The following is a 112917-nucleotide window of genomic DNA, read 5'->3' as shown; positions in this document are numbered from 1 at the left end:
ATGTTGCTCGGTGAGCAGGTTGCTGTTTGTAATGTTTACCGTACTTCATGAAAATAGGTTGTTCTGGGGGAAGTTCGGGACTTTGAAAGCATCTCGGCTCTGAGGTTCTGTTTGAATTTTCCCTTATATTACAAGGGGAAGCCATTTTTGGCTTAGGTCAGGCCATTTTTGGCCTGCTTCTTTTCCTAGTATTTTCAAGGTGTTGCGCCAAATTCGTGGGCTTGATGCAGGTCTCCGGGCCAATTCTGGCCCATTATTACTCCCCTCTACGATCTGGATTTAGGTCAGATCTGAATCTTATTAGATTTTATTCTCTAGTTATTTCAACAAGTAAGCGAGTTCTGGTGTGCTCTCTTCTTCTATTTCTCTCACTCTGGCATGCAAGTTGCTGTTGTGTTGGTACGCAGCTGCAGACTGGGGTCTGGGGCTGTGGCCCATTCTCATCAAATGGGGTTCATTTATTTGTTTTGCTGCGTCTGTCCGCACACGGAGGGCGCTCACCAGGAGCATACTATGCCAACACCCGCTTATATCACCATTGAAGGGTCAACTCAGGGTCCAATCACTCAAGGCGCGTTTACTGAAGATTCCGTCGGTAACGTGTGGCAGGAAGGCCATGAAGACGAGATCATGGTGCAGGCCATTGATCACACTGTCATCATTCCTCGTGATATCCAGTCCGGCCAGCCAGCTGGTCAGCGCGTGCACACTCCGTTCAAGTTCACCTGCTCCATGAACAAGTCCATCCCGCTGCTKTATAATGCGCTGGTCTCTGGTGAGATGCTGCCTAAGTGTGAAGTTAAATGGTAYCGCACCAATTCTTCCGGCAAGCAGGAGCATTTCTTCACCACCTCCTTTGAAGATGCSCTGATCACCAACATCGAGTGTGGCCTGCCACATTGTCAGGATCCAAAGAAYGCTGACTTCACGCAGCTGATCACCATTGAACTGTCTTACCGCAAGATCATGTGGGAGCACACAGTCTCTGGCACGTCCGGTGCTGATGACTGGCGCGCGCCTGCAGCTTAAGTCTCTATTCTCATTGAGGATGGAAGTCAGATCCGGGCCAGCTTTGGCCCGGACACTGCCTATGGGCGAGTTAAACGATAGGCAGCATTTGATTTGGGCGTGATCTGCGGAGTTGGAATATGCAGTTTGTCTCTGGCAAAGCCTCAGCAAAGCGCGGCTACTTGCGTAGCTTCTTTCGCAGCTTGCTGTGGCGCCGGCGTAAGGTGGAGGCAATTGCTGAAGCTGCACCCAAAGAGTGCGATCCGGCAGGCACGGCGCATGTGGTCTTGCAAGGCCGTGACCGGCCTGAACGGTCTTCTGATGCACTGCATGAAGATCTGTCAGAAGAGCTGGAGATCCGGGGCTTTCTGGATCAGTTTCCCGGCCACCGCTTGATGGTCAAACCCGGGGATCAGCCGCACAAGGAGATATTCTGATGGTTTATCCGCTGGCGGAGCAGAGACTGGCGCAACAACATAGTGCAGCTCATGATGTAAATCCGGTTCAGGATGAGGCAATCGCGGTCTCTCTTGAGGCGTTTGCTCAGGCGATCGTGGATGCCCATCAGGGCATGGCGCTTATGACTGGTGGAGCTTTAGATTTAGCCACCTTGCCCGGTACATTGCTGGACAGCCGGTCAGGACATCAGCTTCTAAAAGAGATCGGTATTAAGGGGCGTTATTACACAAAGATAGCCAATGGGAAGACCTACGTGATCTTCAAGGGCTATCCTGCAGTGCGCGAGGTTCTTAAGGGGACACGGTATCTGTCGTCCTCTCCAAAGGTTGTTGCTTTTGGCATTGGACCTGAAGCCATTCGGGCAGGTGGCCGGGCGAATGCGATCATCATGATCACCTGTTATGTGGCCCTGGATGTCATGCAGTTCATCATGAGCGATACGCAGCTTTACAGCGAACTGTTTGCCAACATCATTGTCGATGTGGCGATCGGGGCTGTTGCCATTGGGGCTGGTATGGCCGCAGCAGCTGCTGGCGCGCTTCTGGCAGGTGCTATCACCACAGTTGCTATTCCTGCCCTTGCCATTACGGCTGGTGCCATTGTTGTTGGCATGGCTGTTGGCATGGCGCTTGGACAACTGGACAAGATGTTTGGCCTGCGAGAAAAGCTATCTGCTGCCTTGCGCTGGACTGGAGAAGCTGTTGCGCGCGGCCTTCAGAAAACCGGTCAAGTCATTCGAGAAGCACAGGTGTCCATGCGACAGAAGGTGGAAGAGCTTGAACGCCGCAGCAATCGGTTTTTCTATGATCTGGAACGCGAGACCATCTGGCATTTGGGTGGACCTGATCTTTACAACCAGATCTACAGGCGGTGATGATGATCAACTGGTACATCAATAAAACCGTTCATTTTGGCCAGTGGATTGGCCGGGATCCGCGCAGAGCCCACGGGTTCGCAGCCGCGCTCGATCTTTTGATGGTGTTTTTGGTGTGGAGTACGATCTCTGACTTTCTGTATGCGCAGCAGGTCATTGAGCTTGGACAAGACAACTTTGAAATTGCTCATGGCATCCAGGCTTTAGCTCTTGGATCTGTTGCGATCCCCATCACTCATTTTGTCTTTACGCCCTGGGGCCATCAACGGCTGCAATGGTCCGTAAAGACATACCTCATTCTCATTTTTGGATCGCTCCTGGTCTTTGCTATTTCTGGCAACCTATGGGCGCAATCAATTGGGCAAAGAGCGCAAGACGAAGGGTACTTACTTTGCCAGAACGAGTTCTTCGCACCGGCAAAATCCTTCCATACCTATGCGCGCCCGGGCACTTTATGTCCCGCTGATGAATGGCATTCCAAACCCTATCCACCGCCAGCGGTGAGGCCCTAACGAGCCCTCCAGACCACTCTCAATACTTGTACGTCCTTTGTTTTTTCTTTTGCCAGTGAGTTTGTTATGAATGCTATTGTCCAAATCCCGCAGCTCTTCCAGGAACAAGATCTGGCCTTCACCTTTGCAGCTCCTGCAGACCCGGAGGCCGGGTTGCTGGTCACCGGATTCTCGGCAACAGAGCGCCTTAACGGGCTCACACAGATCCAGATTGAGCTTGCCAGTCCCGACAATGCGCTCGACTTGCACTCCCTGCTGGACACGCCCGCCACACTGACCATTCATCATAAATACGAGGGCCTGCGCCATCTCTCCGGGGTAGTCGCTGAGATTGCCCGTGGTAATGAAGGTCATCACCGCACCAGTTACTCGCTCACGCTGCTGCCCAGCCTGCACCGTTTAGCCCATGGCTCTGACTGCCGGATCTTCCAGAAGAAAAGCGTACCTGAGATCGTCAAGATCCTGCTGAAAGAACACGGCGTAGAGGATGTGAAGTGGGATCTGACCGAGCCTCATGAGGCCCGCGAATACTGCGTGCAGTACCGGGAAAGTCACTTAAGCTTTTTAGATCGCATCACGGCAGAAGAAGGCATCTGGTACTACTTCACCTATGGCGCCAATGGCCAGCATACGCTGCAGTTCATTGATAACCCGCAGATTGTCTCGCAGCTGCCGGACCAGCCTAAGCTGGAATACAACACCATGGTTGGCGGGGCTGTCAAAGGCGTCTATTGCTCCAGCTTTGTCCTGCGTGAGCAGCTGCGAGCCACCAGCTTCATGCAGCGCGATTATTCCTTCAAGAACCCGCCTTACAACCAGCAACACGCCCATCAGCGCGGTGAAGACAACGGCTCTGCCGGAGACTATGCGCTCTATGAGTATCCGGGTCGCTACAAGGCCGATGGTGTTGGTAAGCCCTTCACAAAACACCGGCTGGAGGCAGCACGTGTAGAGGCCACCACAGGCCATGGCGCGACCAATGCCATTCACCTGATGGCCGGTCATCAGTTTGCCCTCACGGACCACCCGAACAGCGATTACAACATCAAGTATCATTTGCTCACCGTCTCCCATCAGGGCAGCCAGCCGCAAGCCGTGGCTGAGGAAGCTGGCAGTGGCACCACCACTTACAGTGCCGGGTTTGAGGTCATGCCCGCCCGCCTGCCATACCGGCCCAAACTGCTCAAAAAGCCCTTGGTGGATGGCCCTCAGATCGCTCATGTCACCGGGCCGGAAGGTGAAGAGATTTACTGCGATGAACATGGCCGGGTGAAAGTCTGGTTCCCATGGGATCGCTACGGCAAGAAAAACGACACTTCCTCCTGCTGGATCCGCGTTTCCTCCAACTGGGCCGGCGCCTCCTGGGGCCACATCGCCATCCCCCGCATCGGCCACGAGGTCATCGTAGACTTCCTCGAAGGCGACCCTGATCAGCCAATCATCACAGGACGGACCTACCACAACAACAACAAGTCTCCCTACACCCTGCCGGACTTTAAAACGGTTATGACAATCAAGTCGGATACCCACAAGGGTGTGGGTTCGAACGAATTGCGGTTTGAAGATCAGGCCGGGATGGAGCAAGTATATGTCCATGCCCAAAAAGATCAGGACATCGTTGTCGAGAATGACCGGCGTGAACATATCCGGCATGACCGGCATCAGATTGTCGAGAACAACCGACACCTGCTGGTCAAGAACAACCATTATCAGCACATAGCAAAAGATGAATATCGTCGCATTGATAATGAGACGAACTGGATCTTTGGCGGCAAACTGCTTTTCAAGGTCTATAACGCCCTGCATACAACGGTTTACGGGGCTGTTGTGAACAGTTTTCGTGCCAACCGCTCCACCATGATCAAGGGATCGGACAGCCTCAAGGTTGAAGGAGGCTCGACGACGACCATTTTGGGCAAGACCACGGTCAAGGCACCTAATATTGTTCTGGAAGGCACCGAAGAACTGACCATCAAGGGGCCGGGTGGTTTCGTCAAGATTGATTCCGGCGGGGTTACGATTGTCGGCAACAAAGTGAAAATCAACCAGGGTGGTAGCCCGGGGACGGCGGCGGATGCCGCCCCACCACCGCCTGAAGAGCCAACGGACCCGAAAGCTGCTGAGCTTGCAACCGACCGGGGATACAGGTGATATGGCGTTGTCCTATACCAATATCCCTGATCATGTCAGCTGGGATGATCTGGCATCTCTTCGTGATGAGGGCAGATTGTTTGCTCTTGTTGATGCCTGCGGGAACAAGGATGTTCCTGGACATGCGGCTGATCTGAAAGAGGATGGCTTTTGTCTCTATGAGGAGCTGGCCGAGGATTATTACAATACCGAAGCGCCCCATCTTGTCCGACCCAAGGACGAGATGTGGGAACATATTGTTGGCCTGACGCGAAGTGATGATGCTTGGGGCTTCTTTCTCGAGACATCTGATAGGGTTGCTACGTCCCATCTCGTTCAGCATTGGCGGAATTGGGTAAATGTCTATCCGCCTAAAGGGAACAGAACTGTTCTCTTCCGTTTCTACGACCCGCGCCTTCTCGAAACATTTTTGAGCACAATGACACCAGAAATGGCCCAAGCCTTCTGTGGTGATTTAGGGGCTTTTCATATCGCCCCGAACAGCAAGGACAAACGCTTTTATACCTATCGCATCAATCACACCGAAGAAGCCGGGATTGCCAGCCTTCCGCCCTACCGGGTAGGTGCCAGGCAGTTCGAAGCATTGCGGGGCAAGCAGACTGAGCTTCGGCATGAACGCATTTTGGATTTTCTGCGTAAGGGCTTTGGTGAAAAGTTGACTGACCGCGGTGATAAGGACTTGCTAGCACTCGTTGCAAGATCGGAGAAAACCGCCAAAAAGCTTGGATTTGAAATGGAACGGGACAAGGTGAAGTTCATTGTCCTGACGACTGCTTTTGGTGAGGGCTTCCACGAAAATGGCGTACTGCCAGAGGCGAAGTCCATTCTTTCCGGGCCAGATTTTATGTCCGGGCAATCAAAAATCGAACGATTGACGCAGGTGGCCAGGCGCAAGGATGCGTCCAGGCTTGGTGCAGCATAGGACAGGGGCAATGACACAGGCAGAAACAGCAGGCGGTCAGCCAACCGGAGATGTGATTGACCTGGCCGATCTTGATTTTTCAACGGTCAAGGAACACCCGGACAGGATTTGTGACCATTGTCCGAATGCATTGGCCGTTTTTGTTCATTATGAGGATTTTTTCCCGTCTCCAGGGGCTCCGTTTCACTTGATCCTGGAGGGGGGGGCGGAGACCAATGGCACCTGTGGTGACAACGGCATGGTGGCGATATATGGCCTGCCAAACGAGGCTGCCATGGTGCTGGCCGGTGAGGATGCCATTGAATACAAGCCGGAAAACCAGCAGAAGCGGAATCCAGATTATCTGAAAAACCAAGATATTGTTCGTGCGCGTCTTGCGCGGGATGAAGCGGAGCGCATGCGCGACGAGATTGACGGTACTGCGCTTGGTCGTCTGTTTGGTGGGCTGGACGATGATACACAGCGAAAAGTCAATGAATATAAACGGATTGAGGAAAGTGCGAGAAATACCCTACGGAAACTGGATGCTGATGATGAAAGTTGGTTTGGTTGGATATGGGGTGCGCTGCAAGGAGAGTGGAATGACAATCCGACAACCGGGCAGATTATCTTTGATGCAGCACTGACAGCTATTCCGATTATCGATCAGGTTGGCGATCTCAGGGATGTTTCTGCGATTGTGCTGAAGCTTTGTGATAGCAAGGTGCGGGAGGAAGAAGGCTGGTTGCTGTGGCTATCGCTAGGTATTTGCACCATCGGGCTGGTCCCTACTGTTGGATCGGTCGTCAAGGGGGTTTTCAAAACCATTTTCAATGCCTGCAAACCGTTTTTGAAGGCGACAGGCGATTTCCTGAAATCCTTCAAGAAGGCCGCATCACCAGAAATGATCAATTCCGTCATGGCTGTGGCGCGCTTCTTTTCTTCCGGCAATGCCGTCAAATGGCTTCAGGATCTGGCGGCCGATTTTCAGAAACTGATCAAGGAGGCTATGGGCCTCTTCAAAAAGTTTCTGGCTACCATGCAGCAACAAGCCAGCAAAGCGCTGGCAGAAGCACGGGCAAGCTGGACCTTGTGGGGATTGCGTGACACCTCTGGGTTGATCAAGGCAGCGGAACTGGCAGTTAGCAAGATTGTAGAATTCGCATCCAAGGCAGTTGGTATGGTCGAAAAAGCACTCGGAAAGCTCGACGATGTGTTTCAGGAATTTGTTCGCAAGATCATCAAATTTGCAGTTGGTAATCTGCGTGATGAAGACACGATCCGGGCTCTGACAAAAGATGCGGTGAAGATTTTTAAAAATGCTGCGGCTAGTGGTGCGGTGGCTGGTGGAACAGCCTCCGCAATCCAAGCCAGTGCGCCGAGCTAAAGGGAGAGAGATATGGCAAAAGCTCCTTCATCAGCAGCTCGAAATGCTGGTCAGGCCGGATTGAAAGCTGTTCGAAAAGCCGGCGGAGAAGCCGCCAGACTGAACGGGGTGACCAATATCAAAAAGAATGGCAAAGCTCCTGATGTCATTGACAGTTCAGCTGACGCGGCAAAGAAAGCAGAGCCTCCTAAAAAAAGTGTGCTGGATGATCATCCAAATGCAAAGCCCATAAGCGCGAAGGATCTTGAGGAAAAGCTCGGTCGTCACAATGCTGGCACCAACGCACCTAAGTTCAAGGATTGGGAGGAAAGTGGTGGCTGGCTGAAACACGATCCTGATACAGGGGCTGTGATCTATGGCAAGAATATGAACACTTCGACAAAGGGTAATATGGATGTTGAAATCCCCTATGTGAATGGTAAACCAATCTTCGACGACTTTACAGATTACACGACGCAAATTCGACCTTTTCAAGGTGATCGAGTCGATGATTACTATGAAGCCAATAAAAAGCTCATGAATGAAAAACGGCAGAAGGCGGAGGAAATCGGTGTGGTCAAGAAAAAAAAGAATGAGGCAAAGAGGTCTAGACCCCAAGCCAAGGGTGATACGGGTAGACAAAAATACGTTTGGCACCATCATGAAGATGGAACGTCTATGTTGTTGGTCGATTTTGAAGTACACGATCTATTTGATCACGCTGGAGGACACTCTGGGAAATGAAGTTTTATCGACGTACAGCTGAATAAAGGGGTTAATGATGCAAAAACTTTTCTTCTTGAGCGAGATTGAAACTGGCGATGTAACACTTTTTGATAAATGGGCGGAAAAACATTTTGGTGTTGGTTTACCAGATGATTTTCTTTCTTTCTTGCAAAAAAATGGCATCGGAGCAGACCCCATACCGTGTCAATATGATGGCAAGATTGGTATGGATCGGATGAAAATCGAAGAGTTTTATGGATATTTCCCGCCTGATGATCAGCAATCCATACAAACCCAAACTAATAAAGCTGTCGTTAATGATCGCATAAGTGGTGATATGTTGTTGTTTGCCTACGGTGGAGGGGGGCATTTGAAGTTTGCTTTGGCGATAAAGGAGCCACACAGAGGTAAGGTTTTTGCCTTTGTTGATAGTGGTGTTTATCTGGAAGGCGACCAGGCTAGGCTGGAAAACGGAGCTCTGCATCTTGCCAACACATTTAGCGAGTTTATTGATGGTCTTTTTGCAGATGAAGACGACCTTGATGATTGGGAAGATTCTATGGATTACTTACCTGATGAAATTAAAGAGAAATTTGGTTCTGGCTCATAAAGCGTAACGGCGTGTTGTTGGGTGAATAGTGCAGGCTGGTGCGGGTATGCATAAAGTGAAATTTAGGAGACCTTTTTCCAATGAAGGCTTGGAAAGGGGCATTGCCTATCACGAGAAAGCATTTGGGTTCAGTTTTCAGGATCACGAAAGCCTGAAGCAATATGTGGCGTTCTATCGGAGCTGTGGGGCAGGTGTCAGGCCTCTTCCTTACCGCTATGAAACAAATCAAGGTTCTCTACTAATTACGTTTTTTGCGAATCTTGCTCCACATCCAGAATATTCATTTGATGACGACGGAATTTCGGTTTTCTCTTGTACAAAAGATCTTGAAGATACGGGGATATGCGGCAATGTCAATGATGCCCTTATCATTGCATCCGGCAATCATTTGTCGATTGGATTGGTAATTAGGGGCAAGTGTATTGGTAAGGTTTTTGCGCTTGAGGATATCAATCCCCTGATTCTTGATGATGATATGGACGATATACCCTCAGACATTGAAGGCATAACCAAACTTGGTGACAGCTTTGAAGAATTTATCAATGCGCTGTCTGCAGATGAAGATGATATTGAGGAATGGGAAGAGGATTTTGGTGAGTAACTTTCTGTTCAAACAGAGGGTATGGGGAGCTGGGGATACCAGTACGAGAACGGCAATAAAAGTAACGTGTTCTTTTGCGGAGATAAGCTTGAACTGGAACTTTTAAGAGAATTTGGCCCATTGGATTTGTTTGTCAGGGCTCGTTGCGGGCTTCATCGGATTTTGATTTTTTGATTTTGAAGGAGAGGCGAAATGCCAAAAGCAGCACGATTGGGAGATATTGGATCAGGCCATGGCTGTTTTCCTCCGACACCGGCTATTAGCGGTTCCGGCGATACCTTCATCAACGGCAGAAAGGCCGTGAGGCTGGGTGATGCATTTGCACCGCATGGCTGTCCCCAATGCCCTCCTCATCCACGTTCCCTGTCTGCCGGGTCTGCTACCGTATTCATCAACGGCAAAAAAGCAGGTCGTGTGGGGGATAGTATCGGCTGTGGCGGCTCTGTTTCAGCCGGCTCCGGTGATACCTTCATTGGTGATGTGGGAATGGGTGGTCCTCTGAAGAGCTGCATGAAAGGCGCAAAGGATAATGCATCGCCCTTGCTGGATCCGGGTTTGAGCAGGCTGGAAGATCCTGCGTCGATCGAATTGCTCGCCTTCAAGGAGGCTCTGTCTATGCCAGTGCCTGAGCTAGGTGCATTCGTGCAGGATCAGCTCACTTCAATTCTTGAAAGTGGTATTCAAGACATCCTGTCCCACCATGTTGCCTCGCATCTTCCCAAAGTTGGGCTGGATGGTCTGACGAATAAAGCTCTTGATACGCTCAAAACCAAGGCATTGCACAGCGACGCCCTGATTGGAGCTCTGAAAGGCAAGGTTCCGGAAGTTACCTCTCAGGCTGTCTCCCGTGTTTCGCAGAATTTTTCCGATGCCGTGTCTTCCGAGACATCACTGGGGGAGCCATTGTCTGCGACTATACCGAATATTCCCGATAATCCGTTAGTGGCGGGATTGCATGATCTGGCCCAATCCGGAAACCCGGCAAAGCTGGAGTCTGTATTGCGTCCGCAGGCCTCGGATATGTGTGTAAAGCTCATGGCAAATGCCTGTGGTCTCTGAGTTTACCCGAACGTAGTTGAAGTTTAATCGGTCTTCACGCCTTCACAAATTGATTTTAAGGGTGCAGACACGAACATGCATGCAAGAAACAGGTCGGATTGGATCTGTCAAAGCGAGATTAAAAGAGAAAAATATGACTGTATCGAAGACAGCTAAACCCAGTCGGGTACGTGACTGTTACATGGCAAACCAGCATGCAGGGCATGTCAGAACTCCAAAGGGGTTTACCTGGCACCATGATGGCGCCAATCCGGGTACATTGCAACTTGTCGATTCCAGCATGCATAACGCCTTTCCTCACTCCGGTGGTGTTTCGGTAATCAAGGAGCAACTGAAGAATGGCTAAGGCAGTGATATTGGACGCTTCCACCGGGCTTGATGAAGCAGCTCTTGCATCTTTGGAAAAGAAACTAGGGTTTGCTCTGCCAGCAGATTACCGGTCGTTTTTGTCTCAGCACAATGGCGGTAGACCGATACCAGAATGCTTCTCGTTTCTTGATGATGATGGGCCCTATAGCGACTCTTTGGTGGACTGGTTTTTGTCAGTGGGAACTGATGATACGTCAGATTTACTGGATTATTGTTCCATGTATGTCGAGGACGAGCGTGTTCCATCCCATATGCTTCCCATTGCGCATGATCCGTTCGGTAATCTGATCCTGCTGTCCTTGTCTGGAGATGATGCAGGCGCGATATATTTCTGGGATCATGAAAATGAAGGCGACGCTGATTACAGCAATCTCAACTATATCGGGAAAAGCTTAGATCATTTCCTTGAACGTCTCTTCAGCTTTCAGGGCTGACCATGTCCATACTCTATGACCTTTACGATTATCGGGGGCAGAGGCCTGGAAACACCCGGCTTGTGGATTCAATTTTCAATCCTGTCTCTGGTGAAGCGACCTTTTCCAGAACTGATCTTTATTATCCAGGAAAAATTCCCCTCTTTCTGACCTCGACCTGGCAGTCCATGTCACTTTTCAACGGACAGACTGGCGAGGGATGGATTGATAACTGGAGCCTGTATGTTCTGCCGGGCCCGGAATGGTTGAGCCTTCACCTGCCAACGGGTGAGATAGCACGTTTCCAGATACCCTGGTCCGGGGGAATTTCCACCAATCCTGTTGTAAAGGACTGGAAGCTTGAAATCCTGAATATGCGCCCGACCTTTCGGGTAGCAGGGGGATTGTTTTACGAGTTTGGCCTGTCGGACGGTAAGAAAGTTTTTCTGCGCAGGTTATATAATGAAGCTGGCGATGAAATCCGTTTCAAACGGTCAGCCTACGGAAATTTGACCAGTGTTTCCCGCAGTGACGGGCTGCATCTTGATATTCATTGTGATGATTTGCAGATCAATCGGATTAGCGAGCGGGATAGGGTAACCGGTCAACTAAAGGATGTTGGGTCCTATCGATATGATGATGATGGCAGGCTTGTACAGGTTCGCTCGGCATATGCCGGAGAGTGGGCCTATATGTATAATGACGACGGGAAGCTTACCCACCGGGTGAGACCTTCAGGTGCGTTTGAAGCCTTGCAGCTAGATAGTGATAACCGGCTTTTGAATAGGCGCTTCAGGCATGGCATGGCGCCCTTGGAATGTGCCTATCCGGCCACTGACACGACGATAATCCGCCGTGGTGGAGATGCAATAACCGAATTCAGCATTGATTGTGACCAGGCCGTTCTTTCCTCTTTCAGGTTGGCAGATGGGCGAACCGTTACCTATCACTGGCGAGATGGCCGCTTGCATCGGGTGGAGGCAGGTGAAGATACAAGTCTGGAATTCTCATATGAGGATGAATGGGGCCTGCTCGCGTCAATAGAGGATGGTGATCAGGAGCTTTTGAGAATTGGTTATGACGATGCCGGAAATCCGCTTTCGATGAATTTCCGGGGTCTGGAATGGTTGCTGAAGTATGCTCAAGATACGAAAGCCCTGTCGGAACTTATAACGCCAGATACCAGCTTCTGCTTCGCAGACGGGGTGATACAAACACCTCGATTAGCCCGATTTTCTCCATCAGAATTATTCGGTTCTTTGGCTGAGATTGTACGAAAAAGGCCTCTGTCGGTAGCCGGTCTCATTGAATTGCCGCAGTCTGTTCAAGAGGGTAGAGCTGAGATATTGCTTGCCCATATGCATGATATTCTTTCGGCTCCTGTTGAAAGAACCACCTGGCGAGGAGCTCTTTCCGGGGATCCTTCTTGTATTCATGTGGGCCTGCCTCATAATCTTCTGGACGGTATGTCTAGTTTGTTTCATGCGGCTTTTCTGGGGGTATCTGAGCCTTTGTTATCTCCTTTTTCCTCCAATGTGGTGCCTGTATCGCATCTTCAGTTTTACCATGCTGATAATCACTCTGATTTTGTCGAGATTGGAACCGAAGTTATTGGTCGGGATGTCTTTGGTCGCCCGGTCGGTTTGGAGGATCGCTCCGTCGAAGTGGGTTTCAGTCGTTCCGGGTTTATAAATGATCTTGCAGTTGCAGGTAGTTCCGAGGAATGGACCTTTTCCTCAACGGGGGCTGATGTGTTTGACATTGCCCGAACAGCTCATTTGGCAAGATCCGAACAATCTGATGGAAACATCAAAACCAATGTCCATCAATGGGATGCAAACTTGACTGGCCAACCTCAGCAATCGCTGGATGCTGCGTTTGATGGCGTTGGTCGCCTTTGCAGTTTGACCGATGGTCAGCAGGTTCTCAAAAGAAATTATTTGGGAACACTTCTTGAAACGGAACAGATTGACGACAGGGTTTTTCGCTACACCTATGATGATACTGGTCGGTTAAGTGCTGTTACAAGTGATCACTTTTTTGCTCAGATTGAGAGGGACGAGGGTTGCGACATCCTAAAACTGAATGGGCAAAAATTTAAATGCTATTCAGATCAAAGCTGGCAAGTTATCGACGATCCTGACCACGCGATTTTTCGATTCAATACCGAAACGGACTATGTAACCGGAATTGTCCAATCGGGGACTATTGATAATCAGCATGGCATTCAAACCAGTTTTTCAAGGAGATTTTCCGACAAGGAAGGCGAATGCATCGACGCTTCAGGAACAGATCGCTACACATTAAGAGCAAATGGGTTTGTCTGCGAAAGTGCGGGTTTCTACCTGAATGTGAACCAAGTGGATGATTATTTGAGGATTGACTTGAATGGTCAGGAACTGCTGATCACAGATCATGGTGACCGGTTTGCTCTGGAGTCCAAAGGTCGAGAAGTGGCATTTAATACTCAGCATAACCCTGCTGGGGCTGTTCAAACCGTGACGCTCGTTGCGGATGACCGGGATATTCTATGCTACGAATTTGATCGTGATGTTGTTGGTAGGGTTAAGTCCATTCGATTTTCCAATTTGCTTCCAGGATTTTTGCAAAACTCAAGGGCAAGTAATCTTCATGATGAGGTAGATCTCAATTATACTCTTACGGGTCAGATTTGTGATGTCAGAATGAAGGAAATCGGGGGAACACGACGCTTCTGTAGCCCTTATTATGCTGCAGGACATCGCTGGTTTATGATGCTGGATAATGAACCGGTTTCGTGTCTACCCTGTATGAATGGGGTGCTGCTCAGAACCGACGATAAGACACGCTATACCTTTCCCTTCGATCACACTCTTTTCGGTGCTGATGCTTCTTCGCGAATAGCCGTACGTATGTCAAAACTGAACAGCTTTGGAATGTTTAGTGGTATGTTTTATGTCCTGTCGCGGCTGCAGGTTCTCGATAACTTCTTTCCTTTTGGTCAATTGATCCCCGAAGGTCTGATATGGCCTCAAATACCGTTCTGGAAGGGACCTTACGGGGCGCCATCAAGTTAACTCTGACCCCAGTCTTAATGAGTAAGCGAGCACTATGACCTCAGTTCCGATCAGTTACAAGCACCACCGGTTTCTGCCTTAAATCATTGCCCATGTTGTATGGCTCTATCGTAACCGGTGTTCAGTCCTCGCCTTCCAATTTTGATTTTTGGAGTGCGTCGCGTTTAATCGGTTTCATATCCTACAGCCTTGAAGACGTTGCTACACTCATCCTCTTTGAACCGTTGGCAGACTTACCCGACAGCCTGCCAGAGCTCGTGATAACTTCTTGCAGCCGCCTTTCGAATGCTTGACGATGTAATCTCGATAGGATTCAGGGCGGGAGGAGCAAAAACTACGCGCCGCGTTGTCTAAGATATTGCGTGAGCGGTGAGCGTGCGGTGAAGGCCTAAGCACAGATCAGTTGATTTGAGTAAGGAAGTGTTTCGACCCGAGATCTTGCTGACTGGAGTGAGAAATGAGGCAAAAAGACATGCTACTTGACTGGCTGTTTTGAGAACTGCTTTCCGAGAGTAGGTTCCCTTTCGTTCTACTCGTTACTAAACGAAAATTTTTACGCATTCTCACTCCCCAGTTTGCACTAGTCTACAGTGGTGTTCGTGATTGTTAGGTTAGGAGATCCAATGGGGGAGATTGCAGCGTATGATCTGACGCTTGTCGAAGGGCATTTCTTCAAAGATGCTTTCGAAGGATTACTGTTTGATCGAGATGAAGTGAGTGAAGCAATCTATGACGCAAGCGTGGTTGCATCGGTTTACGATTGGTCGCTCGAGGGCATTTGTTCTTATTTTTCCTATCTCTCGCCTAGCTGTTGGCCTGTAACTGCTGACCTTCGAACTTTAACTCAATGCCACAAGAAAACAGTTCTTCCCGAGTGGCTAGATGACCATGGGTTGATGGAAATCCTTGAGAGCGGCAAAGTTCCCCAGAGAGCTGAGGAAAAGCTAGCAACTCAGCTGATATTTGAAACGTATTTGGCTCTGATCTCAGCTCTGCAGTGTGGTGAGCTCATAGTGAAAGGACGTGAGAGCGCCCTAGCTGAAGCTGTTGACGTGCCTGCCTCTCTCTGGTCCTCTGAGTTCTCCTATGTCTCATTGCGAAGAAATGAACTCTTACGTGTTGATGGTGATCAGCGGCAAGTGCTGGCCGAAGATTTGACGATATTTGTGGCTCAAAGCACGAAGGCAAAGCGCAACTCTAATTCTGATAGTAAAGGCCGTTTTGTTGAGGCTGATGTCATCCGTTTTCTCGAAGCGCTTGGGGACCAGCCACGCTCAACGAAGGCGGAGGTACGGAGGGAAGTATTGCAGCTCTTCCCGGGAGTAAGTGGGCGTCAGTTTGATCGCCTGTGGGGTGATTATGCACCGAAGTCGTTTAAACAAGCAGGCCGTATTCCTTCAAAATGATCAGAGACATAAATTAAAACACCCGCACTGATTAATCGTGCCACCTATTTTTACCGGTGAAATCCAATCAGCATTTCCTCATCGTAAATGAGCGGAGATGATGGTTATGAGGACGGAACTGAACAGCGTTGAGAACGCTTTGATTACGGAAGCTGCTGCGGCGGATTATCTTGGAATTTCTATACGGACCATACAGGCGTGGCGGGTGCGTGGTGGTGGGCCGAAATATGTGAAGCTGGGTAAGGCGGTACGCTACCGGCCTTCTGACATACAGGTATGGATTGAATCTCATTTGACCAGCTCCACGAGTGAAGTGGGGGCGAGGTCATGAGACGGCGACACAATCCCCGCATTGCTTTTCAGCGCATAGCCAGAGCTGCTTTATTGCATGGTGATACGATCTGCAGGCAGTGGCTTCCCGGTGGGCGACTTTGTGGCTGTGAGTATACCGTTAAGAACCCGCGCCGGATTGATCGGCGGGCCGGTTCCTTCAAGATCAATATAGCTTCAGGTTTGTGGTGTGACTTTGCGACTGGTGAAGGCGGGCGGGATTTTATCAGCCTTGGAGCCTATCTGTTCTCACTCTCGCAAAAGCAAGCCGCTTGCAATCTGGCTGATATGATTGGAGTGGATGCTTATGAGTGATCCGTTTGCTCCAATCAAAACAGACCAAGCAACCAAATCCAATCGAACGCCGCCACAAAAGGCGATTGTGCTTCCGGTGCCAGATGAGGCACCGGAGCCTCCTGCTTTCCATCCTAAGCTTGGGATGCCGTCGCATCGATGGACCTACCGAGATACGAGTGGTGCAGTGCTTGGCTATATCTGCCGTTTTGATATCGAAGGGGAGGGTAAGAGCTACCGTCCGCTGTGTTTGTTCCAAGTTGGAGAGCAGTTGAAATGGCGATGGGAGACGTGGCCGCAGCCGAGGCCGCTATATGGCTTGGAGCTTCTGGCAGAAGCTCCAGATGCGCCCGTTATTATTGTTGAGGGGGAGAAGGCTGCGGATGCTGCAAGGCAGTTGTTACTGAAACATGTTTGTATCAGCTCTCCCGGTGGCTCCAACGCTGCCAAGAAAGCGGGGTGGTCTGCGCTTAAAGGGCGAGATGTTTTTATCTGGCCTGATGCGGATGAGGCAGGGTTGAAGTTTGCGTATGATGTTGCCGGTTGCCTTGAGAAGGTTGGAGCAGCATCGGTGAGGATTCTTGATCCGCCGGATGATGTTTCCAATGGCTGGGATGCTGCTGATGCCTTGGCGGATGGATGGACGCCAGAGCAGGCCGAAGCTTTCGTCTTGCCTTCTCAAGCAGAAGATGCGGAAGAGCTGGAAGCTAAGCCGCGTGCGCGTGGTGTGAGTTTGTTATCAGTCGCGCAGGATCTGGAGCTTTGGCATTCTCCGCAAAAAGACGCCTTTGCCACTGTGTTTGTGAATGGTCACTATGAGCATTGGCCGGTTGAGAGCCAAAGCTTCAAGCGTTGGCTGGTGGGGCGATATTATGAAAAGACCGGGCTTGCACCTTCAACGCAAAACCTAGGTGATGCCTTGCGGGTGTTTGAGGTGCGTGCGTTGGAGCAGGGTGCTTGTCGTGTGCCGTATATGCGGACTGGCTGGCAAGATGGAGAAAGCTGGCTCGATCTGGCAGATGAGAGCTGGCGAGCGGTCCGTATCACCCGTGACGGTTGGGAGGTGATCAGTAATCCTCCCGTCAAGTTCATCCGCAAGCAGACTATGTCTGCGTTACCCGTGCCTGAAAAAGGGCATGGCATTGAAGAGATGCATCATCTGATTAATGCGGAGGAAGAGGACTGCAAGCTTGTTCTTGGTTGGATGGTGGCGTGCTTGTGGGGGCGTAGTCGGAGTTATCCGGTTTTAGCACTTGGTGGAGAGCAAGGTAGTGGCAAGAGCACTATGGCGCGGCTGTTGCGGTCGATTACAGATCCCTGTGCGGTTTCTGCGTCCTCTCTTCCCAAGGATGAGCGTGACCTTATGGTGATGGCGCAAAACGGGCATGTGCTCAACTTCGATAATGTCTCGAAAATGGAAGGCTGGTTGTCTGATGCGATTTGCCGGATGGCGACGGGGAGTGGGTTTATCTCTCGTAAGCTGCACACGGATGGCGATGCCTATTGGTTTCAAGGGGCGCGGCCTGTGCTGCTTAATGGCATTCCTGCGCTGACTGAGCGGGCTGATCTGGCAGAGCGGGCGCTTTCTGTTCGCCTCAAGAGGATTGATGAAGTGGGCCGTCAGCCGGAAGAGCTGTTCTGGCAAGAATGGGAGCAGCTCAAACCGCGTATGCTTGGTGCTCTACTGGATGCATTGAGCGCGGCCATTCGCAATATTGAGAGTGTGCATTTGGATCGCCATCCACGTATGGCGGACTTTGCGCGGTTGATGGTGGCTGCCTCTTCTGGTCTTGGCTGGGAGGAGGGTGAGTTTCTGGAAGCTTATGAAAGCAACCGGCGTGGTACGGCGGAAGCTGTGTTTGAAGGTGATCCGGTTGCGGTGGCTCTCTATGAGTTTCTCATGGTCCGGCAAGGTGGTGAGAGCTGGGTGGGTACGGCAACTGAGCTGCTGACAGAGCTCAATATGGTTGTGAGTGACCAGATCAGAGGCTCGCGCTTTTGGCCGCAAAAGGTAAATGCCTTTGGGAATGCGGTAGATCGAGCGGCTCCATTGCTGAGGCAAAAGCGTATTCAGGTGCTGAAGAAGGCGACGGGTTCAAAGCGGTTGATTTATCTGGATGTGATTTAGTCGTTTCCTCTTCCCAAACATCACGGGTCCTTCCCGGGCTTTTCCTTGCCTACGGGTAGTTCGAGACCACGGCGCGAGTGCCTATGTGGTTTTCGCGAGGGCTTGGTGTTGATGTTCTTGTTGTTGTTCTCCTTTTTTGGCCCCGCTAATCCTATGGGTTTGTGGAGGAATTCGGTTTCCTTGCATTGACACCTTGCGCCAATCATCGCATGGTCATCTTGAGGCGTCAGAACCTCATGTACGAGCGGTCACCGCAACCGTTAATTCGCGGCTTTTTTGTGTCTGGAGTTGGTTCTCCAAACGCAAACTCTCGCTTATGGGCGGGAGGGCGGTGAATACAATACCCTTTGCGGGGGAATAAACCCGCCTGCCTCGTACAGGTTCTGAACCTCCCGCTCGCCAGTGGGCCATCAGAAGCCTTCTGTTGAGTGGTGTTCTAACTACTTACGAGGGTTTTTAGATGACTGATACTGGTAAAGAGAAATGTGCCCATACGTCCCTTCGCAATGAAGTGGACCAGCTTCACCTCACAGCCAACCACCTCAAAAATCTGGTTTATTCTATGAGTGTGGTTCTGAGCGAACGCATGGAGCACACACAGGAGTATGAAGCGTTGCTGACGCTGTTTGATACTGTGCGCAATCACATTGAAGATGTGCAGGGAAGTAGCGAGAAAATCTCGGAGCTGCTCGAACCTTGTGCGCTGGAAGTCTCCAAAGACTAAAAAACATGGAATGAAGAGGGGCATTGCCTCTCACGGAATATTCTGGCTTGGGAAGCGCGATGCTTCTCAGGCCTTTTTTGATTGGCGACTAGAACGCTGATGTTTGCGCTGTGTGAACTTTAATTGAGTGCCATGCTTGGCTTATAGCCTACAAGAATGCGTTGCTCATTAAAGCGCTCGATACGTATCTGAAGCCAGTTTCTTTCATCAGATAAAACCCAATCTGTGATTACTGGATCTATCCGTTTGATTTTATCGAGATAAGGTAGTGGCTCCCCTGTTTGTAGATTGGTGGCATGAACTTTGAGCTCTGGAGTTAATGCGTTTATTTTTTCAGCAACCTGTTGAAGGGTATCCCGTTTTTGTGCGTCTTTTGTAGGGAAGCTAGCTGCAAACATTAGCGTGCCATATAAGCATTCATCATCGTGCCCCGCGATTTTGACATTTCGACCTAGTTCGTCGAGCTGCTTGTCTAAATGCTGCGATCTTGAGAACATACGTAACCGATGTCGAAATCCAGAGAAGGTCGTGTTCAACAACAAGGAGGTCGGATACAGGTCTTGAAGATTAATTGTATCAGACACTTTCGCAAGTTCGGATGCTACCGGCTTCTCGCCAAACATGATGGTGGGGTCGATAGTTTCAAACTCAGCAGGTGTGTTGCGTAAGGTTGCACCTGCCGTTTGGAAATCCTTATCCATCACTCGTTCAACAAAGTGCGCTCCGCCCAGAAGATCACCCATAGCGCTAACAGCACGTTTTGCTGTCTCCACTGTGCTATCCAAGGAAAAATCATAGAAGGTTGTGGTGCCACTTAGGTCTAACCAGCATTCTTTGCGGATTTCGGCGAGGGTTGGCATGGGTGGCCTCTCACCATTGATTGTTATCCCTGCAATCGAACATAATTGACCCAATGACATCCCACCGTGAAGTTGTGGCCCCAATTGGAGTCCAAGGATTTCCTTCCCATTACTAATTGCATCTCCACTGGGTTCATTGCTGATGTCTACCGATAAGTAACCGCCCCGATACCTGCAATATATGCCGTAGCCATCTTGCGTCGTGCCTTCAAATTGAGAGGGTGCCCAACCGCCGCCATCCAAGCTTATGCAGTCTAAGTTCAGAGGCATTACTTTCGGTGGAGTGTGGAATTGGTGTGGTTGGAAGTTAGGCATCGTTTACCTGTTAGATCACATCGTTTGCGCGAGTAGAGCTGAAGCTGCAATAGTTGTCACTTCAGCTTGTACCAAAGAGCCCTGCGGTAAAACTGACACGACAGTTCTCGTCGTATAATTTGCAGCTCACTAAATCAGTTTTTTCTTTCTATAGCCGTCGAATTATCTGAGGCGCATAAGTTAATCTGAGTTGGAGGATAACTGAGCATCTGGAGGCTGTGACGAGCGGTTACAAAGATCTGACGGCTTGGTTTGCGTCAAGCCTCCCAGAATGCCTGGCTTCTGACAGCTAGTGACGGCATTCACAGCTTTTCCAGTATTAAGTTGAAAGAGAATTTAGAAGGGGTAGGAGGGGCGAAATCCTGCTTACCAAAACGCCTATTTGCTTACCATATGCTGACAAAAGCCAGAAAAGCAAAAAGCCTCCCGAAGGAGGCTTTGAAATTTCCTTGATAAATCAAGGAGAAGAGTGGTGCCGGCAGCAGGGATCGAACCCGCGACCCCCTGATTACAAGAAGGCGACAAAAATGGGCTTTAGTCTAATGATATCTAGGCTTGACAGGTGCTCGGCTTGGTAAGCTTGCCTTGAGGCTCTGACGGCTTATGACAGCTCGTTTTCAATTCTGCAATCTGTCAACCCAAGTGACTTGCTCGTCTGCTGACAACTATGACGACATTCACAGCTTTTCCAGAGCTAAATTAGAGAAGATGTTGAGGGCATTGTGAGAGCAAAATCGCGCTTTCAAACGCACTCATTTGCTTACATAGTGCTGACACAAGGCACAAAAGCAAAAAGCTCCCGGGAGGGAGCTTTGCTAAACCTCTTTATATACCATGAGGTTAAATGGTGAGCCCGCACGGGTTCGAACCGTGGACCTACTGATTAAAAGTCAGTTGCTCTACCAGCTGAGCTACGGGCTCTCGGCGTGACCGTTAGGTCGCTGCCTGTGAGGGGTCTTCTAAGGATTGCAGGGGCTTAGCGCAAGTGGTTTTTTCGATTTTCCACACGGAGCGTTTTTTGCGCTTATTTACCGTTCTTATGTTGTCTAAGCGATGAAATTACTGAAACCAACTCAATGTAAATGTGAGTAGTTAAATAGTGTTGGGTTTCGCTTCCTTGTTTTTCCAATTGGCACGTTCATTATCTGGCAGAGTGTAGGGTGCGGTGCACAAAATGCGCTTTCCGCTATAATCTGCTCTGAGGCGGGAGAGCGCTGCAATCATCTCGTTCATCCCTTGGTTTTGGGGGTATTATTAGTTCTCTAGGTGAAATAACGTAGAGATATTGCTCGAAATGAAGCGTGATACTTCACAAAATCTGTAATACCTTAGTATACTATTTTGTGGAAGCAATCGGCAGTTTGCTGGTGTATCACCTGATTTTTGGCAGTTTTTCGTGAAATATCTGTGGGGCTTTCGCGTGTGCGAAATGCTCATATATCTAAAAAATATTATTTGAATCAGTTTGTTAGGTGAATAGATATGCAGCTTGGTTGTTGCCGGTGGCTTTGAGAGTTTACTGGTAATCCAAGTAATAGATGTGTACGTATTTCACCGCTTTTGGCATCTTTCATTCTGTGCCAGTGGGAAATAGGCGTGTCTGATGGTTAAAATGCCAAGATTTCCTATTCGCGATACCGTGAGTAACGGGATCGCGCAATTACAACTTAAGTGGAGGTTCGTATGAAACTTAGCAATGTTGCAGTTGGAGCTGCGCTAATTGCGGTTAGCGTTGCAACTGGAGCTTCGGCAGAAAATCGTTTCGTATCCATCGGCACCGGCGGTGTTACCGGTGTTTACTACCCAACTGGTGGTGCGATCTGTCGTCTTGTTAACAAGACCCGTAAAGAGCACGGTATCCGTTGTTCTGTAGAATCTACAGGTGGTTCTGTTTACAACATCAACACCATTCAAAATGGTGAGCTGGAGTTCGGTGTTGCTCAGTCTGACGTTCAGGCGAATGCATACGAAGGTCGCTCCCAATGGGATGGCAAGCCTTTCGGTGAGCTGCGCTCTGTATTTTCTGTACATCCTGAGCCAGTAACAATGCTTGCTTCTAAAGGTTCCGGCGTAAACAACTACACCGACCTTAAGGGTAAGAAAGTCAACATCGGCAACCCAGGTTCCGGTCAGTATGCAACATGGCAGCTTCTTGAAAAAGAAGGTATCGTGAACAAGGCTGATCTTGCTCTGGCGACTGAGCTGAAGTCTGCGGAAGCTGGTTCTGCGCTCTGTGACGGCAAGATCGATGCTTACTACTGGCTGGTTGGTCACCCATCCGCATCTACTCAGGAAACTGTAAGCACCTGTGATGCGCAGCTTGTAAACGTTGAAGGTAAAGCGATCGACGATCTGGTCGACAAATACTCCTTCTACCGTAAAGCAACTATCCCAGCAGGCATGTACAACAACGCAGAAGACATCAACACTTTTGGTGTTGGCGCAACCTTCGTTTCTTCCGCTGCAGTGCCTAATGATGTTGTTTACGTCATTGTTAAATCTGTCTTCGAAAACTTCGACGACTTCAAAAAACTGCACCCTGCATTCAAAAACCTGAAAGAAGAAGAGATGATCAAGGCTTCCTTGACAGCTCCTCTGCATGACGGTGCAGTGAAGTACTACAAAGAACGTGGTTGGATGTAATCTACCCAAGTTTTCTACGATGCGGGGCTGTTCTGGCCCCGCATTTTTTGGCTTTCTATGAGATTTAGTAGGTTTCTTGCTCTGCCTTTACAGCTAAGGCAAAGGGGGAACTGTATTTGGGGGTGCAAATGAGTCCAGAACGACACAAAGCGCAGGTTGATGCGCAAGAATTGGTCGCTCAGGCAGATACCGGTGCACGAAGCCTGGCCGGTGGGCTAGGTGTGATGATTGCTGCCATTGCCTTTATCTGGTCCGTCTTTCAGCTTTATGTGGCCTCGAACGTTCCATTTTGGTTGAATGATACCTTTGGCATCAATCTCATTTTCAACAATTCTGCAGTTAGAAACATTCACCTGGCATTTGGCCTGGTGCTTGCTGCTTTTGCATACCCTCTGTTTTCCCGCAGCCCACGACATACCATACCGTGGTATGATTGGGTGCTCGCATTTTTAGGCGCTGCGGCTTGTCTCTACCTTGTGATTATGCGCTCTGAGATCGCTAATCGCGCCGGTCTTCCAACTCAGATGGATCTGATTGTGGCCACCACTGGCCTGACTGTGCTTGCGATTGCGGTTTACCGGAGCCTTGGTCTGCCTCTCGTTATTGTTGCTGCGGTTTTTGTTGGCTACGCAATGTTTGGCAACTCTCCTTGGCTGCCAGACGTCATTCAATGGCGTGGTGCCTCCTATGGTAAAGCCATGTGGCATTACTGGATTCAGGAGGAGGGCGTCTTTGGCGTTGCTGTTGGCGTTTCGGCGTCCATGATCTTCCTGTTTGTGCTGTTTGGTTCGCTGCTGGAGAAAGCTGGCGCGGGTAACTACTTTATCAAGGCCGCGTTTGCGCTTCTTGGGCATTTGCGTGGTGGCCCTGCAAAAGCGGCGGTTCTTGCCTCTGCGATGAGTGGTCTTTACTCTGGTTCTTCCATTGCGAATGTTGTGACCACTGGTACGTTCACCATTCCTTTGATGAAGCGGACCGGCTTTCCTGCTGAAAAGGCGGGTGCTGTTGAGGTGGCTTCCTCTGTGAATGGTCAGCTGATGCCGCCTGTGATGGGGGCTGCAGCCTTCCTGATCGCTGAATTCACTGGCACCAGTTATCATCAGGTTGTCATTCACGCCTTCATTCCAGCTGTGATTTCTTACATCGCACTGGTGTACATCGTGCACCTTGAAGCGTTGAAGATGAACCTGAAAGGTCTGCCTAAGCCTCCGGTTCATGTAACCATTTTACAGCGCCTGATTGGTGTACTGACAGGCTTTATCGGTATCACTCTTGTGGGTGCGGCCGTGTATTACGGTCTGGGCTGGACGAAGACTGCGTTCCCAGCACTCACGTTCCCTGTTGTGCTTGCGTTGTTTGCTGCCGGCTATTTGTGGTTGGTGTATATCGCCGCGCAGGTTCCAGACCTTGAGGTGGACGATCCTAATGCGCCGGTGAGTGAGTTGCCTGCTGCTGGCGATGTTGGCCGTACCGGTTACTACTTCATCCTGCCGATCGTTGTTCTGATCTGGTGTATTCTCGTCGAGCGGTTCTCACCGTCCCTGTCTGCGTTTTACGCGACTATGGCGATGACCTTCATCGTTGTGACCCAGCATCAGCTGAAAGCGTTCTTCCGTAAAGAATCTCAGGCCGGCCGTACATGGCAGGGTATTGTGGACTTCGTTGAAGGCATGATCGGCGGCGCTCGCAACATGATCGGCATTGCAGTTGCGACAGCTGCTGCGGGTATCATCGTGGGGACTGTGTCTTTGACCGGTATGCATCAGATGATTGCTGCATTGGTTGAGTTCCTGTCTGGCGGTAACCTGTTGCTGATGTTGGTGCTGGTTGCGGTGATGAGTTTGATCCTTGGTATGGGACTACCAACCACAGCGAACTACCTTGTTGTGTCCTCTCTGATGGCGCTGGTTGTTGTGGACCTTGGTGAGCAGACCGGATTTATCGTTCCGTTGATCGCAGTTCACTTCTTCGTCTTCTACTTCGGTATTATGGCGGATGTGACGCCTCCGGTGGGGCTAGCCGCCTTTGCGGCAGCTGCGATCAGTCGTGGTGATCCGATCAAGACCGGTGTTCAGGGCTTCATTTACTCTTTGCGTACTGCAGCCCTCCCGTTCCTGTTCATCTTCAACACAGATCTTCTGCTGATTGATGTTGAGCCACTTCAGGCTGTCTTCGTCTTTATCGTCTCTGTGGTGGCGATGATGTTGTTTGCTGCGGCAACGCAAGGGTACTTCTTTGCGCGCTCCCGTCTGTGGGAATCCGTAGCGCTGCTTCTCATTGCGTTTACGCTGTTCCGTCCGGGCTTCTGGCTCGATCAGGTACAGGATCCATACGTAACTGCTACAGGTCCGCAAATCATGGAGATGGTTGGTGAAGCTCAGCCGGGTGATATGGTGCGTCTTAACCTCGCAGGTCCGGATTTTGATGACATGGATAAAATCCTGACACTGACATTGCCTCTATCAATTGGTGAGGAGCAGGGGGCTGACGCACGACTTGATGCATCTGGTCTGATTACCATGCAGGATGATGGAGCTGTGGTGCTTGATGAACCATTCCCAGGCACGACATTTGCTGAAAAACTGCAGGGCTTTGACTTTTACGGAGATGTTCCGGTTGTGATCGTAAGCTCTCAGGTGGATGCAGAACGACTGCCAAAACAGTTGTTCTATATTCCGGCTTTGCTTCTGCTCTTGCTGGTTGTTGCACTTCAACGTCGACGCCAAACACAGCCCGCTTTTTAAGCGGGCTGTGCCATAAAACTATAATTTTTGAGGAGTTGGGAAATGTACTCCAATATCTTGCTGCCTTTGGATCTAAACGAAGAAAGCAGCTGGAAAACTGCGCTTCCCGTGGCTGTTGATCTGGCTCGTCATTACAAAGCTCAGCTTCATGTGGTGACGGTATTGCCGGACTTTGGCAAATCTATCGTTGGTGGTTATTTCGCTCGCGAGTTTGAAACAGAGGCTTTAGAGCGTACGCGTGAGGCTCTTGAAGAGTTTCTTGATACGCAGCTTCCTGATGAGGAGCTGGATGTGAAAGGGCATATTGCCCACGGAACGATCTATGAAGAGATCACAAGCGCAGCAGATAAGCTGGGCACTGATCTGATTGTTTTGTCTTCGCATCGTCCAGAGTTGAAAGACTTCCTGCTTGGACCGAATGCGGCGCGTGTCGTGCGCCATGCCAACCAGTCTGTTCTGGTTGTACGTGACAACTAAAGGTCACAGTTGATATTTGTGGTCGACGGTAGGTAGCTGCTCTTACCTACCGTTCACCAAAATGTGTCGCAGATTTTCTTGCCTGTTTGACGAAACACATCCAACTTTCAGCAAAATTGTATATATAAGCCTTGGTGATCTATTGATGGACTATGATGTCGTCACGCTTCCGTGCGTGCAAACGTCAGGTCATGTGGATGCATTCCAAGTGGAATTAGGATAGCTATATGTTGCAAGACATCACCCTTTGGGGCGCTTTTTTCGCAGGCATTTTGTCTTTTGTTTCTCCCTGCGTATTGCCGCTGGTGCCGCCTTATCTTGGGTATATTGCTGGTTTATCCATCGAAGAGGTGACGAGCGAAGATAAGAGCGCTGCACAAAGCAATCGGGTTATGGTTGCCGCGATGTGTTTCGTTGCCGGTTTCTCAACGGTGTTTGTGTTGCTTGGTGCAAGTGCTTCATTCCTTGGTCAGTTTGTTCTGCAGTATTCGCAGTATCTTGCCTATTTGGCTGGCGGCATGATCATTATTATGGGCCTGCATTTTCTTGGCGCCTTTAAAATTGGGTTCCTTTACCGCGAAGCGCGTGTGCAGATTGATCGTCAGCCGGGTGGTTTTGGCGGTGCTTATTTGATGGGGCTTGCTTTTGGTTTTGGCTGGACACCGTGTATCGGCCCAGTTCTGGCAAGTATTCTCTTAATTGCGGGTACGCAGGCCTCAGTTAATCAGGGTGTTATTCTGCTCGCTGCCTATGCGTTGGGTATTGGTGTGCCATTCATGATTGCTGCGATGTTCGCGGGGCCGTTTATGGGCTTCATGGCGCGCTTTCGTAAGCACATGGGGATGGTTGAAAAGGTAATGGGTGCGTTTCTCGTGCTCACCGGTGTTGGTTTCCTGACCGGTTACATTCAGGCATTCTCCTTCTGGTTGCTCGAAACCTTCCCGGTCTTTTCGCAGATCGGCTAATGGACGCTCCAGATTTTGAGATGAAAAAAGCAGGCTCTAAGGCCTGCTTTTTTGTGCTTGGTGTATTGCTTCAGTTTCTAAGCGCTGGCTTTTCGCCGGAATAAGCTTGCTGGTAAGGTTGCCAACAAGAGCCCTGCCATGATTGGGATGAAGCCCAGATAATGGAATGCCTGGAGCTGTTCTCCCAAAAACAGGACTGCCATGCCGACACCATATGGTGTCATCAGGTACATGAACATACCAGCGATCGATGGCCCAACCAGTCGGATGCTGAACTGGTAAGTCAGAAAAGAGGCCACTGAAGCGATTAGCGCGACGCCTGCGATAGACATCCAGACTTCACCTGTATCGGGTATAGAGGCTGTGATCGCCATTTCAGCGACTGCAAATGGAGCTAGGATGATGGTTCCAAGAATGGCGAGAATTGCAAACAAAGGAGCTGTAGAGATTGTTTGTAGCTGGCTTTTCTTGATGAGTACGGAGTAAATTGCCCAGCTCAGCGTACACAAGGCAAACAACAAATCACCGCTGTTTAGTTGCAAGTTGAGCAGGTTGCCGAGCGAGCCTTTGGTCACAATCACAAAGACACCGATGATGGCGAGTGAGATCCCGGCAAACTCCCTTATGGCAACTGCTCGCCCTCTGAAGAGCCATTCAAGCGCCAGGATAAGGGCAGGGGCAGCTGAATAAATCAATGTTCCGTTGGTCGCTGATGTTTCTTTTAGAGCCAGATAGACAATAGCTCCGCAGATCCACATTGCAAGGAATGCCATGAAGCTGAGGAGCTTCAGGTTTTTGCGGATCAACGGCATGTTGGCTTTGAGCTCACGGTATGTGAACGGCAGAAGAATAAGTGAAGCAAGGCCCCATCTAAAAAAAGCAAGGGTCCACGGCTCTGTATGAGCGATGGCTGGTTTGGCGATTATTATGTTGGAGCTCATGAAAATGGGCATGAGAAACAACAGGGCGTATGTTGATGCCCAATTTGAGCTCGAAGATGAATGAGACACGCGTGGTATTCCGAAAAGACCTGCAAGGCACGAAGAAACGCTCACGTCATTGCTGACAAGCGACTCAATGCTCAGGTGCTAAAAGATGAAAGCAACTTATTGGAAAATGGTTGGCAAGCAATTGACTTTTTCTCGCGCCAGTCTTGCGCACACAACAGCGGTGTCTGCAGCATTGTAAAACGGGCCAGCTGTCAGCGTGTATTTTGTAGAGTCGTCTACTTTTGCAGCGGAAACGCGTTTCTTCAGATTTCCGAGCAGGAGAGGATTGTCTTCCCTCAGCCTTTGCCACTTGCTTTCCAGTGAGTTTGCATCTTCGAAATTGCCCAGTTCAATGGCAAAGGACGTGCGAAGAATTCTTCGAGTCCCTGATTGGCGAAGCTTGCCTGCTGCCGGTGTTTTTTGAAACTCAGGCAGATCGAGAGCGGATGCTTTCTCAGGAATGGAGGCGACTGTCTCTGGATTAGAAGCTTTTGGTAAAGCGATGGCCGCAAGTGTACCAACTTCGGAAAGCTTAATTTCTGGCAGAGGACTTGCTGTGATGATTGGTGCTGAAGCTTGCAAGAGTTCAGGTGCTGGCAGGGTTTCTATTGGTGTCGCCGGTTTTTGCTTCGGCTTTACCGAGGTTTTGACTGATGCCGCGGGGATTTCAGCTTCTGATGTTTTGTGCGCTGCTGCTTCATCAAGCGCTTTAACATGACTTGATAGTCTGCGGTTTTGCTCTGTGAGACGCAGTACAGAACGACGTAAAGATATGATTTCTTCCCTCACAGCATGCAATTCTTTTGAGTTTTGCAGGTTCTGTTGTGATTCGTTTCCGCGGGTATTTTCATACACTTGGAATGCGTTTTGCGCTGTTTGACTACCAATAGAGGCGGTTGTGGTAACCGGGCCGGGAGCGGGGAGCGGGAGTGTGATCTGCGAATAAAGTGCCTGTTGGGAGGCGAATTTGCCAGGCATCTGCACTGCGGATGCGGCGAGGGCGACAAACGAGAGCGCAGCAATACCCCATGCAAGAACGGTAATGCGTTCTCGCAGCACTTTCGGTTCCTGTCGTAACTCGTTGATTTTATGAGGAAGTCTCAAAGCTTCCGGGCGCCTCGTATTCGAATCTAATCCTAACTATATGTATTAGCTTGGTTTTTTATGGTTAACAAAGTGCAAATACAATCTGAAAAAGATGTATTAAACACTATCTGCTACTTCTAATGGGTGCGCTGATTTTCTTGGTGAAAGCACTGCGATGTTCTTTGAAATGCCAAAGCACTCGTGCAATTTGCCTGTCAGTTTGTAATTCTAGGTTCCCAAGGGGTTTGCATGTCCAATAGTTCTTGTTTGGCAATTGTTCTGGCTGCTGGATTAGGAACGCGTATGCGTTCGACCCTGCCAAAGGTGATGCACGAAATTGGCGGATTGCCACTTGTCGGACACGTCCTGAATTCCGTTATGCATGCTGGTGCTGATAAAGTCGCTGTTGTGGTTGGCCCTGAGATGGCAAAGCTGGAAGAGCATGTCGCCCTGCGCGCTCCACACGCGACCTGTCATGTTCAGGTTGACCGACTGGGCACTGCGCATGCTGTGAAAGCTGCCGAGGAGGCTTATAACGACGCCTCTGATCATGTTCTTGTTCTTTTCGGAGATACTCCGCTTGTGAAGGCCGACACGCTGCACCGTTTGCGCGAGCGCCTGTCTGGCGGGGCGGATGTTGTTGTGCTCGGCTTTGAAGCTGAGAACCCATTCGGTTATGGTCGCTTGCTTGAAAGTGATGGCGAACTTGTTGCGATCCGTGAAGAAAAAGAAGCAACAGATGAGGAACGCAGAGTCACTCTTTGCAATGCGGGTATCATGGCGTTCAAGGGCAACGCTCTGCCTGATTTGATTGCTGAAATCAAAAACGACAACGCCAAGGGTGAATATTACCTGACGGATGCCGTTGAGGTTGCGCGCAACAAAGGGATGAAGGTTGTGTCTGAACTTGGTGATGAAAAAGAAGTTCAGGGCATTAATAACCGGGCTCAACTTGCCTCCTGTGAAGCTGTGTTCCAGCAGGTCCAACGCGAAACTTTCATGGAAAACGGTGTGACATTGCGCGCACCAGAGACCGTCTACTTCTCATTTGATACTGAGATTGAGCCGGATGTTATTGTGGAGCCGAATGTGGTGTTTGGCCCGGGTGTACATGTTGATGGTGGAGCTCGTATCCGTGCGTTTTCTCATCTGGAGAATGCGCATGTGAGTACTGATGCGACCGTTGGTCCTTATGCCCGGCTGCGTCCAGGTGCTGAGATTGGCGAGGGGGCTCATATTGGCAACTTTGTCGAGATCAAGAACGCAAAGGTTGAGGCTGGCGCAAAGGTCAATCATCTCTCCTACATCGGTGATGCGCGCATCGGTGCGAAGTCCAACATTGGAGCGGGTACAATCACCTGTAATTATGATGGCTATTTGAAACATCACACAGATATCGGTGCAGGCAGTTTTGTTGGCTCAGACAGCGTGCTTGTTGCCCCGGTTAAGCTGGGTGATGGCGCCTTTGTTGCTGCCGGATCTGTGGTGACCTTTGATGTGCCAGCTGACGCATTGGCGATTGGCCGAGGCCAGCAGGTCAACAAAGAAGGCCGTGCTGCTGTAATGCGTGAAAAGCTTGCCGCGGCTAAAGCTTCAAGAAAGGGCTGAGTAATATTGATGCACATTGCTGAGGTTGGCGGTGTGCTTATTCAATTATCCTCAAGCTGTAACGAAACGAAACACGGATTGATTTCCCTCGCATAGAAGCATCGGGCTAAAGACTTGGCCTAAAGTTGATGCTCGCACCAGTTGCGAGGTGGGAATTCAAGGAGAACATATATGTGCGGTATTGTCGGAATTTTGGGGCAGACACCTGTTGCACCATTGCTGGTAGATGCGCTGAAACGGCTTGAGTATCGCGGATATGACTCTGCTGGTATTGCAACTGTCCAAAACGGTGAGTTGGTTCGCCGCCGTGCGAAAGGGAAACTGCGCAATCTGGAAGCTGTGCTGGAAGGTAACCCTCTTGGCGGCGCGAGCGGCATTGGCCACACCCGTTGGGCGACGCATGGTGCTCCAACTGTTGAGAATGCGCATCCACACGCTTCTGACGGTGTGATGGTGGTTCACAACGGTATTATTGAGAACTTCCTCGAGTTGCGCGAAGAAGTGCGCAAGGCGGGAGTGAAGCTTTCCACTGAAACGGATTCTGAAGTTGTTGCGCATCTCATTTCACTGGAAGTGAAAAGCGGTAAGTCTCCACAGGATGCTGTTGCTGCCGTTCTTGGTCGTCTGAAAGGTGCCTTTTCGCTCGCAATTTTGTTTGCTGATCAGGATGATCTGATGATTGGCGCACGCCGTGGCTCGCCGCTTGCTGTTGGGTATGGTGAGGGCGAAATGTTCCTCGGCTCTGACGCAATTGCGTTGTCTCCGTTTACTGATCGCATCAGTTACCTTGAAGAGGGTGACTGGGTTGTTGTGACACGCGCTGGCGCACAGATCTTTGATGAAAACAATGTTGCCGCCGAGCGGGCTGTTCACACATCCAGTGTGAGTTCTACCATGATGGACAAGGGCAACTACCGTCACTTCATGGCAAAAGAAATTCATGAGCAACCAGAAGTCTTAGGTCATGCAATTTCGCAGTACCTGAAGTTCAATGAGGGTAAGGTCACTCTGCCTGAGGGAAATGATTTTGATTTCTCTAAGATCAATCGACTTGTGATTTCCGCATGCGGTACTGCATATTACGCGGGTCTGACTGCAAAGTATTGGTTTGAGAAGTACGCTCGGCTTCCGGTAGACATCGATATCGCTTCGGAGTTCCGTTATCGCGAAATGCCTCTGGGCGAAGGTGATCTGGCTCTGTTTATTTCTCAGTCTGGTGAAACGGCTGATACTCTTGCATCGCTGCGCTACTGTAAAGAGCAGGGCATGACCATCGGCGCAGTGGTGAACGTGCCTGAGAGCACAATTGCACGTGAATCTGATCTGGTGTTTCCTATCTTTGCTGGTCCGGAAATTGGCGTTGCGTCTACGAAAGCCTTCACCTGTCAGCTTGCTGTGCTCGCCAGCCTTGCTGTTCTTGCTGGTCGTCAGCGTGGAAACTTGAGTGAAGATCAGGAAAAAGATCTGGTTGGTGCTCTTGCCGAACTACCCGCTCATGCGATGCAGGCTTTGAAGCTGGAGCCTCAGATCGAAAAGCTGGCACCGTGGATGTCCAAGAAGCACCATGCGCTGTTCCTTGGCCGTGGCACGAGCTTCCCGTTGGCACTGGAAGGGGCTTTGAAGCTGAAAGAGCTTTCCTACATTCATGCAGAAGGCTATGCAGCAGGCGAGCTAAAGCACGGCCCGATTGCGCTGATTGACGAGAACATGCCAGTTCTGGTTGTCGCCCCGTTCGATGGTGTTTACGAGAAGACTGTTTCCAACATGCAGGAAGTGGCAGCTCGTGGCGGCGAGATTGCTCTGTTCACAGATGAAAAAGGCGCTGAGGCAGCAGGTGTTGCTGCTGACCAGATGATCATTCTGCCAGAACTCCCTGAAATTGTTGCACCACTCATCTACGCACTGCCACTGCAAATGCTGTCCTACCACACCGCTGTCTTCATGGGCACAGACGTGGACCAGCCACGTAACCTGGCGAAATCCGTTACGGTTGAATAGTTGCTCAGGAAAACTGTTGGTTTTCAAAAGCGCGGGGCTCATTGTTCCGCGTTTTTTTGTTCAGGAGGTGTGGTTTCAGAACCTCTTTTACGAGGTCGAGACTTTCAAGTGGCCAGGGGTTTGGAGGGGCGGCTGGCTATGTAGGCGGCTATGGCGCACATCATGAGGGCGACTGCTACGGCGAGCAGGATTGTTGGATGCGACATTTTCAGGAACATCAGGTAGCCAAAGATTAGGCCTGTGAAGGCAAAAAACTTTGCTCTTTTTGGGATGACCTTATGTTCCTGCCACTGGATGACACTTGGTCCGATTTTTGGATGTGTCAGGATCCAGTTTTCCAGGCGCGGGTTGGACTTTGCAAAGCAACCTGCTGCAAGGATGAAGAAAATCGTTGTCGGCAGCAGTGGCAAAAAGATGCCAACAATCCCTGTGGCCACAAGGGCTAATCCAAGTGTCATATAGAATAGCTTCTTCACAGAGAGCTCCACTTCCGGCAAGCATGATATGCCTTATACGCCGTGTTGGTGAGTGCTGACAATAGGGGGAGTTTGGCTATTGGCGCATCAACCGGCGACCATGGCTAACATATCCACCCTCTTAGATGAGAAGCATGAATTCTTTTTCAAGAGGAACTTGCAAAACCGACAAAATACACTAGTTCGTAAAGAAGCACGGATATACCTGCGCCTTGACGCTGATATAAAGCGGAAGGTTCCCGAATTAAGAAAGTTTGGCCGATGGGATCTGACGGGGATAAAAAGCCGAAGCGCGTTGGGTTTATGACGCGGCTGCGGAACTATTTCTTTACTGGCCTTGTGATTACAGGCCCGGTTGGCATTACGCTTTACCTGAGTTGGTCCTTGATCCAATTGATTGATGGTTGGGTGAAGCCCTTCCTGCCATCCATCTACAATCCAGATAATTATCTGCCGGTGGAAGTTCCAGGTTTCGGATTGTTTGCAGCGCTGCTCGCAATCACGGTGATCGGCTTCCTGACAGCTAACATTGCGGGGCGCTCGCTCATCAGCGTTGGCGAGTCCATTCTTGGTCGCATGCCGTTGGTGCGTAACCTTTATTCTGCGTTGAAACAGATCTTTGAGACTGTTTTGAATGATAGCGGGCGTAACTTCACCAAAGCAGGGCTGGTTGAGTATCCGCGCAAAGGTTTGTGGGCGATTGTGTTTCTTGCCACGGACACCAAGGGTGAAGTTGCTGCGCATCTGGAAGAACAAGCGGATACGGTTTCTGTCTTCTTGCCAACCACGCCGAACCCGACCTCTGGTTTTTTGCTGTTTGTACCACGCGATGACATCATCGAGCTTTCCATGAGCGTTGAAGATGCCGCAAAGCTGGTGATTTCAGCTGGTCTTGTCAGCCCGGAGTATCCGAAGCTGTTAGAGGGCGAGGATAAAAAGGCCGTTGAGGCGCATCAGCGTAAGAAAGCTGGCAAAGGCGGCGATGGTCCAGAGACTGTCGCAGCTGAATAGGTCAGCCTGCTCTGAGCAGTTTGATAGCTTCGTCTCTGGCGAAGAGGTACAGGAGGTGGCGCAAGGCGTCGCCTCTTTCTGATTCAAGCTCAGGATCGGTTGCCAGAATAAGCTTTGCATCATCACGAGCGATCTCCATCAAATCGGCATGATCTTCAATGGAGGCGAGCCGGAAGCCCGGTGTGCCGGACTGACGGGTGCCCAGGAGCTCACCTTCGCCGCGCAGGCGCAGATCTTCCTCTGCGATAAGAAAGCCATCGTTGGTTTGGCGCAGGATGTTGAGGCGAGATGCCGCTGTCTCATTAAGAGGGGCTTTGAAGAGGAGCAGACATGAAGAGGCTAGACTTCCGCGGCCAACGCGTCCTCTGAGCTGGTGCAGCTGTGCAAGGCCGAAACGTTCAGCATGTTCAATAACAATGATGGTTGCGTCCGGGACGTCAACGCCAACCTCGATCACGGTGGTTGCCACGAGTACGCGCGCGTCACCATTTTTGAAGGCGTCCATGGCGGCTTGCTTTTCATCAGCCTTCTGACGTCCATGCACAAGAGCGACAACCGGGCCGAGGGCGTTTTGCAGGTCGTTGAAGCGTTCTTCGGCAGCGGCGAGATCGATCTTTTCAGACTCTTCCACCAGAGGGCAGACCCAATAAATCTTCTGTCCCTGTGCAATCATCGCTTTCAGGCGGTCAACAACTTCACCGATGCGATCCAGTGATATGGAGACGGTTTTGATTTCCTGACGGCCTTTTGGCTTGTCGGTCAGGCGGGAGACGTTCATATCGCCGAAATAAGAGAGGACCAGCGTGCGTGGGATTGGTGTTGCTGTCATCACAAGCACATCCACGTGGGCACCTTTGGAGGACAGAGCCAGTCGTTGGTGGACACCAAAGCGGTGTTGCTCGTCTACGATGGTGATGCCAAGGTCTTGGAAGTTGACAGTTGACTGGAAGAGCGCGTGGGTGCCGACGATCAGGTCGATTTCACCTGCTTCCAGCGCTTCGCCAATCTCGCGTTTTGTTTTGGCTGTGTCTTTACCTGACAAAACGGCGGTGCGGATGCCTGCTGCATCGCAGAGGGGTTTCATGGAGGCGTAGTGCTGGCGGGCCAGAATGTCTGTTGGGGCCATCATAGCGGCTTGAGCGCCTGTCTCGATAACTGCTGCCATTGCCATGAGGCCGACGACCGTTTTACCTGAGCCAACATCGCCCTGTAGTAGTCTCAGCATACGGGTCGGCTCTTCCAGATCCGCGAAGATCTCTTTCAGTGCCTCTTCCTGACCGCCTGTGAGTTCGAACGGGAGGGCTGCAAGGATCTTTCGGCGTAACGAACCGTCGCCTTTGCGGGCTTTGCCGCCCATGTGGCGCAGAGAGTTGCGTACAAGAGCTAGGGCTAGCTGGTTTGCCAGAAACTCATCGTAAGCGAGGCGTTCGCGGGCTTTGCCTTCTGGTGCCAGATCTCTGGCATCTTCTGGTTTATGTATGGACCGCAAGGCAACATCAAACGGCGGGAAATCGCGTTGTTCTATGAAGGGCTGATTTTGCCACTCAGGCATTTGCGGGAGAAATTCAAGAGCGGTGCCCATCGCGCGTTGGAGCGTTTTGGAGGCAAGGCCCGCTGTCATTGGGTAAACAGGCTCTACGAGTGGCAGGTTTTCTGCTTCTTCCTCAGAAACCATATGATCTGGGTGCACCATTTGGGCGCGGTCGTTAAACCATTCCACCTTACCAGAGACGATGCGCTTCTCACCCTCGGGCAGCGTGCGATGCAAGAAATCTCCGCGTGCGTGGAAGAATACCAGCTCAATGGCTCCGGTCTCATCATGCGCCAGAACCTTGTAGGGGGCACGGCTGCCGCGTGGCGGTGCGCGGTGCTGGTCTATGTGGAGCACAAGCGTCACGATTTCCCCCTCAGGGGAGCCGGAGACACCTGGGCGCAAGCGTCGGTCGATAACATTTACCGGAACATGGAAGAGCAGATCGGAAATGCGGGCGTCGCGGTCCGGGCTGCCGACAAGCAGATTTGTTATGGTCTTCGCAATCTTGGGGCCGATACCCGGAAGTTTGGTGACCGAAGCGAAAAGAGGATCAAGGCGAGTAGGGCGCATACCATATAGACCAGAACGTGAACAGCAGATCTGATCTGTGCCATGTTCCTGTGATTTGTGCAACGCCCTTAAGAAAACACTGACAGATGAAAATAAGGGTTGTATACAGGCGAAACATTTTGGCCCTATCTATTTGCAGATAGTGACAAGGATCAGCGACCTTCTAAGGAAACGACGATGGATCAGAGTGCGCAGAGCGAAGATCAAAACGAGAACACTGGGCTGGATAACCGCCGTAAACGTATCATTTTCCGCTGTCACCATCGTGGCATGAAGGAAATGGACATCATGCTTGGCGGCTATGTTGAAAAGCATATTGCTCAGATGAGTGATGAAGAGCTGGATGAGCTGGAAGTGTTTCTGCAGCATCATGATCAGGATCTCTTCTCATGGTTTATTGGCACAAAGCCGGTCCCCGATGAAGCGAACACAGATCTGTTCCGCAAGATCCTCGATTACTACAAGGACAAGGCTGGAAGCTGATTGCGCTGTTGTATCTGATTGGCTGTAGATCAGGTGTCTGTTATTGCCCGCCGACGATTTGAAATAATAAGGTTGCCCCTCCCGTGTTTGAAAGTTTGCTCAAAAAAAGTGAAAACATCACGCTTGCTTCCGTTCCTGATGGAGCAGAAGCCTACGTGCTTTCAAAGGTGCTTGCTGAAGTTGAGGAGGGCGGCCTTGCGCTGACTTATGTTGCGCGGGATGCAACCCGTATGGCGGCGCTGACAGAGGCTCTGGGGTTTTTTGCGCCTGATGTGGAAGTGCTTCAGCTGCCTGCATGGGATTGCTTGCCGTATGACCGTGTTTCGCCTCATGGAGCGATTGTTGCGCGCAGATTGCTGACGTTGCTTCGGTTGGCAAAGGGACTGCCGAAGAAAAAGAAGTTTGTTCTGATCACAACAGTGAACGCGGCTTTACAGCGGATGCCTGTTCGTGAATGGACTGCCAACCATATTCTCTCGTTCATGCCGGGGAACCGTATCAATCCCGACAAGATCGTTAAGTGGCTGGAAGTCAACGGCTTTGCCCGAACACCAACTGTGCGTGAAACCGGTGAATATGCGGTGCGCGGCGGCATTATTGACCTGTTTTCTCCGGCAACCAAAGAGCCTGTGCGTCTGGACTTCTTCGGGGATACGCTGGAGTCCATTCGTTCCTTTGATACGGATAGTCAGAGAACGCTGGCGCAGAAGAAGGGTCTCACGCTTGTTCCTATGAGCGAGATCATTCTTGATCCTGAAACGATTTCGCGATTCCGTCGTAACTATGTGACTGCTTTTGGGGCCGCTGGGCCTGAGGATGTTCTCTATCAGTCCATCAGTGAGGGACGGCGTTATGCGGGGATGGAGCATTGGTTGCCTCTGTTCCATGAAAACCTTTCTACCCTGTTTGATTATATTGGTGAAACGCCAGTTGTGCTGGATGCCAGTGCTGAGGACATGATCAAGGAACGCCTTGAGCAGATTGAAGAGCATTTTAGTGCGCGTCAGGACGGGCTCAACAACAAAGCGCTTTCCTCTGGTGTACCGTATAAGCCTATTCCGCCAGTTGTCATTTATCTTCAGGACACCCAGTTCAGCTCATTTGTGGCTGACAGGGCTTCTGCTCAGTTATCCCCGTTCGCTATGCCTCCGGGTACGGGCAAGACTGCGATTGATATGGGGGGGCGTCAGGGACGTAACTTTGCGGCTGAACGTGCTGCGGGTGATGTAAACATTTTTGACGCGCTATCCAAGCATGTGTCAGCTCTTGCCAAGGATGGGAAGAGGGCGGTTCTTTCTTGTTGGAGTGAAGGTTCTCGTGAACGGTTAACCCAGGTTCTGAGCGATCATGGATTGGACCGTACCGGATATGCGGGCAATTCTGCTGAGCTGGGCAAGGTTCCCGCTGGGCTGACGGCATTGATCCTTCTTGGGCTGGAGCATGGCTTTGAGATTGATGATCTGACCTTCATCGGGGAGCAGGATATCCTCGGTGATCGTCTGGTTCGTCAGCGTCGGCGGAAGTCCAAAGGGGCGAATTTTCTGACCGAGGCCTCTGCTCTGGCCCCCGGTGATCTTGTTGTGCATGTGGAGCATGGTATTGGCCGGTTTATCGGGCTGAAGACCATTGAGGCTGTTGGGGCGCCGCATGACTGTCTTGAGCTGCAATATGCAGGGTCGGACAAGCTTTACCTTCCTGTTGAGAATATTGAGCTACTGACACGCTACGGCTCAGAAGATCAGGAAGTTCAGTTAGATAAGCTTGGCGGCGGGGCATGGCAGGCCCGCAAAGCCAAGATGAAGAAGCGCATTCTTGAGATTGCCGATGGCTTGATTAAGATTGCGGCAGAACGTGCGTTACGAACTGCTCCTGCGATTACGGCTCCTGAAGGGGCTTATGACGAGTTTTCTGCGCGGTTTGTCTATGATGAGACCGATGACCAGATGAGTGCCATTGAATCTGTGTTTGATGACATGGCATCAGGGCGTCCGATGGACCGGCTTATCTGTGGTGATGTGGGCTTTGGTAAGACGGAAGTTGCTCTAAGGGCTGCGTTTTTGGCGGCGATGTCTGGGAGGCAGGTGGCGATTGTGGTTCCGACCACATTGCTGGCGCGTCAGCATTACCGGACTTTTGCGGATCGTTTTAATGGATTGCCGATTGAAGTGCGCCAAGCTTCGCGACTTGTCCCCGGTAAGGAGCTTAGTGAGACCAAGAAGGGGCTGAAAGAAGGCTCTGTCGATGTCGTCATCGGAACGCATGCACTTCTGGGAAAAGCCATTGGTTTCAGGGATCTGGGTCTTCTCATTATCGATGAGGAGCAGCATTTTGGTGTGAAGCATAAAGAACGGTTGAAAGAGCTGAAAAGTGATGTTCACGTTCTGACCCTCTCTGCGACCCCGATTCCTCGTACCCTACAATTGGCACTGACGGGCGTTCGGGAGCTTTCCCTTATTGCGACACCTCCCGTGGATCGTTTGGCTGTACGCTCGTTTATATCCCCGTTCGACCCGATGGTTATCCGCGAGAGCTTGCTGCGTGAGCACTATCGCGGGGGGCAGAGCTTTTATGTGTGTCCGCGCGTGTCTGATCTTGCCGAGGTGAGGGCGTTTCTGGAAGAGAATGTGCCTGAAGTTAAAGTGGTTTCTGCGCATGGGCAGATGCCTGCCGGGGAGCTGGATGACATCATGAACGCCTTTTATGAGGGCAAGTTTGATGTGCTGTTGGCGACCACAATTGTTGAATCCGGATTGGACATACCAAACGCGAACACTTTGATTGTGCACCGCTCAGATATGTTTGGTCTGGCGCAGCTCTATCAGATCCGTGGGCGTGTGGGGCGGTCGAAGACGCGGGCTTATGCTTTGTTTACTGTTCCTGCCAACAAGACGCTGACACCTACGGCTGATCGCCGCCTTAAAGTCTTGCAAAGCCTAGAGAATTTGGGTGCTGGCTTCCAGCTTGCATCACATGATCTGGATATTCGCGGAGCGGGCAATCTGCTTGGGGAAGAGCAGTCCGGGCATATTAAAGAGGTTGGGTTTGAGCTTTACCAGCAGATGTTGGAGGAGGCGGTTGCGCAGCTGAAATCTGGTGGTGAGGACTTCCAGGAGGACAAGTGGTCTCCACAAATTGCCATCGGTACGCCTGTGCTTATCCCCGATACGTATGTGCCGGATCTTCAGTTGCGGCTTGAGCTTTATCGTCGTCTGGCGGACCTTATGGAGCTTGAAGACATCGATGGCTTTGGGGCCGAGATGATTGACCGCTTCGGGCCACTTCCTGAGGAAGTTCAACACCTTCTGAAGATTGTCTACATCAAGGGGCTGTGCCGCAAAGCGAACGTTGAAAAGATTGATGCTGGGCCGAAGGGCATCGTGATTGCTTTCCGTAATGGCGAGTTCAACAATCCGGCGGGGCTGGTATCCTACATCGCAGAACAAACTATCCTCGCCAAGATCCGCCCGGATCAGAAGGTGGTGCTGACCCGTGACTGGCCGTCTGCAGATGATCGGTTGAAGGGCACCGCTGCTGTGTTGATTAAACTGTCACGGCTGGCGGAAAACGCCTGATTTTCCTTCCTGACTGGCTCATTTGCTGGGGTTCTACACAAACCCCAGCCTTGCGTTGCTATGTGCGTTCATTTGCGTTTTTTAGCGATTACATGAAAGGTTTTTGCGAATTAAGAAGATTTCCGGGTTTTCGGAAACTCTTGGTTAAGGGCGTTGTGAAATAGTGCGGGCATGTGACCATTTTTGTAATGAGTAGGTCAATCAGTGCTAGCTACCACACGTCAGCGGAAACACTCCTATCTAAAGAATTTCCTTGTGCCAGGAATTGCCATTGGTGCGCTGTGCTACTTTGCATTTCATGCGCTCAACGGTAAGCTGGGTCTTGTGGGCCGACCACAGATTGAGCATGAGATTCTTGCTCTTGAACTTGAGCTTGATGAGTTGCGGGAAGAACGCCTGCAATTACAACGCCGTGTCATGCTGCTTGACCCGGAGAGCCTTGATCCAGATATGGTGGATGAGCGGGCTCGCGCTTCCCTAAATCTGGCGCACGTGAATGAAGTTGCAATCATGCGCAACTGAAACATCAGCGTGTATTAACTTGAATTGGGTTGATTTGATTGAATTAACCTAATTTGAGTTAACTTGAAAGTATCAGTAAAATCAATATCTTAGATAAATCCCCAAGTGTTTCTGCTCATATTGGCATTCAGCGCTATGGGAGATAGTGTGCTTTCACCAATTCACGTCACAAAGAGACGAGGCTCATGGCTGGAACTCAATCCAAGTCTTCAGGCGGTCGCGCTAAAAGTGCTACCAAAGCCCGCGGTGCGATGAAAAACGTACCTGCACTAGTAGAATTCTCCAAAGATGAAGAGCTAAACGCTTATCGCGAAATGCTTTTTATCCGTCGCTTCGAAGAAAAGGCGGGTCAGCTTTACGGTATGGGTCTGATCGGTGGCTTCTGTCACCTTTACATCGGCCAGGAAGCTGTTGTCGTTGGAATGGAGATGGCCAAGGAAAAAGGTGATCAGATGATCACTTCTTACCGTGACCATGCTCACATGCTCGCTTGCGGCATGGACCCGAACGGCGTGATGGCCGAACTGACTGGTCGTCAGGGTGGTCTGTCCAAAGGTAAGGGCGGTTCCATGCACATGTTCTCCAAAGAACAGGAGTTCTATGGCGGACACGGCATCGTGGGTGCTCAGGTCTCACTTGGTACCGGTCTTGCGTTTGCGAACCGTTATAAAGAGAACGGCAAAGTTTCCATGGCGTTCTTCGGCGATGGTGCTGCCAACCAGGGCCAGGTTTACGAGAGCTTCAACATGGCGAAGCTTTGGAACCTGCCAGTGATCTACGTCATTGAGAACAACAAGTACGGCATGGGTACCTCCATTGAACGTGCTTCTTCCACGACAGACCTTAGCCAGCGCGGTGCTTCCTTCGGCATTCCAGGTGTTCAGGTTGATGGTATGGACGTGCGCGCGGTGAAAGCTGCGACCGACTATGCGATGGAATGGTGCCGTGAAGGCAATGGTCCTTACATCCTTGAGATGATCACCTACCGCTACCGTGGCCACTCCATGTCTGACCCTGCGAAATACCGCAGTAAAGATGAAGTCCAGAAGATGCGCTCTGAGCATGACCCAATTGAACAGGTTCGTGCTCGCCTTCTTGAAAAAGAATGGGCAAGTGAGGACGATCTCAAGGCTATCGATAAGGAAGTGCGCGCTGTTGTTGCTGCTTCTGCTGAGTATGCACAGAACGATCCTGAGCCGGATCCATCTGAGCTCTACACAGATATCGTGCTCTAAGGTCGGGATAATACATTATGGCTGTTGAAATTTTAATGCCTGCGCTTTCTCCGACCATGGAAGAAGGCAAACTTGCTAAGTGGCTTAAGAAAGAAGGCGACACCGTTACTGCAGGTGACGTGATTGCTGAAATCGAGACCGACAAAGCAACCATGGAAGTGGAAGCGGTTGATGAGGGCGTGCTTGGCAAGATCCTCGTTGCTGAAGGCACCGAAGAAGTAAAAGTGAACGCGCCGATTGCGGTTCTGCTGGAAGAGGGCGAAGACGCCTCTGCTGCTGACAACCTGGGCGCTACCCCTGTTGCGCCGGCGGCTCCTGCAGCTGCTGAAGCACCAGCCGCGCCTGCTGCACCGGCAGCTCCTGCGGCACCGATTGTAAGCGTTGCACCTGCTGATCCGGAAATTCCTGCGGGCACCAAAATGGTGAGCATGACCGTTCGTGAAGCTTTGCGCGACGCGATGGCGGAAGAAATGCGCCGCAATGAGAACGTGTTCCTGATGGGCGAGGAAGTTGCTCAGTATCAGGGCGCCTACAAGATCTCTCAGGGTCTCCTGGATGAGTTCGGCGAAAAGCGCGTGATCGACACTCCAATCACCGAGCATGGCTTTACCGGCCTTGCTGTTGGCGCTGCGATGGCAGGTTTGAACCCAATTGTTGAGTTCATGACCTTCAACTTCGCAATGCAGGCGATTGACCACATCATCAACTCTGCCGGTAAGACGCTTTACATGTCTGGCGGTCAGATGGGTGCACCAATGGTGTTCCGCGGTGCAAACGGTGCGGCTGCTCGTGTGGGTGCGCAGCACTCTCAGGACTTTGCGGCATGGTATGCTTCCATTCCGGGCCTTAAGGTTGTTCAGCCTTATACCGCTGCTGATGCGAAGGGCCTTTTGAAAGCTGCGATCCGCGACCCGAACCCGGTTGTGTTCCTTGAAAACGAGATCCTTTACGGTCAGCACTTCGATGTGCCAGATGTTGAAGATCTGGTTCTGCCAATCGGCAAGGCGAAGGTTGTTCGCGAAGGTACTGATGCGACCATGGTTTCCTGGAGCATTGGCATGACTTACGCGCTGCAGGCTGTTGATGAGCTGGCAAAGCAGGGTATTTCTGTTGAGCTGATCGATCTGCGCACCATTCGTCCGCTGGACATGGAGACTGTTCTGGCCTCCGTTCGTAAGACTGGCCGTCTGGTAACTGTAGAAGAAGCCTTCCCAATCTGTTCCGTTTCCTCTGAAATTGCTTATCAGGTTCAGAGTGAAGCCTTCGATTGGTTGGATGCGCCAGTTCTGCGCGTGACCGGTAAAGATGTTCCAATGCCATATGCAGCAAACCTTGAGAAACTGGCTCTGCCAAACACCAAGGAAGTTATCGACGCTGTTAAGGCTGTGACCTACACCGCCTAACCGGGAGACAAGTGGTATGCCAATCAATATTCTGATGCCTGCGCTTTCTCCGACTATGGAAGAAGGCAATCTGGCCAAGTGGCTGGTTAAAGAAGGTGACGCGATTTCTGCAGGCGATGTGATTGCAGAAATTGAAACCGATAAAGCGACCATGGAAGTGGAAGCTGTCGATGAAGGCACCATCGGTAAAATCGTGGTTGCTGAAGGCGCAGAGGGCGTGAAGGTGAATGCACCGATCGCGATCCTTCTGGAAGAGGGCGAAGACGCTTCTGCGATGGATGCAGCACCTGCTGCACCAGCCGCTGCTGCTGCCCCTCAGGCTCCTGCAGCACCTGCTGCTGAAGCGGCGCCGGCACCAGTTGCAGCTCCTGCACCTGCTGCTCCGGTTGCAGCTTCTGGTGAGCGTGTGTTCTCATCCCCTCTGGCGCGCCGTCTGGCGAAACAGAATGGTCTGGACATTGCACTGATCAACGGCACCGGCCCACATGGCCGCGTTGTCAAGCGTGACGTTGATGCGGCGATTGCTGCTGGCACTGGCAAGGCAGAGGCTGCTCCTAAAGCAGCGGATGCACCGAAGGCTGCTGAGGCTCCAAAAGCTGCGCTTGCGTCTGGTCCATCTGATGAACAGACCCTCAAGTTGTTTGATGAAGACAGCTACGAGCTGGTTCCTCACGATGGCATGCGTAAGATCATTGCCAAGCGTTTGACCGAGTCCAAGCAGACTGTTCCACACTTCTACCTGACACTGGAGTGTGAACTGGATGCTCTGCTGGCTCTGCGGGCTCAGCTCAATGCGTCTGCACCGAAAGACGGCGACGGCAAGCCAGCTTACAAGCTGTCTGTCAACGACATGATCATCAAGGCGCATGCATTGGCACTGAAAGCAATTCCAGCTGCTAACGCATCTTACCTTGAGAGCGGCATGGTTATGCATAAGCATGCTGACGTTGGTGTTGCTGTTTCCATCGATGGTGGCCTGATCACTCCGATCATTCGCCGCGCTGAAGAGAAAACGCTTTCCACCATCTCCATCGAGATGAAAGATCTGGCAAAGCGTGCTCGTGAGCGCAAGCTGGCTCCAACCGAATTCCAGGGCGGAACAACCTCTGTTTCCAACCTTGGCATGTTCGGCATCAAGGAATTTGCTGCGGTGATCAATCCTCCGCACGCAACCATCCTTGCTGTTGGTGCTGGTCAGAAGCGCCCAGTTGTGAAGGGCGATGAAATCGTGCCTGCGACTGTGATGTCTGTGACCCTTTCCACTGACCACCGCGCGGTGGATGGTGCGCTGGGTGCAGAGCTTCTGCAGGCCTTCAAAGGCTACATCGAAAACCCGATGTCCATGCTGGTTTAATCAGGACTTACCGGCAGAAACAGGAGCCCCTGCTTTTCTGCCGGTAAATCCAAGTGGTAGGTGTGAGCAAATAGAGTGGAGTAAGCTGAAGACCGTTTGAGCAAGGAGACCGTATGATATGGTCAAAGTTGTCGATGGCTTCACGTTTTTCAACGAACTCGATACCCTGGAAATTCGCTTGGGCGAACTTTTCGATGTGGTGGATGAGTTCATTCTTGTAGAGGCCACCAAGACCTTTACGGGACACGAAAAGCCTCTCTATTTTGCTGATAACAAGTCGCGGTTTGCACCGTTTTTGAGCAAGATCCGGCATATCATTGTCGAGGACATGCCAGAGACACCGCAAAACGCCTGGTCGAGGGAGTACCACCAACGCGATTGCATAGAACGCGGCCTTAAAGATCTTGCGGTGAAAGATCTGATCCTTGTTTCCGACGTGGATGAAATTCCAAAGCCGGAAGCGCTGCTCAGAGCGAAAAATGACCCCAGGAGCTGTAAAAGCCTGACATTCTTTGGCGCAGATATTTTCCGATACAGACTGAATTTCAAAGACGATGTCTCGGATTTTACCTCGTGCCCGCGAATGATCAGCGCGATGTTTTTCAAAGGTGCTCAGGCTTTGCGGCGTGAGCGGGCCTTGCAGAGCAAAAGCCTCTCTCCTGTTCTCGAGGCTGCTTTGTGGCAATGGAAAGCTCTTACACGGCACAGCCGGCTTATGCGACGTCAATTGATCAGGTCTTCCAGCTGGCACTTCAGCTTTTTGGGGGACATGGACAAGGTGGTTACGAAACTTGAGGCTTACTCGCACACCGAACACATGAATGATGCCTATCTGGGCCGTGCGCAAAGAACGCTGGACCGTCTGGATGCGGGCGATGGCAGAGGAAAGCTGGTCGCTAAGGACAGCGGAGAACTGCCCGACTACGTTTTGGAGAACTTTTCCAAGTTCTCCCACCTTTATGTGGAGCCTCAAGCTCCTTGATGCCGATTTGGCGAGGTTAAAGAGATGAGTGGCAACGCCTACGACGTGATTATCATTGGTTCTGGTCCTGGTGGCTATGTAACCGCAATCCGCTCCGCGCAGCTTGGTTTCAAGACCGCGATTGTCGAGCGTGAACATATGGGCGGTATCTGCCTGAACTGGGGCTGTATCCCAACCAAAGCGCTGCTGCGTTCTGCTGAGATCTACCATTACATGCAGCACGGCAAAGACTACGGTCTTTCCGCTGAGGGCGTTAGCTTTGACGCTTCTGCTGTTGTGAAACGCTCCCGTGGTGTTTCCGGCCAGCTCAACGGCGGTATCGGCTTCCTGATGAAGAAGAACAAGGTCGACATCATCTGGGGTGAGGCTAAGCTCACCAAACCGGGTGAGATCTCTGTTGGGCCTTCCTCCAAAGACGCTATGCAGCCACAGCACCCAACACCTAAGGGTGTGAAGGGCCACGGCACTTATTCCGCCAAGCACGTCATTGTTGCAACTGGTGCGAAGCCGCGCGTCATTCCGGGTCTTGAGCCTGACAAAGAAAACATCTGGACCTATTTCGAAGCGATGGTTCCTTCAAGCATGCCTAAATCCATTGTTGTGATGGGTTCCGGCGCGATCGGTATCGAGTTTGCATCTTTCTATAAGACAATGGGTGTTGATGTGACCGTTGTTGAAATGATGTCGACCATTATGCCGGTTGAAGATCCTGAAATCTCCGCAATTGCGAAAAAGCAGATGGAGAAGCAGGGCATCAAGTTTGTGATGGAAGCGAAGGTTTCCAAGGTTGTTAAGGGTGGCGGTCAGGTGACTGCGACTGTTGAGACCAAAGACGGCAAGACGCAGGAAATCACCGCTGAGAAGCTGATCTCCGCTGTTGGCGTTGTTGGTAACATCGAGAACCTTGGCCTTGAAGCGCTTGGCATCAAGACAGACCGTGGCTGCATCGTGACTGACGGCTTCAGCCGCACCAACGTTCCTGGCGTTTATGCGATTGGTGACGTTGCTGGTCCTCCAATGCTGGCGCACAAGGCTGAGCATGAAGGCGTGATCTGCATTGAGAAGATCTCCGGCCTTGATGTTCACCCTATGAAGAGCGAGCAGATTCCGGGCTGTACCTACTGTAATCCGCAGGTTGCTTCTGTCGGTCTGACCGAACAGCGTGCGAAAGATGCTGGCTACGAGCTGCGCGTTGGCCGGTTCCCGTTCATGGGTAACGGTAAGGCAATTGCTCTTGGTGAGCCTGAAGGTCTGGTCAAGACGATCTTTGACAAGAAGACCGGTCAGCTGCTGGGTGCGCATATGGTTGGCGCTGAAGTGACCGAGCTCATTCAGGGCTTCGTTGTTGCCATGGGTCTTGAGACCACCGAAGAAGAGCTGATGCACACTGTCTTCCCGCATCCGACCCTTTCCGAAATGATGAAGGAAAGTGTGCTTGACGCCTACGGACGCGCTCTAAATATGTAAATCAATTCCCTCTCACTGGAATTTTACCAGTGAGGGGGACTTAATTTTTCCCGGGTACTCTTCTTATCAAAAAGGAGAAGAACCGTGGACTTTATGAAATCAATCATATGGCTGGTGACATCAGCCGTTTGTGCCGTTGTAGCTACTGTGCTGGTGATGGCTACAGTTGGCGGAGACTTCGCCGTGTTAATTATCGCCGGATTTCTCGGTGGTATTTCAGGGGTTTACCTGTTCGAATTTGCGGATGTGGAAGTTTCCCTGGGGAATGAATATCTCGACCAGGCGGTCGTTGCGATGGTTGGCGCCATTGCGTTTGCTCTGATTGCCTCACTGATTGGTGGGGATGCAATTGGCTTTGAATAGGCGTGGTCCTGAGGCGCGGAACTGACTGAACACCAGTGTCTGGCATTGAGAGATGCTTCATTTCCTGTTATGGACCACTAAACTTATAAGAGACAGTGACACTGACCCTTAAGGCAAGTGTGAAGCAAAGTCTCGGACCTGACGGAACTGATATGGTTACACTGGTAAATACACTCGATCCTAATCATAAAAGCCAAACGGCGTCTGCACTGCAGGAAAAAGAGCGTCCGCGCCATCCGGAAAAAGCACATCGCCCGGATAATCCTGTTCAGCGCAAGCCAAAATGGATCCGTGTTAAAGCGCCCACTTCTCCTGTCTACAAAGAGACCCACGAGCTGGTTCGCAAGAACAACCTCGTCACGGTTTGTGAAGAAGCTGGTTGCCCGAATATCGGTGAGTGCTGGTCCAAGAAGCATGCGAGTTTCATGATCCTGGGTGATACCTGTACCCGTGCCTGTGCGTTCTGTAACGTACGCACCGGGATGCCGGGGCCAGTTGATCAAAATGAGCCTGAAAGCATTGGTAAAGCTGTTGCATCCATGGAGTTGCAGCACGTTGTTATCACCTCTGTGGACCGTGATGATCTTGATGATGGCGGTGCGACACACTTTGCCAACGTGATTGCTGCGATCCGTAAAGCTTCTCCAAAAACCACTATTGAAGTGCTGACGCCTGATTTCCTTCGTAAGGAAGGCGCGGTTGAAATTGTTGTTGCGGCGAAACCTGACGTGTTCAATCACAACATGGAAACGGTTCCTTCCAACTATCTGAAGGTTCGTCCGGGCGCACGTTACTTCCACTCCGTCCGCCTGCTACAGCGCGTGAAGGAGATTGATCCTGAGATGTTCACCAAATCCGGCATCATGGTTGGTCTGGGTGAGGAGCGCAACGAAGTGCTTCAGCTGATGGATGATCTGCGTGTTGCTGATGTGGACTTCCTGACTGTTGGCCAGTACCTGCAGCCAACCAAGAAACACCATCCGGTGATGAACTTCCCAACGCCAGACGAGTTCAAGGCCTATGAGAAGATCGCTTACGCGAAAGGCTTCCTGAAGGTTTCCGCGAACCCGCTGACCCGTTCTTCCCACCACGCTGGCGAAGACTTTGCTGAGCTGAAAGCAGCCCGTAAGGCAAAACAAGGCAACTAAGCGCCGGTTCCATTCCACGAATTTTAAAGAGCGTCACACTGAACAGTGTGACGCTCTTTTTGCTTGTGGGTGTTGCAAGATCAAGTTGTCTTCTTCGTTAGTCGCGGAAGTTTTATCTGTCCGGTTGCCAGCGCTACTCCTGTGAAGATAAAGAGCAGACCAGTCAGTAGGTTTGTTGTAAGGGTTTCGCTAAGAAATAGTGCTCCCAGGACTACGCTGAAACCGGCCCTGAGATAGCTTCCTGTTGTTACTCCTAAAGGGCCAAGTGTGCGTACAAGGCGGAAATAAAGCACCATTGCAAGTGCAGTGGAGAACACACCCAGAGTAAGGATTGAGGCCAGAGATTCAGGCGATGGCGAGAGCTTCAATGGCTGGTCGAATGTGAAAGCAATCGGTGCCATAAGACAAGCTGCAAGGGTCATCGAGCATGCTGCTGTCTGCAGTGGTGGTTGATCTGAAAAGCGCTTTGCGTTCAGGGCAGCTAAGGCATAACAAAGGCTGGCCCCTGTGATTGCCAGTTGTCCGAGTGCTGAGTTTTGTTCTCCTGCAAAGGCCGCAGGCCCCATTATGACACCAATACCTGCAAATCCAATCAGAATGCCGAGGAGCTTTTTGGCGTCTACGGTCTTGTCCTGCAAAACAAAGTAGCTGATCAAAAATACGAATAGAGGTGGCGTTGTGTTTAAAAGACCTGCAAGGCCACTGGAAGTATGCAGCTGCCCCCAACTGATGAGCGTGAAGGGGAGCGCGTTTTGCAAAATGCCTTGCACAAGAAGTTCACCCCACCGTTTGGCGGTGTTGGGGAAAACGGTTCCGCTGATCATGACCAGTGTGATGAGGACTACAGCACCAATCAGCAGCCTGAGAAGAACGATGGTTGCTGGAGGAACGGTGGTGATTGCAACTTCGATAAGTGTGAAGGAAGCTCCCCAAAGGAAGGACAGGATTATGAGAAGGCAGAGCTCCGGAATGAGCTTGGCAGATGTTTGAGGCATAGTTGTCCTTTCAGAAAACCATAATTTCTTGCCACAAATGATCTGCTGAAACTCGCCGGATACGGACTCCATCGTCGATTAAAGATCGACAGATTCAAATAAAAAGAATTTACTGCAGCAATGATTGATGTGGTTGCAGAGTTCCCAGATTGGAAGACGTGTGATCGAGCGCGGTTAGCTAGAGATCGCAGCTATGATGGGGTGTTCTTCTCGGGAGTTAAATCTACTGGGATTTATTGCCGTCCTGTTTGTCCTGTTCGCCCTGCAAAATCAGTAAACGTTAGTTTCTATCCATCTGCTGCTGCTGCGGAACAGGCAGGGTATCGTCCGTGCCTTCGTTGCAGGCCCGAGGCCGCGCCCGGTAGCCCTGCATGGATGGGGACTGCAACGACAGTTGAACGTGTGATGCGACTCATCCATACGGGGTATCTTGATAGTAACAGTGTCCAGCAACTTGCTGAAACTCTCGGCATTGGTAGTCGCCATTTAGCGCGCTTATTTTCCCAGTATCTTGGGGCAACTCCCAGCCAGGTTGCTGCCACGGTAAGACTTCAGCGTGCCAAGCGGCTGATTGACACGACTGATCTCACGTTGGCAGAGATTGCGTTTGCTTCGGGCTTTGGGAGCATACGACGCTTTAATGCCGTGTTTCAGAATTTGTACGGCAGGCCTCCATCTTCACTTCGTAGGTTATGATTATTTGCGCGCATAGATTTACAGTCTGACGCTCCTCTCTAATCGCCGGCATAGGCGGGGGGTCTTCGTTCTATCCAGGCGTTGAGGCCTTCGTGGATGTCGTTGGTGGGGACCATTTGGGCGAATTGGGCGGCTTCGATTTGGAGGCCTTCGGCGATGGTTGTGTTGAGGCCGCGGGTGACGGCGGTGAGGATGCGGGCGGCGGCGAGTGGGGAGTGGCGCAGGATGCGTTCTGCCAGAGCGAAGGCTTCCGGCAACAGGTCATCGTGCGGGACGACCTTGTTGATGAGGCCAAGCTCACAGGCTCGGTCCGGACCGAACGGGTCTCCGGTGAGCAGCAGTTCCAGCGCGCGCTTGCGACCGGCGAGACGGGCAGGCGCTGGGTGCCGCCGAAAGTGGGCGGAATGCCAATGTTGATCTCCGGTTTGGCAAAGACGGCACGGTCTGAGGCGATTGCCAGATGGGCGGCCTCGGTGATTTCGCAGCCGCCTCCAAAAGCAATGCCGTTGACGGCGATAATGATGGGCTTGGTGAAGTTTTCTATGCGGCTGGTCATGGCCTGGCCGCGGGCTACGAATTGTTTGACTGCAACATCTGTCCCCTTGGTGATGCTCTGGGAGAACTCATGAATGTCACCACCGGCGGAAAATGCGCGCTCTCCTGCGCCTGTGAGGATCACTGCGCTGATTTTCGGGTCATCTTCAATCCGGTCTAGGAGATCCAGAAGGCGGTCGTTGGTCTGGTAGTTCAGTGCGTTGAGCTTTTGCGGGCGGTTTAGGGTGAGCAGTGCAATGCGGTCTCTGACTTCAAACAGAACGAGCTTTTTCATGGTGTTTCCCTCATTTCAAGCTGGATTGACTCGAGGGTAGGAGTGCTGCACTCTTCAGTAAACTCACTGGTTAGTATACATGGTTCAGAAAACTCAGCGGACGACCCGCGATCGCATCTTAGATGCTGCAAACAAGTTGTTTTATGGTGAGGGCATTCGTGCTGTCAGTGTGGACGCTGTTGCCGAGAAAGCAGGTATCACCAAGAAGACGCTCTATTACCATTTCAAAAGCAAAGATGATCTGGTGACTGAGTATCTTATCTCCCGGGACCAACCCAATCTGGAAGCATTTGCGACGTGGTTTGATGAGGCGGTGGGGAGCGCTGCGGACAAGACTGCTGCAATTTTCCTGCGTGTTGCATCAAACGCCCGGCATCCGAAATGGAAGGGATGTGGCTTCATTCGCACAGCTGCCGAACTGGCGAATATGCCGGGGCATCCGGCTGTTGTGGTGGGGGCAAAGCATAAGAAGACGTTTGAGGCTTGGTTGGCAGAGCGTTATACGCTTGCCGGATTGATGGAGCCTGAGGTTCTGGCACGCCGTGTGGTGTTGCTGATGGAGGGGGCATTTTCAACCATGCTTATCCATCGTGATCCTGCTTATGCTGAGGAGGCTGCAGATACGGCAAAGTGCCTTGTTGAGCTACAAGGTAAGGCTTAGCTGGTTTTGGTGTGTGAGCGCCTCACCACGATGGGAGGCGCTTCTTTAGGAGCTTAGCTGGTTGCCAATGCTCTGTTGGTGCTCATGTTCTGCAGCCATGTGGTGATGTAGGACAGGCTTTCCTCCCAATTGTCTTCCAGCATGATGTCGTGTCCGGCATGGGGCACGATTTTATGCGTTGCCTCATAGAGGGCAGAAGAGTGCAGGGAGCGGTTGAAGGGGATGATGGCGTCTTCGCTGGCCGTGAGCCACAGTTTGGGTGTTGCATCATCCAGCGGTGGAAACCATTGCGGTGGGCGATGTTGCAGGAGCACGACGTCGGATTCTGGCCCAAGCTGGCTTTGAATGTACTGGGCAACCGGGTTTGAACGGTCTGCAAGGAACCATTTTGCCACGGTTTTGGGGGATCTGAACTGGAACTTGTATCCCAAAAGAGGTGACAGCGCTGTTCCAAGCCAGTCGATGGACATGGCGTTTCTCAGGCAGTCTTGCATAACGTCAATGGCGGTCCATGAGGCGACAAAAACGGCTGCTTTCAGCCCGCCGACATACTTCAGATACCACTGCACCAAAGCGCCGCCCATGCTGTGGCCGATCAGAACGGCGGGCTGGTCATGGCGTTTAACCTCCTCCTGCACAAATCGGAGGTAATAGCCTAGTGTGGCTTCTGCTGTGGGGCGTTGTTCTGGAGAGTGACCGTGGCCGGGCAGGCTGATGGCGACACTCTCCCAGCCGGATTCTGCGAGTTTTTCCTGATAGTTCTTCCAGCACCATGCCCCATGCCACATGCCGTGGATGAAGATGAGCGGGGTTTTGTGCCGGGCTTGATGGGGGATGTATCTGATGCGTTCAATCCCGCCTTCGACCACTGTGATTTGATGGTATTTGGCGGTTTCTTCGCGGCTGATGACCTGCACGGGACTATCTGTAAGAGTATTAGTGGTTTTAATGTAATCTTCTTCTCCGCCTTCTTTGGCGAGGTGGGAAATTTTAAAAGGACTAAGCATTGGGTTTGCTTTCAAAAAGAGCTAAGTATTAGCGCATAGTGTAGAATTGAGTTTTGAGTACTGACCAGAGTTTTGAGAATGAAACGGTTGCGTTAGATCGTCGCGGTATAATTGCGACTTGAAAATTTCTGATGCTTTTGGCTCACAGGGGCCTGCTTGATGAGAGAAAACCTGAAAATTTTCTTGGCAAATCAAAAAAGGTCGCTTAGAGCATCCTGAAGAATTTTTGAAAAACTAGAAGAAAAAGAACGCGAGCATATGCCGTCTTTCGAAAGCACACACCGGGTTCAGCACAGTGCTGATGATATGTTTGATCTGGTTGCAGATGTGGAGCAGTACCCCCAGTTTGTGCCTTTATGTCAAGCATTGCGTGTGCGCGGACGCCGGAAGGTTGATGACCACCGTGAGATGATGGTGGCGGATATGACTGTGGCTTACAAAGTTTTCAAAGAGACATTTGCCAGCCGTGTGACCCTTGATCGTGAGGCGAGTAAAATTACGGTTGAGTATCTGGATGGTCCGTTTCGCCATCTGGAAAATGTCTGGAGCTTCGATCCGGTTTCCGAAAAGGAATGCGATGTGAGCTTCTATATCAATTATGAGTTCAAGAGCCGGACACTCGGCACCATGATGGGGGCCATGTTCGACCGCGCCTTCCGCAAATTCTCCAGTGCCTTTGAAGACCGCGCCGACAAAATCTACGGCACCTAAAAATCTGAGGACTGATGTCCGCTAAAATTGGGCGCACTTAGATAATCTGAATATATTCCATAATCATAAGGGTAACTCATATTCTTGTGTGGGCTATCGCAGGATCTCCAGGTGTTGCTTTAATCCTGCAGGGAAGAGGTCAACGCCGTTTGGGGTGAGTTCTTCGGGATCGAACCAGCGTGCGGTGATTTCCGTTCCGCTGTCTTCCAGAAATGTGATCGTTTCCTGGGTGGGGAAGGCATTTGGCGGGAACGTCACATTTGCGATGAACAGAATTTCGTGGCCTGTGTGGCCTTCGTGTTCATAGATGTTTTCCATGACAACGGGATCGCCAGAGATGGTGACCTGGATGTTCAGTTCTTCTTTGAACTCTCTGATCAGAGCGGTCTGCCAATCTTCGCCAAACTCAACAGTGCCGCCAAGAGGGCGGACGCCTTTGAGGTTGCCTGCGTCATCATAGACTTCTGCTGCCAGCAGGCGGTTGTTGCGCCAGTGCAGGCCGAGAGATTTCACCCTGATCGTTTGTGCTGGTCGCCAAATATGCATTTCGCCGCTGCTCCTTCATGCAAAATATTCATGTACAAAGAGCAGCCGAATAAGGTGCATTGGTGCTGATCAGTCGGTTGTTTTCAGGTCTTCCGGCATTTCTTTGGCTGAAAGACCTCGGAGAAATGGCTTAATTCTTGTCGCGATTGTTCAGGAACTGGCTCAGGCGGGAGCCTCTCTTCTCGTAGTTTTTGGTAATTTCGGCTTCAGCCTGCTCTGGGGTAAGGCCGTTGCGCATGACGAAGGTGCGCCGGATTGCCTGAAAGCGGTTGGTGAGTTCCTTGTCCGGATCACCATGCTCCATGGTCTTTTCAAGAGAAGCGTAAATGCCGACGTCTTTGAGGTTCAACTGTGTGGTTGGTTTGGTGCATAGAACCACCCAGCCATAGCCCTGGTTTACTTCAAGGCGGATCTTGTGGCCAAGCTGTTCTTCCCATTTTGTCCAGGCAACAGAGTAGGGGCGAACCCAATAGGACTGGCCGCACAGGCGCAGCTCCTTATAGCCACCGCGTGGCATTTTCTGCACTTCGTGAGAGCCGATGAACTCGTCATCGAACCCTCGTGAAATGAGGAATACATCTGATGCCGCATAAGCTGAGGTGCTTAAGCACATGCCCAAAAACAAACTAGCAATATATCTCATGGGTATACCGTGACATTCCGTTGTAAATTTAAAACAGATTTTATCTAAGTTTTCTTAGAATGTCATAAGGTAGTAGTGCCTACCCGGTACTCTTTTAACGAGAAGGTAAATTTCGATTAGCTAGTTTCAATAAAATTTTCTAATAATTTTAATGCTTGTACCAATGCCTGAAAGCGTATTCCCTCGCGTCCAGTGTTCTCAAAGAGGCATTGGACGTGCTTGGTTTCCTCTTGGTCAGCTGCAAATCCAAAGTGGACAAGTCCGACAGGTTTGTCTTTGGTGCCACCGTCCGGTCCGGCGATGCCCGTGATGGAAACGGCCACGTTGGCATTGGAGCAAAACAGGGCGCCACTTGCCATGGCTTTGGCAACTTCGCTGCTGACCGCGCCGTAGCTCATGAGCAGGTCAACGGGGACGCCGATCATCTCATGCTTGGCTTCGTTGGAATAGGTGACGAAGCCACGATCAAGGACAGCAGAGGAGCCGGGCACTTCTGTCAGCAGGCCTGCGAGCAGGCCGCCAGTGCAGCTTTCTGCCGTGGTGATCTTGATCTCTTTTTCAGCGTATCTGGAGACGAGAACGCGTGCTCTTTCCTTAAGGCTGAGGATGTCGGTCATGGTTCTCTCTCCCTTGTTTTGGTGGCTTCGTTTAATCTTCAAACGGAAGCCGGATGGTTGCGCAGGCTTGCGCTGCAATGCCTTCCTGGCGACCGGTGAAGCCCAGCTTTTCGGAGGTGGTTGCTTTCACAGCCACGCGGCCAATGGGTAAATCGCAGATCTGTGCGATCTGTTTGCGCATTTCTTCCCGGTGTGGGCCGATTTTCGGAGCTTCACAGATCAGCGTTAAATCCAAGTGTGCGATCATGCCGCCGCGCTTGTGAACCCGGTCTATTGCGTATATCAGGAACTGGTCAGAGGCCGCACCTTTCCACTGCATATCAGAGGGTGGGAAGTGCGAGCCGATGTCGCCATCTGCCAGTGCGCCGAAGATGGCATCCGTCAGGGCGTGCAGGCCAACGTCCGCGTCGGAATGGCCTTTGAGTTTCTGGGTGTGCGGGATGGAAATGCCGCCGAGAATGACGGCATCACCGTCTTCAAATGCGTGCACGTCGTAGCCGGTTCCAACGCGAATGTCGCCAAGGTCTGCGAGTTGTTTCATGGCGATCTGTTCCTGTGCGTTCGTCATGTCTTTGAGTGTGGTGAGCTTGATGTTTTGCGGGTCGCCTGTCGTGATGGTGATAGGTTTGCCTTGCCATTCGATGAGTGCCGTATCATCGGTGAAGCTGTCGATGTTCTCATTGCTTGCTTGTTGATGAGCTGCCCAAATGAGCGGATACGGGAAGGCCTGAGGTGTTTGGGCGGCCCACAGGTGGGTGCGATCGACGGTTTCCAGAACTTGCTGGTTTGCATCTGCCCGCTTTAACGTGTCTGCCACTGGCACAGCTGGTAGTGCTGCTTGCGCGCCGTTTTGCAGGGCCGCAATAGCATCTTCGATCACCGCTGGTGTGATGAAGGGGCGGGCGGCGTCGTGGATCAGAACGTAGTCCGGGGCGTGTTCTTCCAGCGCTTTCAAGCCGCATGCGACAGATGCCTGACGGGTGGCTCCGCCCGTGACGGGCCTGATCAGGCGTTTGTCAGTCAGTGAGCTTGCGGCTTCTTGATAGGCTTCGCCGTCTTCTGCGTGGATGACAGGCAGTACCAGATCCACTTGTGAGGAGGATAAAATCGCTTCCAGTGTTCTTTGCAGAACAGTCTTTCCGCCAAGGTCCCGGTATTGCTTCGGGCTGCTGTCATTTTGCGTGGACATGCGTGAACCGCGTCCGGCTGCAACTATGATGCATGCAATTTTTTCAGTGGACTGCAAAACTGGATCACCTGCTTTGAGTGTGAACTGCGTCCTCAGAGTGTGAGGTGGCGGCTCTTAGAAACTGTGTTGGTGAGGGTTTTGCTCGATTTAAGAGCGAAGCTCAACACTTCAATCTCTTCTCTTTAATATTCCCTTGCCTAAATTTTTAGTTTGGTTAGAATATGTGCAACTTCATATGCTGCTTATCAAATGTGCAACTGGGCTCTTTCAAGAAATATGCGTAATGCTGACGATAGGTAATATCCCCCTCAAAAACAAAGTTATTCTTGCGCCAATGTCCGGCGTTTCGGATTTGCCGTTCCGCCGTATTGCCCTGCGCTATGGCGTGGGTTTGGTGGTGAGTGAAATGGTTGCCAGTGAAGCGCTGTGTACCGGGCATCCAGAATCGCTGATGCGGGCTGAAGGTGAGGGGATCGATCCTCACATCGTGCAGTTGGCAGGCAAAGACCCTCACTGGATGGGCGAGGGCGCGCGCATGGCTGAAAAAGCCGGTGCGGATGTGATCGACATCAACATGGGCTGTCCTGCAAAAAAAGTGACCTCTGGTTACTCCGGTTCTGCTCTTATGAAAGATCTGGACCATGCCATGACGCTGGTTGAGGCGACGCTGGAGGCTGTGTCTGTTCCAGTGACGTTAAAGATGCGCCTGGGCTGGGATGAGACTTCCATTAATGCGCCGGAGCTTGCCAAACGGGCGGTGGATGCAGGTGTGAAGATGATCACCGTGCATGGCCGCACGCGTTCGCAGTTTTACAAGGGCAAGGCGGACTGGCGGGCAATCCGGCAGGTGCGGGATGTTGTTCCGGACGTGCCGCTGGTGGCCAATGGCGATTGTTGCAAGTTTGAGGATGCCGACGAGATGCTGGCGCAGTCTGGTGCTGATCTGGTGATGGTTGGTCGTGGTGCTTATGGGCGCCCGTGGGTGCCGGGGCGGATTGCGCATTATCTGGAAACGGGTGAACGGCTTGCTGACCCACATGGGGAAGAGCTGGCCGCGCTTGTTGTGGAGCACTATGACGCCATGCTGGAGCAATATGGATTTGAAATTGGTGTGCGAGCCTTCCGTAAGCATATGGGCTGGTATCTGGAAGCTGCGGGACGGCTTGATGATGCGCCGCAAGGATTTATGCGAGGGCTTATGACCAGTCTGGATGCTGATTTGGTGCGGAACACCCTTTATGACTGGTTTGTTCAAGTCCCTATGAGGAGCGCTGCCTGATGTTGGGGACGGGAGGAGACACTCTGCCGGAAGCCGAGGCTGGTTTGGGCAAAGGTGTGCCGGGACAGGCCGTTTTGGATTCTCTGCCGCACCCTGTTGTGGTGGTTGGAGGAGATGACAAGATTGTTGGGGCAAACAGTGCGGCAGAAGACTTTTTCCATGCCAGTTTGTCGATGTTGAAGCGCCGTGAAGTGTCCTGGTTTGTGCCGTTTGGCAGCCCACTGCTGGGTTTGATTGCACAGGTGCGTGAGCGCGGCGGTGCGGTTAATGAGTATAAGGTGGACATTGGGACACCGCGCATTGGGCAGGAGAAACTGGTTGATATTCACGCTTCTCCTTTAAGTGATGCTCCGGGCGGCGTTGTGCTGCTGTTTCAGGAGCGCACCATGGCGGAGAAGCTGGATAAACAGCTGACCAGCCGCGGTGCTGCGCGTACCGTGACGGGCCTTGCTGCCATGCTGGCCCATGAGATCAAAAACCCACTTTCTGGTATTCGTGGTGCGGCTCAACTGTTGGAGCAGTCAGCCAGTGAAGATGATCGCACGTTGACCCGTCTCATCATGGAGGAGACGGACCGGATCGTGAAGCTGGTGGACCGGATGGAAGTGTTTTCCGATGAACGCCCGATTGACCGCGAGCCGGTGAATATTCACGTTGTGCTCGATCATGTGAAACGTGTTGCGGAAAATGGCTTTGCCTCCAAAGTGCGGATCGTCGAGGATTATGATCCCTCCCTGCCACCCGTCTATGCCAACCGTGACCAGTTGGTGCAGATCTTTATCAATCTGATCAAAAACGCGAGCGAGGCGTTGAGCGGCGTGAACGAGCCGGAGATTGTTGTCTCCACGGCCTTCCGTCCCGGCGTGCGTTTGTCTGTGCCCGGCGTGCAGGAGCGTGTGAGCTTGCCGCTTGAGTTTTGTGTGCGCGATAACGGCTATGGGGTGCCGGAAGATCTGCGCCCGCATCTGTTTGACCCGTTTATTACGACAAAGACGAATGGCTCTGGCCTTGGGCTGGCGCTGGTTGCCAAGATCGTGGGTGATCATGGCGGCGTGGTGGAATGCGAGAGCGGCAATCGGGGCACAACCTTCCGCATTCTGATGCCTGCCTTTACCGGGCCTGACGTACATTCTGGAATTGAGGACTAAGAGTATGCCGAGTGGAACCATTCTTGTTGCTGACGACGATTCTGCGATCCGTACCGTTCTCAATCAGGCTCTGTCCCGTGCAGGGTATACTGTTCGGCTCACGTCAAACGCCACCACGTTGTGGCGCTGGGTGAGTTCGGGTGAGGGGGATCTGGTGATCTCCGATGTGGTAATGCCGGATGAGAACGCGTTTGATGTGCTGCCGCGCATCCGCAAGCTGCGTCCGGAACTACCTGTGATCATCATGAGTGCGCAAAATACCTTCATGACGGCGATTAAGGCCTCTGAGCAAGGGGCCTATGAGTATCTGCCCAAGCCGTTTGACCTGAAAGAGCTGACGGGTATTGTAGGCCGCGCGCTCGCTGAGCCTAAAGGTCGGCAGTTTGATATGAGCGGCGAGGGGAATGACAATATTCCACTTGTGGGTCGTTCTCCTGCCATGCAGGAAATCTACCGCGTGCTTGCCCGCTTGATGCAGACTGATCTGACCGTGATGATCAACGGTGAGAGCGGGACTGGTAAAGAGGTTGTTGCACGGGCGCTGCATGATTATGGCAAACGCCGGAATGGTCCGTTTGTTGCGGTCAATATGGCGGCGATCCCCAAGGATTTGATTGAGTCTGAGCTGTTTGGGCATGAGAAGGGCTCGTTTACAGGTGCTCAGGCGCGCTCTTCTGGCCGGTTTGAGCAGGCCGATGGCGGTACGCTGCTGCTGGATGAAATCGGCGATATGCCGATGGAAGCGCAGACCCGTTTGCTGCGCGTGTTGCAGCAGGGCGAATATACCTCTGTGGGCGGTCGTACACCGATCCAGACCGATGTGCGCATTATTGCTGCGACCAACAAAGACCTGCGCCAGCTGATCAATCAGGGTCTGTTCCGAGAAGATTTGTACTTCCGATTGAATGTTGTGCCAATCCGCCTTCCGCCTTTGCGGGAGCGGACTGAGGATATTCCTGATCTTGTGCGCCACTTCTTCTCTATCGCAGAGAGTGAAGGATTGCCTGCCAAGCAGATTGAGGTGGCTGCGCTTGATAAGCTGCGCCGTTATCGCTGGCCGGGCAACGTACGTGAGTTGGAAAACCTTGTGCGCCGTCTGGCAGCGCTCTATCCGCAGGATGACATAACTGCCAGCTTGATCGATCTGGAGCTTTCTCAGCCTTCTACGGCTGTGAATGACATGGATGCGCCGTCTGTTCAGGATCTGGGTGGGTCTGTGGAGCGGTATCTGGGCGATTACTTCGGTGGGTTTGGTGAAGATCTACCGCCTCCGGGCCTTTATCACCGTATCCTGCGTGAGGTGGAGTACCCCTTGATCAGTGCCGTGCTGGCGGCCACGCGTGGCAACCAGATCAAGGCTGCTGAACTTTTAGGTGTGAACCGCAACACACTGCGCAAGAAAATCCGCGATCTGGACGTTCAGGTAATCCGCAGCTCAAGATAATCGATTTTTATCGAGTAAAGCTTTCAAAATGGCGCGATCTCTTGCGCCATTTTGCGTTTAATGGGGTGAAGGTGCGTTTGAGTTGTGCACTGCATGCTTATTTTGACCTGTGGACTTTTCGGTTTTCCCCATCAAGAGTGTGACTAATAAAACCCATTGTCGCATTTTGGCAACAATTCGTGCTAATAGTCTGTTTCCAATATTAATAAAGTTATCGCAGGTGCGCAGGTTCGCGTTTCATGATTTTCAAGTCAAAAGCAGAAGAACATACCCCAAAGCTTGATGCGAAAGGCCGCAAGTCTCGCATGTTTGGCCTTTCCGTGGTGTTGCTGGCGCTATGTTCCATCGGGGTTTCCTTTCTGGTGCTGATGGGCGTGACGCCTATCGTTCCTTCTGAAACAGTTGTTTACATTGCGCTTGGATTTAATGGCGCACTGGTGTTCCTGCTTATCGGCTTGATCATCTTTGAGCTTGTGAAGCTGTTGCAGGCGCGGCGCCGTGGGCGTGCTGCGGCCCGGCTTCATGTGCGCATTGTGACTATGTTCTCGCTGGTGGCTGCACTGCCTGCGTTTATTGTTGCTGTGGTGGCAACGATTACGCTGGATCAGGGGCTTGATCGCTGGTTTGAGACAAGAACGCGCAATATCATTACCAACGCCCAGTCGGTTGCGGCCGCTTATGTTCAGGAGCACGGAAACTCGCTGCGGTCCACGCTGATTGGCATGGCCAGTGATGTGGATCTGAACCGTAACTCTTATTTCTATGACCCCACTCGGTTTGACCGCTTTTTTGAGACCCAGACCTGGGTTCGCGGCTTACTGGGGGCATATGTTTTAAAGAATGACGGCACCGTTGTGATGCGTGTGTTGCGCGACCCTAAGGTGGAGCCTTTGCTGCCGCCGCAAGTGGCGATGAACCAGGCTAAGGATGGGGCTCCGGTTTTGATTGCACCGGGCGTTTCCAACCTTGTGGGCGGCGTGATTAAGCTGTCCGCTTTTGATGACCTTTATCTTTATGTGACCCGTGCGCTTGATCCTCGGGTGGTTGAATATCAGCGTCTGGCGGAAGCTGGTGTCAATGAATATGCGGAGCTGGAACAGCGACGCTTTGGTGTTCAACTGGCGTTTGCCCTTGTTTATGTGGGCGTGGCGCTTGTGCTGTTGCTCTCCTCCATCTGGGTGGGCTTTGGGTTTGCCAACCAGCTTGTGTTGCCGATCCGTAACCTTATTGGCGCTGCAGATCAGGTTTCCAAAGGCAATTATTATGTTGAGGTTGAAGCTGCAAAGGCGAGTGGTGACCTTGAGAGCCTTGGGCGGACCTTCAACAATATGACGGGTCAGTTGCGTGGGCAGCGGGATGCGCTGCTGGCTGCAAATGACCAGATTGACCGACGCCGTCGCTTCAGTGAAGCCGTGCTATCTGGCGTGTCCTCCGGCGTAATCGGGATTGATGATGAGGGCGATGTGACCATGGTCAATCGCTCGGCAACACGACTTCTCAGTCAGGATGAAAACGAGCTTCTGGAAAAACCGATCTACGACAATCTTCCAGAGGTGCAAGAGGTTGTGTCGAAAGCGCTTGAAGAAAGCTCGAGTGGTTCGCAGGTAGCGCAGGTTGCCATAATGCGTAAGGGGCGTGAGCGCACTGTGAATGTGCGTGTGACGACTGAGGAAGCGACCCGTTCTGAGCATGGTTTTGTGGTGACGCTGGACGATATCACCGACCTTGTTGCGGCTCAACGTAACTCGGCCTGGGCGGATGTTGCCCGCCGTATTGCGCATGAGATTAAGAACCCGCTGACACCGATCCAGCTTTCTGCAGAACGTATCCGCCGCCGCTATGGCAAGCGTATTGAGGATGATGACCGTAAGGTGTTTGACCAATGCGTGGATACGATCATTCGTCAGGTGGGGGATATTGGCCGTATGGTTGATGAGTTCTCCTCGTTTGCGCGTATGCCAAAACCAAAGATGGAAGAGGCTGATCTGCGCTCCGTGGTGCGAGAGTCCACCTTTATGGTGTCTGTTGCCAATTCTCAGGTTCATTTTGAAACCGATGTGCCGGATGAGGCTGTACGGGCAACATTTGACAGCCGTCTGGTTGGGCAGGCTGTTGGTAATGTGATCAAGAATGCGTCGGAAGCTGTTGAGGCTTATCTGGCGAGCGAAGAAAACCCGGAGCAGGGCTCTGTTCTGGTGAAACTTTATAGGGAAGGTCCGGTTCTCACGATTGATGTGATTGATAACGGGATTGGCCTTCCAACTGAGCACCGCACGCGGCTTTTGGAGCCGTATATGACGACCCGCGAAAAGGGCACCGGCCTTGGGCTCGCGATTGTGCGGAAAATTATGGAAGATCATGGGGGTGGAATTGAACTGCTGGATGCGCCATCTGTTGCCGAGGGCGGGCATGGTGCCATGGTTCGGCTGACTTTGCGCAGTTTTGATGTTCCTTCCTTCACTGAAAATGTAACGTAAGAATGGTGGTGATAAGCCGTGGCAAGTGACATTCTGATTGTTGATGATGAAGCAGATATTCGTGAGCTGATCGCCGGAATTTTAGAGGATGACGGCTATAATACCCGCACCGCTGGCAACAGTGATGCGGCGTTGGCTGCGATTGCGGACCGTCGTCCTTCTCTGATTATTCTTGATATCTGGCTCATGGGCAGCAAGCTCGACGGGCTTGAAGTGCTTGAGGTGATCAAGAAAGAAAACCCTGACCTGCCTGTTGTGATCATTTCTGGTCACGGCAACGTGGAGACAGCGGTTTCTGCGATCAAAAAAGGCGCCTACGATTACATCGAGAAGCCGTTTAAGGCAGACAAGCTGGTTCTGATCACTGAGCGCGCGCTGGAAGCTTCTTCCATGAAGCGCGAGATCAAGGAACTGAAGCAGCGTGCTGGCGACGTTTCCAATCTGGTGGGCAGTTCGTCCTCCATTAACAACCTGCGCATGACGATTGAGCGTATTTGTCTGACCAATAGCCGTGTGATGATCACCGGGCCGTCTGGTTCTGGCAAGGAGACCGTTGCGCGGACGATCCATGAAGCGTCTCCTCGCTCCAAATCACCGTTTGTGGTGCTTTCTGCGGCGAATATCACACCGGAGCGGATGGAAGAGGAGCTCTTCGGCATTGAAGAGACTGACTCCACACCGCGCAAGGTGGGCGCGCTTGAAGAGGCGCATGGCGGGACCATCTATCTGGATGAGATTGCCGACATGCCGCTGGAGACGCAGAATAAAATTCTGCGTGTGCTGGTGGATCAGACCTTCACCCGTCTGGGTGGCCACAACAAGGTGAAGGTGGATGTGCGTCTCTTGTCTTCCAGTGGCTATAATCTGGAAAACCGGATTGCGGAAGGCTTGTTCCGTGAGGACCTTTATCACCGTTTGGCTGTTGTGCCGCTGCGGGTGCCTGCGCTTGAAGAACGCCGTGAGGATATTCCTCAGCTGATCCATTTCTTCATGAAGCAGATTTCCAACTCCACTGGTCTGCCAATGCGCCGGATTGGTGAAGATGCGATGGCTGTGCTGCAAACGCATGACTGGCCGGGGAACCTGCGCCAGCTGCGCAACAATGTTGAACGTTTGATGATCCTGACACGGGCTGATTCAGAAGCTGTGATTACAGCGGATCTTCTGCCTGCTGAGGTGGCATCGACTGTGCCAAGCATGCCGGGGTCTTCTGGTGGTGAAGAGTTGATGTCCTTGCCACTTCGTGAAGCACGGGAACAGTTTGAACGTGAATATCTGCAAGCACAGGTTAAGCGTTTTGGCGGTAATATCTCGCGTACCTCTGAATATATTGGTATGGAACGGTCAGCATTGCACCGAAAGCTCAAGTCTCTTGGTCTCACCTGATCGGTGAGCTTTGAGGTGGAGCAAAGGACTGAATTATGAAGGTTGTAATTTGTGGCGCCGGACAGGTTGGGTACGGCATTGCCGAAAAACTTGCAGCGGAGCAGAACGACGTTTCTGTGATTGATACCAGCCCACAGCTGGTTCATGCCATTCGTGACACACTGGATGTGCGCGGCTTTATTGGCCATGGTGCGCATCCGGATGTGCTGGCGCAGGCTGGTGCTGATCAGGCTGACATGATTATTGCCGTGACCTTGTATGATGAGATCAACATGGTCGCATGTCAGGTGGCACACTCTTTGTTTAACGTGCCGATCAAGGTTTCGCGTGTGCGTGCGCAAAGCTATTTGCAATCCCATTACCGCAATCTGTTTTCGCGCGATAACATGCCAATTGACGTAATCATTTCTCCTGAAATCGAAGTGGGTGAGATGATCTTGCGGCGCTTGTCGCTGCCAGGTGCCATGGAAACTGTGCGCTTTGCGGATGATAACATGATCATTGTCGGGATCGACTGTGGCGGTGATTGTCCGGTGCTGGATACGCCACTGCGCCAGTTGACTGAGTTGTTTCCGGATCTGTCAGCAGTGGTTGTTGGTATCGCACGTGAAGGCAAGGTCTTTGTTCCGCACAGCTCTGATATGATGCGGGAAGGGGATTTGGTTTATGTGTGCTGTGAGCGCGGTCAGGTGCGTCGTACACTGAGCATCTTCGGTCATGAAGAGCCTGAGGCCAAGCGTGTTCTTATCGCTGGTGGTGGTAATATTGGTGCTTACGTTGCTCGCCGTCTTGAGGAAAAGCAAAGCAGAACCAAAGTAAAAATTATCGAGCATTCGCGTGATCGCGCTATTCGTATTGCGGATGAACTTCGCAGAACTGTGGTGTTGCATGGCAGTGCGCTGGATCAGGTGATGTTGCAGGAAGCAGATGTCGAAGATTCCGACATGATGGTGGCGCTGACCAATGAGGATGAGGTGAACATCCTGTCCTGCGTCATGGCTAAGAAAATGGGCTGTGAGCGGAACCTTTCCCTGCTGAACAACACCAGTTATCCAGCTTTTGCGCATGCTTTGGGCATTGATGCCTTTGTGAACCCGCGTCAGGTGACGATTTCCAAGATTTTGCAGCATGTGCGCCGTGGCCGTATTCGGGCAGTTCATGCGCTGCAAAACGGTGCTGCTGAGGTGATTGAGGCTGAGGCGCTGGATACTTCGCCGCTCGTTGGTCGTCCCCTACGTGAAGTTGAGCTTGCAGAAGGCATTCGCATCGGTGGAATCTTGCGTGATGGCAAGGTGGTGACACCGTGTGGTGACGAGCGTATTCAAGCCCATGACCGTGTTGTGATTTTTGCTATCGCAGACAAGGTGCGTCAGGTGGAGCAGATGTTCCGCGTGTCACTGGAATTCTTCTAGAGCCAGTTTTGCTACATGGTTCCGGCGCTCTCGTATGAAAGTGCTGGAACATCAATCCGGTAAGCCTGAAACGCGAGTGTTCGCGACTGGCCAGCAGAGGTGTCGTGGCCTTTGTTTTTTCTTCCCGTCTATAAACCTGTGATTTTAAGTATTTCTGGCTTAAACGCCCGGATAGCAGGCTGGTTTTAGCTTCCCAAAACGGAAGCTCAGGTTTTCTCAGTGATCCCACTCGGAAATATCTAGTTTTATCTGCTGTTAGCCACTTGATAGTATTCAGTAAATGCCCTTAGATGTAACCTGTTGAATGTTCCTGAACAGGAGAGGCTGATGAGCCGTGTTGCCTACGTAAATGGACAATATGTGCCACATTCTCATGCAGCCGTGCATGTGGAGGACCGGGGCTACCAGTTCTCTGATGGCGTTTATGAGGTGTGTGAGGTCTGGAGAGGTCAGATTGTGGACATGAGCGCCCATCTGGACCGGCTGGATCGGTCACTGAGTGAACTGCAGATTTCCGCCCCTATGTCACGTGGAGCCTTGACGCGGGTGATGAAGGAAGTGATTTCGCTCAACCGGGTGAAGAACGGCTTGATCTACATGCAGGTTACGCGCGGCGTGGCTCCGCGCGACCATTATTTCCCGCCAGCTGGGACTCCGCCGTCTATTGTGATGACTGCAAAATCGGTGCCGTCACACAAAATGGACCAAATTGCGGCCAAGGGTGTTGGTGTCATTACAGTAGAAGAGAATCGTTGGGACCGGGTCGATATCAAGACTGTTGGTCTTTTGCCTAATGTCCTTGCTAAACAAAAGGCTAAGGAGTCCGGTGCCCGCGAAGCATGGTTTGTGGATAAAAAAGGCCTGATAACTGAAGGCGGTTCAACCAATGCTTGGATAATTCTAAAGAACGGCACTTTGGTGACGCGACCTGCTACCCACGGAATCTTAAAAGGAATTACCAGAGCGGGCGTTCTAAAACTGGCGGAAATGAAAGGCTTTTCCGTAGAAGAACGCGGTTTCTCTCTGGAAGAGGCAAAAAGTGCGCAAGAGGCATTTTTAACAAGTGCATCGGGGCTTGTCATGCCCGTCGTGAAAGTAAATGGAACAATTTTGGGTGATGGTAAGCCCGGTCCAATCGTTCAAGACTTAAGAAAATCATTCCATGAAGCGTCAGAGTTGATTAAACTGACGGTTGCCGGGGGTTAAGTGCCTCCGGTGTTTGCTGAAGGGAACTTAGGAAAGACGGCGCACCTTATTAGTGTTGGGGCATCTCTCTTGTGTTTGTGAGTGTCACTTGGCCGTTTCGAGGATGGGAACAGTAAATGGTGGATGCCGCGGCCGTGTCCACTGAGAACAGGAAAAAAATAGTTATGGCTGACCGCGCTCAAAATCTTCAAGATACATTTTTAAATCATGTCAGGAAGCAGAAGACGCCACTGACAATCTTTTTGATCAATGGTGTAAAACTGCAGGGTGTAGTTACTTGGTTCGATAATTTCTGCGTATTATTGCGTCGTGACGGGCACTCCCAGCTCGTTTACAAGCACGCTATCTCAACAATCATGCCAAATAGCCCTATACAGCTGTTCGAACCAGCTGAAGAAGAAGGCGAAAAAGCAGGAGGCTGATGAAGCCCCAATCTAAAAAAGAGGCCGGTCTGAACCGCAAGCAACGCGATGCGAATGTTGAGGCCGGCGAAGACGAAGTGACCCGGGGAACCCGGTCACTCGTCATCGTACCGATTATTCAAAGTAGAGCTCTGGCGAGAGGGAAAGGTGCTCCTGAGCGCCCCTTTGGTGCCGAGCGCAGCCCACAAGCCAGACTGGAAGAAGCTGTTGGACTAGCAGCTGCAATCGAGTTGGAGATTGTCTCCTCAAGTCTGGTTCGATTGGCAAATGTAAAACCGGGAAGTCTGTTCGGCTCAGGCAAGGTGGAAGAGATCCGCTTGCGAATTGATGTCGAAGAGATTGAGCTGGTTGTTGTTGATCATCCGCTCACCCCAATCCAGCAGAGAAATCTGGAACGAGACTGGAACACCAAGGTTATTGACCGGACGGGTCTTATTCTGGAGATTTTTGGTGAACGTGCGCAGACCAAGGAAGGTCGCCTGCAGGTCGAGCTTGCTCACCTGAGTTGGCAGAAATCCCGTCTGGTGCGGTCCTGGACTCACCTTGAGCGTCAGCGCGGCGGTCTTGGTTTTGTTGGTGGCCCGGGTGAGACCCAGATTGAGGCCGACAGGCGTATCATTCAGGATCGTATCACGCTGCTGAAAGGTCATCTGGAGCAGGTTCAGCGCACCCGTAAGCTTCACCGCAAAGCACGTAAGAAAGTGCCGCATCCGGTCATCGCTTTTGTTGGCTACACCAATGCGGGCAAATCTACGCTGTTTAACCGCATGACCAATGCGGAGGTGTTTGCCAAGGATCTGCTGTTTGCGACGCTCGATCCTACGCTTCGCCGTTTGAAGCTGCCGCATGGCCGTGAGGTCATTCTGTCAGACACGGTTGGCTTCATTTCCGAGTTGCCGCACAATCTGGTGGCTGCTTTCAGGGCGACGCTGGAAGAGGTTATTCAGGCTGATATTGTGCTTCATGTGCGCGATATTGCTCATGAGGACACCAAAGCGCAGTCTCAGGATGTGAATGAAACGCTTGAGATGCTTGGTCTTAAAGTGTCTGAGAGTGATCGTGTCATTGAGGTCTATAACAAGATCGACATGCTGGACGAGGCACATCGCGCCAAGTTGCTTGAAAGTAACTCGGTTGATGAGGGACCGGTTGCGGTTTCTGCGCTGAGTGGTGATGGGATCGAAGATCTGATTGCCCGCATCGAAACGCGTTTGGCTGAGCAGCTGGATACCGTGACGATGATCCTGCCACACAGCGACGGGCAGGGACATGCATGGCTCTATCAGAACTGCGAGATCCTCTCGCGTGACGATACAGAGGACGGTATTCGTTTATCTGTTCGCGTTCCTGATGCACATCGATCTCGCGTCCGGGAACGTTTCGCGAAATACTTCGTGACCGGGCTGGAGCTGGCTGAAGAGCCGACTTCAGAAGATGGTGATGAAGATGACGACGGTGGTTACTCACCGATCTGATCGCCCTTGAGAGACGAATGAAAACAAGAAAGCCCTGCTCATGCGAGTGGGGCTTTTTTGTTGGTGGGCTGGGATATGCCGTAGGCATCCGCTTTATGCGCAGTCTTCCAGCTTTCCTGCTTGTGAGGGAATTGAGGGAGTGTTGTCTGCTGTAGCGTTGCTGGTTGTTGTTTTGGTCGTTAGTCTGGTTATGTCATGACCTGCCCAGCCAATTCACATCTGAAGCTTACACCTCAACTGATCGCTGAGATTAGTCGCTATTTGCTTGTCAGAACCGAGATCCGAAAGGCTGATCTTTGTCTTCTGTTTGGATCCCACAGAAGTGCTGAGGCGCGGGTTCAGGTCACAGTGCAATTGTGGCGTGATGGGCTTGTTGGGCGAGTTCTGATTACTGGTGGTGAGTACACAGCGTCAGGGCAACTTGAGGCGCATGAGATGTGTGAGGCGCTTGTTGCTGGCGGTGTGCCAAGGCACTACATAATTTTGGAGACCAGCGCGACGAATACGGGTGAGAATGTAGCGTTCTCACTTGAGCGTTTGAAGGAGCTTGGGCTTTTTGAGGCCATTGGCTCTGTGATTGCCGTTGGTAGTGTGAGCGCGTCCCGTCGCTATTTGATGACGTTGGAGCGGCATTGGCCAGAGGTAATCAAGATGATTGCACCTGCAAACAAGTATCCGGTGGATGTGGCGGATTGGTTTGCTCACCCGGAGTTTGCAGCTGAGGTTTTGGAGGAGTGGGGCAAGGTGCAGCCATATCTTGAGGCTGGTTACCTGCGGGAACTGAATCCAGATACGTGCCCGTTGCTCTAATGCGCACATTGCTGATCAGGCGAGGTGTTGTCCGCTCGCCTGACAGTGCTTTTAGCTTGCTGGATCAAACTTCTTAGCTGCTTGCCAGTGAGCTTCCATCTCGTCGAGGGAGAGGTCTTTAAGCGGGCGTTGTTCGGCTGTTGCTGCGTCTTCTATGTGGGCGAAGCGGCGGCGGAACTTAGCATTGGTGCGTTTGAGGGCGGCTTCTGGCTGGACTTCCAGATGACGGGCGAGGTTGGCGATGGCGAACAGGACGTCGCCGAGTTCGTCTTCGATTTTTCTGCGGTCTGGCGTGTTGGCTGTGACTTCAACGGTGAGTTCTTCCACTTCCTCTTTGATCTTGTCGAGGACGGGCTCTGCAGCACCCCAGTCAAACCCAACTTTGGAGGCGCGGTGCTGGAGTTTTTCCGCTTCTGTCAGGGCTGGGAATGCGGATGGCACTTCATCCAGAAAGCGTGGCATCTGATCAATGAGGCCCATTGCAGCGCGTTGTTGTTTGCGCTCCTGCTTTTCCTCTTCCTTGATGCGATCCCATGTGCCTTTCGGGAAGCCCGCTGCTTTTTGCTTGTCATCTCCAAACACATGCGGGTGGCGGCGGATCATCTTTTTGGTGATGGTTTCTACCACGTCGCCAAAGGCGAAGGCGTCTTCTTCTTCGGCCATGCGGGAGTGGTAGATGACCTGAAGGAGCAGGTCTCCCAGTTCTTCTTTCAGATCACTCAGGTCTTCACGCTCGATTGCATCGGCAACTTCATAGGCCTCTTCGATGGTGTAGGGCGAAATGGTTTTGAAGTTCTGCTCCAGATCCCAAGGGCAGCCTGTCTCAGGTGTTCTGAGGGCTTTCATGATTTCGATGAGGCGGGAAATGTCGCGGGAAGGTAGCATGGGAGTCCTGATGCATGAGAGCTTTTGTAATTCGGACGGCACATTATCAGCCTCGTGGTTTCATGGCGAGAGGCTTTGTTGTGCATGCTGGGATATGTGGTGAATTGCTGCTCAGGAACTGGTTAAAGTTAATAAGGATTAACTTTAGAATGTACGTGTAAGTTGCTTATAACGTTACGGTATGTAAAAAGAGGCGCCGTGGCGCCTCTTTGAAATTCCATGCTGAAACAGGAACTTAATCCAGGTTCTTAAGGACGTCGCGTAGTGTGCCAACCAGTACGTCGATCTCGCTTTCTGAGATGACGAGTGGTGGAGACATTGCGATTGTGTCGCCTGTGGTGCGGATGAGAATGTTCTTCTCATAAGCTTTCAGGAAGGCGGTGAATGCACGCTTGGTTGGCTCGCCTGCAATCGGCTCCAGCTCGATCGCACCAATCAGGCCGATGTTGCGAATGTCGATTACATTTGGACAATCGCGCAAGGAGTGAAGGGCGTCCTGCCAGTACTGTGCCATCTTGGCGCCGCGTGTGAGCAGCTCCTCTTCAGCGTAGACATCCAGCGTTGCCAGAGCAGCTGCACAGGCAAGTGGATGAGCTGAATAGGTGTAGCCGTGGAACAGCTCGATCAGATGCTCAGGGCCGGTCATGAATGCGTCATAGACCTTGGAGCTGGCAAACACTGCCCCCATTGGCACAACGCCGCTGGTGAGGCCTTTGGCTGTGGTGACGAGGTCCGGGATGACGTCAAAGTAATCGACACCGAACGGAGTGCCCAGGCGACCAAAGCCAGTGATGACTTCGTCGAAGATCAACAGGATGCCATGCTCGTCACAGATGTCGCGCAGGCGCTTCAGATAGCCCTCTGGTGGAAGGATCACACCAGCGGAGCCCGCGACCGGTTCTACAATCACTGCTGCGATGGTGGATGGGTCGTGGAGCTGGATGAGGCGCATGAGATCTTCAGCGTACTCAATGCCGTTTTTCGGCACGCCCTTGCTGAACTCATTGCCTGCAATGCCATGGGTGTGACGTATATGGTCAACACCAGCGAGCATCGCACCAAACTGTTTGCGATTGGCAACCATGCCGCCAACAGAAATGCCGCCGAAATTGACGCCGTGATAGCCGCGTTCACGCCCAATCAGGCGGGTCCGTGAGCCTTCTCCCTTAGCCTTGTGGTAGGCCAGTGCCATTTTGAGGGCGGTTTCAACGCTCTCTGAGCCGGAGTTGGTGTAGAACACGTGGTTCAACGGGTCTGGCATGAGAGCTGCTAGACGGGCCGCGAGCTCGAACGACTTGGGATGTGCCATCTGGAAGGCTGGTGCGTAATCCAGCTCGGCGACCTGCTTCTGCACAGCTTCGACGATCTTCTGGCGTCCGTGGCCAGCATTGCAGCACCACAAGCCTGCTGTACCGTCCAGAATCTGACGGCCATCGGCGGCGGTGTAATGCATGTCCTTGGCCTTCACGAGAAGGCGTGGATCTTTCTTGAACTGCCGGTTTGCCGTGAATGGCATCCAGTAGGCATCAAGGTTGTTTGTAGTCAGGCCGGTGATCTCTTGGATCTCGTCCCGCGCCAATATGTTAGTCTCTGTCATTTCCCCTCCAGTAACGCTTGAGACGAATATTGCTTGTTCGGCTGAGCGCCTTAATTATTTTACCCTCTGGCAGGATATGGATTCGAGACTAGGTAGAAGAACTGACTAAATCAAGCGATATCAAACATATACGTGCATTATACGTTCGCCTATACCTGCGGTGGAGCGTGGCTTTGTTGCGTAAAACTTTGCAAATCTGAGGGGCTGGTATTATAGCGTGCACTGTTGCTTTACTGGTTGTTTTTTGACCAAAGAGTAAAATTTCTTATTTCAATCAATGCTATGCATGCGTGGTGTAACGGGCGGGCCAGATGAGCGAGCGCAAAAAAATAAAGGTGAATGAGCGCTACTCAATTGAGGAACGCGACATCAAAGAAGACTTCATCAGGGCGTCCGGACCGGGCGGTCAAAACGTGAATAAAGTGTCTTCCGCCGTGCAATTGCGATTCAATCTGGATGGAAATGCGACTCTCCCGGATGACTTAAAGACTCGTTTGCGCAAGATCGCGGGCTCACGTCTGACGCTGAAGGGTGAGGTCGTTTTGACGGCTGATCGCTTCCGCACGCAGGAGCGCAACAGAGAAGATGCGTTGGAGCGGTTGCTGGAGCTTATTCGCAAAGCAGCTTATGTGCCCAAGACGCGCAAAGCCACACGGCCAACGCTGGCCTCCAAGCGCCGGCGAATGGAAGGGAAGAAGCAGCGCGGCAACATCAAGAAGCTGCGTAGTTCCAAGAATTACGACTGATTTGAAGGCTTGGCTCCTCCGGTAAGGCTAATCGCCCATATGCTTATGAGTGCGAGGGGGAGCCTGTCGTGCTCCACAGGACGAACAAAAAACAACAGCGTATCCAAACTGTCTGACAAAAATACAAAGAGATATTTATCAAGCAACGTAAGTCTTCATCATGTTTTTTTTGATCTAGTCCTTTTATGAAAAACACCTTGTTTGCTTTAGGCAGAGGCATGTCACGATGATGAATATCAATTTCAATTCAGATGATGAAGACAACCCTATACATGCTGCGCTCAAAAAGTTCTTGATCGACTGCCAAGTGCAGGATCTTAAAGAGGCAGGCAAGACTGAAGAAGCTGAGCAGCTTGCTTTAAAAAATGTAGAGCAGGATTTAAGTGCTATCGAGCAAGAGCAGTTAGCATCTGGATCGAACGATGAGAATTACACACCTGACACAGTGCCTGAGCAGTGTGTGAGCAAGACTTTTGACAATTATGCAGACAACTTTGATCAGCACCTGACGAAACAGCTCAACTATGCGGTACCTCAGATTATTCAGGAGATGGTCCGCAAGTTCACAGAGGGCAGGTTTAAACGCCTTTTGGATTTGGGGTGTGGCACTGGTTTGTGCACTGAGGTAATCGGCGATCTTGCACTGCATAAGACGGGAGTAGACCTTTCTGAAGGGATGCTTGAGAAGGCCGATCAGAAAAATCTTTATGACGATCTTTATTTGAATGATCTGACTGAATTCCTGCAGAACGACTGGGGTGAACGCTGGGACTTAATCATCTCTGGCGATACATTTATTTATCTTGGTGCACTGGAGGAGGCTGTCGCTGGCCTTGCGAAGAACATTGAGCTTAATGGCAAGGTCATTTTCACAACGGAAACAGCGGCAGACGAGGCTTTTTCAGAAAAACCATATGTGATGAGCAATCGTGGAAGGTTTGCTCATTCTGCTGATTATCTACGCAAGGTGCTGGCGGATAACGACTTTGCACTTATTGAGCTGGATGAAATCACGCCGCGTTTTGAGGATGGAAAACCCGTTCAAGGGCTTGTTGTTGTTGCACAGTATAACGGCAAGTGAACCCAGAGAACGCTTGAGTTTTCTGAGTTCGCCCGATGAGACAAAGTGGCTGCGCCTATCGGTTGCTTAGTCTTCTTCTTCCAAAATTCGAAGTGCGGCGTCCATGGCAAGTGTGTAGCCGTGCGCACCGAGACCGCAGATCATGCCTTTTGCGACCTTGGAGATGTAGGAGGTGTGGCGGAACTCTTCCCGCTGGTGGATGTTTGAGAGGTGGAGTTCGATCACCGGGCGTTCCACACTGGCGATTGCATCCATGATTGCAATTGAGGTGTGAGTGTAAGCGCCTGCATTGAGCACGATTGCGGTCCGCGTCTGACGGGTCTCGTGGATCCAGTCGATCAGCTCGCCTTCATGGTTGGATTGCTTACATTCTATGTCTAGGCCGAGCTGTTTTGCGTGGGCGCGGCACTGATCTTCAATCTCTGCAAGCGTGGTGGAGCCATAAACTTCTGGCTGGCGCATTCCAAGCAGGTTCAGGTTCGGTCCGTTGAGGATGAGGATCTTCTTCATGAAAGCTCTCTGAAGTTGTGCGATGATCAAGTCTCACCTTAATGGCTTGAAAGCAGCTGAGACGCAAGGTCTTTGCTGTTGAGGCCGAGTGTTGACTTCAGTTCTTCCTTAAGGATCTGGACGGCCATGTCTGGTGTCAGATCTGTGTCGGGCAGGTTGGACACGTCGTAGAGATTAAAGGCCAGTGACATGAGTTTCCATGCAACAAGTTCGGCGGGTAAGGTGAGGGTGTACTCGCCGGTGCGAACCCCTTCCTTAAGGTTGTTGTAGATCCATTCCTGGATTTTGTTGGTTTCTTCAGCGTAGACACGGGCAAACTCCGGGTCTCTGTTGGCTTCATCTGCTGCACTGATCCATATGCTGGTCTCTGCTTTTTCTTGCGGGGTTGCATTGAAGCTGATGAGGCGGAGCAGGGCTTGTGTCGGTGGAAGATCTTTGGAGACGAAGATGCAGTTGTCGCCGTTCTTTTGAGAGAGGTAGCGCAGGGCTTCGCACTTTAAGTCTGTGAGTGATTTAAAGTGGTGATGAATAATGCCGGTTGCGGCGCCAAGCTGTTTGGCTACGGCGCGGGTGGTGATGCCAGCAAACCCATTTTCCTTCACAACGTCCAGCGTTGCCAGAATGATTGCTTTGCGGCGTTCTTCCTTCGCCAGATAGGCCATATAGCGTTCCAGATTAGCTCTTTAAATTGGTCAATCTTGACATAGCATGAAATTGAGCATATGTCCAAGTTGATCGATCGTTCAAATTCAATTTCTTATCAATTTTGATTGGAAAAGCGGGAGAGCACTCTCGTAGGCAAAGGTGAAAACATGTCAGTGGCAATGGCAAACGAGCAGATGACCAAAGGACATCCGGCGAAAGAATTTTTCCGGTTTGCGGTTCCTGCTGTGCTTGGCATGATTTCCATTGCTTCTGCCAGTATTGTTGATGGCATCTTTGTCGGAAACTTTGTTGGTGCGACGGCATTGGCTGCGCTCAGCCTGATTACGCCTATGTTTGCGCTTTACTTTGGCGTGGTGGTGATGCTGACCGTTGGCGCTGCCGTGATGGCAGGCAAGTTCATCGGTGAGAAACGGGAAAGAGATGCCTCCAACATCTTTATGAAGGCACTGATCAGCGTCCTGGCTTTTTCCGTGGTGTTTGCGGCATTGCTGCTTATTTTTACACCAACAGCTGCACGGATGCTTGGTGCAAACGCGGAAACTGCTGAGATGGTGGAGACGTATATCTTCACCGTTGCGTGGTTCTTTCCCGGTTTGAGCCTTGCGGTTGCGCTGTCGCATTTCGTCCGCGTTGACGGTCGCCCCAACTTTTCCCTTGCCGGTATGGTGATGATCACTGCGGTCAACATTGTGCTGGATGCCTGGATGATAGGGTATCTGGGATGGGGCGTTTGGGGTGCTGCGCTGGCAACGGGACTGGCCAGTCAGGCTGGCATGCTGTTTCTGCTTTTGCATTTCGCCAATAAAAGCGCCAAGTTGCGATTTCTACGGCCCTTTGGATCCTGGCGAGTGATGTACACGGCTGCCTATAATGGCCTGTCTGAGTTCATCAATGAGAGCTCCGGCGGTATTGTCGTGTTCCTGTTCAACTGGATCCTGATTACCGAAATTGGTGCGCAAGGCGTGGCTGCTTTCACCATTGTGAATTATCTGTTCTTCAGCGGTATCATGGTGTTTTATGGCGTGGGTGAGGGGCTTGGGCCCCTGGTGAGTGTCAATTTTGGTGCACGAAAACCGCGGCGGATTTATCAGTTTTTGTCGCTTGGGGTCGGGACCAATTTTGTTGTTGGCTTGTTACTGGCGTGCCTGTTGATTTTCCAACCCATGTTGCTGGCAAGTGCCTTTGTTGGAGATGCAGATCACTCGACAGTAGAGCTGACGATTGAGATCATTGGTGTGATCTGGCCTGTCTTCCTGTTCAACGGGGTCAATATCGCGTTTTCCGGCTATTTTACAGGTATGCATTGTGCGACCCAGTCGGCACTGATTGCTGTGTCCCGGTCACTGGTAATGCCGCTGCTGCTGATCGTTGTCCTGTGGTTTGTGATTGGCCCGATGAGCGTGTTTTATGCTCTGCCTGTGGCTGAAGCGCTGACGCTGGTCATGACGCTTTTGATGTTTTCGCAGAAAAAGCCGCACTGGATACTTCGCCAGACACGGCGTACGGCTTCGGGCGTGCTCTAGGTCGTTCAGATTTTACTGAGTGAGTCTTTCGGCGACTAAGTGACTTTCACGTAAGCTGCACGGGGTTTTGCGTAGTTGGGTGTGGCTCCGTCTAATTTTATTGCTGGAATTTGTAGTAAAATATCTCACCTGTCTTTTGTGCGGGTGTCTCCAATCACAATCTGGAGATATTTCATAGTTTTTTATGGACAAGTACTTTGACGTAGGCAATGTGGTGCCTGTGCAAAATGTCACGCGTAGTTTTGCGTGTCTATGGACGGTCAATCGAACAACAGAGCTACAGCCCGGAGGCTGTAAAATGAGCCACATCTTTCCTAGAAATACCCGTGTAACACTACCAACAGCTGCTAAAGGCGACGGGTGCTACCTTATTGATTCCACTGGTAAGAGATACCTTGACGCCTGTGGGGGCGCCGCGGTTTCCTGCCTTGGTCACTCTAATGAACAAGTGATCGACGCGATTAAGGACCAGCTGGATAAGTTTTCGTTCGCTCACACTGGCTTTTTTGGCAGTGAGCCGGCGGAAGAGCTTGCCGATAAACTGGTGGCCCAAGCTCCTGAAGGCATTGACCGTGTCTATCTGGTTTCAGGTGGATCGGAGGCAATGGAGTCTGCTGTTAAACTTGTACGGCAGTACTTTGTTGAAAAGGGAGAACACCAACGCTCGCATATGATTGCGCGTTGGCAGAGCTATCACGGAAATACGCTGGGAGCGCTTTCTGCTGGTGGCAACAAGTGGCGCCGTGAAATGTTCGGTCCACTGCTGATCGAAATGTCTCATATCGATCCTTGTTACGCCTATCGCTACAAGGAAGAGAGTGAAACGCTCGAAGAATACGGGCAGCGTTCCGCCAACCTTCTTGAAGAAGAGATTTTGCGTGTTGGACCGGAGAAGGTTGCTGCTTTCTTCGCTGAGCCTGTTGTTGGTGCAACCATGGGCGCGGTGCCGGCTGTTAAGGGCTACCTGAAACGTATTCGCGAGATCTGTGACAAGTACGGCATCCTGCTTGTGTTGGATGAAGTGATGTGTGGCATGGGCCGCACCGGTCATATCTTCGCGTGTAACGAAGATGAGGTTCGCCCGGATATCGTTGCCGTTGCTAAGGGTATTGGTGCTGGTTATCAGCCACTTGGCGCGATGCTGTGCTCTAAAGAGATCTACGATACTATCGCGACGGGCTCTGGGTTCTTCCAGCATGGTCATACCTACATGGGGCATTCTCTGGCTGCTGCTGCTGGTGTTGCTGTGATGGACCAGTTGACGGCGCCAGGCCGTATGGAGCATGTGCGCACCATGGGTGAGAAACTGTCTGCTGCTCTGCATGATGAGTTTGGTCAGCACCCATATGTGGCTGACATTCGTGGCCGTGGCCTGTTCCGTGCGCTTGAGCTGGTGAAGGACCGGGATACGAAAGAGCCGCTTGATCCGTCCTTAAAGCTTCATGCGAAAGTGAAGCAGAATGCCATGAAGGCGGGTCTGATGTGTTACCCGATGGGTGGTACGGTTGATGGTAAAACGGGGGATCACATTCTTCTTGCTCCTCCATTCATCATTGATGACAGTCATATCACTGAGATCGTCGAGAAGCTAAGCCTTGCAATGAAAGAGAGTTTCACGCAGGCCGGAGTTTCTATCTGATGACAAAGCGGCTCATCATGAGTGCGCCGAATGGTGCGCGTCGTGGCAAAGCGGATCATCCGCAGCTGCCGGTGACGATTGAAGACGTCGTTGCCTGCGCGGTGAGCGTGGAAGCGGAGGGCGCTGATGCCCTCCATGCCCATGTGCGCGGTGCAGAGGGACAGCATGTTCTGGATGCTGGCCTATACAAAGAGCTTATCCTTGAGGTGACGGCCAAGTGCCCTGAGCTGGTTGTTCAGATCACTACTGAAGCGGTTGGCCGGTACAGTGCACAGGAACAGTATGATGTTGTTGCCGCTGTAGAGCCTGAGGCTGTTTCTGTTGCCATGCGTGAAATGGCGCCAGAGGGCGGTGATGTGGATCTGGCGCGCCGGTTCTACCATGAAGCGAAGGAAGCGGGCCGTGCGGTTCAGCATATCCTGTATGCGCCGGAAGATGTTGCTCGTCTCGATCTGCTGATGGGTGAGGGCGTTGTTCCGGCCGGGTATGGCAGCCAGCTTTATGTGCTTGGCCGTTATGCTAAGGATCAGGAGAGCGATCCGCGTGACTTGCTTGGTTTCCTTAGCGCCCGCGATGCTGCGGCTCATATTGCGCAGGACAATCCGTTTATGCTTTGCGCCTTTGGGCGGGCTGAAACGGCGTGTGGTGCTTTGGCGTTTGGTCATGGTGGACATGCGCGGATTGGCTTTGAAAACAGCTTGTGGCACGGTACTGGCAAGCTTGCCAGGGACAATGCGGAGCGTATTCAGGTGGTCTCTCATATCCGCAGTGAAATGGGATATGAAGGCGCTGTTTCCAAGGATGATGTGCTGAAAGTGCTTGGAGAACCGCAGTAAAGTGGGATTTCGAGACTGAGAATTCAAAAGGCTGCTATCACACCGATAGCAGCCTTTTTGTTATTTGCAGTCTTTGCTGTGTTCTTCGATCAGGTCTTCGCGGTGGTCTGGGTCGGCTTCCAGAATGGCGGAGATCTTGCCGGAGCCGTAGCCCAGGGCGTAGATGGCTTCCTGTTTCTTCATGCCTTTGGCATAGGCCATGGCCGTGATGACGCCTCTGGCGATGTCCTGCTTGCTGCTTTGGTTCGTCAAGCCGTAGAGGTAGTAGCAGATGATATGTTTTTCATTTTTCCTGGCGAATTTTTCCGCCCTGCTTTGATTAAAGCCTGCATCTGCAACTGATGCGCTTGCGGTGAGCATAGCCAGCCCACCGAGGATAACTCGTTTTTTCATGAAAAAGCCCCGTGTTTTCGAGGGCTAGTCTGGGAAGGTATTGTGGCGACTTTTTCCTGAAAATCAGGAGAACCTATGTAATCGACAGGTATCTTTGGGGCGCCTGTGGCCTAAGCATGGCAGATGTTCAGTGTACGTCCAATCCGTACTTGCGGAAGGTTTCTTTGGCAGCTTCCGTTTCTTCGGCTGATGGCTCGCGGGTGTCTTTGAGCTGGTAGGCTTTGCCCATGGATTGCCATTTGTGTTCGCCCATTTTGTGGAAGGGCAGAACGTCAACGCGCTTCACGTTGCCAAGCTCGGAGACGAACTGTGCGACGCCTTCGACGTTATCAGGGGCATCTGTGAGGCCTGGTACCAGCACAAAGCGGATCCAGACGTCTTTTTCCATTTTTTCCAGACGCTTTGCAAACTCAAGGGTTGGGCCAACTTCAACGCCGGTGACCTTCTTGTAGGTTTCTGGCACCCAGGATTTGATGTCGAGCAGGTAGAGGTCTGCCATGTCGATGGTTTCATCATCGAGGTTGGCGTGCAGATAGCCGGATGTGTCCACGGTGGTGTGAACGCCCATCTGGTTACAGCCCCAAAGAAGCGTTTTGAGGAACTCTTTTTGTGCCATAGGTTCACCGCCACTCACGGTCAGGCCGCCGCCACCGGTTTCAAAATAAGTGCGGTAGGTGGAGATGTCCTTCAAAAGCTCATAGGCGGAGGATTGTTTGCCAGCTTTCAGCTTCAGAGTGTCCGGGTTGTGGCAGTACAGGCAGCGTAGCGGACAGCCAGAGGTGAACACAATGTAGCGCAGGCCCGGACCGTCTACCGTTCCGCCTGTTTCTACTGAGTGAACATAACCCATGGTGTCTTGCATGGCTGGCGTCCTTTATCATTGTTTGCGAGCGGCCTGTTTTTGATAGGGAGTGAGGATTTTTCCTCGGGCCGCTTCTGCTTTTTATAATGCTTTAAAAGTAAGGCCTTTGACCTTGTTTTTAAAGATGAAATTGTGCAACGCAGCCATCCATTTTCGGTGCATGTGCGCTCCTGTCGCACTTATTTTGAGCAATTGGAGCACGTTTCAGCGGATTTGTCGCAGCAAAGAAGGCGCGGGACTGAGTCCCGCGCCTTGTCTTGGAGATTGAGAGGTGAGCGTTATAAGCGCTGACCATTGGCCCAGTGCTGTTAGCGCTGACCGTGGAATGTACGGTTGATCACATCCATCTGCTGTTCACGGGTCAGCTTGATGAAGTTCACGGCGTAACCGGAGACACGAACGGTGAGCTGTGGGTACAGTTCAGGATGTTCCATTGCATCTTCCAAGGTCTTGCGATCGAACACGTTCACGTTGATGTGGTGACCCATGTCATGCATGTAACCGTCGAGCAGGTGGGACAGGTTGTCGATCCGTTCAGCTTCGTCCTTGCCCAGTGCGCCCGGGATGATGGAGAAGGTGTAAGAGATACCGTCCTGGCTGTCTTCGTAAGGAAGTTTGCAGAGAGACTTCATGGAAGCCACTGCGCCCTTCTGGTCACGGCCATGCATTGGGTTTGCACCCGGTGCAAATGGTTCGCCTGCTTTACGTCCATCCGGAGTAGAGCCAGTCTTCTTACCGTACACCACGTTGGATGTGATGGTCAGAACAGACTGTGTCGGTGTCGCATTGCGGTACATTGGCTGATTGCGGATTTTGCTCATGAATTTCTTCATGATGTCTTCTGCAATCACATCAACGCTGTCATCGTTGTTACCGAAGCAAGGGAAATCACCCTCAATTTCGTAATCAACTGCGAGACCTTCGTCGTTACGGATGATGTTGACCTTCGCGTTTTTGATTGCGGAGATACTGTCAGCAACAACGGACAGGCCAGCAATACCACAGGCCATGGTGCGCAGGATGTCGCGGTCATGCAGCGCCATTTCAACGCGCTCATAGTTGTACTTGTCGTGGCTGAAGTGGATGCAGTTCAGCGCCTGAACGTAGACTTTTGCAATCCAGTCGAGCATCTGGTCGTAAAGTGGTTCCAGCTCATCCCATTCCAGCACGTCGCCGGTGATTGGGTGCGCTTTTGGACCAACCTGTTTGCCAGTTTTCTCGTCGATGCCACCGTTGATTGCGTAAAGCATTGCTTTTGCAAGGTTGGCACGTGCGCCGAAGAACTGCATCTGCTTACCAATGCGCATTGCAGATACACAGCAAGCGATACCGTAGTCATCACCCCAGTAACGACGCATCAGGTCATCATTTTCGTACTGAACAGAAGAGGTCTCAATGGAGATCTTTGAGCAGTAGTCTTTGAAGCCCTTAGGCATATGCTCGGACCACAGAACGGTCAGGTTTGGTTCTGGTGCAGGGCCGAGGTTCACAAGGGTCTGCAGAACACGGAAGGAGCTTTTGGTGACCAATGTGCGGCCATCGACGCCCATGCCACCGATGGATTCAGTTACCCATACCGGATCGCCAGAGAACAGCGCGTTGTAATCTGGAGTACGCATGAAGCGAACCATACGGAGCTTCATAACGAAGTGATCCATCAGTTCCTGTGCTTCATCTTCCGTGATGATGCCTTTGTCCAGATCGCGCTGGATGTATACGTCAAGGAAGGTGGTTGTGCGGCCCAGAGACATGGCTGCACCGTTCTGCTCTTTGATCGCAGCAAGGTAGCCGAGGTAAAGCCACTGAATAGCTTCTTGAGCGTTTTCTGCAGGGCGGCTGATGTCGCAGCCGTGTGCAGCGCCCATTTCCTTCAGTTCAGCGAGGGAGCGGTACTGCTCTGAGATTTCTTCACGAAGGCGCAGTGTTTCTTCATTCAGGACGTTGCCGTCCAGGGAAGCATGCTGTGCTTTCTTGTCTTCCATCAGCTTGTCGATGCCGTACAGCGCAACGCGGCGGTAATCGCCGATGATGCGGCCACGGCCATAAGCATCTGGAAGGCCGGTTACGATACCAGCGGAACGAGCGCGGCGAATTTCCGGAGTGTAGAGATCGAACACACCGTCATTGTGTGTTTTGCGGTGTTTAGAGAAGACCTCAGCGGTTTTTTCTGAGAGTTTGTAACCATTGCTCTCCAGAGCGGCTGCTGCCATTTTCAGGCCGCCGTAAGGCATCAAAGCGCGCTTCAATGGGGCATCGGTCTGCAAACCAACGATCTTTTCGAGATCTTTGTTGATGTAGCCTGGTGCGTGAGAAACGATAGAAGAAACAACTTCAGTGTCAGCGTCGAGAACGCCTTTCTTGTTTTCTTCTTTCATCAACTCAAGAACGTTGTCCCAGAGTTTGGTTGTTGCAACGGTTGGGCCAGCAAGGAAGTCGTCAGCACCTTCATAAGGGGTGTAGTTGAGCTGAATGAAATTGCGCACGTCAATTTCTTTGTTCCAGTCACCCTTTTTGAAACCTGCGTAAGCCTTGGGTCCGTCGTCTTTCAGAAAAGGAAGAGTGTCGGCGGTAGCTTTATCGATGTTCTGGTGAACGCCCATTTTTAGGTCCTTCATCATTTGAGCAATTTAGCGTGGTGCTACAAGTAAATTCCAAAGGCTTGCAGAGAGTTACGCTTCCTTGCGTCCAGTGCTTGTTGACATTGACTGTACGCTTCAAGTGGGGCCGCATCTTGATTTATGTCAATTCCGAAATGGCTGGCAGACCTGCAAAAAATGCAAGGCAGAATTATACAAATGCATACATTTTGGATATTGGGCGGCCAATTGTGGGTAGTGATATAACTCGCTCAAGTTGTGTGCGTTGCGAAGAGGTCTGGAATGGATCTAATCCTATGAGTTTACTTATGAAATTACGTGTTTAGAGGCGCGAATTTTGTGCGTTTGCGAAACAGTGCAACAGGGCGCCCGCATTTTCACTTAGTCGCGCTCTAAGTACATTATAGTAAGTATAATGTAGGTAGGTCAATTTTGCATAGCTGATATGCGATGTTTGAAATATTAGTGGTGGGCGTGGAAAATCGACTTTTGCGGTTCAGGGCAGCACCTGAAGGTGGCCAAAAAGACTCAATTTCACCACAAATCTTGATTGGTAAACGGTGATATCCACGGGAGATTCAGAGGGCCGCAATTGGAAAAAACTTTTGCCAATCAATTTCCTAGTGCGACAATCTGTAGGGCTCAATGAGATGTGACCGATGTAATTGATGGAACGGGTTGACCTACCACCTGTTACAGCGCGGCCACCACTCTCCTTCATGGTCCCCATCGATCATATGGTACCCCTCATAGGCGGCGACAGTCATGCAAGAATGGTTGGGCAGAACACGGAGCTGTGATCCCAGAGGGTACAATTCGAAGGGAAGAGGGCTTCCGTCTCTGGTGGTGATGTAGCCATGCTCCTGGCTGACACCTTGCACGTGGAGCAGCGGGTCGATGTGTCCGTCTGCATCGCTTAGCAGGCCGAAACCGCAGTCATTGCTTTGGCTTGCGCAGGAGCGGTCTTTGGAGAGTGCCAATCCGCCAGCATCTACGACGATGCGGTTGAGGTGTGGGGCATGGCTGATGATGCTGGTGAGTACAGTTGCAGCCACATCTTCCATGGCGCACATGCCAAGGTTGGCCTGAAACACATCCTGAAACACGTAAACCCCTGCACGAACATCAGAAACTCCATCAAATGATGTTCCGAAGAGGGCTGTTGGTGTGGAGCCGATGCTGACGTGCGGGCAGGGCAGGCCTGCTTCCAGAATGGCGCTTTTGACTGCAAGTGTTGCTGTGCGCTCCTGTTCCGCTGCGGCTTCCAGCTCCTGCTTGCCGTTTGCTGCATAACTCACGCCGCCGCCGTGGGCCATCACGCCGGCGAACTCAACGTTAGATGCGTTTGCAAGTATTCTGGCGACATCTACCACGCGCTTTTGATCTGCCTGCACGCCGGTGCGATGACCGTCCACATCGACCTCCAGATAGACGCGGAGCTTTGGGCCATCCAGCGTCATGGTAGCAAGGTGTTTTGCCATCTCGGTACTGTCCAGACAGATGGACATTTGAGCGCCTGCGCGGTTGAGGTGCATGATGCGTTCCATCTTCTGCGGGATGATGGAGACGGCATAGAGGATATCTTTGAGGCCAAAGGAGGAAAAGTACTCTGCTTCCTTCAGCGTGGAGACGGTCCAGCGGTCTGCACCGTGCTCTTGTAGTATCCGGGCGACATCGATGGATTTGGCTGTCTTGAGGTGCGGGCGCAGCGGGACGCCGATCTGTTTGAACCTGTCTGCCATGCCTTTGATGTTTCGGCGCATTGCGGTTTCATCAAGCAAAAGGCAAGGGGTTTGAAGGTCTTCAAGCATTCAGCGGCTCCGCAGTCCAGTGTGTTCCTCGTAAAAATGCCTAGCAGATCTGAGACGGAATAAACAGTAGGTGCCGCCGGTTTTGTAAGGGGCCTCTCTTTTCTTACAATTTCAGCTTCTTAGGCGGTCTGGCCAGCCCAAGGTACAGGCTGGGCTGAAGGTGCTGCAAAGCGAGTATTTGCGGCAATCACCTCAACTTCTCGGTGATTAACACACCGATTTTCAAGAGGAGGCAGGTAGGCAAGTCTGACTGGCGGTTGTTTATGGCTTGAGGAGACTGGCTTATGAATGCGGAGAAAGTCCTGAGTATTTTAAATCCCGAACTGAAGAAGAAGCTTGCTGATAAATATGATGCTGCGGTGCCCGGTATGTCTGAGAGTGTGGTGGACTGGGCCTACGATAAGCATTATGGCCGGGAAGGGGTTGACCTGAAGACCCGGCAGTTGTGCAGCATTGCGGCTTTGACAGCGATGGGCGGCCATACAGGGCCGCAACTTGTCATGAATATTGAGCACACGCTGAACTCAGGAGCACGCCCCTCCGAGATCCTTGAAGTCATCTGGCAAATGGCGGTCTATGCAGGCGTACCCGCCGCCCTGAACGGCCTGAACACAGCAATCGCGTATTTTGAAGAGAAGGGGCTGGATCCGCGGTCTTAAAGGAATTTCCTCGACCTCTCATCTGGAGTGCGAACCTGACGTCCGCACTCCATTTGTCTTTGTAGGCTTTTACTAGTTCTTCGCGGGGCGGGATGGGCCTTCGCGTTCGGAGGATTGGGCCCAGAGGTTGATGTTGGCTTCTGTGGCGTACTGATCGATGGCGGTCAGTTCGTCCTCTGTGAACTCCAGATTGTTGATGGTGGCTGCGCAGTCGATCACCTGCTCCTTGCGGCTTGCGCCGATCAGAGCTGAGGTGACGCGGCCTTTGCGCAAGACCCAAGCCAGAGCCATCTGGGCCAGTGTCTGCCCACGGTTCTCGGCAATCTCGTTCAGCGAGCGAATGTGGGTCAGCGTGGTCTCGTTGAGGAAGCTTTCCTGGAAAGAGCCGACGTGTTTGCCCGCGCGGCTGTCCTGTGGAACGCCGCCCAGGTATTTGTTGGTCAGCATGCCTTGCGCCAGAGGGGAAAAGACGATGGAGCCGATGCCTTCTTCTTCCAGCGTGTCGAGCAGGCCGTCCTCTTCCACCCAGCGGTTGAGCATGGAATAGCTTGGCTGATGGATCAGGCATGGGGTGCCCAGTTCCTTCAGAATTTTCGCTGCTTCCCTGGTGCGTTTGGAGTTGTAGGAGGAGATGCCCACGTAGAGCGCTTTGCCCTGACGGACGATCTGGTCGAGGGCCATCATGGTCTCTTCCAGTGGTGTGTCCGGATCGAAGCGGTGGGAATAAAAGATGTCGACGTAGTCCAGCCCCATGCGCTTCAAGGACTGATCGCAGCTGGCCATGAGGTATTTGCGGCTGCCCCATTCGCCATAAGGTCCCGGCCACATGTCATAACCTGCTTTGGAAGAGATGACGAGCTCGTCGCGGTATCCGGCAAAGTCGGTGCGCAGGATCTCACCAAAGGCGGTTTCCGCACTGCCTGGAGGCGGGCCGTAGTTGTTGGCAAGGTCGAAGTGGGTGATGCCCAGATCGAACGCTGTGCGGCACATTTCGCGTTTGGTTTGATGTGGGGTGGTTTCACCGAAGTTGTGCCAGAGACCGAGGGAAATGGAAGGTAGCTTGAGGCCACTCTTCCCGCAGCGGTTGTACTTCATGGTGTCATAGCGATTTTCAGCTGGTTGCCAAGCCATCAGATGTCCTCCCAGACTTCTGTTTATTTGTTTTGGATGGAAAAAATAAGGAGGGCTGGTGGCGCGGTCGCCACCAGAACTTTTGGAGGGTACGCTCAAAACGAGCGCGGTATTTAAGCGGAAAGTTCAACCCAGACCGGGACGTGGTCTGATGGTTTTTCCCAGCCGCGGACGTGTTTGTCGATGCCAACGCCCTGCATGATGCGGGCGGCTTCTGGTGAGAGCAACAGGTGGTCAATACGGATGCCGTTGTCGCGCTGCCATGCGCCTGCCTGATAATCCCAGAAGGTGTAGGTTCCCGCATTGCCGTTAGTGGCGCGGACGGCTTCGGTGAAGCCGAGGTTGAGCAGGGCGCGGAAACGCTGGCGACTTTCCGGGCGGAAAAGGGCATCACCAACCCAAGCCTCTGGCTTCTTTGCGTCTTCCGGCTCAGGAATGACGTTGTAATCGCCAACCAGCAGGAAGGCTTCTTCCTTTTCCAGCTGCTTAACTGCGTGCTTGTGAAGGCGATCCATCCAGCGCAGCTTATATGGAAACTTTTCGGTCTCTACCGGATTGCCGTTTGGCAGGTAAAGGCAGCCCACGCGGATCGGCTCGTTGTCGCCGGCGATAACGGCCTCGATATAGCGGGCTTGCTCGTCTTCATCTTCACCCGGCAAACGGCGATTAACCTCCTCAAACGGGCGTTTGGAGAGGATTGCGACGCCGTTGAAACCTTTTTGGCCGTGGGTTTCCAGATTGTATCCCAGCTCCTCAAACGGAGCGCGTGGGAAGTTCTCATCAACCGATTTAATTTCCTGAAAACAGGCGACGTCCGGCTGTTCTTCTTCGAGCCATTTGAGAACCGTTTCTAACCGCGCTTTGACGCCATTAATGTTCCAGCTTGCGATTTTCATCGGGTTTCCCTTCGAGAAAGCAGTGAGGTCAGAGCTCTGCGCATCAATGCATTTGCAGCAGTCGCTCTGGCTGCTTGGTCTATATGTGTCTTGATTTGTTCTAGCACGGTGTCCGAGGAGGGCAAGGCAGGCAGGTCAAGTGTGTGTGGATGAGGCCTTGTCGGGCGTTATCGGGTAATCCTGAGGCCGCTTTACTTGGCTTTCTGATCCAAAAGCCTTTTGAGGTACTCAAGGATAAAGGCCAGCGCAATGAGTTGTCCGCCGATTGCAAATGAACTCACAAGGACGGATGACTGGGTCACAAACTGATCAGCGGTGTAAGCAAAGACGCCAAAATGCCAGTTCGCTATGATTGATGTTGCGATCTGCAGCACGCCAATACTCAGGAGTGCATTAACAACCAATTTGTGCGCGTTTTGAAAGGACAGCATGAGGCTTCTCTGAGGGTGTTTGCGTGGAAGGGAACAAGTTCTACGCGGAACGAGGATAACTGTTTTGCGTTGAAATGTGCGTTGGTTTGAAAGGAATGCGGGAAAGTTGCGTTCTTATGGGGCGGGGCTTTGAGGCTGGTAGGGCGTGGTTGCTTTGGGATGCATTCACGCCCGCTTTTTAACTTATTCCCCTGATGTGCGACTAGCTTATCTTAGATGGAGAAGCTTGTGCCGCATCCGCAGCCTGCGGCGGCTTGAGGATTTGAGATCTGGAAGGACTGGCCCATGAGATCTGTTACGAAATCAATTTGCGAGCCTGCCATATATTGCAGGGAGATTCTGTCGATGAGAACCGTTGCGCCGAGTTTGGCGAGGACGAGGTCGTCATCTTCCTGTTCTTTTACGATGTCATACTTGTATTGAAAACCGGAGCAGCCGCCACCTTCGACAGAAATGCGGAGCATGCTGCCATTGGTTTCTGTTTCCAGTATCTGGGCGACGCGTTTTGCGGCCTTGTCGGTCAAGCCGACGGTATTTTCAGGGGTCTGGGTCATAAGCTCAGTCTTGTTTCGGCTTGCGTACTTTCTTTAAAGCTGTTTGCTTTTGGTTTGGGCTGCTTAAACAGCTTTAAAGATTATTTATCTGCGTATTCTTATCCGAAAACCGGTAGCCACTTTTCGGGAATGCGCTTTGCCTTATAATTTAGGTGGTCTCCATGGTAATTTCCATAGTATTTTATTGCTAAATTACATTTGGCTTGGGAAAGCGGTTGTTTACAGGGCTTTTACATCTGTTATGTCATTGCTGTGATACGAAAATCGCAGGGAATGACCTGGGCATTTTCTGATTGTAAGGGGTGGGGGATAAAGAATGGTCAAGACGTTAGGATACGGTGCTCAGCCACGGGCGGAGTATGCTGTTGATCCGGAAGTCAGCCGTGGCCGACTTTTTCCAGAACCGGAAAGCCCGACACGCACGCCGTTTCAGCGCGATCGTGATCGTATTATTCATAGTGCAGCTTTCCGCCGCCTCAAGCACAAGACGCAGGTCTTTGTGTACCATGAGGGCGATCACTTCCGCACACGCCTGACGCACACTATTGAGGTCTCCCAGATTGCACGCTCGCTGGCGCGTGCGCTGCGGCTGGATGAGGATCTGGCCGAGTGTCTGGCGCTGGCGCATGATCTTGGACACACTCCGTTTGGGCATGAGGGCGAGGACGTGATGCATGAATGCATGGCGGACTATGGCGGGTTTGACCACAATGCCCAGTCCCTACGCATTGTGACGGACCTTGAACGCCGGTATGCGGAGTTTGATGGCCTCAATCTGGCGTGGGAAACGCTGGAAGGGCTTGTGAAGCACAATGGACCGCTGACGGATCGATCCGGTGCGCCTTGTGGCAAGCTTGAAGGCAAACATCTGCCGTTTGCTGTGAGCGAATATGCCAAGCATCAGGATTTGCTGCTGTGGTCGTGGCCGAGTGCAGAAGCGCAGGTGGCAGCGATTGCAGATGATATTGCTTATGACGCGCATGATCTGGATGACGGACTGCGGGCTGGGTTGCTTAGCTTTGAGGCCATGAAAGTGGTGCCGTATCTGAAGCGTATTTTAGACGAGGTGGATGGGAAATATCCCGGTCTTGAGGATGCGCGGCGTATTCATGAGATTGGGCGCAGATGTATCACCGGCATGGTAGAGGACGTGATTGCGGAGAGTATTTCGCGAATTAATCAGGTTTCTCCCAAGAAATGCGGGGATATTCGTGATGCAAATGGTCCTGTTATTGCCTTTTCAACTGAAATGGCGCGAGAAGAGCGCGAGTTGAAAGAATTTTTGTTTGCCAATCTGTACCGGCACGAAAGTGTTCTGGCGGTTCGCAGGAAGGTTTCCAAAGTGGTGCGGGATTTATTCCATGCCTACTTTAAGGCACCGGAAAGAATGCCAGAACCATGGGGTACGGGACTGAAAGGCGAGGGTGATGATGTGAAGGCCCGCAGGGTTTGTGACTTCATTGCAGGTATGACAGACCGTTATGCCATAGACGAACACCGACGATTATTTGACGATACCCCAGAACTGGGGTAATGCGCCAATTCAAACACTATTAATTCATGGAGTTTATGTGGGGCTGCGGCTTCGCAAAACCCTGTGAGCTGTCAAACTAGGCTATTAAAAATGAACATCTTTGCAGACTTCGCCGAAAGGGTAAACAGTGTAGTCAAGGGTCTCGACCTTGCTGCTGACGCGCCGGAGCTGGATCTGCGACGAGTGACTGTTGAACCTCCTCGGGATGCTGCTCATGGCGATCTGGCGACCAACGCTGCCATGGTGTTGGCTAAACAGCTGAAGATGAAGCCGCGTGATCTTGCCGAAAAGATTGCAGAAGGCCTGCGTGCCGACAGTGAAGTTGATGCTGTTGATATTGCCGGACCAGGCTTCATCAACATCCGCGTAAACAAAGCTATATGGGAACGCGTGCTGGCAGATGTTGTTGCCAAAGGCAATGCGTTTGGTAGTGGCAGCCGTGGTGCCGGTTTGAAGGTGAACGTGGAGTATGTATCCGCGAACCCGACCGGACCGATGCATGTGGGCCATACACGTGGTGCTGTTGTGGGTGATGCGCTGGCAAGCCTGTTGCAGTTTGCCGGTTATGATGTGACCCGTGAATACGTGATCAACGATGCTGGCTCCCAGATTGATACTCTGGCGAAGTCCGCCTTTCTGCGTTACCGCGAAGCACTGGGTAAAGACATTGGGCAGATCCCTGAGGGCTATTATCCGGGCGAATACCTTATTCCCGTCGGCAAAGCGCTGGCAGAGGAATATGGTGAGCGCCTGAAGGATATGGGCGAGGGCGAGCGCCATGCTTTGCTCAAGGGCTATGCCGTTGACAAGATGATGGATCTGATCCGTGAAGACCTGAGTGCTTTGAACGTGAAGCACGACGTGTTTTTTTCTGAAAAGACCATGCACGGTCAGGGGAATGCTATTGATTTGACGCTGGATGCTCTACGTCAGCGCGATCTGGTTTACACTGGGACTTTGCCACCACCAAAAGGCGAAGTGCCTGATGACTGGGAAGACCGTGAGCAGACCCTGTTCCGCTCCTCCAACTACGGTGATGACAGTGATCGTGCGCTGGTGAAGTCTGATGGCAGCTACACCTACTTTGCCGCTGACGTTGCTTACATGCGCGACAAGATCGAGCGCGGGTTCAAAGAGATCATCTTTGTGCTTGGTGCGGACCATGGCGGCTATGTGAAGCGTCTGGAAGCAATCGGCAATGCGATCTCCGGCGGTGATGTGGATGTGATTGTGCGTCTGTGTCAGCTTGTGAAGCTCTTTAAGGGCGGTGCTGAGTTCAAAATGTCCAAGCGCTCTGGTAATTTCATCACCCTTCGCGATGTGGTTGATGAAGTGGGCGTAGATGCGGTACGCTTTATGATGCTCTATCGTAAGAACGATGCGCAGCTGGACTTCGATTTTGACAAGGTGAAAGAGCAGTCAAAAGACAATCCAGTGTTTTATGTTCAGTACGGTCACGCTCGGTGTCATTCTGTGCTGCGACAGGCTGCCGGAGAGCTGAATTGGTTCTCCAACACAGCTGAAGAGTTGCAGTCTGCAGATTTTGCACAACTTGAAGATGAGGGTGAGCTGGCACTGATCGCGAAGATGGCTCAATGGCCTCGAATTGTAGACGGAGCCTCAGAAAATCACGAGCCGCATCGCATCGCGTTCTATCTTTATGAGCTGGCCAATGCGCTTCACAGCCACTGGTCTCGAGGCAAGGAAAAGCCGCAATTACGCTTTATTAATGATAAAACGCCAGAATTAACCAAAGCTCGACTCGCGTTAGTTTACGCAGTTTCACAGGTAATAGCTTCTGGCCTCAATGTTTTGGGTGTCACAGCACCAAATGAAATGCGCTAGCGCCTGAGCATAGTTGATAGAGTACTGGAGGTTCGCGGTGGGGATTGCGAGCCTCTTATTTAAGGGAAAACACCGCTGCAATGACCAATCGCTCCAAGTATCCGGGTCCGGGTGAGGTTTCTGCTAGGCAAACGGCAGGCGATGAACCGCAACAGTGGGCAGGCGATCAAGATCCGCTCGTAGAACTTGCCAGAATTGTCGGGGAGAGCGCTGCTCAGTACCGTCCTAGTTCTCGCGTAGAAAGCGAAGTCTCTGACCGTCCGCTGTTTCCAAAGACTGATGAGCGCAGTGTAACTGCCGATCATGCTCCACAGCATGGCTCTCAGGACGCCACGTTGGCCGATGATTATTCAGTGGGTGCAGCTGAAGTGAATGAGCCTGCATCAACTCAAGATTCATTTGCGGCTCTGGATGCTGTTTTTGCATCTCCAAAAAACTCCGCGTCACCTGCACATGCTGATCCGTTTGCGGATTTGAGCGCTGCTGCATTGTCTGCTGGTGCGCCGAGTGAGGCTGTTGACTATGTCAGTGACCTTCCACCGGTTCCAAAAGCGGCGGCTGTGCCTGAAGCAAAGCCAGTTCCTACGCCTGCACCTGTGCGCCAGTCTGTGACTGCTGCTGATGTGACTGCAGAGCCGGAAATGGATGATATTCTTTCGCGCGATCTTGAAGAGAGCCTTGTGGCTTCTCTCAATCAGTCTCAGGTGGAGCGTGAGCAGACGTCTCGTCCTCAGCGGTCCGTGAGCCGTGCGACACCGACGCTAGATGCTGTTGGTGCACGGGATGTACGCCCTGAGCAGACTTTGCGTGAGCGTCTTGAACGCCGCACAGCGGATGCTCCACGTGCGGTTGAAACACCGCGCGTTGCCGAGCCTGCTGCGCCTGTACAAAATGTGGCGTCTGCTTCGCCGAGAGCTCTGGATGAGCTTTCCCAGAGCGATTATGACAGCTGGCGCGCCGAGCGTGCTGCAGAACGTGCAACTGCAGCAGCAGCTGCCAAGCCTGTTCAGCCTGCACCGACACCAACGTCTGCGATTGAAGAAGCTCCTGCCGCACCTCAGTTGCGCGGCACGCATGATGATGTGGCACCTGCTGCTGACCCTGTTTCATTTGAACCGGATATGACAGCGTTTGCGATGGACACCGGTGCTGAGCTTGAAGGGGAGCACATCAGCGCTCCTGAAGTGTCTGCACAGGAAACGGTTATTCCTGCCAAGCATCTTGAAGAAGCTTTGTTGGCTGAGTTCAGTCTTGACGAGGAAGCGCAGCCAAGCGTTGTTGCTGAACCTGTTGCGCCTCAGCCTGTGCGAAATGTTGCGCAGGACATTGAGGCGAGCGTTGATGACATCTTTGCAGATGAAATTGCGCAGGAGCCGCAGCCAGAACCAGAGCCGGAAGTTGAAATCGGCCCTGAAGTTGCTGCTGAGCTGAATGAATTTGAGCGCATGAGTGCCGGTTTTGAACAGGTTGCTCAGGAAATCGATCCATTTGCCGTTGAAGGTGATGATGCCTGGCAGCTGGACGAAAGCGTTGCCAACGATACGTCTTTGGATGAAATGTCCTGGCCTGCTGCTGCTGAAAAGCTGGCGCAGACGGAAGCTGCTCATCAAGAGGCAATGAACGCAGCGAAAAAGCCTGGTGAAGAGCAATCTCCTCCTCCTGGCGGATATGATCTTGATGCTGTGGCGCAGGCTATGCGCAAAGAAGATCCGAGCCTTGATGGCGGTGTTCTTCCGCAAGCTGTGCCACGGGTTTCTGTTGATGTTCCGATTGAAGCAGAAGAGAACCGCAGTGGCGGTATGCGCAAAGGCCTGATGGCTGCTTCGCTCATTGGCGGTATTGTTGTGGTTGGCGGTGCCGGTCTGTTCCTGTTCGACTTCGGTGGAACAGGTGGAGATGCTACTCCGCCACCGATTATTCGAGCTGATGCCTCTCCAATGAAGGAGGTTCCATCTCCTTCTGCGCAGCCTAAGAACGACACAGCAAAAGTCTTTTCTCCGGAGGAAGCGTCTCAGCCAGTCACTGGCGAGAAGATGATTCAGCGTGAAGATGCAGCTGTTACACCATTGCCGCCAGCATCCAGCGAAACGGATACTGCAAAGTCCAGCGTGTTTGATGTGAACCCGACGAAGAAGGTGCGGACCGTTATTGTTCGTCCTGACGGGACCATCGTTCAGCGGGCTGGTACGGAAGCCAATGTGTCTGCACAGCCTCGTGTTGTCACAAGCAGCACTGTGCGCAACAGCAATCCGCAGAATACGGGTAGCACCACACCAGCGGCGACGTCTGGGCAGTGGGATCCACTTCCGGGTGAAACCCAGAGTGCAAACCAGCAGGCTGCAGCTGTACCAACAACCACCAGCTTGCAGGATGCGTTTGCGAATGCTCCGGTGGCAACGCGGACCGAGACGCGTAATACGCTTCTGGGTGTGAGTGTTGTGCCTCAGTCCAAGCCGTTTGTTGTGGCGTCTGCCAATACAGGCAGCGGTACTGTTCGCTCCAACACACTGACGCCGCTGCAGCCGCAGCCAACGTCTCGTGCCAGCAACGCACCGCTGAACCTGACTGGAAACCAGAATACGCAAACAGCTGCTGTAAACCCGCAGGCAATTGCTCCAACTCCGACACCTACCGAAGGTGTTGTTGGTGAGATTCCAGGTGGGACTTACATTGTGCAGGTGGCTTCTGTGCGCACTGTTGAGGATGCTCGTGGTCAGATCCGCCGCTACAACAGCCGCTATCCAAACCTGATGGCTTTGGTGACACCGGTGATTACGCGTGCTGATCTTGGCGACAAAGGCATTTACTACCGCATTCAGGTTCCGTTTGATGGTCCGACCAGTGCAAACACCTTCTGTGGTGAGTTTAAATCTGCTGGTGGTGACTGTTACGTTCGCCGCAACTAAATACGCTTTCCCTTTTCAGGGACTACGCTTTGGAGCTTGACGCCGTACCAGCGTCAAGCTACCAGCTTTACTCATGTTTTTAAAATCGTTCATTTCCGGATGCCTTGGACCTGAGCTTAGCGCTGAGGACAAAGCCTTTTTTCGCGACCAACAGCCGTTTGGTCTGATCCTTTTTGCTAGAAACATGGAAACGCCGGCGCAGATCCGCCGACTTTGCGCTGATTTTCGCGAAGCTGTTGGCCGTGCGGATGCGCCTGCTTTTATTGATCAGGAAGGCGGGCGTGTGCAGCGCTTTGGTGCGCCGCATGTGCCAGTCTATCCAGCGGCTGGGACCATCGGTCGGCTTTATGCGCAGGACGTTGAGGCGGCGAAACGAGCTGCTTATTTGCATGCCTTGCTGATTGGGCTGGATCTGCGTGATCTTGGGTTGAACGCCAACTGTATTCCGTGTCTTGATATGCCCATTGAAGGTGCGAGCAACATTATTGGTCTGCGGGCTTATGGTTCTGATGCGGTGCTTGTGAGTGATCTGGGCCGCGCTGCGATGGATGGCTGTCTTGCTGCTGGTGTGATGCCGGTTATGAAGCATATGCCGGGCCATGGCCGAGCGCTGGTTGATAGTCATCTTTCCTTGCCTGAAGTGACAAGCCCTCTTGAGGAGCTTGAAGCGCGAGACTTTTTGCCGTTCAAATCCTTGCGGGATTGCCCGATGGGGATGACAGCTCACATCGTCTTTAAAGAGATTGATGGAGATCATCCTGTTACGCAATCTTCCTATGCTATTCAGAAAGTTATCCGGGAAGCGATTGGTTTTGATGGCGTCCTGATCAGTGATGACATCTCCATGAAAGCGCTTGGTGGTGATCTGAAGAGCCGGGTTGAGAAAATTGTTGCGGCGGGGTGTGATCTTGTTCTGCATTGCAATGGCGAGCTGGATGAGATGAAGACGGTTGCTTCGGCTGTGCCGGAGATAGATGGAAAACGTGCTGAGCGCATCGAGGCGGCTATGCAGCGAAATACCCAGGTGTTTGATGGGGATGAAACAGCACTGCGCGCGGAGTTTGATGAGCTGTGTGCGAAAGTTTGAGAGGGTGTCTTTTTACCGGAGTGCAGGTCATGCTCTTCGGGGATACGCTTTAAAGGGATTGATGCTTGAGCGACGTTGAGGCCACAGAGCAGTTAGAGGAAGCGTTGGCAGGCGCGGCGGCTGTGGAGCAGCCCGCGACTGGCGACCCGAACCTGCTTGTGGATGTGGACGGGTTTGAAGGCCCGCTTGATGTTCTGCTCACACTGGCCCGCAGCCAGAAGGTTGATATCACCAAGATCTCCATTCTCGCGCTGACAGAGCAGTATCTTGAGTTTGTAAAGGAAGCGCGCCGTTTGCGGCTGGAGCTGGCTGCAGATTATCTGGTGATGGCGGCGTGGTTGGCTTATCTGAAATCCCGTTTGCTCATACCGCAGCAAAAAGACAGCGATGAGCCGACGGGTGAAGAGCTGGCAGCAGCGCTGGCGTTTCGTCTGCAACGATTAGAAGCTATGCGGGATGCTTCTGCAAAGCTGATGAACCGGTCGCGTCTGGGACGGGATTTGTTTGCGCGTGGTGCTCCTGAAACGGTGTCGGTGGAACGGCGCAGTGTCTGGACTGCCACGCTTTATGATTTGCTGATGGCGTATGCCTCTCAGCGCCAGCGCCACTCGGTGACGTCCGTGCATGTGAAACGGCGTGAGGTTTGGTCGCTTCAGGATGCGCGCGATATTCTGACCCGTCTTGTGGGGCAGGTCGCAGTATGGACGCCGATTGAGCGGTTTTTGACGGCTTATCTGGAAGATCCGCAGGAGCGGGCGACGGCTATGGCTTCTGCGTTTTCGGCCAGTCTGGAGCTGGTGCGTGAAGGCGTGATCGATATTCAGCAGTCCGGGCCGTTCGAGACGATCTATGTGCGTGCCTCACAGCGGACGCCGGAAGAGATTGGTGCGGGTGAGCCTGCTGAAGAGCTTCAGGAAAAAGAGGTTGAGTTGTCATGAGTAAAACGCCAGACCTGCTCGACACAGTCTCACAAGATGAGGCGATTGAAGTTGCGGATGCCGGGGAGCTTTTAGAAACGGAGCGCATGGTTGAAGCTTTGATCTTTGCCAGTGCGGAGCCTCTCAGTTTTACCGAGCTTACAAAGCGTATTCCCGGTGATCGGGATATTCGCGGCGCACTCAATCGCTTACGTGCTCATTATCGCAAGCGTGGCGTGCAGCTGCGGTCTGCCGAGGATCGCTGGTCGTTCCGTACTGCTGAAGATCTGTCGTTTATTTTGCACCGGGAAGCAGTGGAGCAACGGCGTTTGTCGCGAGCTGCACTGGAAACATTAGCTATTATCGCCTTTCACCAACCTGTGACCCGCGCGGAGATTGAAGATATTCGCGGCGTTTCTACATCTAAGGGTACGCTTGATGTGCTGCTGGAAACGGGCTGGGTCCGTATGCGTGGTCGACGCAGAACACCGGGGCGTCCTGTAACTTATGGAACGAGCTTTGATTTTCTTGACCATTTTGGTCTTGAGAACATCAAGGATTTGCCGGGACTGGAAGAGCTGAAAGGGGCAGGGCTGCTTGATAGTGCGATCCCCGCCAGCTTCCATGTGCCAGCACCGGATGACAGTATTGATCTGACAGAAGATGAAGATCCTCTGGAAGAAAGTGAAATGTTTGCAACTGGCGCACTTGAAGAAGACGCCGGAGAAAAATAAACACATGCAAGGGGCGCGATGTTGTGTTCGCCGCCTTGCAAGTTTTATGAGGGACGAATGGAGCCAGGGAAGGTTGCAGCATCAGAACGGCTGGTGTTTGACAATATCTACCATCATTATGGGGACTTACCTGCGGTTCGCGGTGTTTCGCTTTCATTGAAAAGCGGAGAAGTGCTGTGTTTGCTAGGGCATTCTGGTTGCGGAAAGACAACGGTGCTGCGTATTGCAGCTGGTGTTGTGCGTCAGCAGCAGGGAAGCGTCCGGATCAATGGTTCTGTGGTTGCCGATGAGCGGACTTTTCTGCCGCCGGAAAAGCGCGGTGTGGGGCTTATGTTCCAGGACTATGCGCTGTTTCCGCATCTAACGATTCTTGAGAATGTGAAGTTTGGTCTTTCTGACCTGTCTTCTGAAGTGGCCGAGCGCCGTGCGCGTGATGCGCTGCACATGGTTGGTCTTGGTCAGTATCTGGATGATTATCCGCATGGATTGTCTGGAGGTGAGCAGCAACGTGCTGCGCTGGCGCGTGCAATGGCACCGCGGCCTCATACTTTGTTGATGGATGAGCCATTTTCAGGACTGGACAGTCGCTTGCGTGATGATGTGCGCACGCAGACGCTGGATATGATCAAAATGCAAGGTGCGACAGCGGTTGTGGTGACCCATGATCCTGAAGAAGCCTTGCGCGTGGGTGACCGGATTGCGCTGATGCGTAATGGGGAGGTGGTACAGCTGGCGACGCCAGAGGATATCTACTTCCGCCCGAATAGTTTGTTTGCCGCTAAATTCTTTTCCGATCTCAATGAGATACCCGGAAAAGTTGTTGGTGGCCGTGTGGTCACGCCTATCGGGAAATTTTCCTCTAATGGCCTTGAAGAAGGGGCTCATGCGACCTTATGTGTAAGACCACATCACTTAAAGGTATGCCATGGTGAGGGGCAGTTCAAAGGCAGAGTAATTTCTCGCGCAATGGCAGGTGAGACAGATCTTCTGGACGTACAAGTTGATGGAATTGAGCGTCTTCTACGTATTCGTACGAGGGATGTATTACAATTCTACCCAGAAAATGTCATAGACTTGTGTATAAATGCAGAGAATGTTTTGGTTTTTGGGCGAGAGACGTCAGTAAATCATAGTGGGTAATTCTTCTGGATACTACCTATTAGTATCTGGGGGATGTAGTGTCTCTCAAAACACAGTTCAGGGTTCTTAAGGAGTTTGGTTGATGGGCTCAATTGGTATTTGGCAAATTGTCATCATCGCGGTTGTCGTAGTTCTGCTGTTTGGTCGCGGAAAGATTTCCGAGCTGATGGGCGATGTTGCAAAGGGCATCAACAGCTTCAAAAAGGGGCTGAATGATGATGCTGCGGAAGCAAAAGAAAAAGAAGAAGATCCTAAAGTGATCGACCATGCGCCGGGTGACACCGTGAATGCGCAGGAAAAAACTGAAGACACCGCGAAAAAGGACTAAGTCTCCTTTAAGGTAGTCTGTGTAAATTACCTAGGGAAAGTCGGCGTTTTCTGGCTTAGAGTTTGTGATCTACGCCTTTCCCTAGTGAATGTGCCGTTTGCGGCACGACATGTCTATGATGAGAGCCTGGTAACGGGCTGTCATTGAGACACTAACGAAACGGCTTCTTTATGTTCGATATCGCATGGACAGAGCTGCTGCTTGTTGCTGTGGTTGCCATTTTGGTGGTTGGCCCCAAAGAACTGCCGGGCATGTTGCGCACAATCGGGCGCACAATCGGCAGTGTGCGGCGTATGGCTGGCGAGTTTCAGTCTAGTTTGAATGACGCTGTCAAAGAAGCGGAGAAGCAGACCGGCATTGATGAAATGCGGAAGCAGGCTGATGCCGCACAAAACTTCAATCCACTTGATGACTTGAAAAAGACATTGGCGGACGAGAAGAAGAAGCTTCAGGACAGCATGAAAACTGCGGAGAGCGATGTGAAAAGCTCGCTGAACGGTGAGGGCTCTTCGGAGAGTAAACCGGACAGTGCGCCAGAAGCTGCGCCTGTGAAAGCAGAGGTTCCGACGCAGAAAGTTGTTTCTTCAGCTGAGCTGGCTTCCACGCAAAAAGCAAAAGAAAGTGCCGCAAGCACTCCTTCCAGCAAAGATGAAAGCTAGGGCGGCTATTTTATGAGTGATAACGAAATTGAAGATTCGCGTGCGCCACTGATTGAGCACCTGATCGAATTGCGTTCCCGCCTGATGAAGTCGGTGATTGCGATCGCTATTGCCTTTGCGGTTTGCTTTTACTTCTCAAATGACATCTTCAACTTCCTGATCGAGCCGTTTTCGGCAGCGGCCGGGGAAAGTATTGAAGTCAAGCTGATCTACACCGCACCGCACGAATGGTTCTTCACCCAGATGAAGCTGGCCTTGTTTGGAGCGCTGTTTATTGCCTTCCCGGTTCTTGCCAGTCAGATTTACATGTTTATGGCGCCCGGGCTTTATAAGCACGAGCGCAGTGCCTTTATTCCGTATCTGGTCGCGACACCTATTTTGTTCGTGATTGGTGGGTCGCTGGTTTATTACCTTGTGCTGCCAATGGCGATGGGCTTCTTCCTTGCCATGCAGCAGATGGGCATGGACGGGCAAGCGTCCATTGAGATGCTTCCGCGTGTGAGTGAGTACCTGAGCTTCGTGATGGTTCTGATCTTCGCGTTCGGTCTGGTTTTTCAGCTTCCGGTTGTTTTGACGCTTATGGGACGCGCGGGTCTTGTGACCTCTGAGTCTTTGAAGGGTAAGCGGAAATATGCTGTGGTTGCTGCGTTTGCAGCTGCGGCAATTTTAACACCTCCTGATCCGATTTCGCAGATCGGTCTTGCACTTCCTACTCTGCTTCTCTACGAAGTCTCCATCTATTGTGTAAGGCTCGTCGAGAAGAAACGTAAAGAGAAGGAAGCGGAAGAAGAGGCCTAGTCTCACTTCCACCCTGATTTACGAGTTTCCCGGCGGGTTATTTGAAGGCAAACCTGCCGGGGTTACTAAGTTATGCTTGATATCAAGTGGATTCGTGAAAATCAGGAGAGCTTTGATACAGCTCTCGCTAAACGCGGCCAAGAGCCACGCGCTGCGCTGCTCGTTGAACTGGACGATGCGCGCCGTTCCCACACCACCAAGCTTCAGGAGGCGCAGCAGCGCCGTAACTCCGCATCCAAAGAAATCGGCATGGCCATGGGCCAGGGCGACAAGGAAAAAGCAGAGGCCCTGAAGGCTGAAGTTGCCGAAATTAAAAGCTTTATCCAGAACGGCGAAGAGGAACAGCGCAAGCTGAACGCTGCGCTTGAGGATGCTTTGGCTGTTATCCCCAATATTCCTCATGAGGATGTTCCGCTTGGCGCGGATGAGGCTGACAACGTTTTGCTGCACACGCATGGCGAAAAGCCGCGTAACAACTTTGAGCAGAAAGAACATTACGAGCTGGGTGAGCAACTTGGCGGCATGGACTTTGAAACCGCTGCTAAAATGTCTGGCTCCCGTTTTGTATTGCTGAAAGGTCAGATTGCGCGTCTGGAGCGTGCGATTGGTCAGTTCATGATTGATCTGCACACGCAGGAAAACGGCTACACCGAAGTTTCTCCACCACTGTTGGTGCGTGATAACGCGCTTTACGGTACGAGCCAGCTGCCGAAGTTTGCTGAAGACCTGTTCCGTACGACAAATGATCATTGGCTTATTCCAACAGCAGAAGTTCCGCTGACGAATGTGGTTGCTGGTGAGACGCTTGCTGAGGCAGACCTGCCACTGCGTATGACTGCTCTGACCTATTGTTTCCGGTCTGAAGCTGGGTCTGCTGGTCGTGATACGGCTGGCATGCTGCGTCAGCATCAGTTCCAGAAGTGTGAGCTTGTTTCTATCACGGATGAGAACAGCTCTCTGGAAGAGTTGGAGCGGATGCGTGAGTCTGCTGAAAAGGTTCTGAAGCTGCTTGGCTTGCACTACCGTGTTGTCACACTGTGTGTTGGTGATATGGGCTTTGGTGCTCGTAAAACCTACGATATTGAAGTTTGGCTGCCAGGTCAGGATGCTTATCGCGAGATTTCTTCCTGTTCTGTTTGTGGTGACTTCCAGGGCCGTCGCATGAATGCACGCTACCGCGTGGAAGGCGAGAAGGCTCTGAAGTTTGTTCATACTCTGAACGGCTCTGGTCTTGCTGTTGGGCGCTGCCTGATCGCAGTGATGGAAAACTATCAGAATGCAGACGGAACAATTACGGTTCCTGAGGTTCTTCGCCCATACATGAATGGCCTTGAAGTCATTGGCGCTTAATAATTGATGTAAGCGTATTTTCAGCAGAAGGGCGGTTGCGTTCTTCTGCTGTACTGCGCGACTTATATGAGGAATTGCTGCGATATGCGTATCTTACTAACCAACGATGACGGGATCCACGCTGAGGGTCTTGAGGTTTTGGAGCGCATTGCGCGGCAGATTTCAGATGATGTTTGGGTTGTTGCGCCTGAAACCGACCAGAGCGGTGTGGCGCACTCCCTGTCTTTGAATGATCCTTTGCGCGTTCGTGAAATTGACAGCCGTCACTTTGCTGTTCGCGGTACACCAACGGATTGTGTGATCATGGCGGTTCGTTCCATCATGGATACACCACCTGATCTGGTTCTTTCCGGTATCAACCGGGGTGCGAACATTGCAGATGATGTGACTTATTCCGGCACCATTGCTGCGGCTATGGAAGGCACTTTGATGGGCGTTCGTTCCATCGCGCTTTCTCAGGCTTATGCATTTGGTTCTGAGTTTGGCCCAAGCTACGACACCGCTGAAGCGCATGCTGTTGGTGTGATCCGCAGCTTGCTGGAGTTCAATTTGCCATCTGACACGCTGCTGAACGTGAACTTCCCTAAAGACGCGCCTGACATGGTTAAAGGTGTTAAGGTTGTACGTCAGGGCAAGCGCGATGCGGGTTCGCTCTACATTGAAAGCCGCAAGGATGGCCGTGGTAATCCGTATCACTGGCTTGCTTTCCAAAATCGCGTACCCAATGCGCGTGAAGGGACTGACATCAGCGCTTTGAAAGAAGGCTATATTTCGGTCACGCCTTTGCATTTGAACCTGACAGCTGATGAGTTGATGGGGCAGTTGGAAAAGACGCTCGAAAAGTCCTGATATGATGAGAACCTACTGAGGTCCTTCGGGTTCGCGTCAGGTTCTGAGGTTATATGTGCGTATTCTTCAAAGGGCCGAGGTGGACCTTTGAAGGTGCGTTCTTTTGAGTTTGCTGGTTTGCCAGCAAGCTTCGCACTGCAGATAGACGGAGTGTTTTAAAATGGAAGACAGTCTGTTTGCTGATGAAGATGGTCGCTTTGATGAGAACCTTGCCAAGCAAGCGGCATGGGTGATGAAGCTGCGATCTGAGGGCGTGCGGAACCTTGAGGTTCTGGGGGCTCTTGAAGCTATCCCACGTAGAATATTTCTGTCAGCCAGCCAGCAATTTCTGGCCTTCGAAGACCGTGCATTTCCAATTGATTGCGGGCAGATGAGTACACAGCCATCCTTGATTGGGAAGGTTGCTGATTTCCTGCAAATGAAGCCGGATCATTCCCTGCTGGAGATTGGCAGTGGTTCCGGGTATCAGTGCGCGGTTCTTTCTAAAATCTGTGATCGCATCGTCTCGCTGGAGCGCTACCGGACACTGGCTGATCTGGCGCGTGAGCGGCTTCGGTCCTGCAAGATCAACAATGTCGACGTGATTCATGCGGATGGTCTTGTGGCGCCTGTTGATGAAGAGGACGATGGCGGCCCGTTTGACCGCATTATTTTAAATGGTGCACTGGACCGAGTGCCGGGTTTCTTGTTTGACCGCCTAGCGCCCGGGGGGCGTTTGTTGGCGCCAATCAAGCATGAAAGCGGTATTTGCCGCCTGATTCAGTATGACAAAGGTGGCCGCGGTCTTGATGAGACTGACCTTGGTGGTTTCCGCTATCTTTCTCTCACACCGGGAATAGCTGCGAAACTGTAGGGGAATGAGGCTTTAATTAAGTCTTTATCAACTCTGTTGTCAGTAAACTTACGCCAGTTAGCCTTTTATTTGTATTGGGTAGGGCGGATATGCAGTTTCATTCCCGTGAGAAAGCCAGATTGCGGCGCGGTGTAGCCTTGTTTTTGCTGTCAGCAGGTCTCGCTGGTTGTAGTGGCAATGTAGACCGGTTTGGCAAGTCTGAATATGTTGATGAACCAACGTCTCCGGCTCGAACTGCCGTTGTGGTGACGCCCGGACTTCCATCATCAAGCACGAAATCTGTTGTTCAGCGCGGTGTCTTGTTGCCTGCGCCAACATCAAGCAATGCTCCTATTGTGACCGGATCTGCGCAATCGCGCGGGTATCCGCAGCAGACATGGCAGCCGACATTTTCTAAACAACCTGCTCCGGTGAGTCAGCGCACGCGCGCGAGCGCTCGGGTTCCTGCAGCACTTGCCAAAGCGCCGAATGATGGCACGCTTGGGTGGACAGCTGTTGGTGGCCGCGTTGTCACGCTGAAAGCCAACGAGAATGTTGATAGTCTTGCCTGGCAATACCGTGTGCCGGCGAACGAAATTCTTCATGCCAATCGCGTGACTGTGAGTTCTGCGCTGCAGCCAGGTGATTCCGTTGTTATTCCGGTGAAGATGGTTCGTAAACCGAACCGCTTGCCGAAAGCCAGCGCTCGTGTGTTGCCGTCCAATAATCAGCAGCCTCAGACGACGGCCTCCATTCCTTCGCAGTATGTTGCGCCTTTGAATGCCAATGGCTCTGCTTCCAGGCAGTCTCGTGATGTGTTTGCGACCAAGATTGCGGCTGCGTTGCTTCCTCCGGGTAATGTGGGAGAACGATCGCGTCCTGTTTACAGTGATGCACCTCCAGCAGCTTATCCGGCGCAAAGGCGTGCACCAGCAGCAGCTGTGCCTGCGTCTTCGCTTCAGCCAATTCAGCAGTCTGCACCTTCTCAGGTCTATCGTGCACAGCAACAGCCAACGACCTATCGCAGTCAGTCTTTGACGCCGATTGTTGCTCCGCAGTCTGCGACTGTTCAGCCATCTTATGGTGTGCCTGTTACTGGGCAGGCGGCGCGCAGCGTTGCTCCTCTGCGCGTTTCAGCTGTGCCAAAGAGTAAACCCAGGGCTAATGTTGCACAGCGTCCGGCATCGGTTGCCAGTGTCACAGCGACACAAGCTGTGCCGAAGCCAAAGAGAATCGCTTTGGCAGGGTTGAACCCGCAACGCGTGACCGCTCCGGTTGCGACACAGCGCACGCTTGCCAATTCTCTTGCGCCGACCCCAGTTCACACCGCAAGTGTTCAGAAGCCGCAAAAACCGATTGTTCCGGTTATCTCTGAAGCTGAGACGGATGTTGTCCGTTTGCAGCCGACAGAAGTTTCCAAGCCAGCGCCTGTGCAGCCAGTTGCGACAGCGAAGGCTCCTAAGGTTGCTGTGGCAGATGAAGCGACGTTCCGCTGGCCGGTGCGTGGGCGGATTATCTCTGACTTTGGCGTGAAGCCGGGTGGGTCTAAAAACGACGGCATTAATCTGGCAGTTCCATCAGGAACAGACATTAAAGCTGCGGAAGACGGAACCATCGTTTACGCCGGTAATGAGCTGAAAGGCTTTGGAAATCTGGTGCTGATCCGCCATGATAATGGCTGGGTTTCGGCTTATGCGCACAACAAAGAGCTGAAGGTGCGCCGTGGTGATGCCGTACGCCGTGGACAGACTATTGCCATGGCTGGTGCGACGGGGTCTGTGACACAGCCTCAGCTGCATTTTGAGCTGCGTAAGGATAACAAGCCGGTAGATCCTATGAACCATCTACCACGTTCCTAATAAAAAGGGGGAGGGTTCTTCTTGGAACTCTTTTCATAGGTAGAGCACGCCGCGTTGATGACCTTCACGCGGCGTGCTTTTTTATGAGCGCTTTTGCTTGTCAGGACAGCGTTTGGCTGAGGCGGCCTGCCAGATCCTGAATAAATTGCCATGCGACACGACCAGAGCGAGCGCCGCGTGTGGTGGACCATTCCAGAGCCTGCGCGCGGAGCTGCTCCTGCTCGACCTTTAAGCCAAAATGCTCTGTGTAGCCGTAGATCATATCCAGATACTCATCCTGAGAGCATTTGTGGAAGCCAATCCAAAGGCCGAATCGATCAGAAAGTGAAACCTTCTCTTCCACCGCTTCGCTTGCATGGATCGCGGTTGACCGCTCGTTCTCCATCATATCGCGCGGCAAAAGGTGTCTGCGGTTGGATGTGGCGTAAAACAGGACATTTGCTGGTCGACCTTCAATGCCGCCGTCCAGAGCTGCTTTCAGGCTCTTGTAGCTGGTGTCGTCGCCATCAAAGGAGAGATCATCGCAAAAGATGATGAAGTTGTAAGGCTTGCCGCGCAGCTCGTTCATCAACGCTGGGAGGGCTTCGATGTCCTCGCGGTGAATCTCGATGAGAACAAGTTTGCGGACGCCTTCGGAGTTTGCGTGTGCTGCGTTGATCGCAGCATGAGCAGATTTCACCAAAGACGACTTGCCCATGCCTCTGGCACCCCACAACAGCACGTTGTTGGCCGGAAAACCTTCTGCGAACCTATTTGTATTCTCCATCAGCATTTTCTTGGAGTGATCGACGCCTTTGAGCAGGCTAATATCAACCCGATTGACTTTGGATACAGGTGCAAGCTCAAACGGGGAAGGGTGGAATACAAAGGCATCGGCTTCGTCGAAATTGACAGTAACCGGAGGCTTGGGAAGGGAGCTGGCCAACAGGGCGACAATCTCGTCCAGCTTGGATGTAAGAAGGGCGACTTCAGAGGTATTTTCTTTAGTGGTCATGTGTATCTACGTGATTAACTCAGGTGCGCTGGCATAGGCTTTACGCAAAATGCACTAGGTGAAAAATTGTCTCAGCGGCGGTTCTGCTATTTGATCTGCGGCCAAGTATCCCTATTTACAGCTGTATCATGTCCAATACTCTTGGGGAAAGTCCCAGTTAGCATGTCAATGCCTTGAAAAGGTTGGAGTGGACTGTATAGTCCAGCGCAAAATCCTTGTTCTTTCGGGCCAAGGTCAATTTTGGAGGGGTTCACCTCGCCAATTGTTTAATGAACGCCATCAGGTTCCTCGGGAATTTGTGGTAAGGAGAAACTAATGTTTATTACCCCTGCCTATGCACAGGCCGCAGGCGGCGTGCCAGACGTTGTAATGTCTATTGTGCCGTTCGTCCTGATCTTCGTGATCATGTGGTTCCTGATCATTCGCCCTCAGCGCCAGAAAATGAAGTCTCATCAGGAGATGGTGAGCAATCTGCGTCGCGGCGATACCGTTGTGACCTCTGGTGGTCTGATTGGTAAAGTTGCTAAGATCGTTGATGATGCTGAACTGCAGGTGGACATTGCTGAAGGTACGCGTGTGCGTATTGCTCGTGCCATGATCCAGGAAGTTCGCTCCAAAGGTGAACCTGTTAAGGACGGCGAATAATCGCGCCTTGATACCTGTAGTTTCAGACCGCTTTCCTGTTTCGGCAATCGCCGCAGTGAGAGCGGTCTGCCTATTCTAGGACCGGGCATATACTCATGCTTCATTTCGCGCGTTGGAAAATCGCCCTGATTATCGTCGTGGTGCTGGGCGGTATCTTTACAACATTGCCGAACTTCTTCCCGGCAAGTACCGTTCAATCCTGGCCGGATTTTATGCCTAAGCGCCAGATTGTTCTCGGTCTTGACCTTCAGGGCGGTGCTTATCTGCTCTATGAGGTTGATAAGGAAGATTACAAAGAAAAACAGTTCCGTCAGCTGGTTGGAAATATCCGCCGGGCCCTGCGCGAGAACCCACGTATCGGCTACACCGGTCTGGGTATTCAGGGAGACGGCGTTCAGGTTCGCATTCGTGATAATGCACGCTTCGATGAGGCTGAACAGCGCCTTGCAGAACTGGTAAACCCGCTTAACTCCGGCGTTTTTGGCGGTGCAGCGGTTAACGAATTTGTTCTTGAACCTCAAGGTGATGGCCTGTTCCGCATGGCTTTCTCCGAGGAAGGTCTGGACATGCGCCTCGCTTCCGTTGTGAGGCAGTCCATTGAGGTTATCCGTCGCCGTGTTGATGAACTCGGCACGACTGAGCCTTCCATTCAGCGTCAGGGCACTGACCGAATCCTTGTTGAAGCGCCGGGTGAATCCAACCCTCAGCGTCTGAAGGATATCATTGGTGCAACCGCGCAGCTAACGTTCCATCTTGTTAGTCAGGAAATGAGCGCGTCACAGGCACTTCAAGGCCGTCCGCCAGCAGGCACGATGGTGGTTGAGGGTTCTGATGGCCAGCCATACCTGCTGGATGAAAACCCGTTGCTGACGGGTGAAGAGCTGCAGGATGCTTCTGTTGCGTTTGACCAGCAGACAAACGAGCCTGTTGTGAACTTCCGCTTCAACACTGCCGGTGCCCGCGTCTTTGCGGATGTGACCCGCGCAAATGTTGGTCGTCCGTTCGCGATTGTGCTGGATGACGAAGTGATCACCGCTCCGGTTATCCGTCAGCCGATCACAGGCGGTTCCGGTCAGATCTCTGGTAGCTTCACTGTTGATGGTGCGAATGATCTTGCTGTTCTGCTGCGTGCTGGTGCGCTTCCTGCGCGTCTGGATGTGGTTGAAGAGCGTTCAGTTGGTCCGGGCCTTGGTCAGGATTCCATTGATAGTGGTAAGGTTGCTTCCATCGTTGCAGCGGCAGCGGTGGTGATCTTCATGCTGCTAGCTTATGGCCAGTTCGGGATCATTGCGAACCTTGCGCTCGCTTCCAACGTTTTCCTGATCTTTGGTGTGCTCACCACGCTTCAGGCAACGCTGACCCTGCCGGGTATTGCGGGTGTTGTTTTGACAATTGGTATGGCGGTTGATGCCAACGTGCTGATTTACGAGCGCATTCGTGAAGAGGCACGTGCTGGTCGTTCCGCTATTGGTTCGATTGATGCGGGCTTTAAGCGTGCACTTGGCACCATTTTGGATGCAAACATCACAACGCTGATTGTGGCTGTGATCCTGTTCTTCATCGGTTCCGGTCCTGTTAAAGGGTTCGCCGTAACGCTGATGATCGGTATCTTCACCACAGTGTTCTCTGCGTTTACTATCTCTCGTTTCCTCATCTCTGTATGGGTGAAGCGTAAGCGTCCATCCAAACTGCCAATCTAACTCGGAGCATGACCCTATGAAACTTCTTAGACTTGTTCCGGAGCAGACCAACTTCCGCTTTATGCATTGGCGGGTGTTGAGTTTTCCGTTTTCTGGAATTACGGCAGTTCTTTCCATTGTGCTGTTCCTGACAATCGGCCTGAATTACGGCATCGATTTTAAGGGCGGGACGCTGATTGAGCTGCAGTCCACAAGCGGTCCTGCGAACCTTTCTGAAATTCGCCGGACCCTTGGTGGTCTTGATCTGGGTGATGTGCAGGTGCAGGAATTCGGTAGTCCTACCGAAGTTCTGATCCGCATTGAATCTCAGGGCGAAGGTGAAAGCGCGCAGCAGGATGTGGTTGAGAGTGTCCGTGGTGCCTTTACCGATGGATATGAATTCCGCAGAACTGAAGTGGTTGGACCTCGTGTCTCCGGCGAGCTTGCTTATGCAGGAACGCTGGCGGTCGGGTCTGCCTTGCTGATGATCATGTTTTACATCTGGTTCCGCTTTGAATGGCAGTTCGCAGTTGGCGCGATCATCACCACCTTCAATGATATCCTGCTGACGGTTGGATTGTTTGCGGTGTTGCAGCTGGACTTTACGCTGTCCAGTATTGCGGCGGTGCTGACGATTATCGGTTACTCACTTAACGATACGGTGGTTGTTTATGACCGTATTCGTGAGAACCTGCGTCGTTACAAGCGTCTTTCTCTGGAAGAGCTGCTTGATAAGTCCATCAACGAGACCTTGTCCCGTACAACAATGACATCCGTGACCACTTTGCTCGCGCTGTTTGCATTGTACTTCCTGGGCGGTGAAGTGATCCAGTCCTTCGTGCTGGCGATGATCTTCGGTATCGTGATCGGGACTTACTCTTCTATCTTCCTTGCCTCTCCGCTGCTGATGCTCATGAAGCTTCGTACCAGCGTGTTTGACAAGAAAGACGACGAAACATCTCCGGCAAAATCTGCTTAACCAGCGGAAACAGCTAATGTTTTAGATGGGGCTGACCACAGTTGTGGTCAGCCCCATTTTCTATTGGACATTCTTTCGCGTGTAATTAAACAGAGGCTATCAATTTGCGCGTATACTGGGCGAAAATAGCCATTGGAGGACACTATGGGAAAACGTGGAGAGCCTTTGGAAGTGCGGGATGCGCATTATCCAAGTATGGTTCAAATCGACGCCTACGGAAATGGCGGCTTTCGATTTGCCGATATGTCTCATCGTGGATCGCTGATGTGTGTACCCTCTGGTGTTTATGGTTGGGCGCCAACCAGCTTTGATGAGGTTACGGATGAGGCACTGGCGCAAATCCTTGCAGAGTCTGACGATATTGAAGTGTTGTTGATTGGTGCTGGTGACGAGCTGAAGCCATTTCCAGAGTCTCGTAAGGGGCCGTTTCGTGAGAAGGGCATCATGGTCGATAGCATGTCCACTGGTGCTGCTGTGCGCACATACAATGTGCTTCTTGGTGAAGACCGAGCTGTGGCAGCCGTGTTTATTGCAGTTGAAGACGTTTAAAAAGAAGCGTGGAACCCAGCTATGAGCCAGGCCTATGACCACTGTAATGATTTCGTAAAACGCTTCTGCTACGAGCGTTACCTGAGCACATTGTATGCTCCGATTATTGCGCGTCCGAGTTTGATTGCCCTTTACGCCTTTGCCTGTGAGATTGCGCGTATCCGAGAGCTGGTCAATGAGCCGATGCCCGGAGAAATTCGCCTGCAATGGTGGCATGATGCGCTGAGTGGAACTGATCATGGCGATGTGATGCACAACCCGGTTGCGCAGGCGATCATTGAGACGATTGAGCATCATAAATTGCCAAGAGAGCCGTTCCTCAACCTGATTTCTGCGCGCCGGTTCGACCTTTATTCTGATCCAATGCCAACCATCAATGATTTGGAGGGGTATTGCGGGGAGACCAGCTCTACAGTGGTTCTGCTGGCCTCCATGATATTGAGCGGAAAACCTGCTGATCGCCAGCTTTCTGACGCCAGCGGCCATGGTGGTGTGGCGTATGCGCTCTCTGGCTTGATGCAGACGCTTGCGTGGCAGGCCTCGCGGCACCAGCAGTTCCTTCCCAAAGATGTGATGGAACGACACGGTGTGGATGCCAATGCCTTGCGAGGGAACCGTTCAAATGATGCTGTCTGGGCGGCTTTTGAAGAAATGGTGGAGCTGAGCAAAAAGCATCTCGATGATTGTGAGAGTGCACTGGAAGGGATTGACCCGTCTGTGCTGCCTGCGTTTTTGCCCGTGTTTCAGGTGGAACTGTTCTTCAATGAGGCGGACAAAGATAGTTTTGAGCCGCTGCAGGTTTGCGGTGGGGCGCCGCATATGCGGCGTGTCTGGCATATGTGGCGGACATCTCGCCGCCTTACCAAACTCTCGCGGAAATAGAAAAAGGCCGGAATATCCGGCCTTTCTGTCTCTAATTGTATGTTGCGTGCGTGTTAGACGTTCGCGACCCATGCTTTAAAGTCATCCAGACCACGTTTGGCCATAACCTGCTTTTTAAGGCGGGTCTTTTCTTTCCCGCGCAGGCGCTTGCCTTCCGGATGCTTCGGCATTTCGTCCAGAGGAGGCAGGAGGCCGAAGTTGATGTTCATTGGCTGGAAGGAACGCGGGCCGGAGCCATCTTCGCGATCGATGTGACCACCCGTGATATGGTTGACGATTGCACCGCATGCAGTTGTGACTGGCGGAGGTGCGATGTCGGTTCCAAGTGCCTGATGAGCTGCAAACAGACCTGTCAAACATCCAACAGCGGTGGATTCCACATAACCTTCACAGCCGGTGATCTGACCTGCGAAACGCACGTGTGGCAGAGCTTTGAGGCGCATCTGATCATCGAGAAGACGCGGTGAATTGAGGAAGGTGTTGCGGTGCAGGCCACCGAGGCGGGCAAACTGAGCTTCTTCCAGACCCGGGATCATACGGAGAATTTCTGCCTGCGCGCCGTACTTCAGTTTGGTCTGAAAACCAACCATGTTGTAAAGCGTGCCAAGGGCATTGTCCTGACGCAGCTGTACCACGGCATAGGCTTTGATGTCTGGCTGATGGGCATTGGTTAGGCCCATTGGTTTCATTGGGCCGTGGCGCAAGGTTTCGCGGCCACGTTCCGCCATCACTTCAATTGGAAGGCAGCCATCAAAGTATGGTGTGTTTTCTTCCCATTCTTTAAAAGAGGTCTTTTCGCCGCCGATCAGTGCATCGATAAAGGCTTCGTATTGCTCTTTATCCATTGGGCAGTTGATGTAATCTTTACCCGTACCGCCCGGGCCGACTTTGTCGTAGCGAGACTGAAACCATGCCTTGTTCATATTGATGGATTCAGTGTGAATGATCGGTGCAATCGCATCAAAAAAGGCGAGGGAGTCTTCGCCGGTTGCTTGCAGGATCTGCTCTGAAAGAGCTGGAGATGTGAGCGGGCCGGTTGCAAGAATGACCTGACCGCTTTCTGCTGATGGAATTTCAATCACTTCTTCGCGGAGGATCTCTACGTTCTCGTGGCCTTCCAGCGCGGCTTGTACAGCTTGGGAAAATCCATCGCGGTCCACGGCCAGTGCGCCGCCAGCAGGCACTTTGTTGGCATCTGCGCATCTCATGATCAGGGAGCCGGCAGCGCGTAGCTCAGCATGAAGTAGGCCAACAGCGTTGTTTTCAGCATCGTCAGAACGGAATGAGTTGGAGCACACCAGTTCTGCAAGGTCATCTGTTTTGTGTGCATCGGTCTCACGTGTTGGGCGCATTTCGTGCAGAACGACCTTCAGGCCTTTTTCTGCGATCTGCCATGCTGCTTCGGAGCCTGCCAGGCCGCCGCCAACCACGTGTATGGTCTGCTTCGTCATTTCCTATCCAATCGACTGGGCTTCTGTTGCGCCAAAGCGTCTGATGAAGCCTAAGTGTTTATCGCTTGCGAATTGCTTAGCCTCTGAACTTGCTCAGTTCAATCATTTAGGCCATCAATCTTCCATGGTTGTGCAAAGTGATTCACAAAAACACATGTATTTTTCAAATAAGAAACTGAAGAAAATTTCTCAGGCCTTCGTGATTGCAGTTGGCGCAATTGGGCTAACTGCGTGCATGAGCCAAATTAATAGAAAGCCAAGCACCTGGTATACTCAGATGGGTGGCATCGAAAACAAAGGTGACACACTTTACATCTGTCATGGTTTCGGCTGCGAAT

General features: G+C 51.9%; 100 protein-coding genes, 1 tRNA gene and 1 pseudogene (1 of these 102 cut by a window edge). 75 read left to right on the top strand and 27 right to left on the bottom strand.

Going from position 1 to position 112917, the window contains the following annotated elements:
• The first annotated feature begins 513 nt into the window (after positions 1 to 513).
• The 19 genes from DHN43_RS22745 to DHN43_RS22650 all read left to right on the top strand — a co-directional run bounded on the left by DHN43_RS22745 (position 514) and on the right by DHN43_RS22650 (position 18987).
• Positions 514 to 1029, top strand: coding sequence for an Hcp family type VI secretion system effector (locus DHN43_RS22745; protein ID WP_057465969.1), 516 nt, complete (start codon positions 514 to 516; stop codon positions 1027 to 1029).
• 119 nt (positions 1030 to 1148) lie between these two features.
• Positions 1149 to 1445: a hypothetical protein gene (locus DHN43_RS22740; protein ID WP_108820144.1), complete on the top strand. Its 297-nt coding sequence runs from the start codon at positions 1149 to 1151 to the stop codon at positions 1443 to 1445.
• On the top strand, positions 1445 to 2341 hold the full coding sequence (locus DHN43_RS22735; RefSeq protein ID WP_108820143.1) for a hypothetical protein: 897 nt from the start codon (positions 1445 to 1447) through the stop codon (positions 2339 to 2341). Before DHN43_RS22740 ends, DHN43_RS22735 begins: the two co-directional genes overlap by 1 nt.
• A gap of 2 nt (positions 2342 to 2343) precedes the next feature.
• A complete protein-coding gene (locus DHN43_RS22730) occupies positions 2344 to 2853 on the top strand; it encodes a hypothetical protein (protein WP_159096963.1) in 510 nt (169 codons plus the stop codon).
• 66 nt (positions 2854 to 2919) lie between these two features.
• Positions 2920 to 5004 (top strand): type VI secretion system Vgr family protein, encoded by a 2085-nt coding sequence (locus DHN43_RS22725; RefSeq protein ID WP_108820141.1) that lies wholly within the window; start codon positions 2920 to 2922, stop codon positions 5002 to 5004.
• A gap of 76 nt (positions 5005 to 5080) precedes the next feature.
• Positions 5081 to 5926, top strand: a complete 846-nt coding sequence (locus DHN43_RS22720) for a DUF4123 domain-containing protein (protein ID WP_159096962.1) — start codon at positions 5081 to 5083, stop codon at positions 5924 to 5926.
• Between the two features lie 10 nt (positions 5927 to 5936).
• Entirely contained in the window at positions 5937 to 7292 is a 1356-nt protein-coding gene (locus DHN43_RS22715; RefSeq protein ID WP_108820139.1) for a hypothetical protein, read from the top strand.
• 12 nt (positions 7293 to 7304) lie between these two features.
• Complete coding sequence (locus DHN43_RS22710) at positions 7305 to 8015, top strand: HNH endonuclease (protein WP_108820138.1); 711 nt, start codon at positions 7305 to 7307, stop codon at positions 8013 to 8015.
• 37 nt (positions 8016 to 8052) lie between these two features.
• The gene (locus DHN43_RS22705) at positions 8053 to 8607 is read left to right on the top strand and encodes an SMI1/KNR4 family protein (RefSeq protein ID WP_159096961.1); all 555 of its coding nucleotides are present in this window, start codon (positions 8053 to 8055) and stop codon (positions 8605 to 8607) included.
• 46 nt (positions 8608 to 8653) lie between these two features.
• On the top strand, positions 8654 to 9208 hold the full coding sequence (locus DHN43_RS22700; protein ID WP_159096960.1) for a hypothetical protein: 555 nt from the start codon (positions 8654 to 8656) through the stop codon (positions 9206 to 9208).
• A 192-nt stretch (positions 9209 to 9400) separates the two neighbouring features.
• Positions 9401 to 10267 carry a PAAR domain-containing protein gene (locus DHN43_RS22695; protein ID WP_108820135.1) on the top strand — a complete coding sequence of 289 codons (867 nt, stop codon included), beginning with the start codon at positions 9401 to 9403 and terminating at the stop codon, positions 10265 to 10267.
• A 133-nt stretch (positions 10268 to 10400) separates the two neighbouring features.
• The gene (locus DHN43_RS22690; RefSeq protein WP_109314613.1) at positions 10401 to 10613 is read left to right on the top strand and encodes an HNH endonuclease signature motif containing protein; all 213 of its coding nucleotides are present in this window, start codon (positions 10401 to 10403) and stop codon (positions 10611 to 10613) included.
• Complete coding sequence (locus DHN43_RS22685; protein ID WP_108820134.1) at positions 10606 to 11070, top strand: SMI1/KNR4 family protein; 465 nt, start codon at positions 10606 to 10608, stop codon at positions 11068 to 11070. Before DHN43_RS22690 ends, DHN43_RS22685 begins: the two co-directional genes overlap by 8 nt.
• 2 nt (positions 11071 to 11072) lie before the next feature.
• Positions 11073 to 14105, top strand: a complete 3033-nt coding sequence (locus DHN43_RS22680; protein WP_108820133.1) for a DUF6531 domain-containing protein — start codon at positions 11073 to 11075, stop codon at positions 14103 to 14105.
• 623 nt (positions 14106 to 14728) lie between these two features.
• The gene (locus DHN43_RS22675) at positions 14729 to 15511 is read left to right on the top strand and encodes a hypothetical protein (protein ID WP_108820132.1); all 783 of its coding nucleotides are present in this window, start codon (positions 14729 to 14731) and stop codon (positions 15509 to 15511) included.
• Positions 15512 to 15617: 106 nt separating this feature from the next.
• Positions 15618 to 15842: a helix-turn-helix transcriptional regulator gene (locus DHN43_RS22670; protein WP_193757811.1), complete on the top strand. Its 225-nt coding sequence runs from the start codon at positions 15618 to 15620 to the stop codon at positions 15840 to 15842.
• The gene (locus DHN43_RS22665; RefSeq protein WP_108820131.1) at positions 15839 to 16156 is read left to right on the top strand and encodes a hypothetical protein; all 318 of its coding nucleotides are present in this window, start codon (positions 15839 to 15841) and stop codon (positions 16154 to 16156) included. The genes DHN43_RS22670 and DHN43_RS22665 overlap by 4 nt, the downstream gene beginning before the upstream one ends.
• Positions 16149 to 18263, top strand: coding sequence for a DUF6371 domain-containing protein (locus DHN43_RS22660; protein WP_108820130.1), 2115 nt, complete (start codon positions 16149 to 16151; stop codon positions 18261 to 18263). Before DHN43_RS22665 ends, DHN43_RS22660 begins: the two co-directional genes overlap by 8 nt.
• A gap of 460 nt (positions 18264 to 18723) precedes the next feature.
• Entirely contained in the window at positions 18724 to 18987 is a 264-nt protein-coding gene (locus tag DHN43_RS22650) for a hypothetical protein (RefSeq protein ID WP_014286557.1), read from the top strand.
• Between the two features lie 119 nt (positions 18988 to 19106).
• Here DHN43_RS22650 and DHN43_RS22645 read toward each other — a convergent pair whose 3' ends face one another.
• Positions 19107 to 19847 carry a hypothetical protein gene (locus DHN43_RS22645; protein WP_159096959.1) on the bottom strand — a complete coding sequence of 247 codons (741 nt, stop codon included), beginning with the start codon at positions 19845 to 19847 and terminating at the stop codon, positions 19107 to 19109.
• 1160 nt (positions 19848 to 21007) lie between these two features.
• Positions 21008 to 21083 (bottom strand) — tRNA-Lys (locus DHN43_RS22640).
• Between the two features lie 762 nt (positions 21084 to 21845).
• Between DHN43_RS22640 and DHN43_RS22635 the strand changes: the two genes are divergently transcribed.
• From DHN43_RS22635 to DHN43_RS22620, 4 genes are all read left to right on the top strand, one after another.
• A complete protein-coding gene (locus tag DHN43_RS22635; RefSeq protein ID WP_063289846.1) occupies positions 21846 to 22805 on the top strand; it encodes a TAXI family TRAP transporter solute-binding subunit in 960 nt (319 codons plus the stop codon).
• A 128-nt stretch (positions 22806 to 22933) separates the two neighbouring features.
• Positions 22934 to 25549, top strand: a complete 2616-nt coding sequence (locus tag DHN43_RS22630) for a TRAP transporter permease (protein ID WP_108820127.1) — start codon at positions 22934 to 22936, stop codon at positions 25547 to 25549.
• Between the two features lie 42 nt (positions 25550 to 25591).
• Positions 25592 to 26026 (top strand): universal stress protein, encoded by a 435-nt coding sequence (locus tag DHN43_RS22625; RefSeq protein WP_057462369.1) that lies wholly within the window; start codon positions 25592 to 25594, stop codon positions 26024 to 26026.
• A gap of 227 nt (positions 26027 to 26253) precedes the next feature.
• Positions 26254 to 26991 (top strand): cytochrome c biogenesis CcdA family protein, encoded by a 738-nt coding sequence (locus tag DHN43_RS22620; protein WP_057462368.1) that lies wholly within the window; start codon positions 26254 to 26256, stop codon positions 26989 to 26991.
• Between the two features lie 77 nt (positions 26992 to 27068).
• Here DHN43_RS22620 and DHN43_RS22615 read toward each other — a convergent pair whose 3' ends face one another.
• On the bottom strand, positions 27069 to 28001 hold the full coding sequence (locus DHN43_RS22615) for a DMT family transporter (RefSeq protein ID WP_256387195.1): 933 nt from the start codon (positions 27999 to 28001) through the stop codon (positions 27069 to 27071).
• A gap of 96 nt (positions 28002 to 28097) precedes the next feature.
• A complete protein-coding gene (locus tag DHN43_RS22610; RefSeq protein ID WP_208995572.1) occupies positions 28098 to 29039 on the bottom strand; it encodes an SPOR domain-containing protein in 942 nt (313 codons plus the stop codon).
• 276 nt (positions 29040 to 29315) lie between these two features.
• Here DHN43_RS22610 and glmU point away from each other — a divergent pair, with 276 nt between their 5' ends.
• Complete coding sequence (gene glmU / locus DHN43_RS22605; RefSeq protein WP_108820126.1) at positions 29316 to 30674, top strand: bifunctional UDP-N-acetylglucosamine diphosphorylase/glucosamine-1-phosphate N-acetyltransferase GlmU; 1359 nt, start codon at positions 29316 to 29318, stop codon at positions 30672 to 30674.
• A 171-nt stretch (positions 30675 to 30845) separates the two neighbouring features.
• Positions 30846 to 32672, top strand: coding sequence for a glutamine--fructose-6-phosphate transaminase (isomerizing) (gene glmS, locus DHN43_RS22600; RefSeq protein ID WP_108820125.1), 1827 nt, complete (start codon positions 30846 to 30848; stop codon positions 32670 to 32672).
• 104 nt (positions 32673 to 32776) lie between these two features.
• On the opposite strand, the gene DHN43_RS22595 is transcribed toward glmS, so the two are convergent.
• The gene (locus DHN43_RS22595; protein ID WP_057466196.1) at positions 32777 to 33130 is read right to left on the bottom strand and encodes a YbaN family protein; all 354 of its coding nucleotides are present in this window, start codon (positions 33128 to 33130) and stop codon (positions 32777 to 32779) included.
• Positions 33131 to 33409: 279 nt separating this feature from the next.
• On the opposite strand from DHN43_RS22595, the gene DHN43_RS22590 reads away from it, so the two are divergent.
• Positions 33410 to 34159 carry a DUF502 domain-containing protein gene (locus DHN43_RS22590; RefSeq protein WP_063290907.1) on the top strand — a complete coding sequence of 250 codons (750 nt, stop codon included), beginning with the start codon at positions 33410 to 33412 and terminating at the stop codon, positions 34157 to 34159.
• A gap of 1 nt (position 34160) precedes the next feature.
• On the opposite strand, the gene recG is transcribed toward DHN43_RS22590, so the two are convergent.
• Complete coding sequence (gene recG / locus DHN43_RS22585; RefSeq protein ID WP_108820124.1) at positions 34161 to 36263, bottom strand: ATP-dependent DNA helicase RecG; 2103 nt, start codon at positions 36261 to 36263, stop codon at positions 34161 to 34163.
• A gap of 177 nt (positions 36264 to 36440) precedes the next feature.
• On the opposite strand from recG, the gene DHN43_RS22580 reads away from it, so the two are divergent.
• The 10 genes from DHN43_RS22580 (at position 36441) to lipA (ending at position 48792) form a co-directional block, all read left to right on the top strand.
• A complete protein-coding gene (locus tag DHN43_RS22580) occupies positions 36441 to 36746 on the top strand; it encodes an FAD assembly factor SdhE (RefSeq protein WP_108820123.1) in 306 nt (101 codons plus the stop codon).
• Positions 36747 to 36829: 83 nt separating this feature from the next.
• A complete protein-coding gene (gene mfd, locus DHN43_RS22575) occupies positions 36830 to 40318 on the top strand; it encodes a transcription-repair coupling factor (RefSeq protein WP_108820122.1) in 3489 nt (1162 codons plus the stop codon).
• A gap of 255 nt (positions 40319 to 40573) precedes the next feature.
• Positions 40574 to 40840 (top strand): FtsB family cell division protein, encoded by a 267-nt coding sequence (locus tag DHN43_RS22570; RefSeq protein ID WP_057466201.1) that lies wholly within the window; start codon positions 40574 to 40576, stop codon positions 40838 to 40840.
• 251 nt (positions 40841 to 41091) lie between these two features.
• Positions 41092 to 42075: a pyruvate dehydrogenase (acetyl-transferring) E1 component subunit alpha gene (gene pdhA / locus DHN43_RS22565; protein ID WP_373456213.1), complete on the top strand. Its 984-nt coding sequence runs from the start codon at positions 41092 to 41094 to the stop codon at positions 42073 to 42075.
• Between the two features lie 17 nt (positions 42076 to 42092).
• Entirely contained in the window at positions 42093 to 43478 is a 1386-nt protein-coding gene (locus DHN43_RS22560; RefSeq protein ID WP_108820121.1) for a pyruvate dehydrogenase complex E1 component subunit beta, read from the top strand.
• A 16-nt stretch (positions 43479 to 43494) separates the two neighbouring features.
• On the top strand, positions 43495 to 44832 hold the full coding sequence (locus tag DHN43_RS22555) for a pyruvate dehydrogenase complex dihydrolipoamide acetyltransferase (protein WP_063288849.1): 1338 nt from the start codon (positions 43495 to 43497) through the stop codon (positions 44830 to 44832).
• Between the two features lie 118 nt (positions 44833 to 44950).
• Positions 44951 to 45814, top strand: coding sequence for an N-acetylglucosaminyltransferase (locus DHN43_RS22550; RefSeq protein WP_108820120.1), 864 nt, complete (start codon positions 44951 to 44953; stop codon positions 45812 to 45814).
• Positions 45815 to 45838: 24 nt separating this feature from the next.
• Complete coding sequence (gene lpdA / locus DHN43_RS22545; RefSeq protein ID WP_108820119.1) at positions 45839 to 47281, top strand: dihydrolipoyl dehydrogenase; 1443 nt, start codon at positions 45839 to 45841, stop codon at positions 47279 to 47281.
• 93 nt (positions 47282 to 47374) lie between these two features.
• On the top strand, positions 47375 to 47644 hold the full coding sequence (locus DHN43_RS22540; protein WP_244271761.1) for a hypothetical protein: 270 nt from the start codon (positions 47375 to 47377) through the stop codon (positions 47642 to 47644).
• A 152-nt stretch (positions 47645 to 47796) separates the two neighbouring features.
• Positions 47797 to 48792, top strand: a complete 996-nt coding sequence (gene lipA / locus DHN43_RS22535) for a lipoyl synthase (protein WP_108820118.1) — start codon at positions 47797 to 47799, stop codon at positions 48790 to 48792.
• Between the two features lie 80 nt (positions 48793 to 48872).
• Here lipA and DHN43_RS22530 read toward each other — a convergent pair whose 3' ends face one another.
• The gene (locus tag DHN43_RS22530) at positions 48873 to 49787 is read right to left on the bottom strand and encodes a DMT family transporter (protein WP_159096958.1); all 915 of its coding nucleotides are present in this window, start codon (positions 49785 to 49787) and stop codon (positions 48873 to 48875) included.
• A gap of 120 nt (positions 49788 to 49907) precedes the next feature.
• Between DHN43_RS22530 and DHN43_RS22525 the strand changes: the two genes are divergently transcribed.
• Complete coding sequence (locus DHN43_RS22525; protein ID WP_108820116.1) at positions 49908 to 50483, top strand: bifunctional transcriptional activator/DNA repair enzyme AdaA; 576 nt, start codon at positions 49908 to 49910, stop codon at positions 50481 to 50483.
• Between the two features lie 38 nt (positions 50484 to 50521).
• Here DHN43_RS22525 and DHN43_RS22520 read toward each other — a convergent pair.
• A pseudogene (locus tag DHN43_RS22520) lies at positions 50522 to 51312 on the bottom strand (crotonase/enoyl-CoA hydratase family protein).
• A 79-nt stretch (positions 51313 to 51391) separates the two neighbouring features.
• On the opposite strand from DHN43_RS22520, the gene DHN43_RS22515 reads away from it, so the two are divergent.
• Complete coding sequence (locus DHN43_RS22515) at positions 51392 to 51973, top strand: TetR/AcrR family transcriptional regulator (protein WP_108820115.1); 582 nt, start codon at positions 51392 to 51394, stop codon at positions 51971 to 51973.
• Between the two features lie 53 nt (positions 51974 to 52026).
• On the opposite strand, the gene DHN43_RS22510 is transcribed toward DHN43_RS22515, so the two are convergent.
• Complete coding sequence (locus tag DHN43_RS22510; RefSeq protein WP_108820114.1) at positions 52027 to 52980, bottom strand: alpha/beta hydrolase; 954 nt, start codon at positions 52978 to 52980, stop codon at positions 52027 to 52029.
• A 258-nt stretch (positions 52981 to 53238) separates the two neighbouring features.
• Between DHN43_RS22510 and DHN43_RS22505 the strand changes: the two genes are divergently transcribed.
• Positions 53239 to 53691 (top strand): type II toxin-antitoxin system RatA family toxin, encoded by a 453-nt coding sequence (locus tag DHN43_RS22505; protein WP_108820113.1) that lies wholly within the window; start codon positions 53239 to 53241, stop codon positions 53689 to 53691.
• 93 nt (positions 53692 to 53784) lie between these two features.
• Here DHN43_RS22505 and DHN43_RS22500 read toward each other — a convergent pair whose 3' ends face one another.
• The 4 genes from DHN43_RS22500 to DHN43_RS22485 all read right to left on the bottom strand — a co-directional run bounded on the left by DHN43_RS22500 (position 53785) and on the right by DHN43_RS22485 (position 56743).
• Complete coding sequence (locus DHN43_RS22500; protein WP_108820112.1) at positions 53785 to 54237, bottom strand: NUDIX hydrolase; 453 nt, start codon at positions 54235 to 54237, stop codon at positions 53785 to 53787.
• Positions 54238 to 54367: 130 nt separating this feature from the next.
• Entirely contained in the window at positions 54368 to 54880 is a 513-nt protein-coding gene (locus tag DHN43_RS22495; protein WP_208980785.1) for a hypothetical protein, read from the bottom strand.
• A 116-nt stretch (positions 54881 to 54996) separates the two neighbouring features.
• On the bottom strand, positions 54997 to 55497 hold the full coding sequence (locus DHN43_RS22490; RefSeq protein WP_063288840.1) for a CinA family protein: 501 nt from the start codon (positions 55495 to 55497) through the stop codon (positions 54997 to 54999).
• Positions 55498 to 55528: 31 nt separating this feature from the next.
• Positions 55529 to 56743, bottom strand: a complete 1215-nt coding sequence (locus tag DHN43_RS22485) for a bifunctional 2-C-methyl-D-erythritol 4-phosphate cytidylyltransferase/2-C-methyl-D-erythritol 2,4-cyclodiphosphate synthase (RefSeq protein ID WP_208995571.1) — start codon at positions 56741 to 56743, stop codon at positions 55529 to 55531.
• A gap of 226 nt (positions 56744 to 56969) precedes the next feature.
• Between DHN43_RS22485 and dusB the strand changes: the two genes are divergently transcribed.
• The 10 genes from dusB (at position 56970) to DHN43_RS22435 (ending at position 69745) form a co-directional block, all read left to right on the top strand.
• Positions 56970 to 57965: a tRNA dihydrouridine synthase DusB gene (gene dusB / locus DHN43_RS22480; RefSeq protein WP_063288839.1), complete on the top strand. Its 996-nt coding sequence runs from the start codon at positions 56970 to 56972 to the stop codon at positions 57963 to 57965.
• The gene (locus DHN43_RS22475) at positions 57965 to 59113 is read left to right on the top strand and encodes a two-component system sensor histidine kinase NtrB (protein WP_208995570.1); all 1149 of its coding nucleotides are present in this window, start codon (positions 57965 to 57967) and stop codon (positions 59111 to 59113) included. Before dusB ends, DHN43_RS22475 begins: the two co-directional genes overlap by 1 nt.
• Before the next feature lie 4 nt (positions 59114 to 59117).
• Positions 59118 to 60557, top strand: coding sequence for a nitrogen regulation protein NR(I) (gene ntrC / locus DHN43_RS22470; protein ID WP_057466218.1), 1440 nt, complete (start codon positions 59118 to 59120; stop codon positions 60555 to 60557).
• A gap of 239 nt (positions 60558 to 60796) precedes the next feature.
• Entirely contained in the window at positions 60797 to 63034 is a 2238-nt protein-coding gene (locus DHN43_RS22465; protein ID WP_057466221.1) for a sensor histidine kinase NtrY-like, read from the top strand.
• Between the two features lie 18 nt (positions 63035 to 63052).
• The gene (gene ntrX / locus DHN43_RS22460; protein ID WP_063288837.1) at positions 63053 to 64420 is read left to right on the top strand and encodes a nitrogen assimilation response regulator NtrX; all 1368 of its coding nucleotides are present in this window, start codon (positions 63053 to 63055) and stop codon (positions 64418 to 64420) included.
• A gap of 35 nt (positions 64421 to 64455) precedes the next feature.
• Positions 64456 to 65832: a Trk system potassium transporter TrkA gene (gene trkA / locus DHN43_RS22455; RefSeq protein ID WP_057466224.1), complete on the top strand. Its 1377-nt coding sequence runs from the start codon at positions 64456 to 64458 to the stop codon at positions 65830 to 65832.
• A gap of 327 nt (positions 65833 to 66159) precedes the next feature.
• The gene (locus DHN43_RS22450) at positions 66160 to 67038 is read left to right on the top strand and encodes a D-amino-acid transaminase (RefSeq protein WP_108820111.1); all 879 of its coding nucleotides are present in this window, start codon (positions 66160 to 66162) and stop codon (positions 67036 to 67038) included.
• A 164-nt stretch (positions 67039 to 67202) separates the two neighbouring features.
• Complete coding sequence (gene hfq, locus DHN43_RS22445) at positions 67203 to 67460, top strand: RNA chaperone Hfq (protein WP_008546823.1); 258 nt, start codon at positions 67203 to 67205, stop codon at positions 67458 to 67460.
• The gene (gene hflX, locus DHN43_RS22440; protein WP_063311267.1) at positions 67460 to 68935 is read left to right on the top strand and encodes a GTPase HflX; all 1476 of its coding nucleotides are present in this window, start codon (positions 67460 to 67462) and stop codon (positions 68933 to 68935) included. The genes hfq and hflX overlap by 1 nt, the downstream gene beginning before the upstream one ends.
• 195 nt (positions 68936 to 69130) lie before the next feature.
• The gene (locus tag DHN43_RS22435) at positions 69131 to 69745 is read left to right on the top strand and encodes a YdcF family protein (protein WP_108820110.1); all 615 of its coding nucleotides are present in this window, start codon (positions 69131 to 69133) and stop codon (positions 69743 to 69745) included.
• A 51-nt stretch (positions 69746 to 69796) separates the two neighbouring features.
• Here DHN43_RS22435 and mazG read toward each other — a convergent pair whose 3' ends face one another.
• Both mazG and DHN43_RS22425 read right to left on the bottom strand, forming a co-directional pair.
• The gene (mazG, locus tag DHN43_RS22430) at positions 69797 to 70630 is read right to left on the bottom strand and encodes a nucleoside triphosphate pyrophosphohydrolase (protein WP_108820109.1); all 834 of its coding nucleotides are present in this window, start codon (positions 70628 to 70630) and stop codon (positions 69797 to 69799) included.
• Positions 70631 to 70865: 235 nt separating this feature from the next.
• Positions 70866 to 72227 carry an aspartate aminotransferase family protein gene (locus DHN43_RS22425; protein WP_108820108.1) on the bottom strand — a complete coding sequence of 454 codons (1362 nt, stop codon included), beginning with the start codon at positions 72225 to 72227 and terminating at the stop codon, positions 70866 to 70868.
• 311 nt (positions 72228 to 72538) lie between these two features.
• Between DHN43_RS22425 and arfB the strand changes: the two genes are divergently transcribed.
• Together arfB and DHN43_RS22415 are read left to right on the top strand one after the other, a co-directional pair.
• Complete coding sequence (gene arfB / locus DHN43_RS22420) at positions 72539 to 72973, top strand: alternative ribosome rescue aminoacyl-tRNA hydrolase ArfB (protein WP_057466233.1); 435 nt, start codon at positions 72539 to 72541, stop codon at positions 72971 to 72973.
• 226 nt (positions 72974 to 73199) lie between these two features.
• Complete coding sequence (locus DHN43_RS22415; RefSeq protein ID WP_108820107.1) at positions 73200 to 74054, top strand: class I SAM-dependent DNA methyltransferase; 855 nt, start codon at positions 73200 to 73202, stop codon at positions 74052 to 74054.
• A 66-nt stretch (positions 74055 to 74120) separates the two neighbouring features.
• Here DHN43_RS22415 and aroQ read toward each other — a convergent pair whose 3' ends face one another.
• Together aroQ and DHN43_RS22405 are read right to left on the bottom strand one after the other, a co-directional pair.
• Complete coding sequence (gene aroQ / locus DHN43_RS22410; protein ID WP_063304023.1) at positions 74121 to 74564, bottom strand: type II 3-dehydroquinate dehydratase; 444 nt, start codon at positions 74562 to 74564, stop codon at positions 74121 to 74123.
• A gap of 38 nt (positions 74565 to 74602) precedes the next feature.
• Positions 74603 to 75226: a TetR family transcriptional regulator C-terminal domain-containing protein gene (locus tag DHN43_RS22405; RefSeq protein WP_108820106.1), complete on the bottom strand. Its 624-nt coding sequence runs from the start codon at positions 75224 to 75226 to the stop codon at positions 74603 to 74605.
• Positions 75227 to 75376: 150 nt separating this feature from the next.
• Here DHN43_RS22405 and DHN43_RS22400 point away from each other — a divergent pair, with 150 nt between their 5' ends.
• The 3 genes from DHN43_RS22400 (at position 75377) to DHN43_RS22390 (ending at position 79228) form a co-directional block, all read left to right on the top strand.
• Entirely contained in the window at positions 75377 to 76753 is a 1377-nt protein-coding gene (locus DHN43_RS22400) for an MATE family efflux transporter (RefSeq protein WP_108820105.1), read from the top strand.
• Between the two features lie 298 nt (positions 76754 to 77051).
• Entirely contained in the window at positions 77052 to 78392 is a 1341-nt protein-coding gene (locus tag DHN43_RS22395) for an aspartate aminotransferase family protein (protein WP_108820104.1), read from the top strand.
• Positions 78392 to 79228, top strand: coding sequence for a 3-keto-5-aminohexanoate cleavage protein (locus DHN43_RS22390; RefSeq protein WP_108820103.1), 837 nt, complete (start codon positions 78392 to 78394; stop codon positions 79226 to 79228). Before DHN43_RS22395 ends, DHN43_RS22390 begins: the two co-directional genes overlap by 1 nt.
• A 60-nt stretch (positions 79229 to 79288) precedes the next feature.
• Here the strand turns inward: DHN43_RS22390 and DHN43_RS22385 are convergent, their stop codons facing one another.
• From DHN43_RS22385 to DHN43_RS22370, 4 genes are all read right to left on the bottom strand, one after another.
• Positions 79289 to 79621 carry a hypothetical protein gene (locus DHN43_RS22385; protein WP_057466239.1) on the bottom strand — a complete coding sequence of 111 codons (333 nt, stop codon included), beginning with the start codon at positions 79619 to 79621 and terminating at the stop codon, positions 79289 to 79291.
• Between the two features lie 127 nt (positions 79622 to 79748).
• Complete coding sequence (pflA, locus tag DHN43_RS22380) at positions 79749 to 80483, bottom strand: pyruvate formate-lyase-activating protein (RefSeq protein WP_108820102.1); 735 nt, start codon at positions 80481 to 80483, stop codon at positions 79749 to 79751.
• Positions 80484 to 80791: 308 nt separating this feature from the next.
• On the bottom strand, positions 80792 to 83083 hold the full coding sequence (gene pflB, locus DHN43_RS22375) for a formate C-acetyltransferase (protein ID WP_208995568.1): 2292 nt from the start codon (positions 83081 to 83083) through the stop codon (positions 80792 to 80794).
• Between the two features lie 680 nt (positions 83084 to 83763).
• The gene (locus tag DHN43_RS22370; protein ID WP_108820100.1) at positions 83764 to 84891 is read right to left on the bottom strand and encodes an alanine racemase; all 1128 of its coding nucleotides are present in this window, start codon (positions 84889 to 84891) and stop codon (positions 83764 to 83766) included.
• Positions 84892 to 85175: 284 nt separating this feature from the next.
• Here DHN43_RS22370 and DHN43_RS22365 point away from each other — a divergent pair, with 284 nt between their 5' ends.
• On the top strand, positions 85176 to 85550 hold the full coding sequence (locus tag DHN43_RS22365) for a carboxymuconolactone decarboxylase family protein (RefSeq protein ID WP_057466242.1): 375 nt from the start codon (positions 85176 to 85178) through the stop codon (positions 85548 to 85550).
• A gap of 72 nt (positions 85551 to 85622) precedes the next feature.
• On the opposite strand, the gene mgrA is transcribed toward DHN43_RS22365, so the two are convergent.
• The 4 genes from mgrA to erpA all read right to left on the bottom strand — a co-directional run bounded on the left by mgrA (position 85623) and on the right by erpA (position 88562).
• The gene (mgrA, locus tag DHN43_RS22360) at positions 85623 to 86681 is read right to left on the bottom strand and encodes an L-glyceraldehyde 3-phosphate reductase (protein WP_108820099.1); all 1059 of its coding nucleotides are present in this window, start codon (positions 86679 to 86681) and stop codon (positions 85623 to 85625) included.
• Between the two features lie 113 nt (positions 86682 to 86794).
• The gene (xth, locus tag DHN43_RS22355; RefSeq protein WP_108820098.1) at positions 86795 to 87577 is read right to left on the bottom strand and encodes an exodeoxyribonuclease III; all 783 of its coding nucleotides are present in this window, start codon (positions 87575 to 87577) and stop codon (positions 86795 to 86797) included.
• A 191-nt stretch (positions 87578 to 87768) separates the two neighbouring features.
• On the bottom strand, positions 87769 to 88008 hold the full coding sequence (locus tag DHN43_RS22350; protein ID WP_108820097.1) for a hypothetical protein: 240 nt from the start codon (positions 88006 to 88008) through the stop codon (positions 87769 to 87771).
• Between the two features lie 212 nt (positions 88009 to 88220).
• The gene (gene erpA / locus DHN43_RS22345) at positions 88221 to 88562 is read right to left on the bottom strand and encodes an iron-sulfur cluster insertion protein ErpA (protein ID WP_108820096.1); all 342 of its coding nucleotides are present in this window, start codon (positions 88560 to 88562) and stop codon (positions 88221 to 88223) included.
• A 316-nt stretch (positions 88563 to 88878) separates the two neighbouring features.
• On the opposite strand from erpA, the gene DHN43_RS22340 reads away from it, so the two are divergent.
• The 14 genes from DHN43_RS22340 (at position 88879) to DHN43_RS22275 (ending at position 105400) form a co-directional block, all read left to right on the top strand.
• Positions 88879 to 90096, top strand: coding sequence for a deoxyguanosinetriphosphate triphosphohydrolase (locus DHN43_RS22340; protein WP_108820095.1), 1218 nt, complete (start codon positions 88879 to 88881; stop codon positions 90094 to 90096).
• Positions 90097 to 90186: 90 nt separating this feature from the next.
• Positions 90187 to 91941 carry an arginine--tRNA ligase gene (gene argS, locus DHN43_RS22335; RefSeq protein ID WP_108820094.1) on the top strand — a complete coding sequence of 585 codons (1755 nt, stop codon included), beginning with the start codon at positions 90187 to 90189 and terminating at the stop codon, positions 91939 to 91941.
• Between the two features lie 80 nt (positions 91942 to 92021).
• Positions 92022 to 94847: an SPOR domain-containing protein gene (locus DHN43_RS22330; protein ID WP_108820093.1), complete on the top strand. Its 2826-nt coding sequence runs from the start codon at positions 92022 to 92024 to the stop codon at positions 94845 to 94847.
• Positions 94848 to 94920: 73 nt separating this feature from the next.
• Positions 94921 to 95934 carry a beta-N-acetylhexosaminidase gene (gene nagZ, locus DHN43_RS22325; RefSeq protein ID WP_108820092.1) on the top strand — a complete coding sequence of 338 codons (1014 nt, stop codon included), beginning with the start codon at positions 94921 to 94923 and terminating at the stop codon, positions 95932 to 95934.
• A gap of 65 nt (positions 95935 to 95999) precedes the next feature.
• Positions 96000 to 96872 carry a segregation and condensation protein A gene (locus DHN43_RS22320; RefSeq protein WP_108820091.1) on the top strand — a complete coding sequence of 291 codons (873 nt, stop codon included), beginning with the start codon at positions 96000 to 96002 and terminating at the stop codon, positions 96870 to 96872.
• Positions 96869 to 97585, top strand: coding sequence for an SMC-Scp complex subunit ScpB (gene scpB / locus DHN43_RS22315; RefSeq protein ID WP_057466248.1), 717 nt, complete (start codon positions 96869 to 96871; stop codon positions 97583 to 97585). The genes DHN43_RS22320 and scpB overlap by 4 nt, the downstream gene beginning before the upstream one ends.
• Positions 97586 to 97642: 57 nt before the next feature.
• Positions 97643 to 98725 carry an ABC transporter ATP-binding protein gene (locus tag DHN43_RS22310; protein WP_108820090.1) on the top strand — a complete coding sequence of 361 codons (1083 nt, stop codon included), beginning with the start codon at positions 97643 to 97645 and terminating at the stop codon, positions 98723 to 98725.
• Positions 98726 to 98807: 82 nt separating this feature from the next.
• The gene (locus DHN43_RS22305; protein WP_057466250.1) at positions 98808 to 99053 is read left to right on the top strand and encodes a twin-arginine translocase TatA/TatE family subunit; all 246 of its coding nucleotides are present in this window, start codon (positions 98808 to 98810) and stop codon (positions 99051 to 99053) included.
• Between the two features lie 170 nt (positions 99054 to 99223).
• Positions 99224 to 99712 carry a Sec-independent protein translocase protein TatB gene (gene tatB, locus DHN43_RS22300; RefSeq protein WP_057466251.1) on the top strand — a complete coding sequence of 163 codons (489 nt, stop codon included), beginning with the start codon at positions 99224 to 99226 and terminating at the stop codon, positions 99710 to 99712.
• Between the two features lie 12 nt (positions 99713 to 99724).
• Positions 99725 to 100510 carry a twin-arginine translocase subunit TatC gene (gene tatC, locus DHN43_RS22295; protein WP_057466252.1) on the top strand — a complete coding sequence of 262 codons (786 nt, stop codon included), beginning with the start codon at positions 99725 to 99727 and terminating at the stop codon, positions 100508 to 100510.
• Positions 100511 to 100582: 72 nt separating this feature from the next.
• Positions 100583 to 101860, top strand: a complete 1278-nt coding sequence (gene serS, locus DHN43_RS22290; RefSeq protein WP_063296953.1) for a serine--tRNA ligase — start codon at positions 100583 to 100585, stop codon at positions 101858 to 101860.
• 84 nt (positions 101861 to 101944) lie between these two features.
• Positions 101945 to 102709 carry a 5'/3'-nucleotidase SurE gene (surE, locus tag DHN43_RS22285; RefSeq protein WP_063296952.1) on the top strand — a complete coding sequence of 255 codons (765 nt, stop codon included), beginning with the start codon at positions 101945 to 101947 and terminating at the stop codon, positions 102707 to 102709.
• A gap of 160 nt (positions 102710 to 102869) precedes the next feature.
• A complete protein-coding gene (locus tag DHN43_RS22280) occupies positions 102870 to 103562 on the top strand; it encodes a protein-L-isoaspartate O-methyltransferase family protein (protein WP_063288812.1) in 693 nt (230 codons plus the stop codon).
• Between the two features lie 89 nt (positions 103563 to 103651).
• Positions 103652 to 105400: a M23 family metallopeptidase gene (locus tag DHN43_RS22275; protein WP_108820089.1), complete on the top strand. Its 1749-nt coding sequence runs from the start codon at positions 103652 to 103654 to the stop codon at positions 105398 to 105400.
• Positions 105401 to 105500: 100 nt separating this feature from the next.
• Here the strand turns inward: DHN43_RS22275 and DHN43_RS22270 are convergent, their stop codons facing one another.
• Positions 105501 to 106394: an ATP-binding protein gene (locus tag DHN43_RS22270; protein WP_108820088.1), complete on the bottom strand. Its 894-nt coding sequence runs from the start codon at positions 106392 to 106394 to the stop codon at positions 105501 to 105503.
• 315 nt (positions 106395 to 106709) lie between these two features.
• Here DHN43_RS22270 and yajC point away from each other — a divergent pair, with 315 nt between their 5' ends.
• From yajC to DHN43_RS22245, 5 genes are all read left to right on the top strand, one after another.
• Complete coding sequence (gene yajC, locus DHN43_RS22265) at positions 106710 to 107039, top strand: preprotein translocase subunit YajC (protein ID WP_057466258.1); 330 nt, start codon at positions 106710 to 106712, stop codon at positions 107037 to 107039.
• A 95-nt stretch (positions 107040 to 107134) separates the two neighbouring features.
• Positions 107135 to 108739, top strand: a complete 1605-nt coding sequence (gene secD / locus DHN43_RS27460; protein ID WP_057466259.1) for a protein translocase subunit SecD — start codon at positions 107135 to 107137, stop codon at positions 108737 to 108739.
• A 16-nt stretch (positions 108740 to 108755) separates the two neighbouring features.
• Positions 108756 to 109697: a protein translocase subunit SecF gene (gene secF, locus DHN43_RS27455; protein ID WP_057466260.1), complete on the top strand. Its 942-nt coding sequence runs from the start codon at positions 108756 to 108758 to the stop codon at positions 109695 to 109697.
• A gap of 144 nt (positions 109698 to 109841) precedes the next feature.
• The gene (locus DHN43_RS22250) at positions 109842 to 110246 is read left to right on the top strand and encodes an Mth938-like domain-containing protein (RefSeq protein ID WP_057466261.1); all 405 of its coding nucleotides are present in this window, start codon (positions 109842 to 109844) and stop codon (positions 110244 to 110246) included.
• A 21-nt stretch (positions 110247 to 110267) separates the two neighbouring features.
• Complete coding sequence (locus tag DHN43_RS22245; protein WP_108820087.1) at positions 110268 to 111128, top strand: phytoene/squalene synthase family protein; 861 nt, start codon at positions 110268 to 110270, stop codon at positions 111126 to 111128.
• Between the two features lie 53 nt (positions 111129 to 111181).
• On the opposite strand, the gene trmFO is transcribed toward DHN43_RS22245, so the two are convergent.
• Positions 111182 to 112579 carry a methylenetetrahydrofolate--tRNA-(uracil(54)-C(5))-methyltransferase (FADH(2)-oxidizing) TrmFO gene (trmFO, locus tag DHN43_RS22240; RefSeq protein ID WP_108820086.1) on the bottom strand — a complete coding sequence of 466 codons (1398 nt, stop codon included), beginning with the start codon at positions 112577 to 112579 and terminating at the stop codon, positions 111182 to 111184.
• Between the two features lie 235 nt (positions 112580 to 112814).
• Between trmFO and DHN43_RS22235 the strand changes: the two genes are divergently transcribed.
• Positions 112815 to 112917, top strand: partial view of a hypothetical protein gene (locus tag DHN43_RS22235; RefSeq protein WP_208995567.1) — the 5' end (the start) only. The gene runs 482 nt beyond the window's last position; 103 of the gene's 585 nt are visible here — the first part of the coding sequence; it begins with the start codon at positions 112815 to 112817; its stop codon lies off the right edge, out of view.

It is taken from the genome of Pseudovibrio sp. Alg231-02, from assembly GCF_900143565.1.
GTDB lineage: Bacteria > Pseudomonadota > Alphaproteobacteria > Rhizobiales > Stappiaceae > Pseudovibrio.
The sequence above is the reverse complement of the archived record's forward strand: the minus strand, read 5'-3'. Positions and strand labels throughout refer to the sequence as shown.

Bases quoted from the DNA above. Each gene is read 5' to 3' on its own strand.
- DHN43_RS22740 (WP_108820144.1), top strand. From the start codon at position 1,149: ATGCAGTTTGTCTCTGGCAAAGCCTCAGCAAAGCGCGGCTACTTGCGT.
- DHN43_RS22735 (WP_108820143.1), top strand. From the start codon at position 1,445: ATGGTTTATCCGCTGGCGGAGCAGAGACTGGCGCAACAACATAGTGCA.
- DHN43_RS22730 (WP_159096963.1), top strand. From the start codon at position 2,344: ATGATCAACTGGTACATCAATAAAACCGTTCATTTTGGCCAGTGGATT.
- DHN43_RS22725 (WP_108820141.1), top strand. From the start codon at position 2,920: ATGAATGCTATTGTCCAAATCCCGCAGCTCTTCCAGGAACAAGATCTG.
- DHN43_RS22715 (WP_108820139.1), top strand. From the start codon at position 5,937: ATGACACAGGCAGAAACAGCAGGCGGTCAGCCAACCGGAGATGTGATT.
- DHN43_RS22710 (WP_108820138.1), top strand. From the start codon at position 7,305: ATGGCAAAAGCTCCTTCATCAGCAGCTCGAAATGCTGGTCAGGCCGGA.
- DHN43_RS22705 (WP_159096961.1), top strand. From the start codon at position 8,053: ATGCAAAAACTTTTCTTCTTGAGCGAGATTGAAACTGGCGATGTAACA.
- DHN43_RS22700 (WP_159096960.1), top strand. From the start codon at position 8,654: ATGCATAAAGTGAAATTTAGGAGACCTTTTTCCAATGAAGGCTTGGAA.
- DHN43_RS22695 (WP_108820135.1), top strand. From the start codon at position 9,401: ATGCCAAAAGCAGCACGATTGGGAGATATTGGATCAGGCCATGGCTGT.
- DHN43_RS22690 (WP_109314613.1), top strand. From the start codon at position 10,401: ATGACTGTATCGAAGACAGCTAAACCCAGTCGGGTACGTGACTGTTAC.
- DHN43_RS22685 (WP_108820134.1), top strand. From the start codon at position 10,606: ATGGCTAAGGCAGTGATATTGGACGCTTCCACCGGGCTTGATGAAGCA.
- DHN43_RS22680 (WP_108820133.1), top strand. From the start codon at position 11,073: ATGTCCATACTCTATGACCTTTACGATTATCGGGGGCAGAGGCCTGGA.
- DHN43_RS22675 (WP_108820132.1), top strand. From the start codon at position 14,729: ATGGGGGAGATTGCAGCGTATGATCTGACGCTTGTCGAAGGGCATTTC.
- DHN43_RS22670 (WP_193757811.1), top strand. From the start codon at position 15,618: ATGAGGACGGAACTGAACAGCGTTGAGAACGCTTTGATTACGGAAGCT.
- DHN43_RS22665 (WP_108820131.1), top strand. From the start codon at position 15,839: ATGAGACGGCGACACAATCCCCGCATTGCTTTTCAGCGCATAGCCAGA.
- DHN43_RS22660 (WP_108820130.1), top strand. From the start codon at position 16,149: ATGAGTGATCCGTTTGCTCCAATCAAAACAGACCAAGCAACCAAATCC.
- DHN43_RS22650 (WP_014286557.1), top strand. From the start codon at position 18,724: ATGACTGATACTGGTAAAGAGAAATGTGCCCATACGTCCCTTCGCAAT.
- DHN43_RS22645 (WP_159096959.1), bottom strand. From the start codon at position 19,847: ATGCCAACCCTCGCCGAAATCCGCAAAGAATGCTGGTTAGACCTAAGT.
- DHN43_RS22635 (WP_063289846.1), top strand. From the start codon at position 21,846: ATGAAACTTAGCAATGTTGCAGTTGGAGCTGCGCTAATTGCGGTTAGC.
- DHN43_RS22630 (WP_108820127.1), top strand. From the start codon at position 22,934: ATGAGTCCAGAACGACACAAAGCGCAGGTTGATGCGCAAGAATTGGTC.
- DHN43_RS22625 (WP_057462369.1), top strand. From the start codon at position 25,592: ATGTACTCCAATATCTTGCTGCCTTTGGATCTAAACGAAGAAAGCAGC.
- DHN43_RS22620 (WP_057462368.1), top strand. From the start codon at position 26,254: ATGTTGCAAGACATCACCCTTTGGGGCGCTTTTTTCGCAGGCATTTTG.
- glmU (WP_108820126.1), top strand. From the start codon at position 29,316: ATGTCCAATAGTTCTTGTTTGGCAATTGTTCTGGCTGCTGGATTAGGA.
- glmS (WP_108820125.1), top strand. From the start codon at position 30,846: ATGTGCGGTATTGTCGGAATTTTGGGGCAGACACCTGTTGCACCATTG.
- DHN43_RS22595 (WP_057466196.1), bottom strand. From the start codon at position 33,130: ATGACACTTGGATTAGCCCTTGTGGCCACAGGGATTGTTGGCATCTTT.
- DHN43_RS22590 (WP_063290907.1), top strand. From the start codon at position 33,410: ATGGGATCTGACGGGGATAAAAAGCCGAAGCGCGTTGGGTTTATGACG.
- recG (WP_108820124.1), bottom strand. From the start codon at position 36,263: ATGCGCCCTACTCGCCTTGATCCTCTTTTCGCTTCGGTCACCAAACTT.
- DHN43_RS22580 (WP_108820123.1), top strand. From the start codon at position 36,441: ATGGATCAGAGTGCGCAGAGCGAAGATCAAAACGAGAACACTGGGCTG.
- pdhA (WP_373456213.1), top strand. From the start codon at position 41,092: ATGAAAAACGTACCTGCACTAGTAGAATTCTCCAAAGATGAAGAGCTA.
- DHN43_RS22560 (WP_108820121.1), top strand. From the start codon at position 42,093: ATGGCTGTTGAAATTTTAATGCCTGCGCTTTCTCCGACCATGGAAGAA.
- DHN43_RS22555 (WP_063288849.1), top strand. From the start codon at position 43,495: ATGCCAATCAATATTCTGATGCCTGCGCTTTCTCCGACTATGGAAGAA.
- DHN43_RS22550 (WP_108820120.1), top strand. From the start codon at position 44,951: ATGGTCAAAGTTGTCGATGGCTTCACGTTTTTCAACGAACTCGATACC.
- lpdA (WP_108820119.1), top strand. From the start codon at position 45,839: ATGAGTGGCAACGCCTACGACGTGATTATCATTGGTTCTGGTCCTGGT.
- DHN43_RS22540 (WP_244271761.1), top strand. From the start codon at position 47,375: ATGAAATCAATCATATGGCTGGTGACATCAGCCGTTTGTGCCGTTGTA.
- lipA (WP_108820118.1), top strand. From the start codon at position 47,797: ATGGTTACACTGGTAAATACACTCGATCCTAATCATAAAAGCCAAACG.
- DHN43_RS22530 (WP_159096958.1), bottom strand. From the start codon at position 49,787: ATGCCTCAAACATCTGCCAAGCTCATTCCGGAGCTCTGCCTTCTCATA.
- DHN43_RS22525 (WP_108820116.1), top strand. From the start codon at position 49,908: ATGATTGATGTGGTTGCAGAGTTCCCAGATTGGAAGACGTGTGATCGA.
- DHN43_RS22515 (WP_108820115.1), top strand. From the start codon at position 51,392: ATGGTTCAGAAAACTCAGCGGACGACCCGCGATCGCATCTTAGATGCT.
- DHN43_RS22510 (WP_108820114.1), bottom strand. From the start codon at position 52,980: ATGCTTAGTCCTTTTAAAATTTCCCACCTCGCCAAAGAAGGCGGAGAA.
- DHN43_RS22505 (WP_108820113.1), top strand. From the start codon at position 53,239: ATGCCGTCTTTCGAAAGCACACACCGGGTTCAGCACAGTGCTGATGAT.
- DHN43_RS22500 (WP_108820112.1), bottom strand. From the start codon at position 54,237: ATGCATATTTGGCGACCAGCACAAACGATCAGGGTGAAATCTCTCGGC.
- DHN43_RS22495 (WP_208980785.1), bottom strand. From the start codon at position 54,880: ATGAGATATATTGCTAGTTTGTTTTTGGGCATGTGCTTAAGCACCTCA.
- DHN43_RS22490 (WP_063288840.1), bottom strand. From the start codon at position 55,497: ATGACCGACATCCTCAGCCTTAAGGAAAGAGCACGCGTTCTCGTCTCC.
- dusB (WP_063288839.1), top strand. From the start codon at position 56,970: ATGCTGACGATAGGTAATATCCCCCTCAAAAACAAAGTTATTCTTGCG.
- DHN43_RS22475 (WP_208995570.1), top strand. From the start codon at position 57,965: ATGTTGGGGACGGGAGGAGACACTCTGCCGGAAGCCGAGGCTGGTTTG.
- ntrC (WP_057466218.1), top strand. From the start codon at position 59,118: ATGCCGAGTGGAACCATTCTTGTTGCTGACGACGATTCTGCGATCCGT.
- DHN43_RS22465 (WP_057466221.1), top strand. From the start codon at position 60,797: ATGATTTTCAAGTCAAAAGCAGAAGAACATACCCCAAAGCTTGATGCG.
- trkA (WP_057466224.1), top strand. From the start codon at position 64,456: ATGAAGGTTGTAATTTGTGGCGCCGGACAGGTTGGGTACGGCATTGCC.
- DHN43_RS22450 (WP_108820111.1), top strand. From the start codon at position 66,160: ATGAGCCGTGTTGCCTACGTAAATGGACAATATGTGCCACATTCTCAT.
- hfq (WP_008546823.1), top strand. From the start codon at position 67,203: ATGGCTGACCGCGCTCAAAATCTTCAAGATACATTTTTAAATCATGTC.
- hflX (WP_063311267.1), top strand. From the start codon at position 67,460: ATGAAGCCCCAATCTAAAAAAGAGGCCGGTCTGAACCGCAAGCAACGC.
- DHN43_RS22435 (WP_108820110.1), top strand. From the start codon at position 69,131: ATGACCTGCCCAGCCAATTCACATCTGAAGCTTACACCTCAACTGATC.
- mazG (WP_108820109.1), bottom strand. From the start codon at position 70,630: ATGCTACCTTCCCGCGACATTTCCCGCCTCATCGAAATCATGAAAGCC.
- DHN43_RS22425 (WP_108820108.1), bottom strand. From the start codon at position 72,227: ATGACAGAGACTAACATATTGGCGCGGGACGAGATCCAAGAGATCACC.
- arfB (WP_057466233.1), top strand. From the start codon at position 72,539: ATGAGCGAGCGCAAAAAAATAAAGGTGAATGAGCGCTACTCAATTGAG.
- DHN43_RS22415 (WP_108820107.1), top strand. From the start codon at position 73,200: ATGATGAATATCAATTTCAATTCAGATGATGAAGACAACCCTATACAT.
- aroQ (WP_063304023.1), bottom strand. From the start codon at position 74,564: ATGAAGAAGATCCTCATCCTCAACGGACCGAACCTGAACCTGCTTGGA.
- DHN43_RS22405 (WP_108820106.1), bottom strand. From the start codon at position 75,226: ATGGCCTATCTGGCGAAGGAAGAACGCCGCAAAGCAATCATTCTGGCA.
- DHN43_RS22400 (WP_108820105.1), top strand. From the start codon at position 75,377: ATGTCAGTGGCAATGGCAAACGAGCAGATGACCAAAGGACATCCGGCG.
- DHN43_RS22395 (WP_108820104.1), top strand. From the start codon at position 77,052: ATGAGCCACATCTTTCCTAGAAATACCCGTGTAACACTACCAACAGCT.
- DHN43_RS22390 (WP_108820103.1), top strand. From the start codon at position 78,392: ATGACAAAGCGGCTCATCATGAGTGCGCCGAATGGTGCGCGTCGTGGC.
- DHN43_RS22385 (WP_057466239.1), bottom strand. From the start codon at position 79,621: ATGAAAAAACGAGTTATCCTCGGTGGGCTGGCTATGCTCACCGCAAGC.
- pflA (WP_108820102.1), bottom strand. From the start codon at position 80,483: ATGCAAGACACCATGGGTTATGTTCACTCAGTAGAAACAGGCGGAACG.
- pflB (WP_208995568.1), bottom strand. From the start codon at position 83,083: ATGGGCGTTCACCAGAACATCGATAAAGCTACCGCCGACACTCTTCCT.
- DHN43_RS22370 (WP_108820100.1), bottom strand. From the start codon at position 84,891: ATGCTTGAAGACCTTCAAACCCCTTGCCTTTTGCTTGATGAAACCGCA.
- DHN43_RS22365 (WP_057466242.1), top strand. From the start codon at position 85,176: ATGAATGCGGAGAAAGTCCTGAGTATTTTAAATCCCGAACTGAAGAAG.
- mgrA (WP_108820099.1), bottom strand. From the start codon at position 86,681: ATGGCTTGGCAACCAGCTGAAAATCGCTATGACACCATGAAGTACAAC.
- xth (WP_108820098.1), bottom strand. From the start codon at position 87,577: ATGAAAATCGCAAGCTGGAACATTAATGGCGTCAAAGCGCGGTTAGAA.
- DHN43_RS22350 (WP_108820097.1), bottom strand. From the start codon at position 88,008: ATGCTGTCCTTTCAAAACGCGCACAAATTGGTTGTTAATGCACTCCTG.
- erpA (WP_108820096.1), bottom strand. From the start codon at position 88,562: ATGACCCAGACCCCTGAAAATACCGTCGGCTTGACCGACAAGGCCGCA.
- DHN43_RS22340 (WP_108820095.1), top strand. From the start codon at position 88,879: ATGGTCAAGACGTTAGGATACGGTGCTCAGCCACGGGCGGAGTATGCT.
- argS (WP_108820094.1), top strand. From the start codon at position 90,187: ATGAACATCTTTGCAGACTTCGCCGAAAGGGTAAACAGTGTAGTCAAG.
- DHN43_RS22330 (WP_108820093.1), top strand. From the start codon at position 92,022: ATGACCAATCGCTCCAAGTATCCGGGTCCGGGTGAGGTTTCTGCTAGG.
- nagZ (WP_108820092.1), top strand. From the start codon at position 94,921: ATGTTTTTAAAATCGTTCATTTCCGGATGCCTTGGACCTGAGCTTAGC.
- scpB (WP_057466248.1), top strand. From the start codon at position 96,869: ATGAGTAAAACGCCAGACCTGCTCGACACAGTCTCACAAGATGAGGCG.
- DHN43_RS22310 (WP_108820090.1), top strand. From the start codon at position 97,643: ATGGAGCCAGGGAAGGTTGCAGCATCAGAACGGCTGGTGTTTGACAAT.
- DHN43_RS22305 (WP_057466250.1), top strand. From the start codon at position 98,808: ATGGGCTCAATTGGTATTTGGCAAATTGTCATCATCGCGGTTGTCGTA.
- tatB (WP_057466251.1), top strand. From the start codon at position 99,224: ATGTTCGATATCGCATGGACAGAGCTGCTGCTTGTTGCTGTGGTTGCC.
- tatC (WP_057466252.1), top strand. From the start codon at position 99,725: ATGAGTGATAACGAAATTGAAGATTCGCGTGCGCCACTGATTGAGCAC.
- serS (WP_063296953.1), top strand. From the start codon at position 100,583: ATGCTTGATATCAAGTGGATTCGTGAAAATCAGGAGAGCTTTGATACA.
- surE (WP_063296952.1), top strand. From the start codon at position 101,945: ATGCGTATCTTACTAACCAACGATGACGGGATCCACGCTGAGGGTCTT.
- DHN43_RS22280 (WP_063288812.1), top strand. From the start codon at position 102,870: ATGGAAGACAGTCTGTTTGCTGATGAAGATGGTCGCTTTGATGAGAAC.
- DHN43_RS22275 (WP_108820089.1), top strand. From the start codon at position 103,652: ATGCAGTTTCATTCCCGTGAGAAAGCCAGATTGCGGCGCGGTGTAGCC.
- DHN43_RS22270 (WP_108820088.1), bottom strand. From the start codon at position 106,394: ATGACCACTAAAGAAAATACCTCTGAAGTCGCCCTTCTTACATCCAAG.
- yajC (WP_057466258.1), top strand. From the start codon at position 106,710: ATGTTTATTACCCCTGCCTATGCACAGGCCGCAGGCGGCGTGCCAGAC.
- secD (WP_057466259.1), top strand. From the start codon at position 107,135: ATGCTTCATTTCGCGCGTTGGAAAATCGCCCTGATTATCGTCGTGGTG.
- secF (WP_057466260.1), top strand. From the start codon at position 108,756: ATGAAACTTCTTAGACTTGTTCCGGAGCAGACCAACTTCCGCTTTATG.
- DHN43_RS22250 (WP_057466261.1), top strand. From the start codon at position 109,842: ATGGGAAAACGTGGAGAGCCTTTGGAAGTGCGGGATGCGCATTATCCA.
- DHN43_RS22245 (WP_108820087.1), top strand. From the start codon at position 110,268: ATGAGCCAGGCCTATGACCACTGTAATGATTTCGTAAAACGCTTCTGC.
- trmFO (WP_108820086.1), bottom strand. From the start codon at position 112,579: ATGACGAAGCAGACCATACACGTGGTTGGCGGCGGCCTGGCAGGCTCC.